This is a genomic window from Bacteroides sp. AM10-21B (genome assembly GCF_003472565.1).
Lineage (GTDB): Bacteria > Bacteroidota > Bacteroidia > Bacteroidales > Bacteroidaceae > Bacteroides > Bacteroides propionicigenes.
In genome coordinates this window covers 173,014-288,356 of the sequence record NZ_QRME01000007.1, presented here as the reverse complement: position 1 = coordinate 288,356, position 115,343 = coordinate 173,014, and the positions used below count along the sequence as shown (strand labels likewise).

Genomic DNA, 115,343 nt, shown 5'->3' with positions numbered 1-115,343 from the left:
TGGCCGAGATTACGGAAGAGTCCAGCCCTCCGGACAGCAACACACCGTAGGGCACGTCCGACATCAGTTGGCGTTGCACGGCGGCTTCGAGTGCATCGTGTACGTCAGAGACTTGAGCTTGGTAGGTTGCAGTATTGACGTTTACGGATGCAGAGTTGACCTTTAGCGTCGTAGAGTTGATGTCAGGGAAATTAGTGTTGTAGTTGTCTTTTACGGCACTGTAGTGCATCCAGTCGCGGGTGTACCAACGGTGCATTTTACCTTCGCGTCCCCGGTAATAGTGTCCGGGCAGGAAAGGCTCGTACTCGTCGCAGAAGCCTTCGAGGGCTTTCAGTTCGCTGCCGAAGTAGATGCGGCCTTCCTTGTCGCGGCCTATATATAAAGGTATCACTCCGATAGGGTCGCGGGCTATGAGGTAATCATCCGTCTCTTCATCGTAGAGGGCAAAGGCGAAGATACCGTTCAGTTCTTCGAGGAAACGGATGCCCTTGTCTTTGTAGAGGGCGAGGATGACTTCGCAGTCCGAACCTGTCTGAAAGGCGTACTTTCCGGCATAACGCGCACGGATGTCGCGATGGTTGTATATCTCACCGTTGACGGCAAGGATTTGCTTGCGGTCGGGCGAGTAGAGAGGTTGCCCGCCGGACTGAGGGTCGACGATAGAAAGACGCTCGTGCGCCAAGATTGCGGAGCCGCCTACGTAAATGCCGCTCCAGTCCGGTCCGCGATGGCGGATTTTCTGTGCCATTTTCAAGGCTTTGCTTCGGAGTTCCGGAGTCTGGGACTTTATGTTGAAAATACCTGTTATTCCACACATGGTTGTAGATGTTTTAGAAGTTGATAAGTAAGTGTTGAAATTTAGTTTATACTATCTGTCATTCAGAGCGTAGCGAAGAATCTCTTTTCTGTGTATAAGAGAGTAGATTCTTCGCTACGCTCTGAATGACAGATAGTATAAACTAATTATGCACATTTATTTATTGGATGATGTTAGTTATATCGGGTAAGGTCGGCAGTTTCACCACAGGGAACGAATTGTTTCAAGCGTTGGAACAGAGAGTTTCATGCGGTGGAACAGAAAGTTTCATGCGGTGAAACTTTTAGTTTTCCCCTTTGAAACTTTTTTTCGTTGCCGCAAAACTACCGATTGAAGTATTGGTCAATCTGCCGGGCCACTTTACGACCGTCAGCCAGTGCACGTACTACGAGACTTGCACCATTGGCGGCATCTCCCGCCACGAATACATTCTCTGCCAGTGTCGGCTGTTCCGGTTTGAGGAAGCCCATAGCCAGCAGTACCATATCGGTTTCGATGACTTCTTTCTTACCCGTAGGTTTCATGGTGGGGCGGCCGCCGTCTTTTGCCGGAAGCCATTCCACTTCTTCCACTTCCACGCCGCAAACCTTTCCGTTCTTGCCGATGAATCTGTTGGATGCCAATGACCAGCGGCGTGTGCATCCTTCTTCGTGGCTGGAAGTGGTTTTCAGGACAACGGGCCATTGCGGCCAGGGCGTAGCGTCATTGTGTCCTACGGGTGGCTGCGGCATAATTTCTATTTGCGTCACGCTCGCGGCTCCCTGGCGGATGCTCGTGCCGATGCAGTCCGAGCCTGTGTCGCCGCCGCCAATGACGAGCACCCGCTTGCCACGGGCATTGACAAGCTGTTCTTTCGGGAATGTCTCTCCGTCGAGGATGCGGTTCTGTTGCGCCAGCATATCGAGGGCAAAGTAGATACCTTTCAGTTCACGGCCGGGGATGGCGAGGTCGCGGGCGGTGGGTGTGCCTGTGCAGACGGCGTAAGCGTCGAAGCCTGCGGGCAGCTTCTGCATATCGATGCGGACGCCCATTTCAAACCGGATACCTTCGGCTTTCAGCACATCCATGCGGCGGTCTATTACTTCCTTGGGTAGTTTGAAGTTGGGAATACCGTAGCGAAGCAGTCCGCCCGGCATCGGTTTGGAATCGAATATCGTGACTTCGTAGCCACAGGCATTCAGCCGTGCGGCAACGCTCAGCCCGGCAGGCCCTGCACCGACGACGGCTACTTTCTTGCCATTGCGTTCGGGGCGGACAGGCACGATGTAACCCTCGCGAAAAGCGGCTTCGGCAATGGCTGCCTCATTCTCGCGGATGGTTACGGGAGCGTCGCAGGAGAGCTTCAGCACGCACGACTTCTCACAAAGTGCGGGGCAGATACGCCCCGTAAATTCGGGGAAATCGTTCGTTTCGTTCAGTACTTGGTAGGCTTCGCGCCATTTTCCTTTGCAGAGTGCGTCTTGAAACTCCGGTTGCTTGTTGCCCAACGGACACGCCCAATGGCAAAAAGGTACGCCGCACTCCATGCAGCGTGAGGCTTGGAGCTTGCGGTCGTGACTGTTCAGCGTCTGTTCCACCTGACTGAAATCTGTGATACGTTCGTGTATCGGACGGTAGCCCGCTTCTTGGCGGGGGATATTTAAGAATGCTTTTGAATCACCCATGGTCTTTGGTAGTTGAAAGTTGATAGTTGAAAGTTAATAGTCTCTCTGCATATCCGCAATCTTCTGTTGCAGCTTCTTCATCTGTTCCTCTTGCAGCACTTTCTTGTACTCGATAGGGACTACTTGGATAAACTCGTCTACGTAGTGCGTCCAGTCATCGAGTAGGATGCGTGCCAGTTTGGAACCGGTGTAGAGATAGTGCTGGCGGATGAGTTCGTGCAGTTCCTTGCGGTATGAGGCTTCTTCGATGAGGCTTAGTTCCACCATCTCCATGTTACAGAAGTAGTCGAAGTTGCCGTCTTTGTTCCAGACGTAGGCCACACCGCCGGACATACCTGCGGCAAAGTTACGTCCCGTCTGTCCGAGCACTACCACACGTCCGCCGGTCATGTACTCGCAGCAATGGTCACCCACGCCCTCTACAACGGCTATTGCACCGGAGTTGCGGACGGCAAAGCGTTCGCCTACGCGACCGTTGATATATACTTCACCGCCGGTTGCGCCATACAGAAGGGTGTTTCCGGCAATTGTGTTCTTCTCTGCCTCGAAGTTGCTGCGTACAGGGGGCAGCACGGCAATGCGTCCGCCACTCAGCCCTTTGCCCAGATAGTCATTGGCCTCACCTTCCAGCTTGAAGTTGACACCCGGTACGAGGAATGCTCCGAAACTCTGTCCGGCAGAACCTTTGAACTTGACGTTCAGTGTATGTTCGGGCAGGCCTTTGGCGCCGTACTTGGCGGCGATAGCGCCGGAGAGCATCGCACCGCAGGCGCGGTCGGTGTTGGCAATGGTATATTCAAGGGAAATTTCCTTCTGTTCGTTTACGGCATTGGCGGCGGCATTCAGCATTTCCACATCTTTTACGTGGTCGATGCCGTGTTGCTGGTCTATGATGTGGCGGATGGCAGCTCCGTTGTCCACACGTGCCAGTATTTTGTCGAAGCTGATGAGTTGATGTTTCTTGATGCCGTCATCCGGTTTGCGGAGGATGAGGTCGGTACGCCCGATGATGTCGTCCAGCTTTTCCACTCCAATCTCTGCCAGATACTCGCGTACTTCGCGGGCAAGGAAGGTAAAGTAGTTCACAAGGTATTCGCTGCGCCCGATGAAACGTTTGCGCAGTTCCGGGTTCTGGGTGGCTACACCTACGGGACAAGTGTTCTGGTTGCATTTGCGCATCATCACGCATCCCAGTACGATGAGGGCAGCGGTGGCGAAACCGTATTCTTCCGCACCGAGCATGGCCATGAGCACTACGTCGCGTCCGGTTTTCAGTTGTCCGTCCACTTGCAACAGCACTTGCCCGCGCAGCCCGTTCAGTACCAGTGTCTGTTGCGTCTCGCTCAGTCCGAGTTCGGGCGAGATGCCGGCATATCGGATGGAACTTGCGGGTGACGCGCCTGTACCTCCTTCGGCGCCGGAGATGACGATAAGGTCGGCTTTGGCTTTCGCCACGCCTGCGGCGATAGTTCCCACACCGCTTTCGGCTACCAGCTTCACGCTGATTTTGGCTTTAGGGTTGACGTTCTTCAGGTCGAAGATAAGCTGTGCCAGGTCTTCGATGGAATAGATGTCGTGGTGTGGCGGGGGAGAAATCAATGAAATGCCCGGAATGGAGTGGCGCGTGCGGGCAATCACTTGGTCTACTTTGAATCCCGGCAACTGGCCGCCTTCACCCGGTTTGGCGCCTTGTGCCACTTTTATCTGTATTTCGTCGGCATTCACCAGATATTCCGTAGTGACCCCGAAGCGTCCGGATGCCACCTGTTTGATGGCGCTGCGCATTTCCGTTCCGAAGCGTGCGGCATCTTCACCGCCTTCACCCGTATTGCTTCGCCCGTGCAGCTTGTTCATGGCAACCGCCATTGCCTCATGCGCTTCCTGACTGATGGCGCCGAAAGACATGGCCCCCGTAACGAAACGTTTCAGAATGCTTTCCACCGGCTCCACCTTGTCTATGGAAATGGGGCTGTGATGGAAGTCGAGGAAGTCGCGCAGGAAGATAGGTCTTTCTTTCTCGTCGACCAAGCGGGTAAACTCTTTGAACTTCTTGTAGCTGCCCAGACGGGTGGCTATTTGCAGGGCACTGATAGTTTCCGGATTCCAAGCGTGCTTTTCGCCGTCCTTGCGGTATGCGTACAGTCCTTTGTTTGGCAATAGGGGAGCTTCACCGCCGCCATTCTTCATGCGCGCTTCTTCCTTCTTCATCGCTTCCCCTTCGTCGTGGAAAGTGATGGCATCACGTGCCACCTCATCCAGACGGATGCCGCCGATAGTCGATTTCAATCCGCCGAAGTAGGCGTTGCTCAGTTCTTCACTCAGTCCTACAGCCTCGAATATCTTTGCGCCCCGGTAGGAACGGATGGTGCTGATACCCATTTTGCTCATAATCTTGAACAGGCCTTTGCAGATGGCTTTTATGTAATTCTTCTCTGCGGTGGCATAGTCCAGCTGTATCTCTTTCTTGGCAACGAGCTCGTCCAGTACGGCAAATGCCATGTAGGGGTTCAGTGCGCTTGCACCGAAACCGAGGAGCAGTGCGGCGTGCATCACCTCGCGTATCTCGCCGCTTTCCACTACCAATGCGGTCTGTACGCGCTTTCCTACCGAAATGAGGTGGTGGTGCACTGCCGATACGGCAAGCAATGAGGGTATGGCGGCATGGACGGCATCTACGTTGCGGTCGGTCAGTACAATGTAGTTCACGCCTTCGGTGACGGACGCTTCGGCTTCCTTGCACAGGCGGTCAAGCGCTTCCTGCAGTCCGGCACGTCCTTTGGAGACTTCAAACAGCATCGGCAGCTTTACGGTCTTGAAGCCTTTGTAGCGGATGTTGCAGAGAATATCCAATTGCGCATTCGTCAGGATGGGGTGGTTCAGCCGTACCATTTTGCAATGGCTTTCGTTGGGCGTCAGTATGTTCATGCCTACTGCGCCGATGTACTCGGTGAGAGACATTACCAACTCTTCGCGGATAGGGTCGATAGGCGGGTTGGTGACTTGCGCAAACTGTTGGCGGAAGTAATTGTATAGTAGTTGCGGCTTGTCGGAAAGTACGGCAAGCGGGGTGTCGTTACCCATTGCGCTGACAGGTTCGGCGCCGTTGGATGCCATGGGCAGGATGATTTTCTCGACATCTTCTTTGGAGAAACCGAACGTGCGCAGCATACTGTTGTAGTTGTCCACGCTGTGGGGTACTTTGCGTCCGCTTTTCAGTTCGTTCAGTTCGATGCGGTTGTTGGCGAGCCAAGTGCGGTAGGGCTTGGCTTCGGCAAGTTGCTTTTTCAGTTCGCCGTCATAGTATATCTCGCCTTTTTCGGTGTCTATCAGGAGTATCTTGCCGGGTTGGAGACGGCCTTTCTCTTTGATGTCGCCCGGTTCGAAGTCCATTACGCCGACTTCACTTGCCACCACCATGATGTCGTTGTGTGTAATGAGGTAGCGTGCGGGACGCAGGCCGTTGCGGTCCAACATACCGCCCGCATAGCGTCCGTCACTGAAGAGTAGCGCGGCAGGTCCGTCCCAAGGTTCCATGAGGATAGAGTGGTACTCGTAGAAGGCCTTGAGGTCTTCGCTGATAGGGTTCTTTTCGTTGAAGGATTCCGGCACGAGCATTGCCATGGCATGCGGCAGGCTGAGGCCGGACATGACAAGGAACTCCAGTACGTTGTCCAGCGAGGCGCTGTCGCTCATGTTCGGCTGGATGATGGGACGCAGTTCTTTGATGTCGCCAAGGGCTGGAGAGGACAGGACGCTTTCACGCGCTTCCATCCAGCCGCGGTTGCCGCGTATGGTGTTGATTTCACCGTTGTGTGCCAAGAGACGGAACGGCTGTGCCAGTCCCCACGTAGGGAAGGTGTTGGTGCTGAAACGGGAGTGCACCAAAGCCAGTCCGCTGGTGAAGTAGTTGTTTGTCAGGTCGGGGAAGTAGTTGCGCAGTTGTAGGGAAGAGAGCATACCTTTATAGATGATGTTCTTCGTAGACAGCGACACGATATAGAAATCCTCCCGTGCGGCTATATCCGATCTGCGTACTTTGTTTTCTATTCTTTTCCTTATTATATAGAGACGTCGGTCGGCGGTTTCGCTGTCCGTAAATCCGGTGATGAAGATTTGTTTGATGTCGGGTTCGTTGGCAAGCGCGGCTTCACCCAGTATTTCGGGGCAGGTAGGCACATTGCGCAGGTGCATCAGCGTCAATCCTTCTTTCTCTATTTCTTCAATGATGATGCTCAGGATGGCTGCCCGGTCTTTCTCCTCTTTCGGAAGAAAAAGCAATCCTGTTCCGTATTTCCCTTTTTCGGGAACGGGGATGCCTTGCAGCAGGATGAACTCGTGCGGTATCTGCAACATGATGCCGGCACCGTCTCCGGTCTTGTTGTCGGCGCCTTCCGCTCCGCGATGACGCATATTCTCCAATACTTTCAATGCGGATTCAACCAATTCGTGTGATTTACCCCCATGGATGTTCACTAACATTCCCACACCGCAAGCGTCGTGCTCATTGGCTGCATCGTACAGGCCCAACTGCATGGGCTGTCGTTGTGCGGGTTGTTCCTTTGTTTCGTTGTTAAAAAGCTCTTTCTTTTCCATTTTCGGTTTACTTTAATTTGTGTAATACCTGTTTGCTGTATCAAAATGTTTGGCAAAAATATGTATTTAATTTCAAATTGATACCGATATGCCTTGATTTGTGCCCTATTAAATACTTATACCGGAGACTGAAGTTATAATCTGATAGAAAATACCCTTTGTTTTCTTCTAATCTTAAATCAGATTCCGCCAGTTTGCTTTAAGATTATAAATTCTACCTTTTGCTTTTAAAATATTGTTTTCTTTGTCTTTTTGATAATAAAACAACTTTTTTCTACTCTTTTGACAAATAAATAGTGAAAATATTAACTTTATGTTCTCAATAATATATATCTTTGCAGCGCAAATTAAATACTGATATATTATGTGTGGAATAGTAGGCTATATAGGTCAAAGGAAAGCCTACCCCATTCTTATCAAAGGCTTGAAGCGGTTGGAGTACCGCGGATACGATAGTGCAGGGGTAGCATTAATCAGTGATGACCGACAACTGAACGTGTACAAGACGAAAGGAAAGGTCTCGGATTTAGAAACTTTCGTCACTCAAAAAGATATTTCCGGTAGCATAGGCATTGCACATACCCGTTGGGCTACACATGGAGAACCTTGTTCCGTTAACGCCCATCCTCATTATTCCTCTTCCGAAAGACTCGCTCTCATCCACAACGGCATCATTGAAAATTACGCCGTCCTTAAAGACAAACTCCAAGCCAAAGGCTATACTTTTAAAAGTAGTACCGACACCGAGGTACTGATACAACTCATAGAATACATTCAGGTTACAAACCGCATCGACTTGCTGACTGCCGTGCAACTGGCTTTGCAAGAGGTTATCGGTGCATATGCCATTGCCGTGCTCGACAGGGAGAATCCAGACGAGATTATCGCCGCGCGCAAAAGCAGTCCGTTGGTGGTGGGCATCGGGCAGGATGAGTTCTTCTTGGCATCCGATGCCACTCCGATTGTGGAATATACGGACAAGGTGGTTTATCTGGAAGATGAAGAGATAGCCGTTATCCGTCGCGGGGAGAAACTGAAAGTGGTGAATCTGAAGAATGTGGAGTGTCCGCACGAGGTAAAGACGGTAGCGCTTAATCTCGGTCAGTTGGAGAAGGGCGGTTATCCGCATTTCATGTTGAAAGAGATTTTTGAGCAACCCGATTGTATTCGCGACTGTATGCGCGGACGCATTAATTTGGAGGGTACTAACGTGGTGCTTTCCGCCATTATAGATTATAAGGAACGTCTGCTTGCTGCCAAACGTTTTGTAATCGTGGCCTGCGGCACGTCTTGGCACGCCGCGCTCATAGGCAAACATTTGATAGAGAGTTTCTGCCGCATTCCGGTGGAAGTGGAGTATGCTTCGGAGTTCCGTTACCGGGACCCGGTGATTGACGGCAATGATGTGGTGATTGCCATTTCGCAGAGCGGGGAGACAGCCGATACGCTGGCTGCCGTGGAACTTGCCAAAAGCCGCGGTGCATTTATATATGGCATCTGTAATGCTATCGGTTCGAGTATTCCGCGCGCTACGCATACGGGGTCTTACATCCATGTAGGACCGGAAATAGGGGTGGCGTCTACCAAAGCCTTTACGGGTCAGGTAACTGTGCTCACTATGCTGGCATTGACTCTTGCGCGGGAGAAGCGTACGATTGATAAGGAGCAATACCTTGCCATAGTGAGGGAACTCGGACAGATTCCCGAAAAGATGAAAGAGGTGCTGAAGCTGAACGACCGCATAGCGGAGCTTTCCAAAATCTTCACCTACGCACACAATTTTATCTATCTGGGACGCGGCTACAGCTATCCCGTAGCGTTGGAAGGCGCTTTGAAGCTGAAAGAAATCTCGTATATCCATGCGGAAGGCTATCCGGCCGCCGAAATGAAGCATGGACCTATCGCGCTGATAGATGCGGAAATGCCGGTAGTGGTCATTGCCACACAGAACGGATTGTACGAAAAAGTACTGAGCAATATACAGGAAATCAAAGCGCGCAAAGGCAGGGTGATAGCGATTGTCACCAAGGGAGATACGGTTATCAGTAAAATAGCCGACACTTGTATCGAACTTCCCGAAACAATGGAGTGCCTTGACCCGTTAATAACTACGGTTCCCTTGCAGTTGCTCGCTTATCACATAGCCGTATGCAAAGGCATGGATGTAGACCAACCGCGTAACCTTGCCAAGTCGGTAACGGTGGAATGACCGGAAACAGATGATGCGTACGGGTAAAACAGATGATGCGTTTGTACTAAACAGATGATGTGTTTTCAGAACATAAATAATGCGTTTTTAAAAGAAGTAATTACTCATTAGTAAATATATAAATGGAACAACTGAAGCATGAATGTGGCGTTGCCATGATACGCCTGCTGAAACCGCTGGAGTATTACGAAGAAAAGTACGGTACATGGATGTATGGGCTGAACAAGCTCTACCTTCTCATGGAGAAACAGCACAACCGAGGACAGGAAGGAGCCGGACTGGCTTGCGTGAAACTGGAAGCGAATCCCGGAGAGGAGTATATGTTTCGCGAACGGGCGCTCGGTTCGGGAGCTATTACCGAGATATTCGACACGGTGCAAAGCAACTTTAAAGACCTGACGAAAGAACAACTGCACGATGCCGATTATGCAAAGCGTGTACTTCCCTTTGCGGGAGAAGTGTATATGGGGCATCTGCGTTATTCCACCACGGGTAAGTCGGGCATCTCGTACGTGCATCCGTTTCTCAGGAGAAACAACTGGCGTGCCAAGAACCTTGCCCTGTGCGGCAACTTCAACATGACGAACGTGGATGAAATCTTTGCACGTATCACCGCTATCGGCCAGCATCCTCGCAAGTATGCCGATACGTATATCATGCTGGAACAAGTGGGACACCGGCTCGACCGCGAAGTGGAACGCCTCTTCAACCTTGCCGAAGCCGAAGGACTGACCGGTATGGGCATCACACACTACATCGAAGACCATATAGACCTTGCCAACGTATTGCGCACTTCGAGCAAAGAGTGGGACGGGGGCTATGTGATGTGCGGGCTTACCGGGAGCGGTGAGACATTCGCCGTCCGCGACCCGTGGGGCATCCGCCCTGCATTCTGGTATCAGGATGATGAAATAGCCGTGCTTGCCAGCGAACGCCCTGTGATACAGACCGCGCTCAATGTGTCCGCCGACAGCATCAAGGAGCTGCAACCGGGACAAGCCGTCCTTATCAACAAAGCCGGTAAGCTCCGTACGGTGCAAATCAATAAGCCGCGTGAGGTGAAACCTTGTTCCTTCGAGCGTATCTATTTCAGTCGCGGCAGTGACGTAGACATCTATAAGGAACGTAAACTATTGGGTGAGAAGTTAGTGCCTAACATCTTGAAAGCCATTGATAAGGATATAGACCATACCGTCTTTTCCTTCATACCGAATACGGCGGAAGTGGCCTTCTATGGGATGTTGCAAGGACTGGACGATTACCTCAACGAGGAGAAAGTCCGGCAGATTGCCGCTTTGGGACATAACCCCAGCCACGATGAACTGGAGCGTATCTTGTCCCGCCGCATACGAAGCGAGAAGGTAGCTATCAAAGACATCAAGCTGCGTACTTTCATAGCCGAGGGCAACAGCCGTAATGACCTTGCCGCCCATGTGTACGACATCACTTACGGCAGCCTTGTGCCCGGTGTGGACAATCTGGTTATCATAGACGACAGCATTGTGCGCGGCACTACCTTGAAACAAAGCATTATCGGCATCCTCGACCGCCTCAATCCGAAGAAGATTGTAATCGTAAGCTCCTCGCCGCAAGTGCGCTATCCCGACTATTACGGTATCGACATGGCGAAGATGAGCGAATTCATTGCTTTCAAAGCCGCCATCGAGCTGCTGAAAGAACGTGAGATGCGCGATGTCATTGCATCCGCCTACCGCAAATCCAAAGAGCAAGTGGGGCTGCCCAAGGAACAGATGGTGAACTACGTAAAGGAAATCTACGCTCCCTTTACCGATGAAGAGATTTCCGCCAAAATGGTGGAACTCCTGACTCCGAAAGGCACGAAGGCGAAAGTGCAGATTGTATACCAGCCTCTTGAGGGGCTGCATGAAGCCTGTCCGCAGCATCGGGGCGACTGGTACTTCAGCGGTGACTATCCTACGCCGGGCGGTGTGAAGTTGCTGAATGCGGCATTTATTAATTATATAGAACAAGTATATCAATTCTGAATATGAGAAATGTAACTTTAATCCTTGACGACGGGAGCCGCTTCTGCGGCAAGTCGTTTGGCTATGAAAAGCCGGTAGCGGGGGAGGTGGTCTTCAACACAGCCATGTCGGGTTATCCCGAAAGCCTGACCGACCCTTCGTATGCCGGACAGTTGATGACGCTCACTTATCCGTTGGTGGGCAACTATGGTGTGCCGCCTTTCACCATCGAGCCAAACGGACTGGCTACATTCATGGAGAGTGAACACATCCATGCCGAAGCCGTTATCGTAAGTGATTATTCCGAAAACTACAGCCATTGGAATGCCGTGGAAAGTCTCGGCGACTGGCTGAAGCGTGAGCAAGTGCCGGGCATTACGGGTATCGATACCCGCGAATTGACTAAAGTACTGCGCGAGCATGGAGTGATGATGGGGAGAATAGAGTTTAATGAAGAATTAAGAATGAAGAATGAAGAATTGGGGCGGAAGGATGAAGAATTGCCGGCAGCGGTGTACGAGGGTGTGAACTACGTGGACCGCGTGAGCTGCAAGGAAATCATCCATTACCTGCCCGACGGCACTTCCACCCGTAGCGCAGCCCATTCTTCATTCTTCATTCCTCATTCTTCATTAAAGAAGGTTGTCCTTGTGGACTGCGGTGTCAAGACCAACATCATCCGTTGCCTGCTGAAGCGGGATGTGGAAGTCATTCGCGTTCCTTGGAATTACGATTTCAACGGACTGGAATTTGACGGTCTGTTCATCTCCAACGGGCCCGGCGACCCCGATACCTGTGATGCCGCCGTTCAGAATATCCGCAAGGCGATGAAGAACGAAAAGCTGCCTATCTTCGGCATCTGTATGGGCAATCAGTTACTTTCCAAAGCCGGAGGAGCCAAGATATATAAGCTGAAATACGGACATCGCAGCCATAATCAGCCGGTACGCATGGTGGGTACGGAGCGTTGCTTCATCACCTCGCAGAATCATGGCTATGCAGTGGACAACAATACGCTGGGCGAAGATTGGGAACCGCTTTTCATCAATATGAATGACGGCTCCAACGAGGGTATCCGCCATAAGCGCAATCCCTGGTTCTCCGCACAGTTTCATCCCGAAGCTGCCAGCGGGCCGACGGATACGGAGTTCCTGTTCGATGAGTTCGTGAAGTTGTTATAATGGTTTGACAGGCATCAAAATTTTGTTTGATATACGTCAAAACTTCGTTTGATGTACATCAAAAAAGATTAGGATGCCGCTGAAAACAGATTGTTGGTATAATCAAATTTAGACAAATGAAAGAAAATAATATAAAGAAAGTCCTGTTGCTTGGCTCCGGCGCACTGAAAATCGGTGAGGCGGGAGAGTTTGACTATTCCGGTTCGCAGGCGCTCAAGGCATTGAAAGAAGAAGGTATCCATACCGTCCTTATCAACCCGAACATTGCTACGGTGCAGACTTCGGAAGGTGTGGCAGACCAGATTTACTTCCTGCCCGTTACCCCTTACTTTGTGGAGAAGGTTATTGAGAAAGAACGCCCCGACGGCGTTATGCTTGCTTTTGGCGGACAGACAGCGCTGAACTGCGGTGTGGAGCTTTACAAAAAGGGCATTTTTGAGCAATACGGCGTAAAGGTGCTCGGTACTCCCGTGCAAGCTATCATAGATACGGAAGACCGTGAGATATTCGTCCGGAAACTGGATAAAATCGATGTAAAGACCATACAAAGCGAAGCTGTGGAGAATGCCGAAGATGCCCGTCGTGCCGCTGCGGAACTGGGCTATCCGGTGATAGTGCGTGCAGCCTATGCGCTGGGCGGACTGGGGTCGGGCTTCTGCGACAATGAGGAAGAGCTGAATGTGCTGGTGGAAAAAGCCTTTTCCTTCTCCCCGCAAGTATTGGTGGAGAAGTCTTTGCGCGGCTGGAAAGAAGTGGAGTATGAGGTGGTACGCGACCGTTTCGACAACTGTATAACAGTCTGCAACATGGAGAACTTCGACCCGCTGGGCATCCATACAGGGGAGTCTATCGTGATTGCCCCGTCGCAGACATTAAGCAATACGGATTATCACAAACTGCGTGAACTGGCTATCCGCATCATCCGCCATATCGGTATTGTAGGCGAGTGCAATGTACAGTATGCCTACGACCCGGAAAGCGAAGATTACCGCGTAATAGAGGTAAATGCCCGCTTGAGCCGTTCGTCTGCACTTGCCTCTAAAGCAACGGGTTATCCGCTTGCTTTCGTGGCTGCCAAACTCGGATTGGGTTACGGGCTTTTCGACCTGAAGAATTCCGTAACCAAGACTACCAGCGCATTCTTCGAGCCGGCGCTGGACTATGTGGTTTGTAAGATTCCCCGTTGGGATTTGGGCAAGTTTCATGGCGTAGATAAGGAACTGGGTTCAAGCATGAAGTCTGTCGGCGAGGTCATGGCTATCGGACGCACTTTTGAAGAAGCCATTCAGAAGGGACTGCGCATGATAGGACAGGGAATGCATGGTTTTGTGGAGAACAAGGAACTAGTTATCTCCGATATTGATAAAGCGCTCCGTGAGCCTACGGACAAGCGTATCTTCGTCATCTCCAAAGCTTTTCGTGCCGGATATACCGTAGACCAAGTACATGAACTGACAAAGATAGACCGCTGGTTCTTGGAGAAACTGATGAATATAATGAATACCAGCAAGGAACTGCATGAGTATTCGGAAGCCGCCTGTCATTCAACAGCCTCCTGTCATTCAGAGCGCAGCGAAGAATCTCTTCCCCTTGCACGTTCAAAGGAGCAGTTTCTTCACTTCGTTCGGAATGACATAGCAGCACAAGAACTACTGCGGAAAGCAAAAGTTCAGGGCTTCTCCGATTTCCAGATAGCCCGTGCCTTTGGCTTGGAAAAGTATATGGACAGTGAAGAAGGTATTCTTGCCATACGCGCTCTCCGCAAGAGCATGGGCATCCTGCCCGTAGTGAAACAAATAGATACCCTTGCCGCCGAATATCCCGCCCGGACCAACTACCTGTACTTGACGTATAGCGGCATTGCCAATGATGTGCATTACCTGGGCGACCGTAAGTCTATCGTTGTACTCGGTTCGGGTGCGTACCGCATCGGCTCCTCGGTAGAGTTTGACTGGTGCGGTGTGCAGGCGTTGAACACTATCCGCAAGGAGGGCTACCGCAGCGTGATGATTAATTACAACCCCGAAACCGTATCCACGGACTACGATATGTGCGACCGCCTCTATTTTGACGAACTCACCTTCGAGCGTGTCATGGACATCCTCGAACTGGAGAATCCGCATGGCGTAATCGTTTCTACGGGCGGCCAGATACCGAACAACCTTGCCATGCGTCTCGATGCGCAGAATGTGCCCATCCTCGGCACAAGCGCCAAGAGCATTGACAACGCCGAAGACCGGGACAAGTTCTCCGCCATGCTGGACCGTATCGGTGTAGACCAACCCGAATGGCGGGCGCTTACTTCACTGGAAGACATCAACGCTTTTGTCGATAAAGTAGGATTTCCGGTATTGGTTCGTCCCAGTTACGTGCTATCCGGTGCGGCAATGAACGTTTGCTCCAATCAGGAAGAACTGGAACGCTTCTTGCAGTTGGCGGCAAACGTATCGAAGAAGCATCCGGTAGTCGTGAGCCAGTTTATAGAACATGCCAAGGAAGTGGAAATGGATGCCGTAGCGCAGAATGGGGAAATCATAGCATACGCTATCAGCGAGCATATAGAGTTTGCCGGTGTACATTCCGGCGATGCCACTATCCAGTTCCCGCCGCAGAAACTTTATGTGGAGACAGTACGTCGCATCAAGCGTATCAGTCGGGAGATTGCCCGCGAACTGAACATCTCCGGCCCGTTCAATATCCAGTATCTTGCCAAGGACAACGACATCAAGGTGATTGAATGTAACCTGCGTGCCAGCCGTTCGTTCCCGTTCGTAAGCAAGGTGCTTAAAATCAACTTTATCGAACTGGCTACGAAAGTGATGCTCGGCATTCCTGTACAAAAACCGGACAAGAACCTTTTCGACCTCGATTATGTAGGAATCAAGGCCTCTCAGTTCTCCTTTAACCGCCTGCAAAAGGCAGACCCTGTACTGGGTGTGGATATGGCGTCTACGGGCGAAGTGGGGTGTATAGGCAGCGACACTTCCTGTGCCATTCTCAAGGCGATGCTCTCTGTCGGTTATCGTATTCCGCAAAAGAATATCCTGCTCTCTACCGGTACTCCGAAACAGAAAGTAGATATGCTTTCCGCAGCCCGTATGCTTCAGAAGAAAGGATATAAACTGTTTGCCACCGGTGGTTCAAGCAAGTTCCTTACGGAGAATGGCGTGGAGAATACCCGCGTCTATTGGCCGAGCGAACCCGATATGCAGCCGCAGGCACTTGATATGCTGCACAAGAAAGAAATTGATATGGTGGTGAATATCCCGAAGAACCTCACCGCGGGCGAGTTGGACAACGGCTACAAGATACGTCGTGCCGCTATCGACCTTAATATTCCGCTGATTACGAACGCGCGTTTGGCAAGCGCCTTTATCAATGCGTTCTGTACGATGACACCGGATGATTTGGCTATCAAGTCTTGGGAGGAGTATAAATAAAAGTCCATTTGTTTCTTTTCAGGCACGGATTACACGGATTTACTTTATCTTTTTTCCGTGAAATCCGTGTAATCCGTGCCTGAAAGAAATCATCTGGTGTATTTTGGTCTCTTGTTTTTATATAATCGCTATTTCAGCAGCGTCCCCGTTGCCTTTAAATAAGCGACATAGTTCAAGTACAGCCGGAAATGTGTATCCACTTTGGTTTCGTACGCTTGCTGCCACATGGCTTGTGCTTCCAGATGGTCGGACAGTGTCTCCAGTCCCACGTCATATTGGCTGCGGCTCACCCTCATGTTCTCTTCTGCCTGTTGCAGGGAATGTTCGGCGATGGAACTTTCCAGTCGGGCTTCATCGAGGTTGTTGGCGGCTTGTGTAAGTTCCAGTAACATCTGTTCGTTCATATTCTCCTGTTCAAGACGGGTTTGCTCCAATTTGGCTTTGGCAGCACGTACTTTGCCGGTACGTTCACCGAAATGGAAAAGAGGGATGCTTACATTCAGGAGGACGGAGAAACTGCCCTTATCAAACAAATCCTGATTGTTCACTTCCAGACCATGAATATAGTCGTATGAACCTTTTACACCGATTTGGGGCAGTAATTCGCTGCGGTTTAACTTAACCTGTTGTTTGGCAATGGCTACTTGCTGATTCAGTATGGCATATTCGGGGCGGGCGGAGATATCCGATATTTGCAGTTGGATGTCTCGTCCCACTTCGGGAAAATTGTCGGAAGTCCGTATATCCGTGCCCAAAGGCTTGCCGATGCAATGACAGAGATTCATGGTTGCCAGACGGAGCGCATTGTCGGCCTTGCGGATATTGAGTGCGCTCTCATTCAGTTTTACCTGCACTTTCAGTACATCGTTCCGGGGCTTCAGGCCATGCTTATGGGCGCTCTCAACATTCTTCATCAATTCTATAAGCACAGCGTTGTATTTCTCGGCCACTTTCTTCATCTCTTTGGCTTTGATGACTTGTGCATAGGCTTGGTCTGTTTTCACAATAACCTCCGAGGCTGTCAGCGTTTCATTCATCTGCGCCATTTCTTTACCCAATAAAGACATTTTGTAGGCAGCACGAATTTTGCCGCCCATATACAGCGGCTGTTCTACTTGTACACCGCCCATATATACCATGCCTATCTTATAGTTTAAGTCTACTCCGGGAAAATAGGCGAAACCGTTGTTGGGCAGAAATTGTCCTGCGGCATCGGGTAGAAAAGTGGGCAGATTGCCGCCGGCTATGCCGAAACTGCCGTCCGCCGTACTGTAAATACCCGTTCCGCTGAGGGTAAAGTTGGGGAAGAAATTGCCTTTGTAACTCTTTGCAGTGTAGTGTGCGCTTTCCGTTTGCTTGGCGGAAGCTGCCATCTCCTTGTTGTATTTCAGTGCCATTTCCCTGCATTGTTCCAAAGTCAGTGTCTCCTGTGCGGAGATACTGGCTGAGAATAGCAGAGCGGTGAGGATGATTATTTTCTTTTTCATCATTGTTCGTTTTTTATATGAAAGAATAATGCGTACAGGATGGGGATGAAAAGGAGCGTTATCAGCGTTCCGAATGTAAGGCCGCCCATAATGGAGGCCGCCAGCGAACCGAACATGGCATCGGGCAGCAGCGGTATCATGCCTAAAATGGTAGTCAGCGCCGCCATTGTCACAGGGCGGAGACGGCTTTGGGCACTGTCCACCAATGCTGTAATCGGTTCTACTCCCTGATTAAGTTGGAGAGTGATTTCATCCATTAGCACGATACCGTTCTTGATGAGCATACCTATCAGTCCCAATGTGCCCACAATTGCTACGAAGTTGAACGTTTTACCCGTAAGCAACATCACCGCCACCACTCCCACAAGAATCATGGGGAGACAGCAGAAGATGATGATCGGTTTGCGGTAATCCTTGAATAGCATAATGAGGATGGCAATCATCAGTATGATAGCCAGCGGGAAGTTCTTGAACAAATATTTCATGGACTGGTCGCTTGCATTCTTCTCTCCTTGCCAATGCAGGGTATAGCCGTCGGGTAATTCTATCTGTTCTATCTTTCGTGCAATGGTTTGCCGCGCTTTTTCCGTTTCTATGCCGGGAGCGGGCGAGCATTGCACACGCTGGCTGCGCTGCCCGTTGTAGCGTGGTACTACGGGATCTTCCCAACGGATATCTATGCTCTTGCTGATTTGTTTCAGCGGAGTACTTCCCATGAGGCTTTCAACCAACTCTTCTTTGCTCAGGGTACCGGCTTTCAGCTTGACCATGGTTTCTTCATTCAGCAGTCCGTTCAGAGAGGGAAGGGCGGAGAATACCTGTGTGTTGCCCAAGTCTTCTATCGGTTGCCCTTGCTCGTCCAGACATTTCAGATAGATATTGTCGCGGTGTATGCCCTCGTAGAAAGAGCCGATAGGTATGCCGCCATTCACAGATAGGAGAGACATACTTACGTCGTTACGGCTGAGACCCAATGCCCGGGCTGCCGCCTGATCGTATTCAATGGAAAGTACAGGTATCTGCGGCTCCCAGTCGGTAGTGATGAGGCATACTTCCGGGGTATTCTCCATAATGCTCCGTACACTGTCCGCCAACTGATGCAGCACGGCGGGATCAGGACCCATGAATTGTGCTTCGATGGGGTATTTCTTGAACATCAGGTTATAGCGTTTCAGTTTCACGTAGGCATCGGGATAATGCTGTGTCAGGTAGTTTTGTATCTCATCCATATTGTCTACGAGGGCGTCCGGTGAAGTAAAGTCAATAATCAGTTCGCCGTAAGATAGAGACGGATTGGCGATGCTGCGCACCAGATTGTAACGCCCCGGTGTGCCTCCTATGGAAGCAGTGATGTGGGTAATCTCCTTACGTGTTTTCAGATAGGCTTCTATCTCTCTTAAATCTTTTGCCACACGGGTGGAGTTATTGCCTTCGGGCAACTTGTATTCCATATATAGCTGGTCGTACACCATATCCGGGAAGAACCCCTGGCGCATATATCCGTAACCGAATATGGAAAGTCCTAACAGAGCCGCCATTGCCAGCACAAAGCTCCAACGGTGTGCCAGCCCGAAATATAGGGCGGTGCGCAACAAGGCATAGGTGCGCCCTTTGTATTCACGTTTTCCGGTAGTGCTGACTTCTACTGTGGGGTGGAGTCTGCGATTGGCCATTAGGGGTACGTGCACCAATGCCAGTACCCAGCTTAGCAGCAGGGAGACGGCCAGCACAATGAAAAGGTCGCGGGTGTACACTCCGGCTGTGTCCGGTGACATGAAGATGGGAAGAAAGGCGATGATGGCTATCAGGGTAGCTCCCAGCAGAGGCATCGCTGTCTGGCGGCCGATGGCGGTCATGGCTTCCATACGGCTCTTCCCGGCTTTCAGGTCTACCAATATGCCGTCCACGATAACAATGGCGTTATCCACCAGCATACCCATTGCCAGCACGAAGGCAGCCAGCGATACGCGCTGCATGGTTCCGCCCGCCGTTTGCAGGAACAGGAAAGAACCGAATACGGTGACAACCAGACTGATTCCAATAATGACTCCGCTCTTGAATCCCATAGCCAACATCAGAATGACTACAACGATAATGACGGATTCAATCAGATTGATTACGAAAGTACCCAAAGAAGCTCCTACACGCTCCGGCTGATAGAACACCTTGTGGCACTCTACACCGGCGGGCAGGCGGTTTTCTTTCAACTGTGCCAGTTTCTTCTCTACGGCGGCGCCGACTTTTACAATATCCGATCCGCTGGCGGCCGCGACAAGAATGCCTTGTGCCCGTTCGCTGTCGAAGAACAGTTCGTTGCGGGTAGGTTCTTCGTATCCTTTTTCTATACGGGCAATGTCGCGCATACGGAGTTGGTCGTCGTCATGTCCCTGAATCAGCATATTGCCTATGTCTTCTACCGTCTTGAATTTATCGCTGACAGTGACGCGGATGCGGTTGTCTCCGTTGTCGTAATAACCGCTGTATGTAGTCTTGTTCTGTCCGTTCAGGGTAGCGAGAACTTCGGCGGGTTTCACACCGAGGTTCGCCATACGGTCTTGCAACAGGGAGATGTTGATACATTCAGGACGCTTGCCGTATAGTTCCACCCGGTCTACGTCTTCCATGTCACTGATTTCCCGCTTGATGAGTTCGGCATAGTCGGACAGCTCACGGTCGGACAGACCGTCACCAGACAGTGCATAGAACATTCCATATACATTGCCGAAATCATCTTTGACGATAGGGGTACCCGCTCCGTCGGGAAGCAGGGCGCAAGCGTCGTGTACCTTGCGGCGCAACATATCCCAGCATTGTTCTACCTCTTCATCTTGGGTAGTAGTGGTCAGTTCTATCTGTATCAGCGAAAGGTCGTTGTAAGAGTAGCTTTCCACATTGTCTATGTTTCCCATACTGCGGATGCTCTTTTCCAGTACATCCGTCACTTCCAATTCTACTTGGTGTGCGGATGCTCCCGGATATGTGGTCACCACCATGGCAAGTTTCACTTTTATTTCCGGGTCTTCCAGTTTACTCATCTGATAGCAGGAGAGAATTCCGCCGATAAGCAGCACCGTCACCAGAAAATAGATAAGGTTACGGTTCTTAAATGCCCATTTACTTATATCCATATAACTGATATTTTAGATGTAAATCAATGTTACAATAGCCCGCCGATATTTGTCTTACTGGCAGCGGGCAGGGGCTTTACGGTTTCCCCGTTCTCTATGTGGTGTATTCCGGCGGACACAACCAGTTCTCCGGGCTTCAGTTCATCGGATGTGATGATACTGCGTCCGTCACTCATCAGGCGTACTATGGTTACCTCGCGGCGGCTCACCTTATTGTTGGACGGGTTGTATACATATACCCCGGCCTTGCCGTCTTTCTGTAGAATGGCATTGCAGGGTACGGACATACTGTGGGTATCGTCACTATCACAACGGATGGTAACCATTGTATTCATGCCGGGCGAAGGAACGGGCTGTTTGTCTGCAACCAGTTGCAGCCGCATGGTGTACAGTTGGTTTGCATTGGCTTTGGGAGTGACGCTGATAAGCTTCAACGGGTAACTCCGGTCCGGATAAATGTCGAATGTGCAGTGATATTGGTTGAATTGCTCACGTCGGATATATTCGGCTGCAGGCAGATTTATCTCGACTTCCGGTGCACCGCCACTAATCATGGACAGGACAGGCATTCCGGCGCCTATTGTCTCGTGCGCTTCAAACAACCGTTTTTGTATATAGCCGTTGAAAGGAGCGTAAAGGCGGGTGTAACCCAGCTGGTCTTTGTGGTGCTGATATTTGGCGGTGATTTGTTTCAGTCCGTACACAGCTTTGTCATTGGCGCTGGGAGTAGTCCCGTTATCTTTGTACAGGGCCATTACGCGTTCCGCTTCCGCTTTTATCTGTTTGTATTCGGCTTCGGTGGCGTCCAGCTGTACTTGGTAGTCCGTTGGGTCCAGTTCGGCAAGTAATTGTCCCGCTTGTACACGGGTGCCGTCTTTTACATATATTTTCCGGATAGTACCGCTTACTCTGAATGCGAGACTGATGTCCTGTGCCGCTTTTACCTTTCCGGGGTATTGCAGATAGGTCTGTCCGCTGGCGGAAGTAACTGTATCTATTTTTACAGTTTGGCATTCTCTTGCATCTTTCGTGCCACTGTTGCAGGATGCAAGTAAGCATATGGAAATGCTTGCTAAAACCCAATAAATTCGTTTCATAATCTAAAGTATATTAGTTTTGTGACAAAAGTACTCAGTAACCGCTATATAGAAAAGGTTTATAAGATTTATAAACTGTTCTGTTTGTTATCCTATTAGTAAAAACAGACTGTCTCCGGTTTATTATGTTTTCTGGTATTCGGCAGGTGTCATTCCTGTTATTCGCTTGAAGAATTTCGAGAAGAAAGATGGGTTTGGAAAGTTCAATTCGTCCGATATTTGGAAAATTAGCAGATTGCTGTGTTTCAGCAAAACTTTTGCTTCAAGAATAACGGACTGGTTAATCCACTGCATCACCGTCTGTCCGCTTGCTTCACGTATGATGGTGCTCAGATAATGAGGGGTCAGGCATAATTTGTCGGCATAGAAATTGACGGAACGTTCTTGCTTGCTATGTTTGTTTACAAGGGCTATGAAGCGGCGGAAAATTTCTTCCTGGCGCGAAAGGCGCAGGGGAGTGGTTGTGCGCGTTTGCTCGTAAGTATATTTAAGGTTGTAAAGCAGGGAAATGATGAAATGCTGTATGGTTTCACGACGATAGGGCGAGGAATGAAGTATATTCCACAGCAGGGTAAAAAACATCTCCGCCTGTGTCCATTCTTCCTCATTAAGTGACAGCACGATACCGTTTCTTGTGTAAGTCTCCGACAAGATAGAACCGGGCAGGACAGGCAGGAAATTGCAGGCGGGCACTATGATTTGAAAATCATAGTCGGGGCTGATTTCAAACAATTCTATCAGGGAGTTGTCGGGGATTATAATAATTTGATGAGTGGATACTTCGTATTCAATAAGGTTGATGGAGATTCTCCCTGTTCCTTGCAAAACACGAATGATTCGTCCTTCTTTGGCGCGATAGGGCTGTCCGATATGGAATAGCTTGCTTCCCATTTGTATGAAGCTGATAACCATGCCCAAATCATCGTTTATAAAACGATATTCATGGTGATTGATGATATCCAGCTTATAACGGATATCATCGAATGCAACGCTTATAGGTCTGTTCTTCTCCATATTTATAAATAGTAAGTAATTCAGTGGCAAAGATAATAAAGTATCCATATCATTTGTCTTTTCATACAGAAAGTCGTACTATTGGGACATCTTTGCCGACAAATAGGTTGTAAGCATACTAAGTTATGCGTCTATCTTTGTATTGTGCTAATAAATAAGAAACAGATATGAAACAAGCAATTCTCTCTTTAGCCTTTTTTCTTACGGCTACATTGGCTCATGCCCAGCTTACTTTGGATGAATGCCAACGTGAGGCACAGGCTAATTATCCGTTGGTACGTCAGTACGGACTGATAGAAAAGGCACGTGAGTATGATCTTTCCAATGCCGGAAAGGGATATCTGCCCCGGTTCTCATTGTCGGGCAAGGCTACGTATCAAAGTGATATAACGCAACTGCCCGTCGAAATACCGGGTATCAATGTAAAAACCGCCCCCAAAGACCAGTATCAGGTGATGCTCGAATTGCAGCAAACCATTTGGGACGGTGGAGATATCCGCAACCAAAAACGTTTGACACGTGCGGCATCGGATGTGGACATGGAGAAGCAGAATGTGGATATGTACGCATTGAACGACCGCATCAATCAGCTGTTTTTCGGTATCCTGTTGCTGGACGAACAGCTGAAACAGAACCAACTTTTGCAGGATGATTTGGGAAGAACGCACAAGCAAGTGTCAAACTATATAATAAACGGTATAGCCACTCAAAGCGATTTGGATGCCGTCAGTGTGGAGCAACTGAATGCCAAACAACGCCGCATCGAATTGGAAACATCACGCCAGGCATATATCAATATGCTTTCCGCTTTTATAGGAAAAGAAATCCCTCTCGGAACTACTTTGCAGAAGCCCGTAGCGGAAGATACGGGTAGTGTGAATGGAATAAACAATCGTCCGGAACTTCGTCTTTTTGAGGCTCAGGGAGAACAGCTTAGAGTGCAGGAAGCTACGCTGAATGCAAGAGTAATGCCCCGTTTCGGGCTTTTTGTGCAGGGCGCTTATGGCAATCCGGGGTTGAATATGCTGAAAGATGAATTCAGTGCATACTATATGGCAGGTGTACGTATGTCATGGAACTTCGGTAGTCTGTATACTCTAAAGAATGATCGCCGCAGGATAGACAATAGCCGGCGACAGATAGAGACGGGTAGGGACGTGTTTCTCTTCAATACCCGTTTGCAGGCTACGCAGCAGGATGCGGGTGTATTGTCCATGCGCAGGCAAATGGCGGATGACGATGAAATCATCCGTTTACGTGAGAATATTCGTCGTGCAGCCGAAGCCAAAGTAGAGAACGGAACGCTGACTGTCACCGATATGCTCCGTGAGATAACCAATGAGAACTTGGCACGTCGTACCAAGGCATTGCATGAAGTACAGCTGTTGATGAATATCTGGCAACTGAAATATACTTTAAATAATTAAAGCTTTAGAATTACAATAAAATCCTATAATATGAAATCATTTAAATTATTTCCGGTCCTGTTCTTTCTTGTCGCTTGCAGTAGCGGTACACCCAAATACGATGCTACGGGAACTTTTGAAGCTACCGATGTTATAGTCTCTGCCGAAGCGTCCGGAAAGATACTCAGTTTGGATGTGGAAGAAGGTACCACCTTGAAAGCCGGACAGGAGGTCGGCATCATTGACACTGTTCAGCTTTATCTGAAAAAACTCCAGTTGGAAGCCAGTGCCAAGTCCGTGGAAGGGCAGCGCCCCGATATTCTGAAACAGGTGGCGGCAACCAAAGAACAAATCCTTCAGGCGCAACGCGAGCGTGATCGTGTAGCCAATTTACTTCGTGTAGGTGCGGCTAACCGGAAGCAGTTGGATGATGCCGAATCCTTACTTAAAGTACTCCGCAAACAACTTACCGCTCAAAACTCCACACTGCAGAACAGCGACCAAAGCCTGACGTGGCAGAGTTCATCGGTGGGTATTCAGGTTGCGCAGATTGAAGACCAGTTAAAGAAGTGCCATATCACCTCTCCGTTGACAGGAACTGTCCTTGCCAAATATGCAGAAGCGGGAGAACAGGCAGCGCCGGGCACTCCGTTATTCAAGATTGCTGATATGGAACAGATTTATCTGCGTGCCTATATCACTTCCGAACAATTGTCCGAAGTGAAGTTGGGGCAGGAAGTGACAGTTTATTCCGATTATGGTAAAGATGTCAGAAAAGAATATCCGGGAGTTGTCACTTGGATTTCGGACAGCTCCGAGTTTACTCCCAAGACGATTCTTACGAAAGATGAACGTGCCAATTTGGTGTATGCCATAAAAGTGGCTGTGAAGAATGACGGTATGTTGAAAATCGGAATGTATGGGGGAGTGGAATTTACAATTCACATTCAATAACGTCATGAACTTTGCAGTAACTGTCGATAACGTCTTTAAGTGTTACGGTCGGGTGGAAGCCTTGCAAGGCGTTTCACTCTCCGTCCGTACGGGTGAACTTTTCGGAATCATCGGGCCTGACGGTGCGGGGAAAACGTCGCTGTTCCGTATCCTCACCACTTTGTTGCTTGCCGATGAAGGTGAGACTACGGTATGTGGACTGGATACGGTGAAAGACTATAAGTCTATCCGCCAACGGGTAGGATATATGCCCGGACGTTTTTCTCTCTATCAAGACCTGACAGTAGAAGAAAACCTGAGTTTCTTCGCTACGGTTTTTCATACTACCATTGAGGAGAATTATGATTTGGTGCGTGACATCTACCGGCAGATAGAACCTTTTCGTAAACGTCGTGCCGGGGCCTTGTCCGGTGGAATGAAGCAGAAACTTGCCCTTAGCTGTGCACTTATTCATAAACCGGATGTCTTGTTTCTGGATGAGCCTACCACTGGTGTCGATCCTGTTTCGCGCAGGGAATTTTGGGAAATGCTTCGCCGTCTCAAAGAACAGGGTATCACCATCATAGCCTCTACTCCGATTATCGATGAGGCGCGTCAATGCGACCGTATTGCCTTTATCAATGAAGGTCGGATACATGGTATTGACACTCCCGGTCGTATTCTGAAACAATTTGCGGACATACTTTGTCCTTCGGGATTGTTACATGCGAAAGCGGATAACCATGAGAATTATGTAATCGAAGTGGACGGACTGACCAAACGTTTCGGTACATTTACGGCTGTCGATCATATTTCTTTCAAAGTACGCCAAGGTGAAATCTTCGGCTTTCTGGGTGCCAATGGGGCCGGTAAGACTACCGCTATGCGTATGCTTACAGGTTTAAGCCATCCTACGGACGGCAAAGCTCGTGTTGCAGGTTTTGATGTTGCCACCCAATCCGAAGCTGTGAAGAAGAACATCGGTTATATGAGCCAGAAGTTTTCTTTATACGAAGATCTCAAAGTTTGGGAAAATATCCGCCTTTTTGCCGGTATTTATGGGATACCCGAAACCGAGATTGCTCCGAGAACAGATGAATTGCTTCTGCGTCTGGGGCTGGAAAAGGAACGTAATACGCTCGTAAAGAGCTTGCCGCTGGGTTGGAAACAGAAGCTCGCTTTTTCGGTATCCATTTTTCATCATCCCAAGATTGTTTTTCTGGATGAGCCTACGGGCGGTGTCGATCCTGCCACCCGCCGCCAGTTTTGGGAATTGATTTATCAGGCTGCAGAGCAAGGTATCACTGTTTTTGTCACGACCCATTTTATGGATGAGGCGGAGTATTGCGACCGTATTTCTATCATGGTGGACGGTGTAATCCGTGCGCTTGACACCCCCGACAGACTGAAGCAACAGTTTGGAGCCGCTACCATGGATGATGTTTTCCAACAGTTGGCTCGTGAGGCTGTGAGAACGGCCGATTGATACAGATATAAAAATCAAAACAGATTGCGATATAACCATGAAACAATTCATAGCTTTTGTCCGAAAAGAATTCTTTCACATCTTCCGCGATCGGCGTACAATGCTGATTCTGTTGGGTATGCCCATCATACAGATTATTCTTTTCGGTTTTGCCATCACTACGGAAGTAAAGAATGTGCGTGTTGCCGTTCTCGACCCTTCCAATGATGTCGTGACCCGACGCATTATCGACCGTGTAGATGCCAGTGAGTATTTTACGGTTATCTGCCGTTTGCATTCTCCCGAAGAAGCGGAACGTTTTTTCAAGAGCGGGGATATTGATATGGCAATAGTCTTTAGCGAACGTTTTTCGGACAACCTCTATACCGGTGAGGCCGGAGTACAGATTATTTCCGATGCCACCGACCCTAATATGGCTACCATGCAGGCCGGATATGCCACAAATATAATCTCCATGACAGGACAAGAGATGCTTCCTCCCGGAGCGCGTGTTTCTGCCATTGTTCCTCAAGTCAAGTTACTCTATAATCCGCAAATGAAGAGCGCTTATAATTTTGTTCCCGGTGTTATGGGACTTATTCTGATGCTGATTTGTGCAATGATGACCTCCATCTCCATAGTGCGTGAGAAGGAGACGGGAACTATGGAAGTATTATTGGTCTCTCCCGTAAAACCGCTGTTTATCATCCTTGCCAAAGCAGTGCCATACTTTGTTTTGTCATTTGTCAATCTGATAACGATTTTATTGCTCTCGGTCTATGTCCTCCATGTTCCGGTTGCAGGCAGTCTGTTTTGGCTGATAACTGTATCACTGCTTTTTATTTTCGTATCATTGGCTTTGGGACTGCTCATTTCTACTGTTACCCATACGCAGGTAGCCGCTATGCTGGTGTCCGGGTTAATGTTGATGATGCCCACCATGTTGCTTTCAGGGATGATATTTCCTATTGAGAGTATGCCCGTTATTTTACAGGGTATTTCCACAGTGATTCCTGCACGTTGGTATATTCAGGCGGTACGTAAATTGATGATAGAGGGTGTGGATATATCATTGGTGCTGCCTGAAATCAGTATATTGGCTGTTATGGCGGTACTGCTGATAACCGTTAGTTTCAAGAAATTCAAGAATAGGTTGGAATGAAGAATTTTCAATTATAATAATTAGTAGTAAATGCCTCTATGATTAAGTATTTGATAGAAAAAGAATTCAAGCAGCTAATCCGCAACTCGTTTTTGCCCAAGCTGATTTTCATATTCCCATGTATGATTATGATATTGATGCCTTGGGCTGCCAATCTGGAGATAAAGAATATCAATCTGAATATTGTGGACAACGATCATAGTGTTGTGTCCCGTCGTTTGGTGGATAAGATTGGCGCCTCTACCTATTTTCGTCTGACGGCGCTTCCCGATACTTATGATGAAGCTATGCTCGGCGTTGAGGCGGGTACGGCAGATGTCATTCTGGAGATTCCCCGTGATTTTGGAAAAGACTGGATAAACGGTAAGGTCCCTCATCTGCTTGTAGCAGCCAATGCGGTGAATGGAACCAAAGGAAGTTTGGGCGGCTTCTATCTGTCATCTATCATCAGCGATTATGTTCGTGAATTGAAGTCGGAAACACCTGTGAAAACATTCGTAGGCAAACCTCTTCCCCGTATAGGTATTTCTTCTCTGAATCTCTATAATCCGACTTTGAATTATAAACTTTTCATGATTCCGGCACTTATGGTTATGTTGCTGACTTTGATATGCGGTTTTCTTCCTGCCCTTAATGTAGTGGGGGAGAAAGAGGCTGGCACTATTGAGCAAATTAATGTGACACCGGTCAATAAATTTACGTTTATTGTTGCGAAGCTGATACCTTATTGGTTGATAGGTTTTGTTGTGCTTACCATTTGTTTTGCTCTTGCTTGGTTGCTTTATGGAATTTTGCCTGCCGGGCATTTCCTCACTATCTACGGTTTTGCTTTGGTGTTTCTTCCGGTTGTATCCGGATTCGGTCTGGTTATATCCAATCATTCGGCAACGTTGCAGCAAGCTATGTTTGTTATGTGGTTCTTTATGCTTGTTCTTATTTTGATGAGCGGTCTTTTTACCCCTATTCATAGTATGCCCGAATGGGCACAATGGATTACCCGCATAAATCCGTTGAGGTATTTTGTTGAGGTAATGCGTACAATATATCTTCGTGGCGGCGGCTTTATTGAGCTGTTGCCTCAATTGGGCGCCTTGTTGGCTTTTGCCGTAGTTGCCAATATTTGGGCTGTACGAAGTTACAGGAAGAGTAGCTGAATTGGGAAATTAGCTTCTTGCATACTTGGATGTTAATTTCATATATTTCTTCTATTCTTGGGGTAGTAGAAATTTAGCGGGGATTTTGTTTAATGTAATAATACAGTTTCATGCCATACCCCTTCTACCCTTCTGAAATTTAAGAATATTCCCTGTTTTATATACATGATAATCTGTTTTGACGTATATCAAAATGAATTATGATATACATCAAAACAGTTTTTTGCAGGCTAAATACTTCTTGTACGAGTAGTGATTATTTGAATGCTTACGTTCAAACACTGCCGCTGATTTTTTTCTACTGAAATTAGTAGCCAAGTAACAATTTATATTATTTTTGTGCATAAATATATCCATTGTAAAAAGCTTGCTTAAAAACAACAAGATGATAATAGATGATCAATTGCTGGATAAGGTATCCGGTCAGGCCAAAGAAAGTGAACGGTTACGTATGAACTTCAATTTGCATGAAACTTTGGACGCTAAAGCGCAGCGACTGCTTAATGCGTTGGAAGTAGGGACCGTTTTGCCTATACACAGGCACAAACATACTGCAGAAACCTATCTTCTTCTGCGTGGACATATCAACGTGATGTTCTACAATGATAATGGAGAAGAGGTGGAACGCTATGATTTGTATCCCGGAAATGGCATATATGCTGTCCATATTCCCAAAGGGCAGTGGCATACTTTAGAAGTGTTGGAGTCCTCTGTTATATTCGAAGTGAAGGATGGGCCGTATATGCCTTTAGATAAAGATGATGTTTTAGAGTAAACTTTGTTTAAACTCTTAAAAGCGTTTACTTTTTTGCTATCTTTGCGTGCAAATTTATAAATATCTTATACCTAATGAACACGCAAAACTCTTATCTTGCCCCGAAGCCGCATTATGAAATCCTTGATGGTCTTCGTGGCGTAGCTGCTGTATTGGTTGTCGCTTTCCATTTGTTTGAAGCACATGCCGGTGGTAGCCATTTGGAACAGATTATCAATCATGGTTATTTGGCAGTAGATTTTTTCTTTATGCTCTCCGGATTTGTTATTGGTTATGCTTATGATGACCGCTGGAACCGGATGAGTGTCGGTACTTTCTTCAAACGGCGTATTATACGTTTACATCCTATGGTTATTGTGGGAAGTATTATAGGTGCAGTGTTTTTTTATTTTCAGGAGTCTCCTTGTTTTCCAGCCATTCAGAATACATCTGTAGGAACTATGCTGCTGGTAATGTTATTGGGATGCACTCTGCTCCCGCTTCCTTTGAAATGGGATATTCGCGGCTGGACAGAGCTGCATCCGTTGAATGGACCGGCTTGGTCACTTTACTTTGAATACATAGGTAATATTCTTTATGCGCTATTCATTCGCAAATTTAATAAAACAGCTTTGTCCATTTTTGTGTTGATAGCCGGATGCTTTACGGTACATCATTGTCTTACTGCACCTACGGGGGATATTGTCGGTGGTTGGGCATTGAACTGGGAACAACAATATCTTGGTCTTGTCCGGTTGATGTATCCTTTCTTCGGCGGTTTATTACTGTCCCGCTTAGGATGGCTGATTCGTATAAAAAAGCGTGCTTTTTGGTGGTGCAGCTTGATGATTGTGATAGTTTTGGCTTTCCCTCGATTAGGTGGTGAAAATCACTTTTGGATGAATGGGCTCTATGAAGCCTGTTGTATTCTTTTTATCTTTCCTGTAATAGTTTCTATGGGAGCGGGCGGTAAGGTAACCGGTAAACATTCTACAGCCATATGTAAATTCTTAGGAGATATTTCGTATCCGGTATACATAACACATTATCCGTTAATATATACTTATACAGCTTGGGTATGTAATAATAATGCTACTCTGGCAGAAGGTATTCCTTATATGATATTGACTTTTGTAGGGGCTTTTGTGCTGGCTTATGCTTGCTTGAAACTCTATGACGAGCCTGTACGCAAATGGTTGACAGACCGTTTTCTGAGAGGAAAAAAGAAAGAAGATAAAGATTGATTATCAATTATAATACAATAAAATGCCCCGGTAACAAATCATTGTATCGGGGCATTCGCCTAATTACCGGTTACTTTATTTTACGTCAATGAATTTTTGGCTTTTTCTTTTTCTTGTTCAGTAAACTTCGTCAGATTGATATTCGATGGAATTTCATACTAATTTAAAACGCATCCGCCAACGTTTGCTTTCTTCGTCCCAATCGTGGCTGATAATTTTGAAGGTTCCTATTTCGGAAGTATTGGCAACGTGCGTACCGATGCAAAGGCATTCATCGTAATCACCGACTTTTACCACACGTACGGTTTCCGAAGCATCTTCCGGCAAGCGTTCCAAATCAAACCTGCCCTTGGCTTCTTCCTGAGTGATGAATTCGGTTGTTACAGGCAGATGTCGCGCTATAACTTCATTGACCGCTTTTTCCAGATTCTTTATCTGCTCTTCTGTGGGGCAGGTTGTCAACAGATAATCCAATTTACTCTTTTTACGTTCTATATGGGCGGAGACAGAACGTCCGCAGCCAAATAATCTAATCATTGTCTGATTAATGATGTGTTCGGTGGTATGCATAGGTGGATATTCCTGCTTGTTGTGTTCGTTGAGTTTAATTTGTTGTTCCATAATAAGCTCTTCCTTCAAAATACTGTATACGTGTATATCTGCATATTTTCCCGAGGTCAATAATTCTCCGGCACGTTCTGTTCCTTCCAGACGGAAACCAAGTCGGATAGGAATGCCGTTACTTGCAGTATTGCCTGTGGCACAGCGTATCTGTATGCGTTTTATATTTTTGGTTTCAACTGCCCATTGGCACAGGCGGCGAACGCAAGCAGTCATAATGCCTTGATGCTGGTATTCGGGCAATAACCAATAACCGATTTCTGTACGGTGATTGGCAAAGTCGGAGAAATGGAAACCTACCAGTCCGCAAATCTCATTCTGTTTGTTTCGGATGCCGAATATCGGCTCGTAGTTTTCGGCAGGGGCAGAGAGGACTCCTTTCAAAAAGTTTTCTTCGTCGGCTACGGACTTCAGATTATCGACAAACGGCAGCCAAGTACGCATATAATCGCGGTGGGTATCAATGGCATGATATATGGCAGCCGCGTCTTCTATCGTTACTTCACGCAACATAATGTTCGGAAGAATCTCAAAAGACACATTTAAATGATTGAAAGAAATTGTTTCTTTCTGTGTGCTTTCTATTCTTTCCTTTAGTTTGCTCCAAGCATGTGTACCAAACAGACAGCTTTCGCGCATTGTATGATACATTTCCTTGAATCGGGACATTGGAATTGTAAAACTTAGTAAGTCTGCCTCAAAGTGAGGACGTACAGACGGGTCGAAGAATCCCAGAAAAGTTCTTTTTCCTTGCTTCCGATTTTCAAGAACGGCTTGGGTTACGACAGAGCAGCAGCCCGAACCGAACGGAGCAGATACACAGTCTGATGTATTGTTGTCGGAAAAAGCCCACGTAGTCAGTCCGGCCAAAATATCGGGAGTTGCGAGGAACAGTATACCTTCCACTTTGTCGAAAGAAGTTAGATTATCGATTCGTGTAAAGTGGAGATAGGCTTTTTCTGTTTTGGGTACTTGTAACTTTTGTATAAAGTCGATAACCATTTCAGGTGTTTTCTTGTATTTCTCTTTTAAAGAAACGAAACCGGGCACATGCTCCGGCATATCTGTGAAGCCTGTGTAAAACTTGCCGCCACCGCAACTTATTGTCTCTGCGTTGAGACTGATTGTTTTTCCGCTTCTGACTTGCGCCATGCTTTTGAAGAAGCAACCGTTTACTTTCTCTGTCGAAGTTTCTAATTGGTCGGAGTACCAAAAAGCGATAGGAAGTTCAGTTTGCTGCCCGAATGCTTCCCGATAATTGTTGATAAACGTATGTATATCCATGCCTTTCAATTTTTTCGTAAAGATAATTAATATTCCGGGGCACTGAAATGTAAAGACATAAAAAAAGGAGTACCGCTGTACTCCAACCTTTGTTAACCTTAAATCTAATACTATGAAAAACACACTGCAAAGATACGGACACTTGAGAAATCTGCAAATTATCCAAGAAAAAAAGTATGTTTTATAACACTTATTATAAAATCATACTTCTTGCTATATGTTTTTTAAGAATCTCAGCCTTTTGCTTCCTGATACATGAAGCGTTTGATACTCTTTTTGGCGGTCTTTTCAAATTCCTCAAAGTGTATTTTCACTTTAGTAATCTGGCAGTATGTTGGCAGCAGCAGGTTCAGCTCATTCCGGTTGGCTTCCATCGCTTTCTCTATATCGGCTTGTTGCAGGCCATGAGCAAAAGCATCGTCAAAGTCCGGATATATCAGAGCTACGAGTTTATCGTGTTGCAATACAATCAATGATTCTGATACGTATGGCATATTGTTCAGCTTGCTTTCTATTTCTTCGGGATAGATGTTCTGTCCGCTGGAAGTGAGAAGCATATTCTTGCTGCGCCCGCGTACGGTGACGTAGCCATCGGCATCCATTGTGGCAAGGTCACCTGTGTGCAGCCAGCCATTGACGTCTATTATTTGAGAAGTGGCATCTGCATTCTTGTAATAACCCAACATGAGGTTAGTTCCCCGGCAGATGATTTCACCCGCTACATTCTGAGGATCGGGAGAGTCTATTTTTACTTCCATACGTGTGGTAGCTTTTCCACAAGAAGCAAGCTTCAGGGTTTCCCAACGGCTGGAGCAGATGATAGGGCCACATTCCGTCATGCCGTAAGCAATGGTGTAGGGAAATCCTATCTGTTTGAGGAAACGTTCCACATCAGCGTTGAAAGGCGCGCCGCCGATAATGATTTCATCGAAGTTTCCGCCGAAAACATCCATTGCTTTCTTGCGCATATCAGCCTTTATCTTGTCGTTGACGATGGGCATCCGCAGCAATAGTTTACCTATTTTGTTGTCTATAAGGGGTAGAATATTTTTCTTGATAATCTTCTCTACGATGAGAGGTACGCAAGATATGACGCGCGGCTTGATTTCGGAGAATGACTGTGCGATAATCTTTGGCGACGGCATACGGGTAAGGAAGTAAAGGTGTGCGCCTGCCGAGAAGCCGTAAAGAAAATCGTATACCATACCGAAAACGTGTCCCAAAGGAAGCATGGATACAATATGGTCACCGGGACGTACGGGTAGCATCTCGTGGCAGTAGGCTATGTTGGACCACAAACTGCGGTAGGGCAGCATTACGCCTTTGGAGTAGCCTGTAGTACCGGACGTATAATTGATGACCGCCAATTCCTCAGGCGATTGTTCCTTACGGTAGCAAATATGTTCGGGACGGAAATTCTTGGGGTAGCGTGAGCCGTAGATGGCGTTGCGGTGTTCAAAAGCTTCCATGAGACGTTCGTCCCGGCAGACAACCGGAGTGAAGTCCGTCAGCAGGACAACTCCCATAAGCAGCGGCATGGCCTCTTCGTTCAAGTTTTCCCAAGCCTGGTCACCGACAAAAAGGAGTTTAGCTTCGGAATGGTTGACGATATTGTGTATATTATCTGCCTTGAATTCGTGGAGGATAGGAACAATTACAGCGCCATAAGTTACAGTTGCCAGAAAGCAGACCGCCCAATGGGCGCTGTTACGACCACATACGGCTATTTTATCACCGGGCTGAATACCGGCGCTTTCCAATACGATATGAAATTTTGCAATCTTGCGGGCAACATCCTTATATTGTAGAGTTATTCCTTTGTAGTCTGTCAGGGCATTTCTGTCCCAGTTCTGTACGATGCTTTGTTCGATATAGTCAATGAACCGTTGTTCTTGTTCCATGCGTATATTTGCACACTTTAGTTAAAACTGCGCAAATATAGGGCTTATAGTGATGCAAAGCAAGTGGTTTGAGTTTTTTTTCATGGGAGAACACTCTTCCTTATTTCCTATTCTTTGGTCTTTTCAGAAATAAGAAGCAGCTTGTCTCCCACATGGAGTTTCAGACTACCGTTAGGTATCAGATATTCGTTGCCGCGCTTCACTATCATGACGAGGGTTCCCTGAGGCAGATTCATGTCTTTGAGTGTATCGCCTTTCGTGTCGAGTATCTCTTGGGTGACGGTTACATCGCGCAGGTCGGAATCAATATCTTCGGGCAGTTCTACTCCGAAGTCATTGCCCGTCTTTTCCATCGGGGTGGAAAGTCCCATCATGCTTGCTACTTTTGAAACGGTAGTGCCTTGAATGATGAGGGACAGAATGGTGATGAAGAACACGATATTAAAGATTGCATCCGCACCGGGCACATCCGCCACCACCGGATAAGTGGCGAAGATAATGGGGACTGCGCCGCGCAATCCCACCCACGAAACAAAGAACTTGGACTTCAGATTGATGCGTTTTCCAAATGGGAGCAGACAGAGAAATACGCTGAGCGGACGTCCTATTACAATCATAAAGATGCCGATGAGCAATGCCACGCACGCCACTTCAAGCATTTCGTGCGGGTTGACCAGCAGGCCGAGACAAAGGAACATGATTATCTGGAAAAGCCATGTCAGTCCGTCCATAAAGGTGTAAATCTCCTTGCGGTACATGATTTTGTTGTTGCCTACCATCATACCGGCAATGTAGACCGCCAGATAGCCGTTACCTTTCATCAGATCGGTGATGGAGAATGTGAAGAACACGAACGACAGCAGCAGGATGGGATAGAGTGACTGGTTGTCAATGTTCAGCTTGTTCAGCATGAGGATAGCCAGTTTGCCCAATAGATAACCTGCGGCAGCACCCACAATAAACTGTATCACAAATGAGAGGGCTATTTGTGAAACGCCCATTCCCGAAGACTGGATAAACTGAATCAGCACGATAGTCAGCATATAGGCCATCGGGTCGTTACTGCCGCTTTCCAACTCCAACATAGGCCGCAGGTTGTGCTTCAAATTCATCTTCTGCGAGCGTAGGATGGCGAATACGGATGCCGAGTCCGTGGACGACATGGTAGAAGCGAGCAGCAGGGATGTGATGAGCGGCAGATGAATATTGGTCCAGCTCATGCCCGAAAGCCACCATATGAATAATCCGGTAAACAACGCCGTCAGCAGTACGCCGAAAGTGGACAATACGATACCGGGGGAGAGAATGGGCTTGATTTCTGTGAACTTGGTGTCCATACCACCCGAAAACAGGATGATGCTTAAGGCCACCATGCCGATGAACTGCGCCTCTTTGGCATTATGGAATTGCAATCCGAGCCCATCGCTACCGAAGAGCATACCCACTACAAGAAAAAGCAACAAAGCGGGAACTCCGAAGCGATAGCCTGTCTTACCTACAATGATACTGACAAAAAGTAAAATAGAACCTACGAGTAGAATGTTTTCGGCTGTAAATAACATAAGTATTGTGTTATAAAGTTGTTTATAGAATGTTTTATGTACCTTCGTGTACAAAGATATTTATTATTGCTAACAAATACAAGACTTAATTAGTTCAATTAAACTTCAACACAAAAGTAGTCTCTTTTCCGGGTATCAGAGAGATGCTTCCGCCGGATAAGCGCATGATTTGCCGGGAGATGCTCAGCCCGATGCCGCTTCCGTTTTCTTTGGTTGTGAAGAAGGGGATGAAGATATGTTCGGCAATGTCCGGGGGAATGGCAGGGCCGTTATTGGATATTTCAATCAGTACGGCTTCGGCTTCGTTGCAATAGGCGCGTATGTTGATGTGTTTTTCTTCTGTGGGAGAGGGAGACATTTCAAAAGCCTGTATGGCGTTCTTCAGTAAGTTGATGATGACCTGTGAAATGAGGTTCTCGTCTGCATGGAGTATCAAATCATCGGGAACGATGGAAACATTGAAACTGACCGGAGTGCCGGGATACTGATGTCGCGCCAGTTCCACCATGCGGCTGATAAAACTTTTGAGATAGAATAAAGAGGGCTCGGGAGTAGGGATGCGTGTAAATCTGCGATAGGATTCTACGAAAGCGAGCAGCCCTTTGCCTGTGGCGCTGATGGTTTGCAGACCATTGCGTATCTCTTCTTTTGATATTTTTGCTTCGGTCAGTTCTGATAGCGTGTCGCTTAAGGAGGTGATGGGGGTTACGGCGTTCATAATCTCATGGGTCAGTACCCGTGTAAGGCGTATCCATGAATCTATTTCTTTTTCGTCCAGCTCGTTGTTGATGTCGTTCAGTGCAAGAATGCGCAGGTGTTCCCGACGGACAGTGATGTCGCTGACGCGGATAGCAAGGTTCACTGTGCCGCGTTCATTGCTGAATGCCACTTGGAACTTGTCGCCGGAACGGCAAGTGGTGAGCATATCCATCAGATGATTGTCCACACGTGACAGCTGGCGGATGTGGGTAAATACTTCCAGCCCGAGCAGGTGCAGGGCTTCGTTGTTCTTTTGATAGATTGCTCCGTTGTCGTTCAGCACGATAATGCCGGTGTTTACACAGTCGAGGATAAGCTCGTAGTACTTCTCCTGTTGGGCGGTTTCGCTCTTTACATTATATAATACGCGGGCTACACGGTTCAAGGAACGGTTTATGAGACGGTTGTCTTCGGTACCGTCCGTTTCGGAAAAGTGAATGGCCGTATCGTTGTTTTCAATGGCATCGAGCATGAAAAGGACTTTACGGGTATGGCGGTGATACAACTGTTGCTGCCAGCGTACCGCCAGAGGAAGAAATACGGTGAAGAATACAGCCCAAAACAAAGGGTCGCCAAGACTGTGTGATTCCGGAGACTTCAGGAAGAATAACGTCCACATTATTCCGGCGGCCACAGCTATGAGCAGACTGACGACGGTCCGGAAAATATAATATTGGCTTATACTCTTATATTTCTTAAAGTCCATACTTTTTCATTTTATTGTAAAGCGTCTGCCGGGTAATGCCCAGTTGCGAGGCTACAGCCGAAAGATTACCGCCGCACTTGTCCAGTGTCCGGCGTATCATTTGCTTTTCCATGTCTTCAAGAGTGGATACGGGCATTTCCGGTGTTTCGTTTCTGCGTTGCAGCTGGAATAATCCGGCGGATAGGAATGCGCCGTCGCAGATGATAACGGCTTTTTCGATGGCATGCTCCAGTTCGCGGATGTTACCGAACCAGGGATGCAGCATCAGCTTCTCGCGCGCCGCATTATCCAGACGTAAAGGCGGTTTTCCGTATTGCTTGCAGAAGCGTGTTATGAAACGCTCTGCCAGCGGAATTATATCTTCCGGTCGCTCCCGCAATGCAGGAATTTCAAGATGGATGGTGTTGATACGGTAGAGCAGGTCTTCACGGAATTCTCCTTTGTCCGCCATTTCGGACAGGTTGCGGTTGGTGGCGCAGATAAGGCGGATGTCTACGGGAACAGGCGTATTGCTGCCCACCCGTACGATGCTGCGGCGCTGAATGGCTGTCAGTAGTTTGGCTTGCAGATGATAGGGGAGATTACCGATTTCATCAAGAAAGAGCGTACTGTGGTCGGCAACTTCGAACTTTCCGGGACGGTCGGCATGGGCATCGGTGAAAGAGCCTTTCATGTGTCCGAAAAGCTCGCTTTCAAAAAGGCTTTCGGTAATGGCGCCCATGTCCACGCTTATCATTTCCTTGCGGCGGCGGGTGGAAAGGGCGTGTATTTCGCGGGCAAGCATCTCTTTACCCGTACCGTTTTCACCGGTGATAAGAATATTGGCATCGGTGGCTGCCACCTTTTCTACCAGTATGCGAAGCTGTTGCATGACGGGACTTTCTCCCCAGTACATGGAAGGAACCGCGTTTGCAGATTCAGCCGTTGTTTTCTTCTTCCCGGATGCAGGGGTGTTTTGTGCAGCATTCAGCAGAGTCTCTACTAATTTTCCGTTATCCCAGGGCTTGACGATAAAGTCCGTTGCACCCTCCTTTATCCCGCGTACGGCAAGGTCTATGTCGGCATAAGCGGTGAACAGCACTACGGGGAGTGCCGGATATTGCTTCTTTATTTCGTGCAGCCAGTAAAGGCCTTCGTTTCCGGTATTGATACCGGACGTGAAGTTCATGTCGAGGAGTACTACCCGCCATGTATCTTCGTGCAAAGTAGCGGGAAGGGTAACCGGTGAAGAAAGAGTGGTTATTTTATCAAAATGAGGTTTCAACAGCAGTTGCAAAGCGGTGAGTACACCGCGATTGTCATCAACGATAAGAATGTTTCCGGATTTCTTCATGGCAGAACAGTGTCTTTTTATATTTGTGAGGACAAATATATTCTATTTTCCCGAGAAAGGGGGAAAGAAAGATAATAATTTGTGAATACTGATTATACCAATGTTTGGTACACGCTGTACCAATGGTTGGTATTCCTCGTACCAATGTTTGGTATTCCTTGTACCAACGGTTGGTATTTCTCGTACCAACGGTTGGTATCTTTCGTACAAAGCTTACAGCAACTGCAACTTCAGCCCGAAGGACAGACTCAGGTAATCCTTTGGTTTCAGATATTTATTGGTGAAGGCGCTTACGATGTATAAATCGCAAGTACTCAGTTCGTAGAAAAACGTAATAGCTTTTGCTGTAAATCTGCGGCGAGGGTCAATGTCATAAGTGATGCGTTGCCCCAAGAAAGCATGGATGCGTACTTTGGACGAAAAACCGTAGTAGCCTTTCGGATAACGCTCCGGTTCGCTTACCCAAAACTCGTCGCCGAATACGGTGTTGAAGTACATACCGCAGGTAAGGGGCTCTGCCGAGAATCGGCTTTCTTTGATTTGCAAACTCCACGGAATATAGTTTTGTTTCAAGGTAAATGTCATCTTGGTGCAATCGGATTGATACTTGGGAAGGACACCCAGAAAAATGTCCGTTTCCCATTGGTTACGTTTTCCGTAATCCCAGCCTGTACCCAGTGAGAGCAGTCCCATATTACCGGCAAACTGTATTTTGGTATGGGTTGGAATTAAGGCTTCCCACCGTCTGCGGTAACGGTGTACACGTCGGTCGTAACGACTGTGGCGCACGTGCCCGGTAACAACTGTATCCGGTTTGTGTTGCAAATAAATTGTATCGTATTTTGTAACAAACACCGTATCCTTTTCTTGTGCGGAAAGTGAAACGCACCACAGTAACAACAGGCAGATAACGGTGAGTACCGGTTGTTTAGAAATAGACCACTTCGCGTTCATATCCGTCGGGGGTTATAGTGAATATATAGTAATTACGGTTTTTCATACAGTCGCTCATATAATACATGATGCCGTCTTCAAAAAGATTTTCCTCAAAAACATGGTGTTCGTGGGCGGCAGTGCAAAATTGTATACCGGGAAATTCGGCTACATAGCGGTGAAAGACCCGGGCCACATTATTGTTGAATTGGTCGGTATAGGGACGTACGTGCATGGACACTACGGTTTTGTCGAATTCATCCCGGCGGTTGGTAAGCTCTCCCTCCAGATATGTAAAGTCGGGAATGGGGCGGGAGTAATCGAATTCCATTGCATTGGTATTCAGGCATACGAATTTTATCCGTCCGGCAATGAATGAAAAATTGGGATTACCGAATACGATGCGAAACGTTTCCTCTCCTGTACCTAAACAGTCGTGGTTGCCAATCAGGGCTACATAGGGTACATTAAGTTTATTCATAATATCACGCTGCCAAAGGAATTCATCTGTAAGGCCAAAATCGCTCATGTCTCCTCCGTGTATTACGAAATCAATATCATTGCGCTTATTTATTTCTTTTACGAAATCCAATGTTTCGTCATACCAACGTTGAGAGTCACCCATAGTCACGAATTTAATCGTTGTCTTATCTTTGCACTTCTGTTCTATTTCTGCAATATTATGGGCATTAACATCAGTCTCGCCGCTGATTCGTACATCATACGGATGATAATCTATCATATCACAACTGCCCATAAACAGGCAGAAGAATGATAGAAATAAAGGTTTGTATAGCTTTATCATATTTATGGGATTATATGCAATGAAAACTTTCGGCAAAGTTAGAGTTTTCGTTTGATAGAAAACTTATCCTATTTTCCGTTTTTCTGTTCTATAGTTCATAATTGGGGAGGTGTCTAATTCTTGGACAGGCAGTGTCTAAAAATTAGACATGAGTACAGTTATTACTTGTTTGCTATTTGTTGATAGCCAGTGGTATATTGTTTTTGGCACGCTTTCTGCATTATTCAAGCAGGAAAACATAGCAATATAAATATAGTATGAAACAAATCTATTATGTCATTCAAACCTTGCTTCGGGGACGTGGATCGAATATCATCAAGATAATCTCTTTAGGATTAAGCTTGACGATGAGTATCCTGTTGTTCTCCCGCGTAGCATACGAACAGAGCTTTGATACCTGTTACAAAGACTATGACAATCTTTACCAAATTTGGTCTGTGTTTACTGTCAAAGGTGAGAAATATCCGCCACAGGAACAGAATAGCGGTCCGGTGGCAGGTGCCATATTAGAGAACTTTCCCGAACAAGTAGAGGCTGCTACGAGTACTTGCCATTGGATGAATGCTCCGCTGTATAATGGAAATGTTCGTTTTGATGAAGAAAAGATAGTTGCCGATTCGCTTTATTTCCAGACAATGGGTATTGAAGTCCTTAGTGGAAAACCGGTGAATGACCTCCAGCAACCGGATATTGTTTTTTTAAGCGACCGTCTTGCCCAAAAGATGTTTGGCGGAGAAAATCCCATAGGGAAAGTTATCAGTTATGATCATCAGTACGACCTTACCGTGAAAGGAACTTACGAGGCATTACCGGAAAATGTTACTCGGCATCATGATGCCGTTATTTCAATGCCTACTATATGGAGTCGTAAAATAGGTAATTACTCGTGGAGTGGCGGTGACAGCTTTCCTGAATATATCCGTTTCCGTCCGGGAGCAGACAAGTCGGTGATAAATACACGCATTGATGCCATGATAGACAAGTATCGTCCTGCAGTGGATAAGAAAGAATTCGGTTATTCTGCATTTGTACAACCTATTCGCGATACATATCGTAATCGTGAAGATGTGATGCGGATGCGCAACATAATGAGTATTTTAGGTCTTGCCATTCTTTTTATCGCCGCATTGAACTATGTGCTGATTTCCATTTCTTCGTTAACTTATCGTGCCAAAGCAATAGGTGTACATAAGTGTAATGGCGCGAGCGGTGGCAAGATATTTGGGATGTTTTTATTGGAAACGGGCTTAATCATTGCAGCGGCATTACTGTTGATGGCTCTGGTTCTCTTGAATTTTCGTGATTTCTTTGAGGATACGGCTGTTGCAAAACTCTCTTTACTGTTGGCGCCGGCTCGTATTTGGGTACCATTGTCGGTGATAACCGTACTGTTTATAGTGGGCGGAGTGTTGCCGGGTCGGTTGTTTGCCCGCATTCCCGTGTCACAGGTATTCCGCCGTTATACAGAGGGTAAGAAAGGTTGGAAGCGTCCGTTGCTCTTCATTCAGTTTGCCGGTGTGGCATTCATATGCGGACTGATGTGTGTAGTGATGGCGCAATACCAGTATGTGCTCAACAAGGATATGGGCTACGATCCTCAGCGCATGGCAATAGGAGATGCTTATTGGGACACGGAAGAAGCACGTGATGCCGCTTATCACTTTTTCAAAGGGTTGCCTTATGTGGAAGCAGTGTCCAGTGCCAACAATACGCCTATTTTCGGTTATAGCGGTTCGATGATTAAAGACGAGGGCGGACAAGCGCTCTTTTCTTCACGTGCCTGTTATTATATGCGTGAGGATTATCCGTCTCTAATGGGAATGACTTTTAAAGCGGGGCGTATGGCGCGTGATAAAGATGAAGTGATTGTCAATGAAACCTTTGCGGAGATGATGCGTTGGGGGGAAGATGTAGTGGGACGCATGATAAATATTGATGGAAGGCGATATAAAATTTCCGGGGTCTTGAATGATTTTCAGATAGAATCTTTTACTACTCCGAAAATGCCGTTTATAGCTAAGGGGGATAAAAACTTTTACGGTACGATACATCTTCGTCTGAAAGCTCCTTTTGAAACTAATCTGCGACAGTTGAACAAAGATGTGGCACAGGCATTTCATGACCGGACGATTGATTTCAGAGGTTACGAGAAGAATGTTGCCAACGCATACAACTCTGTCCGTGTATTCCGTAACGCCACGTTAATGGCAGCCATAACGATGTTCTTCGTCATGTTGATGGGTTTGATAGGATATACCGCTGATGAAGTGCGCCGTCGCAGCAAAGAAATTGCAATCCGTAAAGTTAACGGTGCGGAAGCCTCTTCTGTTTTGGAACTGTTGTCTAAAGATGTGCTTGTTGTGGCATTGCCGGCTGTTCTTATCGGAAGTATCGCAGCATGGTATGTCAATGGCATTTGGATGGAACAGTTTGCCGAGCAGATTCCTCTCAGTTGGATAGTGTACGTATTGGTGGTGGTTGCTAACTTGGCAGTAATCGTAAGTTGCGTCCTTTGGAAATCTTGGCGGATAGCAAACGAAAATCCGGTGAACAGTATTAAGAGTGAATAAAAAACAATACATAGAAAAACGAAAATTATGATTGAAATTAATAACATCAGCAAAGTATTCCGTACCTCGGAAGTAGAGACGGTAGCATTGAATCATGTAAACCTCGAAGTAAAAGAGGGTGAGTTTGTAGCCATTATGGGACCGTCCGGTTGCGGGAAGTCCACCTTATTAAATATACTCGGTCTGTTGGATAATCCTACGGAAGGCAGTTATAAGCTACTCGGACAGGAAGTGGCGGATTTGAAAGAGAAAGAACGTACCCGTGTACGCAAAGGCAAACTGGGATTTGTATTTCAAAGTTTCAATCTGATAGATGAACTGAATGTTTATGAGAATGTAGAGCTTCCTCTTACCTATTTGGGAGTAAAAGCTGGCGAACGCAAGCGTATGGTAGATGATATTCTGAAACGGATGAATATCAGCCACCGTGCCAAGCATTTTCCACAACAGCTTTCAGGCGGTCAGCAACAACGTGTAGCCATTGCCCGTGCTGTGGTAACGAATCCTAAACTGATTCTTGCCGATGAACCTACCGGTAATCTGGACTCCAAGAACGGAGCAGAGGTAATGAGCTTGCTGACGGAGTTGAACAAGGAAGGCACTACCATTATCATGGTGACACACTCCCAACATGATGCCTCATTTGCGCATCGTACGGTGCATCTGTTCGACGGTAGCGTAGTGGCGAGCGTGAATACAAATATGGGAGTGTAAGCCATGAGGCAATTGTATTATACGGTACAAACGTTGCTGCGCGGGCGGAGTAGCAATGTGGTAAAGACGGTATCTCTGACACTGGGCTTGTTTATGGGCATTCTGTTGTTCTCACAGATTGCTTATGAGTTTAGTTATGAGGATTTCTACCAAGATCCGGAGCGGTTGGTGATGCTTCGGATGCGCAATACCAAAGACGGAATCCCGGAGAAAGGGTATAATTACGGTACTTATCGTCCTGCGGCTGCCGACTTGTGGGAGGCAATGCCCGAGCAGGTGGAATGTGCCAGCCTGACTTCCACCTTCTTTCAGGCCACCTTCTACAAAGATGACAAGAAACTGGAAGACACGCCTATGTTGTGTGTAGATACGCTCTATTTCCGTACCACCGGTATGGAGGTGCTGGAGGGTAATCCCAATGACCTTGCCCTGATGCAGAATGCTTTTATCTCACGAAGTATGGCACGTCGCATCTTTGGTGATGAGAATCCCATAGGAAAGGAACTTTCCGTAGAGAAGATGTTCAATGTCACCATTCGGGGTGTTTATAGGGAAGTGCCACGCAATACTAACTTTCCCCACGAAATTCTGCTTTCCAGCGCCGTATTGGATTGGGGATATGGGGTGGGCACATGGGGAACGAACAATATTTATCATATTCTTTTCCGGTTGAAACAGTCAAGTGATGTGGATGTCATGAACCGACGTGTGCAAAAGGCAGTGGAGCAATACACCGACCCCCATTTGGGAGAATCCGTAGTGACGGAGTATAGCGTGATACCGATACGTGAGATTTACCGGAGCCGACCCGATACGCAACGCAAGTTGCTCATTATGGGGGGGCTGGGTTTTTCTATCTTCTTTGTGTCGGTTATGAACTATGTGCTGGCGGCAATTGCCTCTATGAGCCGGCGGGCTAAAATGGTGGGCGTGCATAAGTGCAGTGGAGCCGGTGAGGGGCATATACTAGGCTTGTTTTTGTGGGAGACGGGAATATTGGTACTCGTGTCCACGGTAGCATGCCTGCTATTGATGTATTTTCTTGGAGAACGTATCGAAGGGATGTTGGGCACACGGTTGGCAGACTTGTTTTCATGGAGCAATCTCTATGTGCCGCTACTGACGGTACTGCTGCTCTTTGTAGTGGCGGGAGTATTACCGGGGCGCATGTATGCACGCATTCCCGTGACACAGGTATTTCGCCGCTATACGGAGGGTAAACGCTCGTGGAAGCGTGGACTGCTCTTTGTGCAGTTCATGGGAGTGGCTTTTATCTTGGGGGTGTTACTCACTACGGTATGGCAATACCGGGAAGTGGTGAGCAGTCGTGTCGGCTTTCAAACCGAACGGCTGGCAGTAGGCTCTGTCAATGGAGCGATAGAGGAGAATGAGGGAATATCTGATGCCATTAGGCGCCAACCTTACGTGGAAGCGGTAGCATGCAGCAGCAAAATGCTGTTGCAGCATTACAGTACAAACCGTCTGACCGATGCGCAAGGCAACTTTCTGTGTCCGCTACACTTCATGCTTATAGATAAGGACTTCCCGAAAGTAACAGGATTGAAGCTATTGGAAGGCGTATTTCCACAGCATGTCGGCGAAGCCGTGGTAGGCAAGGAGACGGTACGGACTATGAAATGGCAGGATAACGTGATAGGACGGAAGCTGCCGATAAAACCTTCATGGGCAGGATTGCAGGAGTCCCCCACGATTGTGGGTGTGGTGGATGATGTGCGCAATATGGGTTTCTTCAACGAGCAGACTTGTACGGCCTTCATTCTGAACGACCGTAACCGCACTTTCAATGTACGCCTGAAAGAACCGGAGGAAGAGAATTTGAGAAAGCTGAACGCCTTTGTTAAGGAAGCTTATCCGAACAAATTGTTGGAGTTCTCCACTTATCAAGAGATACGTGAATGGCAAAATGAAAGTGTGTCCCGCTTTCGCAACATTGTGACGGTGATTTCGGGATGTATATTGCTTATCGTCTTGATGGGGCTGATAGGTTATGTCAGCGACGAGACACAGCGTCGCAGCAAAGAAATAGCCATTCGTAAGGTGAACGGTGCTGAGGTTTATTCCATATTGCTTTTGCTTTCTGCCGATATCCTGAAAGTAGCTGTGGGGGCAGTGCTGATAGGCATTGCTTTCTCATGGTATGTCTCCGGCATATGGATGGAGCAATTTCCGGATGGGACGCTACTTTCTCCCGGCTGGTTCATCGGGGTAGGAGTGGTATTGTTAGTGCTTATTGTGCTGGTAGTGGTGGTTAAGGCATGGCGGATTGCCAATGAGAATCCGGTCAACAGTATCAAGAGCGAATAAAATATTTGTAGTTCTTTACGTACATCCACAGCGCAATGACAGCTGTAACAAACGCGAAGAAATCAGATACAGGCATACATGCCCAAATCCCGTCCAAACCCATATAACGGGGGAGGATAATCAAGCCCGGTAGTAGGTATAATAACTGCCGGGTAAGAGACAGGAATATGCTAATCTTCGCTTTACCGATACTTTGGAAAAAGTTACCGATAACAATTTGCGCACCTACCAACGGGAACATAGCTATACCGATACGTACCCCTCTGGAGGCCATATCAATCAGTTGCCCGTCACTCGTAAAGATAGCCGATACGGCATGTGGAAACAGTTCGCAGATGATAAAACCCGTACTGGTGATGCAGACGCCCGCAATAATGCTTAGGCGTAACGCCGCCTTTACACGATCGTATTTTTGTGCACCGAAATTATAGCCGACAATAGGTTGCATACCCATAGTCAGACCTAATACAATCATTACATACAGCACCAGTAGCCGGTTCATGATGCCGTAAGCACCGATAGCCATATCACCACCGTAATGTTGGAGACTGTTGTTCACTATAATCACAATGACGCATGCAGTAACATTCATAAGGAAAGGTGACATTCCTATGGAGAATATACTGCTGATGATACGTTTTTTCATTTTCCAGAATCCGGGTTGCAATTGAACGATGCTTGCTTTTTGCAGGAAATGGCTTACTACCCATACCATACCGATGAATTGTGAGATGACTGTTGCTGTTGCCGCACCGCGAATACCCCAGTCTAAGTGGAATATAAAGATGGGAGCCAGTATGATGTTGCAGACCACTGTAACCATGGAAGTCAGCATTGCTTTCTTGGGATAACCGGTGGCACGCATTACGTTATTCAGTCCAATCATTGTATAGGTAACGGGGGTACCCAGTAAAATCACTTGCATAAAGTCGCGTGCATAAGGCAGAGTTTCGTTGCTGGCTCCGAAAAAACGTAAGATTTCATCCAAAAAAATAAAGGAGATGCCACCGAACAGAAATGCGTTGAGAAGGCATAAAGCCAGAGTGTGGTTCAATACATCCGTTGCCCCGTCAACATCTTTTTGCCCCAACCGTATGGATGAAATAGCGGAGCCGCCCGCTGAAACCAGCGTACAGAAAGCAACTACAAGATTCATCAATGGAAAAGTAATGGCAAGTCCGGCAATCCCCATAGCACCCACACCATGACCGATAAAAATACTGTCGATGATGTTGTACAACGAAGTTATTGTCATACCTATAATGGCAGGGATAGAATATTGTACAAGAAGCTTGCCGATTCTTTCGGTTCCTAAAATATGCGGATCGTTCATTTGATATTCGTCAATTTAGCTTTCGCAAAGATAAGAAATATTTGCTCAGTTCGATGATTATTCAGACCTTTGCATCCGAATATTATATTTGTTTTAAACATGAATACAATAAAAACAACAGCCGTCCTTTTTGATTTTGACGGGGTAGTAATGGATACCGAAACGCAGTATTCTATCTTTTGGCATAAAGCCGGTGTCGATTATTTGGGTATGGATGATTTGGAAAGCCGTATAAAAGGGCAGACAATGACTTACATTTATGATACCTTTTTTGCCGGAAAAACAAAGGAACAGCAGGAAATTACTGCTGCCCTCAACCGTTTTGAACGGGATATGGATTACGAATATATTCCCGGTGTACTTGATTTTATCACAGATTTACGTCGTAGCCATGTAAAAATGGCAGTTGTCACCAGTTCCAACGATCAAAAGATGTCCGCTGTCTATCGTGCCCGTCCTGAGGTAAAAACCATGTTTGATAGGATTCTTACGGCAGAAATGTTTGCTCATTCAAAGCCGGCTCCTGATTGCTTCTTGCTCGGAATGGAAGTGTTTGGTACAACTCCTGACACCACATATGTATTTGAGGATTCCTTTAACGGACTGAAAGCGGGTATGGCATCCGAAGCTGTAGTCATAGGGTTGGCTACGACAAATCCCCGTGAGGCCATCGCTCCGTTATGCCATTGCATATTGGATGATTTTACGGGCTTTACATACGATAAAATGCTTCAAGTGTACAAGTAATGGGAAAAAGCGCTACCTTTGCGCCGCCGTGCGGAGACTTTGTATGGCAGATTGTAAATTGTAATTTGTAAAATTGTAAATAACTATGGCTGGATATATTTCAGACGATACTCGTAAAGTGACTACGCATCGTCTTGTTGAGATGAAACAAAGAGGCGAAAAAATATCAATGTTGACTTCTTATGACTATACCATGGCGCAGATTGTAGACGGCGCAGGTATGGACGTTATTCTGGTAGGCGATTCCGCTTCCAATGTAATGGCAGGTAATGTGACTACGCTTCCAATAACTCTCGACCAGATGATTTACCATGCCAAGTCCGTTGTTCGTGGTGTAAAGCGTGCAATGGTGGTAGTGGATATGCCTTTCGGTTCCTATCAGGGAAATGAAATGGAAGGTTTGGCTTCAGCTATCCGTATTATGAAAGAGAGCCATGCCGATGCTCTGAAACTGGAAGGTGGAGAAGAAATTATCGGTACGGTAAAGCGTATTCTCAGCGCAGGTATCCCCATCATGGGGCATCTTGGGCTGATGCCGCAGTCTATCAATAAGTACGGAACTTATACCGTACGCGCCAAAGATGATGCGGAAGCGGAGAAACTGGTGCGTGATGCCCATTTGCTGGAAGAGGCAGGGTGTTTTGCCATTGTATTGGAAAAAATTCCTGCAGCGTTGGCAGAGCGTGTGGCAAGTGAATTGACTATTCCTATCATCGGTATCGGTGCAGGTGGAGGAGTAGACGGTCAGGTACTGGTAGTTCAGGATATGTTGGGCATGAACAATGGTTTCCGTCCTCGATTCCTGCGTCGCTACGCCGATCTTCATACAATAATGACGGATGCTATCAGCCATTATATATCTGATGTGAAGAACTTAGATTTCCCGAATGAGAAAGAACAGTACTAACGGACTTATGACACTCAACTTTTGGCGGATGTGTGCGGCAAACTTGTTGTTGTTTACATCCGTCTATATGCTTTTTCCCGTACTATCGTTCGTAATGCCGGAGCAGCTGGGAATATCCGTTCCTCAGGTAGGGAGTATGTTTCTGGTATTTGTAGCGGCGATGTTTGCAGTAGGTCCGTTTCATGCCTATCTGTGCGATGAATATAAACGGAAAAACGTATTGCTTTATTCTACTCTTATCTTGTTGGCGACAATTCCGGGATATATTTTTGCAGATAATTATATAAAGTTGTTGCTGCTTGCATTGGTGCAAGGAGCATGTTTCGGATTGGCAACGACGGCAGGTATTACGGTAGCTATTGACATTACGACATCGGCGCGACGCAGTGCGGGGAATATGGTATATGCGTGGTCTGCAAGGCTGGGTATGCTGATAGGAGCGGGAAGCGGCATCGTATTGTACGACCTTTATGGTCTTCGTACGGTTGTTTATTTGGCTGTTGCTACCGGAGTTCTCAGTATGTACTTTGCCTCGAGGGTATATGTTGCTTTCCGTGCGCCTATCGGTATGAAACTATGCAGTTTAGACCGCTTCTTTTTGCCGCGTGCATGGGTCCCTGCATTGAATATGTTATTAATAGCTTTTGTGCCGGGCGTGTTATTACCCTTATTATATATAGGGGACTACATTACATTTTCAGCTTTGGCGGTATTGGCGTTTCTGACAGGGGTATTTATAAGAATGTTTGTGAAACTGTCGCATCACTGTCAGCGAGGGACCGCCAATACGACATGCTATTTGGCTATGGAGACAGGGATTTTTGCAGGTCTTGCCACAGCCTGTAAATTGGCGGATGCGTACTTGCTCTATCATGTAGCCGGTGTAGCCGTTATACTTGCATTCTTCTTCTTCGTCTTGCTGACATATCCTTATTATAAAAAGAAAAAAGTAAGATAACGCGTTTTTTAAAGATACGGTATAAAGATAATCAACCCTATTATTGCCGCCGCTACAGCGCATACCAGCACTGCTCCGGCGGCAATGTCTTTTACTTGTCCCGCAATGGGATGCCGTTCGGGAGATACTAAATCAACCAACTTTTCGATGGCGGTATTGAATAACTCAGCGGCAATCACCATACCGATGCACAAGACAACTGCTATCCATTCGGTGCGTGTAATCTTCAAGACAACCCCGGTTATAATTACTACCACTGTTGCAATCAGATGAAAGCTTAGGTTCTGTTCCTTGCCCACACAATTTCGAATGCCATTCCAGGCATACCCGAAACTATGGAGTTGTTTTTTTAAATCGTATTTCATGCTAATCGCTGAATTCAGTTTCTTGATACTTGTTTTACTCCCTTTACCGTTCTCAGTTTCTTGATGAGTGTTTCCAGTCTTCCTGTATCGCCTACCATAATGGTAAGTGTACCTGAGAATAAACCATCGTGCGAATCAATACCGATACTTCGCAGTGTAATTCCGGTCTCTTTAGAGATGATAGAGGTGATATTGGTTACGATACCTATATCATCGTGTCCTACTACACGCAGCGTAATGGGATACTGTGTTCCCTGCGATTTACCCGCCCAACGTGCTTTTACGATACGATATCCGAAACGTTCGCGCAAGTCGCTTGCATTCGGGCAGTCGCAACGGTGTATCTTGATGCCGCCGCTTACGGTAACAAACCCGAAGACCTCATCTCCATAAATAGGATTACAACAGCGTGCCAGTTTAAAGTCCAGCCCCTTCAGATTCTGATCGATGACAAGCACGTCCTCTTTGGCTGTTGTCTCTTCAGGCAGAGTGGCAGTTTGCAAATTATAACCTTCGGCACTACGATAAACGATGTCATCGTGGGTGTCATTCTCCCGCTTTTGCAGTTCAAGATACTTATCTATAATGTCGTTGATGTCCAATGTTTCATCGGCAATACTTTGATAGAAATCTGTTACTACTTTGAAACCGAGACGCTTGATGAGACGCATCATTGTACCCTCATCATATTCTATTTTCCGGTTTTTGAATTTACGTTCCAGTGTTTCTTTGGCAAATGCGTGTTGGCGGGCAGCCATCTCCTTGAGTGCCTGTCGTATTTTGGTGCGTGCCTTGGAGGTCGTGACGATATTCAGCCATCCCTGTTTGGGAGTCTGGGTATTGGAAGTCATAATTTCAACTTGGTCACCGCTATTCAAAATCTGCTTTAACTGTGCATTCTTGCCGTTTACTTTTGCACCGATACATTTGCAACCCAGTTTGCTGTGGATATGAAAGGCAAAATCGAGTACGGTGGAACCTTTACCCAACTTGAACAAGTCCCCTTTAGGAGTAAAGACAAACACCTCGTCTTCGTATAAGTCCAGTTTGAACTGATCCATTGTTTCCAGACCGCTACTGTCAGAATTCTCCAATGCTTCACGTACGGAAGTCAACCATTCATCCAGACCGCTTTCACCTTTTATGCCTTTATATCGCCAGTGGGCGGCAAGACCTCGCTCGGCAATCTCATCCATACGCTCGGTACGTATCTGCACTTCTACCCATTTGCCTTCAGGTCCCATGACGGTGATATGCAGCGACTCATATCCGTTGCTTTTGGGCACAGAAAGCCAGTCACGCAGACGCTTCGGGTTAGGCTGGTACATATCCGTTACAATGGAGTATGCCTGCCAGCATTCCAACTTCTCTTTTTCTACCTGAGAATCCAAAATAACGCGAATGGCAAACAAGTCATACACTCCTTCAAAAGGACATTTCTGTTTCTTCATCTTCTGATAGATAGAATGAATGGACTTAGTGCGTCCCTTGATGTGGAAATGTAATCCCGCGTCTTCCAGCTTCTTCTGTACCGGAGCGATGAAAGCAGCTATATATTTGTCACGCGAAGCTTTTGTTTCGTTCAGTTTTTCTTTAATATGATAGTAAACATCTTTCTCCGTATATTTCAGAGACAAATCTTCCAACTCCGATTTCAATTTATACAGCCCCAGCTTATGGGCGAGGGGAGCATACAGATAGGCGGCTTCATTGGCCACTTGCTTGCGTGCATCGTCATTTTCGCAATCTTTTATCTGACGCATGATGTTCACGCGGTCAGCAATCATGATGAGGATAACACGCATATCTTCTGCAAAAGACAATAACAGGTTGCGGAAGTTTTCCGATTCGATAGTGGGGCTCTTGGAGTAAAGCTCGTTTACCCGAATCAACCCACGTATGATACCTGCCACATCTTCACCATAATTCTGTTCCACTTCTTCGGAAGTGCAAGTACCGCAACGCACGGAGTCGTGAAGCATCAGCCCTAAAATGGATGCTCGCTTCATACCTATTTCTTCCGCTACAATAACAGCGGTCTGCATATCTTTGATAACCGGATTCAGACCGAATATATCTCGTTGTATGCGGTTATTCTGTATAGAGTTTATAAGATGTGTTTTTAGCTTTTTGCAATCGCCTTTGTGGAGCGTTTCTCCGGAAAGCTGTAATAATTTTCGGTAGAGTACGAAGAGTAAACGTTTCTCTCCGGTAGTGAAAAATTCATATGTTTCCATAATCGTCCATATTTTCTGCTGTAAAGGTAGTTTTTTTCTTCCTTTTCTTGACGGTACTTGCGCTTTTTTTGTATTTTTGGGCATCAATTAATAAATTTAGATATTATGATAACACTCCAAGACAAAGAATTGCTTGCCCAAAAAGGTATATCAGAAAAGCAGATTGCCGAACAATTGGCCTGTTTTGAAAAAGGATTTCCATATTTGAAGCTATTCGCTGCTGCTTCTGTGGAACAGGGGATATTGGCTCCGGATGCTGATGAACAGAAGAAATACCTGAATGCATGGGAAGCATACACTCAGACAGACAAGACGGTTGTGAAGTTTGTGCCGGCATCAGGTGCGGCAAGCCGTATGTTTAAGAATTTATTTGAATTTCTTGGTGCGGAATATGATGCTCCCCAGTCAAATTTCGAGAAAACATTCTTTGATAAAATCGAAAAATTTGCTTTTTACGATGATTTGAATGCCGTTTGTCAGAAAACGGCCGGTAAGGATATTCCAGCGTTGGTGACTGCCGGGAATTATAAAACAGTGGTTGCCGCATTGCTCGAATCGGCAGGACTGAATTACGGCGCGCTACCGAAAGGACTGTTGAAGTTTCATAAGTATGAAGACGGCAGTCGTACTCCGTTGGAAGAACATTTGGTGGAAGGTGCGCTTTATGCAGCCAATAAGAATGGCAAAGTGAATGTCCATTTCACTGTATCTCCCGAACATCGTGAGCTGTTCAAGGCATTGGTAGACGAGAAAGCTGCCGCTTATGCCAAGAAATATGGTGTGGATTATAACATCAGTTTTTCTGAACAAAAGCCGAGTACCGATACTATTGCTGCCGATATGGAAAACAAGCCCTTCCGCGATAATGGTAAACTTCTGTTTCGCCCGGGCGGTCATGGTGCATTGATTGAAAACTTGAATGACCTTGATGCCGATGTTATCTTCATTAAGAACATTGATAATGTAGTGCCCGATAAACTGAAAGGCGATACAGTATTGTATAAGAAGTTGATTGCCGGTGTACTCATCACATTGCAACAGCAGGCTTTTGCTTATCTGCAACTGCTGGACAGCGGTAAATATACGCACGAACAAATTCTTGACATCTTGCAATTTGTACAGAAAAAACTTTTCTGCAAGAATCCGGAAATTAAGAATTTGGAAGATGCCGAACTTGTGATTTATCTGAAAGAAAAGTTGAACCGCCCGATGCGTGTTTGCGGTATGGTGAAGAACGTAGGCGAGCCGGGTGGCGGTCCGTTCCTTGCTTATAACAGTGACGGTACGATTTCTCTGCAAATTCTCGAAAGTTCACAGATTGATATGAATGATTCGGAGAAGAAGGATATGTTTGAAAAGGGTACGCACTTCAATCCGGTTGATTTGGTTTGTGCCGTACGCGACTATAAAGGTCATAAATTCGACTTGGTGAAGTATGTGGATAAGGCGACAGGTTTTATCTCTTACAAGTCAAAGAACGGTAAAGACCTTAAAGCTTTGGAACTTCCCGGACTTTGGAACGGTGCAATGAGCGACTGGAATACAGTATTTGTAGAGGTGCCTCTTACTACCTTTAATCCGGTTAAGACGGTGAATGACTTATTGAGAGAGCAACATCAATAATAGTGCTTATGTTTAGTTAACTTCATTGCTTTAATGAAGTTAACTAAATAGGTGACAATATGTTAATATCATAATTACGGGAAGTTAACTTTATACAGTGAATAAAGTTAACTTCCCGTATTTCTTTTATATCGTTTTTTCTCCCTATCTTTGCCATAATTCTATAATAAACTGATACTGAAATGAAAAAGATTTTACTGTTAGGTTCCGGTGAATTGGGTAAGGAATTTGTGATTTCCGCCCAACGTAAAGGTCAATACATCATTGCCTGCGACTCATATGCCGGAGCACCTGCCATGCAAGTGGCAGACGAATGCGAAGTGTTCAGTATGCTGGACGGTGATGCATTGGAATGTGTAGTACGCAAACACCAGCCGGATATTATTGTTCCGGAAATTGAAGCTATCCGTACGGAACGCTTGTACGACTTTGAAAAAGAAGGTATTCAGGTTGTGCCCAGTGCACGTGCAGTAAACTTTACCATGAATCGTAAAGCTATCCGTGACCTTGCAGCTAAGGAGCTGGGACTGAAAACTGCCAAATATTTCTATGCCAAATCTTTGGACGAACTGAAAGCCGCAGCCGAAAAGATAGGTTTCCCTTGTGTGGTAAAACCGTTGATGTCCTCTTCCGGTAAGGGACAATCACTCGTAAAGAGTGCGGAAGAATTGGAGCATGCCTGGGAATATGGTTGCAATGGTAGCCGTGGCGATATAAAAGAACTTATTATCGAAGAGTTCATAAAGTTTGATAGTGAAATTACTTTATTGACGGTTACTCAAAAGAACGGCCCTACTTTGTTCTGTCCGCCTATCGGTCACGTACAAAAGGGTGGTGACTATCGTGAGAGTTTCCAGCCTGCCCATATCGATCCCGCTCATTTAAAGGAAGCGCAGGATATGGCGGAGAAAGTAACCCGTGCCCTGACAGGCGCCGGCTTGTGGGGAGTGGAATTCTTCCTGAGCCATGAGAACGGTGTTTACTTCTCCGAACTCTCTCCGCGTCCGCACGATACGGGTATGGTTACGTTGGCAGGAACGCAGAACCTGAATGAATTTGAATTGCATTGCCGTGCCGTACTGGGCTTGCCCATTCCGGGTATCAAGCAAGAGCGGATAGGTGCAAGCGCCGTTATCCTTTCATCCATTTCCAGTCAGGAACGTCCTAACTATCGTGGTATGGAAGAGGTGACCAAAGAAGAAGATACTTACTTGCGTATCTTCGGCAAACCTACTACCCGTGTCAATCGCCGTATGGGTGTTGTGCTGTGCTACGCACCGCTGAATAGTGACCTTGATGCGTTGCGTGATAAGACAAAAAGGATTGCGGAAAAGGTGGAAGTGTACTAAGTTGCAGGTGTGAAGTGTTAATATACACATTGCGGAAAACATGAATAAGGCAATGCGTAGCGAATTAGCTGAAATAGCATTCGTTACGCATTGTCTTTTTTATGGTAGAAAGTCAGGGTATTTTATTTAATTGATATTGGATTTATCTTAGAATCGGGAATTTAGGTATATATATCTGTAAATCATATACAAATCGGTTTGTTGAATTGCGGTAAATTTGCAATCGGAAAATAAATAATGAAAGCAGTTATGAACAAGATTCTTTTGATTTCAGTATTCAGTATTTTAACACTCAATGTTATGGCACAAGAAAAAATAGTACAGACAGCCGGGCGTATCCAATTGGGAGAGTTCGCCCCGAAATTTGCGGAGCTAAATGATGATGTTCTTTTTGGCGAAGTATGGAGCCGTACCGATAAATTAGGTTTGCGTGACCGCAGCTTAGTAACCATTACCTCTCTTATCAGTCAGGGCATCACCGATAATTCACTCGTCTTTCATCTTCAGTCAGCAAAGAAGAATGGCATTACCCGTACTGAGATTGTCGAAATTATTACCCACATCGGGTTCTATGCCGGCTGGCCCAAAGCATGGGCTGCATTCAATCTGGCGAAAGGTGTATGGACTGAAGATACTGCCCGGTGACGGATGAAGAGTACGATAAACTCAAAAAGGATTAGGAAAACTCAAATTACGCTTATTCAAATAATCCCGGATAAATCTCTCCACCCAGTTCACTTACGTTCAGTTGTTGCTGTAACTTTCCGTCCGACGAATAGAATAACTGGAATTCTTCATCGGAATTGTAGCCTTCTACTTCGATAACGATAACCGTAGGATGTTTGGGAAAAGTGATTATCCTCACATCTTTTAATCTCATGGAAGCCATAATGCTTTTCATAAAGTTTTCTGCAACAGGAGCGGGGACATTCTCTAATGACTCGACGTCATTTTCTGTCATTACCCATTGGGCTTTTTCGTCGAACCACACATCTATCTCCCGATTGTCCATGACGAATTCCGCTACATAACATCCCGCCATCTGTTCCCATTCAACATTTTCAGCTTGTGGATACATCTTCTCAAAGGCTGTCTGTATCTCTACGGGGAGCCCTTTGGCAAAGGCAGAGGCGGACATAAGCAGTAGCATACTTGCTACGATACAAAATCTAAATCTTTTCATTTAATCTAAGAGGGTAAAATAAGTACAAAGTATAAAATATGAAGTATAACAATGCTATGTCCGCATAGTTCATAATTTATACTTCATAATTTATATTTTGTATCTTACACCTTATCTTAAATCAAATAGTCAGCTTCCCTTTGTAGACAAATGCTTTTTCCCCGAAGTCAATGTCGGGTAATATGGCATCGGCTGCAAATAGGCCGTAAACGGATGAGCCCGAACCGCTCATTGACGCATAAATGGCGCCTTGCTTGTACATCTCTTCTTTGATTTCTCCGATAGCGGGGTATTGAGGAAACACGCTCTCCTCAAAGTCATTTACCATATGCTTTTTCCATTCTTCAACGGGCAACCGTACCGCCTCCTTTAGCGGATGCTCCGGACGGTGCGGCTTTATTAGCGAAAAGGCATCCCGTGTAGAGACGAATATATCCGGCTTTACCAGCCAGAGCTGATACCCTTTCAACGATAGGGAAACAGGCGAGAATATATTGCCGATACCTTCCGCATAAGTGGGGGTATTTCTGATGAAAAAAGCACAGTCCGCTCCCAAACGGGCAGCGTACTCCTCCAACTTGTCGCAACCTAAGCCGAGACCGAACTTCTCATTCAGCAGTTTCAGCATGAACGCCGCATCTGCCGAACCGCCGCCCAACCCTGCCCCCGAGGGGATGTGCTTGAACAAATGGATATCCACCGGTGGCAGGTCGAACCATTCATCCAGCAGTTTATAAGCCTTTACTACCAGATTGTTTTCCGCTTCTCCCGCTATTTCGATACCTGCCTGATGCAGGCAATATTTTCCGTCACCGTCATGCAGCAGGTTTATTTCCAGTGCGTCTTCGATGGGAATAGGGTAGAAGATGGTTTCCAGATTATGGTAACCGTCCGGACGTTTCTCTGTAATGTTCAGCCCCAAATTTATTTTAGCATTCGGAAAAGTAATCATTGTTTAATTGAGATTTAAGAATTGAAAATTAAAAAAAACGGGTTGCCAAAGCGGCTTCGGAGACAAAGTTAATGAATTCTGTTTATAGTAGATTGAAAACTTAACAATGATTTGTTGATTGCTCTCAATAAAATCATTTATCTTTGCTTTCCCTTTTTAAAAGGCAAACTATTATTTCTTAATTTTTAATTTTCAATTTTTAATTCAAAAAGTGGCAGAACAAAGACGAACTACCCGTACTCCGAAATCAAAAGTACCCCAACCCGTTAACGACTACGGGCGTATCCAGCCGCAAGCGCCGGAACTGGAAGAAGCCGTACTGGGTGCATTGATGATTGAGAAAGACGCTTATTCATTGGTGAGCGAAATCCTCCGTCCCGAATCTTTTTACGAGCATCGGCATCAACTGATATATTCCGCTATCACGGATTTGGCAGTCAACCAAAAACCGGTGGATATCCTTACCGTGAAAGAACAGCTGGCCAAACGTGGAGACTTGGAAGAAGTCGGTGGTCCGTTCTATATTACCCAGCTCAGTAGCAAGGTTGCATCTTCTGCGCACATTGAATATCACGCCCGCATCATTGCCCAAAAGGCTTTGGCGCGCGAACTGATAACATTCACCAGTAATATCCAGTCCAAGGCATTCGACGAGACGCTCGATGTGGACGACCTGATGCAGGAAGCCGAAGGCAAGCTATTTGAGATTTCCCAGCAGAACATGAAGAAGGATTATACGCAGATTAATCCGGTCATTGCCGAAGCGTACGACCTTATTCAGAAAGCTGCCGCCCGCACCGATGGTCTAAGCGGTCTTGAGAGTGGATTTACTAAGTTGGATAAGATGACTTCCGGTTGGCAGAATTCCGACCTTATTATTATAGCCGCTCGTCCTGCCATGGGTAAGACAGCGTTTGTGCTTTCTATGGCAAAGAACATTGCTGTGAATTTCCGTAATCCTGTTGCCTTGTTCTCCCTTGAAATGAGCAACGTACAGTTGGTGAACCGTCTTATCTCCAATGTGTGCGAAATTCCGAGTGAGAAAATAAAGAGCGGGCAACTTGCCGACTACGAATGGCAACAATTGGACTATAAGTTGCGCGACTTGTTGGATGCACCGCTTTACGTGGATGATACTCCCTCGCTTTCCGTATTTGAGCTTCGTACTAAAGCCCGTCGTCTGGTACGTGAGCATGGGGTAAGGGTAATTATTATCGACTACCTTCAGCTGATGAATGCCAGTGGTATGTCGTTTGGTAGCCGTCAGGAAGAGGTGAGTACGATTTCACGTTCATTGAAGGGGCTGGCCAAGGAGTTGAATATCCCTATCATTGCCCTGTCGCAGTTGAATCGTGGTGTGGAAAACCGTGAAGGAGAAGAAGGCAAGCGTCCGCAGTTGAGTGACCTTCGTGAATCCGGAGCCATCGAGCAGGATGCCGATATGGTATGCTTCATCCATCGTCCCGAATATTACAAGATTTATACTTCTGCCGACGGCAGCGACTTGCGTGGTATGGCAGAGATTATTATAGCCAAGCACCGTAATGGTGCGGTGGGGGATGTGCGTTTGCGCTTTATCGGTCAATACACCCGATTCCAAAATCCGGAAGACGATATGGTTATTCCGCCACCTACTGAGGGCGGAGGCGGGGCTACATTCGGCTCGCGTATGAATGCGCCTATCGGCAGTACCTCTATGCCACCACCACCGTCTGCCGCCGACTATATGCCGCAAACAGATAATCCGTTTGGCGGGGTGGGGTCGGACGGACCGTTGCCGTTCTGATAAAAACAATTCAAGGATGTACCTATTATTAAATATTGGGTACATCCTTGAATTGTTTTTAGATTTATGGTGTTTTCTAATGTCTTATTGCTTGTCTTCTTTCATTCTCAACACCCTAATCCCTGTAAATCTTTTATTGTTTTTCAGCATCTGTGCTAATGGCCTCTGCGTAATAACCACCATTTTCTGGGTAGAGGAAGCATGAAGTAGTTTCAATATTCCTTTTTCATAGTAGGCAATACCCAGATGGACAACATCCAATCCCGGAATATTGGTGGTAATGGCTATGATATCGCCATTCTTTATCCAACTGAAACCATTGTCGGGCAACTTATTTTTGGGGATATAATGAGTAACTTGTCCGGACAGCGCCTTTTCTATATTTTCAATCTTGCTGATATTTTCGGGAGAAGCTTCCAAATGCTTGTATGCTTTAGGATGCGTGGACATGAAATTGAGAGATAATTTTAGCGTATCGGGGCTGTTGGCAGCGGCTACGTCGTCTATAAAACCATGCCTAACACCGTTATTCACCCAATCAGCGATGTAATGTAGGCGGGAAGTGTAACCGTCAATCTTACCGTTACGATAACGGATGTTTTGCAAACTTCGTGCGTAATCAGCCTTGTCTATTGTTTCGTTCTTGACGGGAGAGAGAGCGAGGGCAAGCACATATTCCACAAAAGTGGTGCAATCTACTTCATCGAAGTTGACTACAAGTTTTTCCTCATCGTTCACTTCCAGCGTATGTGCCACGTAGGGAGTTTTAAGGAAGTTCAATCCGTATTTCAGTATGACATTGCCCGTTTCCTGCGCGGAAACGGGCAATGCTATTACCAAAGTACAAAGCATACCGAGTAAGGTTTTCATTATCTCAGTGTTTTAGTATTTATATATCAAACTCTTAAAATCCGTTTTCTTGTCGAACGGCACAATCGTAAAGCCATAGTCAATGGCATTTTGCTTACCGGAATGTATGAGATAAGGTTCGTGTGCCAAGGCTCCCCAACTGTTATCACCGCCTACACCCATCATACGGTAGTCAATGAAAAAATCTACCAAGGATTCCGGTTGCGGATCGGTAAGGTGGCGGTGATTGGTCTTTTCGGTACGGGGAGCGGCATTTTCCAAAGAGTCACCGCTGTCCAGACTTTCCAGCGGATAGTTGGATACGTTCATCTCAAAAGTGCGGTCGGCTACAAACAGCAAGCCTTCCTTTGCCTTATCAGTGAGTGTACACCAATAGATATCCGTACGGTGGTTGTTTTCCTGCGGACGGATATAGGGTTCGTACATATCTTTGATGCCTGACGTATATTCACCGAAGAATTGTGAGGTGCGACGGTCGCGATAGTTCTCTTCCGGACCGCGTCCGTAGTAGGTCAGCGAGGTGATGCGGGCGGGAAGCTGCATTCGTAATCCAACACGCGGTATCATCGGGCTTTGGGTATTCTCTGCAACGAAATGATTGTCTACTTTAATAATTCCGTTGTTGTACACTTTGTACGTTATATCCCATCGGGCATCAGTCTGCGGGAAGTGATAGGTGACCTTTACTGCTGTAGAGTCTTTGTCCCGCACTACATTGAAACTTTCGGCTTTCGGCTCTTGATAACTGGCTTCTTTCCATGTTTTCAGCCGTATAGGCAGTTGAGCTCCATAATCATTGTCGGTAGGAGCACGCCAAAAGAAGGGGCGGGGGCCTTGTCCGTTGTAAATGAATTCCTGCTTTTTGTATTGGTAGGACACTAACAGACCGCTTTGCTTGTCGAATGTGGCTTTAAAGTCTGTACCGGAGAAAGTGACTTGTTTACCGTTATCCTCCAATCCGGCGAATGCCTGCTGCGGAGCATTTTCCTTGTGGAAAGTATATACATAGGTCTGTTCGCGGGCGATGACTGTACCTGCCGGAAGGAAAGGCTCGGGTGTACGGATAGCGGCGTAGAACTCTATACGTACGTCTCCGGTGGAGTGGTTGACTACGGGAATACCATTCAGGAACGGACTGGTGACGGTTTGACCCGGTTCGGCTTTGATGTCTCTGATGCGACCTTTGTAAATTTCCTGACCGTGACGACGAACGATGTAGTAGAAGTCGTATTTATCGAGATTGGTAAAGGAAAAGTCGTTTCGTATCTTTACAACGAAGGCTACACGGTCGAAATCGAAGAACTTGATATTCTGATACACTTTCTTCATCTCTTCAGTCTGCGGCTTGACGCTACGGTCGGGATACACCACGCCGTTGATACAGAAGTCACCATCGGACGGAGTGCCGTATTCACCGTAATCGCCGCCGTACTTCCAATATTTGCGGCCGTCGGAGGTTTCGGCAGCAAGTCCCTGGTCTACCCAGTCCCAGATGCACCCCCCTTGCAGGATGGGATACTTCTCGATGATGTCCCAATATTCCTGAAAGTTGCCGAGACTGTTTCCCATGGCATGGGCGTATTCACAAAGAATAAGCGGGCGAGTCATTTTGGGATTCTGGGCATATTTTTCGATGTGCTTGGGACGGTGGTACATGGGACAATAAATGTCTGTGTTCCATTCCAGTAAGGCACGCTCGTATTGTACGGGACGGCTGTCCAATGCTTTCAGTGTGTTGTAGGTGACGTAGAAGTTCAGACCGTTGCCCGCTTCATTTCCAAGCGACCAAGTGATGATGCAGGGATGATTTTTGTCGCGCTCGTACATATTCAGCGTACGGTCTACGTGGGCATTCATAAACAGAGGATTATTTCCCAATGTTCCGCCTACATTCAGGTTATAGCCCATTCCGTGGCTTTCAATATTGGCTTCATCTATGACGTAGATGCCATACCGGTCACACAGTTCGTAGAAGCGTTCCTGTTGCGGGTAGTGACAGGTACGTACGGTGTTTATATTGTATTGTTTCCAAAGTTCGAAGTCTTTCAGCATGAGATCTTCGGTGACGTAATGTCCGGTGTATTCATTGTGCTCGTGATAGTTGACTCCTTTCACGAGGATAGGCCGGCCGTTTACCATGAGTTGCTTGTCTTTTATCTCTACGGTACGAAAACCTACTTTGCAGCTGGTGGCTTCAATAACGTCTCCGTTGATGTGTTTCAAGCTGATAACGAGTGTATAGAGGTTCGGTGTTTCGGCTGTCCATTGCAACGGTTCTTTGATTGTTTTGGTGTTGAATTCTACTTCTGTCTGTCCGTAGCTTACGCGGACTGAGGACTGGGCAATCTGTTTGTCTTTGCTGTTGAGCAGACGATAGCCTACGATAAACGGAATCTCCTTATTGGTTTCATTGGCAAACTTTACTTTCAGCTTTAAGATGCCGTTGCGGTAATTGTCGTCCAAGGGAGTTTCTGCTTTGAAGTCCGTCAGGTGTATCTGCGGTTGGGCATACATATAGATGTCCCGTTCGATGCCGCTGATGCGCCAGAAGTCCTGACACTCCAGATAGTTGCCGTCGGAAAAGCGGTGCACCTGTATGGCTATCACGTTCTCACCTCGGCGGGCAAAGGAAGTGACATTGAAGCGGGCAGGGGTTTTGGCGTCTTTGTTCATGCCTACAAATTTGCCGTTGAGGTAGTAGAAAGCCGCTCCGCGTACTCCGTCGGCACTTAGGAAGATTTCTTTGTTTTCCCAGTCGGCGGGCAGGGTGAAGGTACGGCGGTAAGTTCCCGTAGGATTCCATTCTTTAGGCACATAAGGCGGATTGGGCTTGTCCCAATAGGGCGCGTAACCTGCAGAGCAGAACTCATATGGATGATTGACGTAGATAGGAGTGCCGAAGCCCTGTAATTCCCAGTTACCGGGAACATTGATATCCGGCCATTTGCTTACGTCTGTACGGGTATCCATGAAGTCGGTGGGGCGATCGGCAAAGTTTTCTACGTAATGGAACTTCCACTTACCGTTGAGTGAAAGACGAAATGTTCCGTTTTTACGGTCGTTGATAACGGCATCCGCTTCGTTTGTATAAGAAGTGAATGTACTGCGGGGCAGTTCTTTGTTGATGCTTGTCAGTCTGGGGTTGGTGATTTGTCCGTACCTTTCTTCCTGTGCCGTGAGGGCAAGAGGAAGAAAGGCAGCGGCAATCAATAGTCTTTGTATTTTCATATAGGGAAGTTTTAAGGCTTGAATGGTAAATGGATTATTATAGAGTTTCTCTCAACCACTTCTCCAGCTCGTCGGTCCATTGCCGTTTGTACGTGAAGTTATCACGGAATCCCCAACCATGGCCACCTGTCGGATAGACGTGCAAGGTGGCGGGAACTTTTTGTTCACGCAGGGAAAGGAAATAACCGATGCTATTGATAGGAGGTACGGCTCCGTCATCGGCCGACAACATGATGAATGCCTGTGGAGTTTTGGGAGATACCTGTCGTTCGAGCGAGTATTTCTGTTCCAGTTCGGTGGAAGGATTCTCGCCAAGAAGATTCCGGCGTGAACCACCATGGGTGACACCTTTCAGCATGGAGATGACGGGATAGAACAATATTTGAAAATCAGGACGGGTAGCGTCACTGCCGTATAGCGTGGCAAGGGATGCGGCCAGATGTCCGCCTGCAGATGCACCCATGATGCCGATGCGATTGGGATTGATGTTCCATTCTTTGGCATGCTTGCGCATGAGGCGGATGGCTTGTTCGGCATCCGACAGGGGGACTTCGTAATGCTCGTTCGGCATCCGGTATTTCAGTACCGCATACGTAATGCCCTGTGCCATAAACCAAGCTGCCATATCATGTCCCTCGTGGTTCATGGCAAGACGTGCGTATCCGCCTCCGGGGCACATGATAATAGCCATGCCGTTAGGCTTTGCAGGACGGTAAACGGTGATGGAAGGATTAACCACATTGGCAACACGACCACCCTGCAAGTCTTCTTCAGTACCCGTCAGCCCGTTTGTATTAGGTGCTCCGTCGGGCCATAAAAGCAGCTCGACGGGCTTCTGTGCAGATAATATCGTAGTTACGAATAAAAGAGATAAGAATAGTATATTTCTCATAATGAATATAGTTTCCTTTGAACTTATTTTAATATCCTCGCAGCTTATTTGGTTTTCATCGAAGCTTTTACGAGATAGAATATCAGAATGGCATAAGCACCCAGTGCCAGCACCTCAGACCATGTGTTGTTGAGCCATGCGTCGTTCACCAGATTGACACCGCCGAAGCGCATTGCCGCACTTACCACACCCATTAGCGCACCGCCGGCAATGAAACCGGATGCCAGCAATGTACCTTTTTCGCCACGTTCGGCATTGAGGGCTGCGTCTTTGCTGCGGCTGGTTACGTACCAGTTTACAGCGCCACCCACTACCAGCGGAACGTTCAGTTCCAACGGAATGAACATACCCAATGCAAAGGCAAGTGCAGGTATTTTGCAAGCGTTCAGTAGGATGGCCAGTACCGCACCGATGCCGTAAAGCAACCAGGGTGCGCCTACACCGTTCATCAGAGGTTCTATTACCGCCGCCATTGCGTTGGCTTGCGGAGCTGCCAGTTGTCCGCTGGTAAATCCGTATGTCTTGTTCAGGATAATCATGACACCACCTACGGTAGCCGCAGAAACAATTGTTCCGAGGAACTTCCATGTTTCCTGTTTTATAGGGGTGCTTCCCAGCCAATAACCTATTTTAAGGTCGGTGATGAAACCGCCTGCCATAGACAGCGCCGTACAAACCACGCCACCCATAACCAATGCCGCTACCATTCCACCCGGGCCTTTCAAGCCTACCGTCACCATTACTACGGACGCAAGGATAAGTGTCATCAATGTCATTCCCGATACCGGATTTGTTCCCACAATGGCAATGGCATTAGCTGCCACAGTGGTAAAGAGGAATGAGATGCCTGCAACGAGCAAAATAGCTACCAATGTATGTAACAGATTGCCCTGCATCACATCAAAGTAGAAGAATAGCGTAACCAATATCAATGTGATGATAGAACCGATAGCGATAATCTTCATGGAAAGGTCGCGTTGCGTACGCTTTAGGTTCGCTTTGGCATCAGTCTTGCCGCCCATTTCTTTGGCAGCAAGTCCTACGGCGCTCTTGATGATACTCCATGACTTAATGATACCGATGATACCTGCCATGGCGATACCGCCGATGCCGATGCTTTTGGCGTAGTGTTGGAAGATTTCTTCGGGAGACATTGCGCCTACGGTGACGGTAATCTCCGGATTCCATTGGTTCAGTATGCTGTCTCCCCAAATGAGTGACATACCCGGAATGATAATCCACCATACAGCAAGCGAACCGGCACAAATAATGGAAGCGTATTTCAGTCCGACAATATACCCCAAACCCAATACAGCCGCTCCGGTATTTACTTTGAACACCAGCTTGACCTTTTCTGCCAACATTTCGCCGAAGCCACATACGCGGGTTGTGAAGTTTTCGTTCCACCACCCGAAAGTAGCTACTATAAAGTCATAAAGGCCTCCGATAATACCTGCCAGTAACAACGGTTTTGCTTGGCTGCCGCCTTTCTCACCCGATACAAGCACTTGTGTTGTTGCGGTTGCTTCGGGAAAAGGATATTTGCCATGCATATCGCTGACGAAATATTTACGGAAGGGAATAAGGAAAAGAATACCCAGCACACCACCCAGCAGCGAGCTGATGAATACCTGTGCAAATGTTACGGTGATTTCCTGCGGATAACTTTCCTGCAGGATATACAGTGCGGGCAGGGTGAAGATGGCACCTGCCACAATAACTCCGGAACTGGCTCCGATGGATTGGATGATAACGTTTTCGCCCAGTGCGTTCTTACGTTTGGCGGCACTGGACACACCAACGGCAATAATGGCAATAGGAATAGCCGCTTCGAATACTTGTCCCACTTTCAGTCCCAGATAGGCTGCCGCTGCCGAAAACAGGATTGCCATAGCAATACCCCACAGTACCGACCAAAGGTTTACCTCCGGATATTTTTTGTCAGGACTCATCAAGGGGTTGTAGACTTCTCCCGGCTTTAGCTCACGGAATGCATTTTCCGGCAAGCCGGTAAGTTTCTCTTCTTCTTGTTTCATAATAGCTGTTTTATTTTTTATTGTTATGATTGCGATATGTATTGGATTTAGTATTGTGAATATGTAAGTTCATTTCACAAGTCAAATTTGTTATAGACTTCAAAGAAAGCAAAAAAAAAGGAGAATTAAAAAATTCTCCTTTATTCTGTAGCATAAAAACGCTTATTTGGCATCTTTGGCAGTCATATCACCTTCAACAAATATCCGCATCATCTCAGTTTTGGCATTGGTGCGTAATGTAATGGACTTCTTGAAGTGTCCGGGATATTTGCCTGTACCGTTGTAGGTAATCTTGATAGTTCCGGTTTTTCCGGGCATTACCGGTTCTTGAGTATATTCGGGCACTGTACATCCGCAAGATGCCACGGCTTGGTGGATTACCAGCGGAGCATCACCCACATTGGTAAATTTAAATGTATAACTTACCACCGGACTGTTTTCTGAGAATGTTCCGAAATCGTGGGTGGTCTTTTCGAATTTGATATCTGCCTGACCTTGTGCATAAGCATAACCGATACTCATAACGAGCATTAACATATAAAAAGCAAGTTTCTTCATGTCTTTATCTTTTTAATTATAAAGTGCAAAGGTAAGCCATTTCTGCAAAAATCACTCGTACTCTGTGCGAAAATGTATTAAATCGGCATCAGAAGCTATTGTGGCGAATAATTATTAGGGAGAAATAAGGAAAGTGAAGGGCTTCAATCTGTCGTGTGTCACAAATGTATTTCTCCTGCGGAGTGCCTACATTCTCAAAATAATGATAATCGTATTCGGGATGCAGGCGGATGCAGCGGTGTACTTCGTCGGTGCATTGCGACAGTTTCATAATGACGACTGTGCTCCGGGATTGTATCAGCTGCTCTATTTCATCGGCGGTGGTGATGCCGGGAATTACAGTCAGCCGCTCTTCTTGGCTGGCGATGTGCAGTCCGCCTCGTGCCCCGGCGGCAATGAAGGCGGGGATGCCGGCAATCTGTTCTACGGGAGTACCGCCGGCTTGCAGTTTCTCATATATATAATGTATGGAAGAGTAGAAGCCTGTGTCACCTTCTGCCACAATAGCCACTCTCTTGCCTGCATGATGCAGTGAAAGGGCAGCGGCATATACTTGGTCGTAAGCGTTGAGGGCATCCATCCGCTGTTTGCTCATGGGTAGGGAGAAACGGTAGATATGGTCGGCAGGAATGTCGAGTTGGAGCATGATGTCGGCGGCGCGTGACAGGAGACGACCGTCTCGGGCGGGTGTTTCGGGACAGAAGATGCAATCGGCGTTTTGCAGCGCTTTCAGTCCTTTCAGGGTAATCAGTTCGGCTTCGCCGGGACCGAGTGATACGAATATGATGGGAAACATTATACTTTACTATTAATCAAGTTAGAAATAAAATAGGAACTTAGGGATGCAAAAGTCGGGAAATAATCAATAGTAAACAAGATATTATTTATCTTTGTGTATTCCTATCAAATAATCTATGCTTATGGACTATCAACTGAATACGCGCCTGAACGGCAATATCGCAATGACATCCCGCTTCCACGAAAGCAGGTCGCTGCAACGTGACAAGACTTTGTATAAGTTTCTGTGGGTACAGAGCGGTACGCTTACCGTCGAGGTGGACCACATCCCAATGAAGCTGGAGAAGGATGAGATTATCACGCTTACCCCGCTGCATCATCTGGACATAAAAGAGGTGGAGGGTGAATATCTGACGTTTGTTTTCAACAGTAACTTTTACTGTATCTATGGGCATGACAATGAAGTGTCCTGCAACGGTTTCCTCTTTTACGGTTCATCTCAGGTAATGCGGTTGAGGTTGTCGGAAGAACAGTCGTCCAACCTGCACGATATAGTCCGTATCTTCCGTCAGGAGTCTGCCATTAATGATAATCTCCGGGAAGAGATGTTGCGGATTGTACTGAAACGTTTCATCATCACCTGCACACGTATTGCCCGTACAAGGTTCGGTGTGGGACGGGAGAATGAGAGGACTTTCGATATTATCCGCCAATTCTATGTATTGGTAGACCAGAACTTCCGCGAGAAGAAGCAGGTACAGGACTATGCCGATATGCTTTGTCGTTCACCTAAAACGCTGTCCAATTTATTTTCCATTTGCGGACTGCCTTCTCCGCTTCGCGTCATTCACGAACGGATAGATGCGGAAGCCAAACGTCTGTTGCTGTACACACGGAAAAGCGCTAAGGAAATCAGTTCCCTTTTGGGCTTTGAGGACTTGGCTACATTCAGCCGTTTCTTTAAGAAAATGACGGGAGAGAGTGTGTCGGACTACCGAAAACAGACACAACGGGAAGAATTGCCAACTATTGCGGAATAATTGCCATTCCACAGCCGGCGGGAAACAGGGATATTTGCAAAGTCAATCATTATAACTCAATAAAAAACAAAATGAAAATGAAAACGAAATTACAAAACCTGTTCATTGCGGCACTGACACTTGCCGCTTCTTCCCAAAAGTTAGGCATTAACTTAATCCGTGTGGCTATCCTTGTGATATTTGTATGGATAGGCGGTTTGAAATTCTGGAATTACGAAGCCGAAGGAATCGTTCCGTTTGTGGCGAACAGTCCGTTCATGAGCTTCTTCTACAACAAGCCTGCACCGGAATACAAGGAATATAAACTGAAAGAGGGTGAGTTCAATGAAGCTAAGCACCAATGGCACGTAGAGAACAATACTTACGGCTTTTCCTACGGCCTTGGCATATTGATTATGACAATCGGCATCCTTACTTTCTTGGGGATATTCTCTCCCAAAATCGGATTGGTGGGGGCTGTACTTGCCATCATAATGACTGTCGGCACGCTTTCGTTCCTTGTCACCACTCCTGAGGTATGGGTTCCCGACTTGGGAAGCGGAGAGCATGGTTTCCCTTTACTGACCGGAGCCGGACGACTGGTCATTAAAGATACCGCTATCCTTGCCGGAGCTATCGTGGTACTGGCAGACAGCGCAAAAAGAGTCTTGAATCAATTAAAGAAATAAGTATGAAGAAGTATGATGCTATTATCATAGGCTTTGGAAAAGGCGGCAAGACACTTGCCGCCGAATTGGCGAAGCGGAATTTCACCGTTGCCATGATAGAGCGCTCGGATAAGATGTACGGAGGTACGTGCATCAATATCGGGTGTATCCCGACCAAGACATTGGTACATTCGGCTGAACTGGCGGATAAGAACGCGTCTTGGGAACAGAAACAGGCATACTACCGCCGGTCTGTTGCAAGGAAAGAGGAAGTAACCTCGTTCCTGCGTCAGAAGAACTACCATAACCTGGCAGACAACCCCAATATAACGGTATATACAGGTACGGGCTCTTTCATCGCTCCCGATGCGGTAGAGGTACGCATGGCGGAAGAAACTATTCAGCTTCAAGCCCCGCAGATATTTGTCAATACGGGGGCTGAAACCGTTATTCCTCCCATTGAGGGGGTAAGGGATAATCCGAAGGTGTACACCAGTACTTCCATAATGGAGTTGGAGGAACTTCCCAAACACCTTGTTATTGTGGGTGGCGGATATATCGGTTTGGAATTTGCTTCGATGTATGCTTCTTTCGGTTCGCAGGTAACGGTACTGGAAAGTTATGCCGAACTGATAGCTCGCGAAGACCGTGACATCGCCGCCAGCGTGCAAGAAGTACTGGAGAAGAAGGGTGTTGCCTTCCGTCTGAACGCCCGTGTACAGTCCGTGGACGGTACGGTGGTTGTCTATCAGGATGCTGTGACGGGCGAGGTTCTGCGACTGGATGCGGATGCCATTCTCCTGGCAACCGGACGCCGGCCCAATACCGCAGGTTTGAACTTGGCAGCGGCAGGTGTGGAAGTGGACGAACGTGGCGCTATCATCGTGAACGAGCATTTGCAGACCACCAATCCTAACATTCGTGCTATCGGTGATGTGAAAGGCGGCTTACAGTTCACTTACATTTCGTTGGACGATTATCGCATTCTTCGTGAGGACTTGTTTGGAGCGGGTGAGCGCAAGGTGTCCGACCGTGAGCCGGTGGGTTATTCGGTATTTATCGATCCGCCCCTTTCGCGCATTGGCATGAGCGAGGTTGAAGCCCGTAAGAGAGGCTTGAATATCAAGGTAAACAAACTACCCGTTGCCGCTATTCCGCGTGCTCGCACATTGGGCAATACGAACGGGTTGTTCAAGGTGATAGTAGATGCCGATACCGATAAGATAGTGGGTTGTACGTTGTTCGGTCCGGAGTCGAGTGAAGTAATCAACTTGGTGGCGATGGCCATGAAGACAGGACAGGAGTATACTTTCCTGCGCGATTTCATCTTCACGCATCCAAGTATGAGCGAGGCGTTGAATGATTTGATGAACTTATAGATTCTGTTTCTTTATATAACGATTATAACGATTTGTTTGGGGAGAGTTTGCGTATCTCCCCAAAATTGCCGAATATTGTGCCCTGAAATATAAAACCCGAATAATCATGACCAGATTACCTCTCATAGGTATTGCATTTGCGTGTGCATTGTCTATGACTTCTTGCGGGGCAAAGTCCCGGCAAATGTCCGGCAATTCCGATTCCACAGCTGTTGCAGTCTCCGCTACGGATACTGCTTCTGCTATTATTCCTACCTATGCCAAAGGATATACGGTGAAATATCTGCCGGGAAATGTACGTCTGGTGGACATACGCGACCCTCAGAAAGAAGAGGGGAATACCTTTCGGTATGCTTTAGTGCCAAGAGGTACGAAGCCTGCCGGCATTCCCGCCGATTATACCGTGATAGAGACTCCGGTGAAGCGTGTCATCTGCATGACTTCCCTGCAACTGTCCAACTTTATCCGTTTGGATGCTTGCGATTATGTGGTGGGCATCACCAGTACCCGCCACCTTTTCAATAAGGAGATGAACGGGCGTCTGAAATCGGGTGAAACATCCAAAATAGGGATTGAAGGTAATTTCGATAATGAGGTGATTATGAGTATAGCCCCCGATGTAATCTTTATCTCTCCTTTCAAGCGGGGCGGATATGACGCCATGCGTGAGATAGGCATTCCGCTGGTTCCGCATCTGGGGTATAAAGAGATGACTCCGTTGGGACAGGCAGAGTGGATAAAGTTTATCGGTATGTTCATCGGGCAGGAAGCCGAGGCGAATGCCAAGTTTGCCGAGATAGAGAAGCGGTATAATGAGTTGAGGGAGTTGGTGGCGGGCGTGAAAAGGCGTCCTGTGGTGTTCAGCGGTGAAATACGTGGCGGCAACTGGTATGCGGTAGGCGGAAAGAGTTTTCTTGCCGAGTTGTTTCGTGATGCCGGTGCGGACTATTTCCTGAAAGACGACCCGCGTTCGGGCGGCGTAATGCTGGACTTCGAGACGGTGTACAGCCGGGCGGAGAGTGCCGACTATTGGCGTATCGTCAACAGTTACGACGGAACATTCTCTTACGATGCCTTGAAGTCTTTAGACCCTCGTTATGCCGACTTTCGCGCCTTCCGTGAGAAAGGGGTAATTTATTGCAATATGCGTGAGAAGCCTTTCTATGAGAGTATGCCCATGCAGCCCGAGATAGTATTGGAAGATTTGATTCATGCTTTTCATCCTGACTTGTTACCCGATTATGAACCTACTTATTACGAGCGCTTGAAATGATGAAAAGACCTACGCTGCTGTTGATGATATTGATATTGGCATTCATCTTCCTGTTCTTTCTGCTGAACCTGCTGTTGGGTTCTGTTCATATCCCATTTGGCAAGATATGGGACTTATTGTGGGGTACAGGAGTAGCTTCCACTCCCGATGTGATGAGCAATCAAGAGATTATTTGGAGCAATATCATTTGGAAAAGCCGTGTACCGCAGGCTCTGACCGCATTGGTGGCGGGAGCGGGACTTTCAGTCAGCGGTTTGCAGATGCAGACGGTGTTTCGCAATCCGTTGGCGGGACCTTCGGTACTGGGCATCAGTTCGGGGGCGAGTTTGGGGGTGGCTTGCGTAGTACTGCTGTCCGGTGCCATGGGCGGTGTGGCGCTGAGCCGTTTGGGATATATGGGAGAGGTGGCATTGTCGGTTGCAGCTATTATAGGGGCATTGTTCGTCATGGCACTGATAGTTTACGTTTCCCAAAAGGTAAAGGGAAACGTAACACTGCTGATTATCGGTGTGATGATAGGCTATGTGGCAAGCGCCATTATCGGCGTACTGAAATATTTCAGTGTGGAAGAGGATATACGTGCTTACGTTATTTGGGGATTGGGCAGCTTTGCACGTGTCTCCGGTGACCAGATGTTGCTGTTTGTCTGTATCATGGCAGTATTGCTGCCCTTGTCGTTCCTGCTGATAAAGACCATGAACCTGCTGCTGTTGGGTGACGGCTATGCGCGTAATTTGGGATTGAACATCAAGCGGGCGCGGCTGCTTGTCATATCCTGTTCCGGGGTGTTGGTGGCTATTGTCACCGCCTACTGCGGGCCTATCATGTTTATAGGATTGGCAGTACCTCATTTGTGCCGTGCTATTTTCCACACATCCGACCATCGCATCTTGATGCCCGCCACCTTGCTGGTAGGCGCTGCATTGGCGTTGGTGTGCAATCTGATAGCCCGTATGCCGGGATTCGAGGGAGCGTTACCTGTCAATTCGGTAACGGCATTGGTAGGAGCTCCGGTCGTTGCATCCGTACTTTTCAGAAAGAGGAAAGGGGAGTTGAACGAATAAAAGTATCAAGTATATCAAACAACCATATCAAGTACATCAAACGAGCGTATCAAGTATATCAAACTATAATACCATATATATATTGAAAAACGAGACTATACATATCGAGAATCTCTCTATCGGGTATCCCGGTAAGAGTGATGTGAAAGTGGTGGCGGACGGTATTTGTGCCGGTATCAACAGTGGTGAACTGACCTGTCTGTTGGGTGCTAACGGAGTAGGTAAGTCCACACTGCTACGTACCTTGTCCGCTTTTCAGCCCAAGCTGGGAGGAGAGATACGTATTCAGGGAAAAGAGATTGAATCCTATACCGATAAAGAACTGTCACGCGTTATCAGCGTGGTGCTGACGGAGAAGTGCGACATCCGCAATATGTCCGTTACGGAATTGATAGGATTGGGACGCAGTCCCTATACCGGTTTTTGGGGTACGCTGACCAAGGAAGACAAGCGTGTGGTGGAACACTCCATTGCTCTGGTCGGTATTTCTCATTTGGCGCACCGGATGGTGCATACATTGAGTGACGGTGAGCGCCAGAAAGTAATGATAGCTAAAGCGCTTGCCCAAGAAACTCCGGTGATTTATCTGGACGAACCTACCGCCTTTCTTGATTTTCCCAGTAAGGTGGAGATGATGCAACTGTTACACCATCTCAGCCGGCAGACAGACAAGACCATTTTTCTTTCTACGCACGACCTTGAACTGGCTCTGCAAATAGCCGATAAAATCTGGCTTATGGACAAAGTGAACGGTGTTACTATCGGTACTCCCGAGGATTTGTCCCTGAACGGTAGCCTCAGTAATTTCTTTGCCCGTAAAGGCATTGTATTCGACTTGGAGACCGGATTGTTCCGTGTAGACAATGAATATATCTCGCAGGTGCGTTTGGTAGGACATGGGCAGAGGTATGCCATGGTGCGCAAGGCTTTGCAGCGTAACGGCATACTTGCTAACCGTAATGTAGAGTCGGAAACCTATATCGAAACAGGTGATTTGAAAGGAGACGGGACATTTATTTTGCATCAACCCGGTGAAACGCCGCTATGTCTTACCTGTATCGAAGATTTATTATCGAAGCTCCACGAGTCTTTGCTTTGCAAATGATAATTATCCGGTCTTTATCGGAATTTATACCCTATGGTAAAGAATGAGGCGAAATTCTTGGGCAGGTAATTACGGAACTCTTTTGTATCTATTACTTGTCTCAGTTGTTGATTAATCTTTACCAGTCCCATTTGTGCCTCTGCACCGATAATGAATTTGTGGTACTGAAATGCGATTTTTACGATAATGCCACCATCCAACCGTCTGTTTCCGGCGTTGTTTTCCAGTACACTGCCAAAAGTATCTATCTTGAAACGGCTATGACCGTCAAAATCGTGTGGTATGCTGCCGGATGTCTTTCCGCCTATACCACAAGCTATGTATGGGCCAAAGATTACCGCTGCATGATAATTCTTTCCCAAAGGCAGTCGTGTAGCCGCCATGAGAGGTATCTGCAAGTATAATTCATTCATCTTGGCATTTATCAGAGTATTCTCAACATATTTTATATTGTCCTTTCCACCTATGGATACAAATTCCAGGGCAGATTGCAACGCCCAAGTTTTATTGAGCGTATATTCTGCACCTACTCCCGTTTTATAGGATATTTGCGTGTCACTGCCGGAATGTCTTCCGTAGAGACGGGAAGTCCCTATTCCCGTCTCTGCATAAAAGGAGAAAGGTGATTGAGCTTGTACGGTTAATGCAGCAACCGCCAGACTGATTATCATCATTACCTTTTTCATACGTATATTTTTCCACTTTCACTGATTAGTAATATGGTAAGTTCTCCGTTGGGTAATAGAGGAGCGCAGCATTGACGACAATGTTCTATCAGTAGTTTGGAGAAAGCCTCCGTCTTTTCTGTAGGGATAATATCCCATAACTCCCGTGCCAGATTCATTTGCCGGATAGCGGCCAATACATCTTCTTTACAACCTGACCGGCGGGCAATATCTTGAATGAAATCCTTGTTCATTGTCACTTTCTTGCTGTGGGTGTCGAGATTGCCTTCCGCCAGCTTCACCGCTTTGCCCATCATGACTCCTAATGTGACATAAGGCAGTTTCAATTCGTCGGCAATCCTCAAAGTCTCTCCGATGAAGTTGCCATAATGTACAAAGGACTGCGCCGGCAGTCCGGAATAATATGCTTTGATGTATTTCTCACTCTTTGCTCCGGAACTGATAACGATACGCGGACTGCCTGTGGCATGTGCCACCTCCATCGACTTGCGGATAGAACCGATGAACGCCTCGCTGGAGAAGGGTTTCACGATGCCCGATGTGCCGATGATAGATATGCCTCCCTCTATACCCAGCCTGGGATTGAAAGTACGTTTGGCTATTTCTTCTCCACCGGGTACGGAGATAGTGACAAGAAACGGATTGAGATGCTTGGGTATATGGAGACGTTCAAGACATAGCTTTACATTGTTCTCTATCATCTTGCGCGGAGTAGGATTAATGGCGGATGTACCCAGTTCCAGTCCTAGTCCGGACAGGGTGACGATGCCTATGCCTTCACCTCCGGCAATGATAATGTTGTAGTCATCTCCGTATACTTCATCCTCTTCGTCAGAGTCGTCCATCTTGAACGGTATTGCCACATTTGCCCTTATTTGCATTCCGTTGGTAATGTCGGGGTCATCTCCCGCATCTTTTATGACATAGGCTTCTGTTTCCATCATCCAGTCATCGTTCAGAAAGCTGGTATGAGGATATTTCTCCAGATTTCCAACGGGAACGCCTATCTTCTCCCCATTGGGCAGAACTATTGGAAACTCTTTGGGACGTGGCTGTCCACTGGTGTTGAATAAATCCCACACAGCAGCCACTGCAGCTGCGGCAGCGCAAGTACCGGTAGTAAGTCCGCTGTGCAGGGGGTAGAACTCAGGCATATATTTCTCTACCATTCTGCGCAGGCTGTATTCACCGGTCACTGTCAGGAATTTATCGGGAAGGGGAGGGCGTTTTATTGCAAAGATATGGATGCCCAGTTCGCGGGCGGCCTCCACCTTTTCGGGAAATCCTCCGGATATGCCGCTTTCTTTAAGCAAGATGGCTTCGGGGTGAAGTCGGCTCATCAGCTGGCGTTCATCCTCTCCGGCATGATAGTAGCACAGGTATTCTTCAGGGAAGTTTTGGCGATTAGCCAGTTCGCGTGAACTGTCACGGTCGAGGATGCGGAAGTAACAGCGGCAGCTTTCCTGCCAAAGTGCTTTCAGCTTGCCTATGGACTGTACTCCGGTCAATGCCAGTAATATATAAATTTCTTCTCTTCTTATCCGGCAGATGGCATCTTCGTAATTGTCACACCATGTGATATAGTCGTCCTGCCTGTCCGGATAGGTGCGTTCGTAGCGTATAGCCGGTATATGGAGCTTGTCGGATACTTCACTGACGTTCCGGTGCAGCTCTTCGGCAAAGGGGTGGGCGGCATCTATCAGCAGTGAGATGTTCTTTTTACGGCAGAAGTTTTCCAAGCTGATGTTGTCCATGCCACCTTGCAGGCGGATGCCGTTGTGCAGAGGAATGTCCTGTTCATTGCCCTTGGTAGAATAATAGAAGGGCTTTCCGGCTTCCTCAAGTGTTTGGACGGCTATGCGTCCCTCGGTTGTACCGCCTAATATCAGTATCATATTTTTATTTTCTGAATAAGTGTTTGAATTCGTGTGCATATAGTCGCGACAGTCCCTCACGATTGCCGATAGCCTCGCCTACAACAATCATGGTTGTCAGGGTCAGGTTGTTCTCTTTCACTATTCGGGCAAGGTCTTTCAGTTCTCCCCGGAAGATGCGCTCGTCCTTCCAAGTCAGGTGATAGCATACGGCTACGGGGGTCGTTTCCGGATATTCCTGCAGAAGTTCAGTTTGCACCTGTTCTGCAATGCCTGCGCTAAGGAAGATGCACATAGTACTTTGCGAGTGTGCCATGAGGTGCAGCTTTTCCCGTTCGGGCATGGGGGTTCGTCCTTCGCCACGGGTGAGTATGATGCTTTGCACCTTCTCCGGAATAGTGAACTGCGACTTTAAAGCTGCCGCCGCTGCTTGGAAAGAAGATATACCCGGTGTGATGTGATAACTCATGCCATATCGGTCAAAGTAATTCATCTGTTCCTGTATCGCTCCGTAAATGCAGGGATCACCGGTATGCAGGCGTACGATGAACTTGCCTTTATCGTAGAATTCCTTCATTAGTGCGAACTGCTCCTCCAAGTCCATAGAAGCGGAACTGCGGACTGTTGCTCCGGGTTTGGCACAGAGTGTCAGTTCACGGGGCACAAGGCTGCCTGCATAAAGAATGAGGTCGGCCTTTTCCAACATTTCCCGTCCGCGTACGGAGATAAGGTCGGGATCGCCGGGACCTGCACCGACAATCTCAATGTGCCCCCGGCGCGAGACACAAATATCCATGGCAGCTGCTACCGTATAGTTCTCACCTTTTTGTTTTGGCATTATCAATTGGCTGTTTCCGGCAGAGAGCAGTGCCGCGGCTTCGCTTACACTGGGTGTTCCCATGTGCTTCATTACTGTTTTACTGGGGTGTGGCACATCTACTGTCGCCAGTTCCCCGGCTGTATAAAAATGAATATTATATTTCTTTTTGAGCGACTTCACTACCGGTTCATCACGCTTGGCGTCAATTGTGGAAATGGATGCGATGGCCTGATGAAGGATGTTGTATTCTTTCAAACTGTCCAAAATATTTTCCACTACTTTCTTCGTAGGCCCGGCTTGGCGGGCAAGTCCGATACCGATGTGTAGTACGCGTGGTACATAACAGATGGACGGTACTTCTTCTATGTAGGGCACTTGCGGAGAAACGCACAGCACCAGTTTAAAGCAGGAAGGCTTGATGTCTTTCAGTCGGTAGAAAACCTCTACGTGGGGAGGAAGATGGGCTTCGAGCCAGTCAGTACCCTTGTCTCGGACTTCGAGCAGCAGAGCTGTCGGCTTGCCGGCTACAAAGAGACTGATAGGCTCGTTCATACATGCTTTCATTTTCTCTTCGGGAGTTTTGGCAAGCTCTGCCAGCAGGAGGGCCGAAGCGTCTACATTGATTACCGGAAACCAGTCGAAGCGTTCGGGCAGCTTGTCCAGTGCCCATAATCCGGTGAGGTCGCTTTGGGTAGTTATTATGGGTTCGGCTCCCAGTGTACCTGCTATTATTTCGGTCAGTTCGTTAGCTCCACCGATATGTCCGGAGAGGACGGAAATGGCATATTTGCCGGTACTGTCCACGCAAATTACGGCGGGGTCGGTGTACTTATTCTTCACGCAGGGAGCAATGGAGCGTACGCAGATGCCCATAGCGCCGATAAAAATAAATGCATCGTAGCGGTTGAAGTTCTCAACGATGAAGGTGCCGGTCGATTCTATATGCGTACACCCGTCTTCATGGCGTGGGGTGAAAATTTCCGCTTCAGGAAACTCTTTGAGCAGTAGTTGTGCAGAAGACAGTCCGGCTTCCGAGATGAGCATGATAGCTGTCTTCATATGGAGAGTATCGGTTTTCATAATGGATATATCTTATTTAATTGAAATTATGAAAGTGTCGCTTTCATAATTTCAATTGGATTATAATCATTCAGTGCAATACGTGTAGAAGGATGCAGTGTAAAGCCGGCGGCTTTTGCTCCTTCTATGAATGCGTTTTTACTTTCTGCCGATACGGAGTTGAAAACTATGCAGCCGTTGGGCTGTAACGTTTCTTTTATTTTCATCAGCATTTCCGGCAGATGTCCACCGTGTCCGCCTATAAAGACGGCATCGGGGCGGGAGAGGGTATCGGTTGCCGTTTGCAGGAAGTCGCCGATGATTGCCGTAATGCCCGGTGTACCGAAACGGCGGCTGTTGATATTCATCAGTTCTTTGCCTTCTTCACGTATTTCAAAGGAAACTATCGTAAGGTGGGGAAACTGTAATCGGGCTTCAATGGAAACCGAGCCGGTGCAGAAGCCTATATCCCAGAATACACGATGTCGGTTCAGTTCCAATGCCTGCAATGTGAGCAAGCGGATAGGGGCTTTGGTTATCATCCGGGCACGTCCGTCCAGATGGGCGAACTGTTCATCGGGGATGCCGAAAGGACGGGATTCGGGAAAGGAGGTGGCATAAAGCAACAGGTTATTAGGATACTGAAACTCGTCTTGTACCGCTTCTTTCAATGTCATGTGACGGATACGTTCTTTTTCAGGATTGCCGAGATGTTCCCCTACATACATTGTATATCGTTGGTAGCCGTACTCCAGCATACGGGCGGCGATAGCGGCGGGTGTATGTTCCCGGTCGGTGAGGACACCTATCTTGGGAGCACGTTCAATCAGAGCGCGGTCGAAGTCATGCCAGGGACGTCCTGTCAGCGAAACGGTGCGCATATCATTGTAGGGCATTACGAGACGGTGTGCTAATGTTTGTAGTGAGTTGAAAGATGGATAAAGCTTGATGTCCGCATCCGGCAGTTTCCGTTTTACCGTATTGGCAAAGCCGAAAAACAAGGGGTCGCCCGATGCGAAAATAATAATTTGACTGATATCCGATTCAGTTTGTCTGTATTCGTCACTGCCGAACACTCTTTCATATTGTGCGAACACATTATCCAATGGTACGGAAATGGAAATCCATTCCGCATCTTCCGGCAATAAGCTTTTGACAATCCCCCTATGTCGTACTCCTCCCGAAAATACCTTTCCATTCCGTATGTGTTCCAATACTTCCGGCGAAAAGAAAGGTACTCGGTTATCGTCCATTCCTATAATGATAAATTTCCGTTCCATCCCTAATCTCTAATCACTGATTACTATTTCACACATCTCGTCCCGGTCTTAACAATTCCGCATCATTGTAACACAAAATAGAGTTTACCAATGTTGCGGCGAGATTACTTCCTCCTTTGCGTCCTTCCACAATTATTTTCGGAATCCGGATGAAAGGTTTAATCATATGTTTGGACTCCTGTACGTGTACAAAGCCTACCGGAGCAGCGATAATTCCTGTGGGATGTGCTTTTCCTTTGCGTATAAGGTCGCAGAGTTCCATTAGTGCAGTCGGAGCGTTGCCGAATACGAAGAGGGCATCGGGATAATCTTCAACGGCAAGGCGTGTGCCCGCCTGTGTACGGGTGATACCTTTCTCTGATGCCATTGCAGCGGTACGAGAATCACCGAGATAGCATTTTACCTCTACACCCAAACGTTCCAAAGCCCCTTTGCGAATACCGCTGGCCGCCATTGTCACGTCTGTAATGATTGTGCGTATGCGTCCCTCTATGATGCCTTGATACAAGGTCTCCACGGCTTTTTCGTCTGTGTGCAGCAATTTCTCCATTTCAAAGTCAGCAGTGGTGTGGATGGCGTGCAACAGCGCCCATTTATGGTCGAGGGGAATATTCTTGTTCTTCAGTTCTTTCTCGATGGTACGGAAACTGCGTATCATAATATCCTGACCTTTGTTAGTATGGAGTTGACCTTTAGGATTCTGAAGTTGAGGTTTGGCAGTTTCAAGTTGACCTTTACGGATTCCGGTCTCTTCCCTGTAATATCCCCGCGGAGTAATCATCGTTCCGTTCCACTCGTACGACTGCGAATTGCCTATCAGTACAATGGTAAACATATCTATCTCTTCGGGATTGAACGCTTCCAGTGTTGTTATGTGCACTTCCTGTTCGGGGCGTCCTGCCTGGCGTACATATCCCACAGGCGTTTGCGGCGAACGCCCTTCTTGTAAGAACAATTCCTTCAGTCGGTACAGTTGCCAGTAACGCCCTTCGCTCTTGGGATTGTAGACGGCTGTCACAAAATCAGCGGCGACAGCGGCTATAATACGTTTCTCGATGCGCTCCCATGGAGTCATTAAGTCTGAGAGGGAGATTACGCAGAAGTCGTGTCCCACAGGAGCACCCAGTAAAGAGGCCGCTTTCTGGAAAGCACTGATACCCGGCAGGGAGACAATCTCCACGTTGCTGCATCGTTCCCGTTTCATTTCATGTACAAGCGGAGTCATGCCGTAAATTCCTGCATCACCGGAACTGATGACACATACCGTTTTTCCCTGTTCCGCCAGTTCAAAGGCTTGTTCGGCACGGACACGTTCCCGTTTCATCCCCGTATCTATACATTCCGTGCCGGGGCGAAGGTGAGGAGTGACAAACCGGAAATAGTATTTATATCCCACTACTACATCCGCTTCTTGCAAAGCGGCAATAACGGCGGGTGTAATGTCTTGCTCATTACCCGGGCCGATGCCTGCAACAATTATTCTGGGTTGTTTCATTTAATCTCTCAGTTATTACTATTTGTCAAGCGTGTAGATTTGTATTAAACCATTATGCTTATTACGTTACAAAATATAATCTACAAAGATATATTCAAATTACCACATTCAAGGCATGAAACGACAATTTTCTCATTCCGGTTCTTTACCGGCTGCATATGCCTTTTTCTTCTCCATGATATTTAGTATACGGTGTTTTAGTCCGAAACGGATATGGTCTATAAAGATTTCCTGTATTTCGGGCACTTGTCCCAAACCTTCCAAAAGTGTGCGAACGGTATATCCTTCCTTTTCAAGCTGTTCTTTCCATTCTCCGGCAATATCGTTCTTGGCATGGTCGCCGGCTACGAACATAAAGGGGATAAGGGTCACATTCTTGGCTTTGGCGGTTTTCAGTTGTGCCAGCATATTTTCGAAAGCGGGATAACCTTCAATGGTACCTACATGGAAATTGCTGAATCCGGCAGCTTTTAGCATATAGTCCATTTGGCAGTATGTAGCAGTACTGGGCGTATATGTTCCGTGCCCTACCAACACGAAATGTTCTTTGTCTTTCTTCTTGGCGTTTTGTGCCCGAGCATTGAACCGTTGCCCCAGAATATCAGCAACCTTTTCCGAATCTTCTACAGAATATAGCAAGGGAGTACCTACGCGTATTTCCTTGAAGAAAGGTGATACGCTCTCCACGTCACGACGCAGTGATTCCATTTCTACACCGTCAATGATATTGGTACTTTGTACGATAATGTGTGTATAGCCTTCGCCACGCAGTTGAAGCAGTGCGTCCAACGGAGTCGGTTTGTTGACACCGCGTGCTTTAAGGCGGCGTATGATGATACGCGAAGTGTAGGCTTCACGAAATTCCAGTTCGGGAAAAGTGTTTCGTGCTTTGACGTTGACGGCATCAATGGTCTGTGCACGTGTGTCATCGTGTGTAGTGCCGAAGTGCACCATGAGTAGTGCGGCTTTTTCACCGGGTTTTATGCTTGCCAGCATATCGCTGGGCACGAAATTTCCCCCTTCATGAGCAGTGCAGAAGAGAGAAACGGCAAGGAACAGAGAGAGGAGAGAAGTTTTCATAAACAAAATTGATTGATTATTACCTTATTTTTTAAATCGTACCGACAAACTCACATATACCGAGCGTCCCGGATTGAGTGTCGAGAAGTTATTGTTCCAAGGGCGGTCGTCTATTTTATCGAAGATGTTTTCAATGCCTACGCCCGGTTCCAAAATAATGGCCTTCAGATTGAAAGTATGGCGGGTGTTCAAATCCCATTGCTGGAATTTTGGGGCATAGCCGTATGTTTGTGAATAGCGTTCGCCTTGCAGGCGTCCATGTACATTTATATTTAAGCGGTAGAAGCTCCATGTATGTTCCCACTGGCCGTTGATATTTCCCATATGCTTGATACTTTTGTCTATGGGCGATACTTCATAGTTGCCATCGGCTTGCAACTGTTTGGCTTCGGTATCCATATATGTGTATCCGCCTCCTACTCTGAAACCTGCACCCATATTCAGACTGGCATTCACGCTGAGGCCTTTGGTATTTGCCTTGTCTACGTTGTCACGTTGGCGTATCTCATCGAAAGTGGTGTATTTGTCATCCAGTCCCATGTCGTGTATTTCTTGGTCGGAAAGGGTACGGTAGTTTATCATGTCACGGATGTCGTTGATGAATCCGGTGACGGATACAGAAAGCCAACGGTAGTTGTACTCTGCATTCAGCGAATAAAAGTTATTTTTTTCCGGTTTTAGATTGATGTTACCCGTAGTGTAGCGGTTGCTGGTCTTGGACTCATCGGTGGCATAAAGTTGCGATAAGGTAGGTGTACGGAAACCCGCTGCATAAGCGGCACGCAGATTCAATCCGCCAAGTTTGTACATCAGCGATACGTTGGGGGTGGCATAGCTTTTGAAGTTTTGGTTGTAGATGTAGCGTATGCCCAATACGGCTTGCAGGTTCAGGGGCAGCTTTATTTCATCCTGTGCATAGAAAGCGAAAGTGTACATATGTTTGGAGGCGATGTTATCCGATTCGCTCTCAAGTCCTTCGTTTACGTACTCCATACCGGCTGACAGTTTGTTGCGGCTGCCCAAACGAAAGATACCTTTTATGTTTCCGTTGTAGTAACGTACTTGTTTGCGGGTTACTTGGTCGCCCGGCAAGTAACTGCCTGACTTTTTGAAGTAGATATAGTCCGACGAGAAATTGTCCGAGTAGAACTCTGCGTCGATATAAGCAAAACGGTTTATCATGTATTTCATGCCTGCGCCGTAAGTATAGGTTTCATGTTTCAGGTTGTAAGTATAGGCGTCTTTTAGTACGAACTGACCTTTGCTCTTGGCATAGTACGTGGCATCTTGCGGACGGCGGGTTTTGTTATCATAATAAGTACCGCGCGCATAGAACGACAGTTTGTCTGTGGCATTGAATACGAAACGCTGGTTCACGGTGTTGGAGTAGAAACCTACGGAAGTAGGTCGTCCGGTTTCGTAGCCGTTCTCATCGATGTTATTGTTCTGCCAACTTCCTGCCTGACGACGCTGGTAGGAGGTGTATGAGGAAAATTTTCCGGCATTGACATCGGCATTGACACTTTCAGTCAGGCGTCCCTCATTGGAGTAGTGGGTATAGCTGGACACGTTTACAGTGTTCCGGGCATCGTCTGTGATAATATTGATAACGCCGCCTATGGCATCACTTCCGTACAGAGCGGACGCTGCGCCGTTCAGTATCTCGATACGTTTGACATTGGCTACGTTAATACGTGTGTAGCGGTCTTCACCTGCCAGGCGTTTACCGTTTTCCAGTATCAATATGTAGTCTTCGTTAATACCGTTCAGGCTCATGGTAGTACCCATACCGTTGGTGTAAGAAGATATATTGGGCGTTAGTTTTACCAGTGCTTCTTCCAGCGTGGATATGTTGGTGCTACTTATGTCTTTGGCTGTGATTACGGAAACGGGAACGGGACTATCTGTCATTCGTCGGTGTGTACCGGTTCCGGTTACTACTACTTGGCTGATGTTGTTGTAACTCTCTTCCAGTTTTATGAGGAGATTTTTCTTCTGTCCGTCTGTGGTGTATTTTTTGGGGGTGAAACCAATATAGGAGAATCGTAGTGTGTGCTGTCTGTCAGGTAGGTTGTCGATAGTGAATTCTCCTTTTCCGTTGGTGGTGCATCCTGTCAGACTATTGTCTATCCGGATATTTACCCCTGCGAGAGGTTCGTTTGTGTCGGCATTCACTACTTTTCCGCTCAATGCAGTCTGGGCATAGAGCAGGGGTGTCAGGCAGCACAGTATGGCTGCCAATAAACATTTAGTTCTCATTTATTGAAAATGTAAGATTAATACTTGTCTTCCTGACCCCGGGAAGACGTTGACTGCGCAAATTGCCAAGGCAGGTTTCCTGACTCAGTCTCGTGGAAAAAACAGACCTTCCCGTCCTCGGCTTACGTTGTGCTCAAACTAATGTTTGCTATCAACAACCGTCTGTAAGACAGTGGTATTGCTTTGAAGAATGTTTTCCGCATGCTCCGTTGCGTGATAAGCAGGCGGAGCAAAGTGACTTTACAGTAGCGGGCACTGTTCCGGTTTCGCACCGGATTCCCTTTTATACAACTCGTTGGGACAACGGGTGTATCACCTAAGCGGTAACAAAGATAGGGGTTTATTTCTAATTGATAAAGGAAAGGGTGAGATAACATAATAGGTCCTATCTAATTGCCTATTTTTTTTGATTTGTAATTCTTTAAAATACCTGATTTTAAAAGGAAGGATGTGCCCAAAATGATAATTGAATTTCATTTTGGACACATTCTCTTATTGATGAAAAAAATTATGTGTCTTTATGCTTTGTTCTCTACTTTGCTTTATGCTTCCGGCTGATAATCTTCACCATTTTCCCAGGCGTCGGCATCCCATTGTTCTTTCAGGTGGTTTACCCAGATTGCACGTATTTCAGGATAGCTGCCCAAAGCTTTGATACCACAACCGTCTTTGATACCGTGGTCGGCATCGGCCTGGCCTACGGGGTGAGCTTCAAATGCTCTGTCTACCTTGAAACCTGCTTTTTCCAGACGTTCGCGCCAGCTGTATTCGTTGGTATTGAGTTCTACTTCATCCAAACCTTTGTTTTCGGCTATTGCTTCGATACCCCAAAGGTCGTTATGGGCGTGGTCACCGGCAATAGACATGAAAGGAGCAAGGTAGATGGTTACGTCTGCAGGTTGTAAATTGTTGGTTTTGCAATATTTCATCACTTGTGAGTAGATGCAGCCGGGATAGTTGCTTATCATCTGCTCGGCAGAAGCTACCGATATACGGTCTGCTTCTTTCTCTTCCTCTTCTTTCGGCCAGAAAAGCATTTCGCCATAGTCTACGGTACCTACGAAGATATTTCCGTTTGCGGCTTTTGCTTGTAGTTTATTCTGTACATCCAGGTACTTACCGTTGGCATTGTAGTTCACATCGGGGTTACCGTGTCCCATCAAGAGAACGATGTTCTTCTTGTCGGTCAGTTTATCTTTGTAATGATTATAAAGAATCTTTGACACTTCTTCCGTATCATCATCAGTAGAGAGCAGGTTGGCGCCTTTCAGTACATCAATATGTGGATACCAGTCAATCATAAAGTTTTTCTTAATGTCGGTATTCATCAGTGAGAGGTATTCTTCACCGGGAATAACGTGAAGTGATTGTACGGCTACGCGTGTATATCCTGCATCACCGATAGCTTTCAACCATTGGTCCAGTTTGTAACGTGCTTCACCGGTCGAAGCTTCTGCACGACCGATACAGGTACGTGAGGTGAAAGACATATAGATGTCTGTTTGAGGAAACTGCTTTTGGAAATCGGCAATAATGTTGTCATAAACATCCAATGATTCATTATAAGTACTTCCGAAAGTACAGAGCAGGATAGCGGTGTCATGCTTCTTGGTTTCGGCTACTACCCTGGTTGCTGGGTTTACGGTACTTTCTTCATCGTCGTCGTCGCTGCAAGAAGTGAATCCTGCGCAAGTTGTGGCCGCTACGAGAGCCACCATCAGATAAAACTTGAAACTTTTCATACTTTGTTTGTAAATTGATTAATAAAAAAGATATTTTGCTATTGGGAATTTAGGAGTTAATGAAGTGAACTTCCTTGTTTATTCTTGAACTTTATGAGCGCCGAGATGTAGAAATTCCTTCCCGGCGTGCTGGTAGCCCGATTGCGTCCGAAAGGAGTACGGTCTACGTAGTCGAAGAGGTTGTCCACGCCTATGTTCATCGTCAGCGTCCAGAACCGCATTTTCATCAGGGTATGGGCGGTGTTGACGCGCCATGTCTGGAAGCCGTCGGCGTTGTTGTCGTTGACGTAGTGGCGGGTTGACTGGTATCGGCCGTACACTCCCAAGCCGAGGCGGTAACAGTTCCACGTGTGCTGCCAGGTGGCGTTGAGCATGGCGTTATGGTTGGATGTGGCGTCGATATAGAGATACTTCATGTAGTTATCGTCCTTATCGGCGGCATACTGCGCTTTCGGATTGGCATAGCTGTACCCGCCTCCCAGCATGATATCTTTTGTGGGGCGGTAGTTGAAAGTGAAGTCCATTCCGTAGATGCGGGCTTTCGTGAGGTTGGTGTATCTCTTGCTTTTCTCTATCTCGAGGAGTTTCTCTTCGGGGGTTACTTTTATCTCTACCAGCTCTATCATGTTGCGGATAAAGTTTGAGTAACCTGTCAGGCTCGCTTGGAACTTGCTCCCTACGTATTCCACGCTGACGGAAGCGTATTGTGAGGTTTGCGCCTTGAGGTTGGTGTTGCCATGATAGGCGGTGAGAGAGCCGCCGCCGATGCTGCCTGTGTATTTGTAGTAGAGTTCTTTGATGGTAGGCGCTTTGAATCCCATAGCATAGGAAGTACTCAGGTTGAAGTCGCTGACTTTGTAGAGTGCAGAGATTTTGGGGCTGAGGTTCAGTCCGGTTTCCTTGTGCTGCGTGCCGCGCACGCCGGCGGTCAGTATAAAGCTGTCCGTGGCAGTCCATTCTTCCTGTGCGTAGGCGGCGAGCGTATAGACGGAAGCGATGTTGTTTGCTATGTGGTGGGGAGATTCCAGACGGTTGTACTGGTACTCTATACCGGTATTGAGGATGTGTCGGTCGCCAAAATAGAAGATGCCTTTTACTTGTGCCAACACTTGTTGCTGTATGCTTTGTTTGATACGCTGGCCGGGGTAGTAGGTGATGCGGTCGCCGTCTTTGAAGTAGTCGGTGATGTCTTTCAGCTTATAGTCGTAGAAGTAACCGTAGCGGCCGTATGAGAGGTCGGCGGTGAGGTAGTTGCGCCCGTTCAGCTTGTACCTGCTTCCGGCGGCAAAGGTGTAGTTGCGGTAGTAGAAGTCGTTGGGCAGGTACTTCCACGGGCCGTGCGTACGCATCACCCAACGTTCGTAGTACGTTCCTTCGGCGGTGAGGTTCAGTTTCTTGTTTATCCGCCACTCCAGATTCTCGGAGAGGGTGTAGTTGCTGGAACGGTTGACGGTAAGCATGGTAGAGCCGGACTTCAGTTGGTTCTGGTCCCATTGCATGTCCGTATTGCGCCAGCCGTCGGTATGGCGGAAGTTGATGCCGGTCACCGATTTCAGTTTGCCGTAGCTGAAGCCGAAACTGGTGCTCTGCCGTACGTCGCCATACTCGCCCACACGGGTGGTATTGGTGAGCTCCATCTTCTCCCTGCTCTGTTTGGTGATGATATTGATGACTCCGGCGATGGCATCGCTGCCGTAGAGCGAAGAGGCGGCGCCTTTCACAATCTCGATGCGCTCTATGTTGGCGGGATTCAGTTGGTTGAGGTCGTTCTGTCCGCCGATGTCCCCGTTCATGCGTTTGCCGTTTATCATGATGAGGATATAGTCGTTGTTCAGTCCGTTGAGCTGGATGTGGCTGCCCATATCGCCGTCATGGAAGGTGAGGGAAGGGCTGAGACCGCTGAGAAGGTCATCGATGCTGCGTGCTTGGTATTGTTCCAATGCTTTTCCTGTGAGCACTTCTGTCTGCACGGGGGCGTCTTTCAGGTAGTGTTCGGTTCCCGTACCTGTTACTACTACCTCGTTGAGTAGTAACGAGAGTTCTTTCTCTTCTTTGTTTTTAAGGATACTTTGTGCCGTGGCTGATTGCATCACACCGCACAGCAGTACCGCTTCAAGCCAATACTTGTGCTTCATCGTTTACCGATTTTTACGTTGAATAAAACAAAACGGCACGTCGCTTCTGTGTGCGAAAGGGATAATGGCCCGAAAGAGTAAAATAGGAATCCTATCGTATCAGTATGGGGGACATCGCTTCTAATCCTGGAAGCTCAGTGCTCAAGTTACGGAAGTAGGTAGGTATTCTGGCTCTCCTCTGCTTGTATTGCCTTCCCATCGCATTGCTACGACAGTGGCTTTTGTGGATACAAGCCTCTTTTATTGAGGATTACAGCTGCAGGTACAGCTCCGGTTTTGCACCGGATTCCCTTACATCGGTGGGCGGATATGCCTTCCCGATTGCCAATTCCGAGGGCAAAGATAAAGATTTTTTTAGAAAACGAAAGACTTATAATGAATAATATTTTTCGGCTTTTGCCAGCGTTTCCGGTTTGCCGATGTCGAACCATCGGTAGTCTTGCAGCGGATAGCCCTGTATACGGGCTGTTTCGCAGACAGACAGATAGAAGGGGATAATGGAGAATTTTCCGGTCCATTCACCGTTTTCCATGTAGTGAAAAAGAGAAGAGGATATGACATGGATGCCACCGAAAGCCATTTCCTTGTACTGTCCTTCTTGGAAAGTGAGGCCTTCCGGTTTGGTTTCGCCTGTGGATTTGTTTATCCAGCCATGCAGGCGGTTGGCATCATCCAGCAGCAGGTAGCGGGAGGTCTGCCGTTGGCTGACGAGCAGTGTGGCTTCCGCATTGCTTTTTTGGTGATGTCTGTATAACTCTGTGAGATTTATATCTGAGAGGATGTCGGCATTGTGCACTAAAAACGGTTCGTTGCTTTCCAAGAAAGGACGTGCTTTCTTTATCCCTCCACCGGTGTCGAGCAACATATCCCGTTCGTCACTGATGTGGATAGTGATGCCGAAATCATTATTGGCACGAAGAAACTCGATAATCTGTTCTCCGAAATGGTGGATATTGACTGTAATATCATTGAATCCGGCATCTTTCAGTCGTAGAATCACTCGTTCCAACATCGGCTTTCCGGCTACGGAGACGAGTGCTTTGGGTGTGTGGTCTGTCAGCGGACGAAGGCGAGTACCCAGTCCGGCGGCAAATATCATTGCTTTCACTGTTTACCTTTTTGCGCTAAAGTTTTGTTCTATATTCTGTTCTCTGTGTATCAAATTCACTTGTACGCCGAATTTTTTGTTCAGATGTTCAGCCAAGTGCTGCGCTGAATATACGGAGCGGTGCTGACCGCCCGTACAACCGAAACATATGGACAGGTTAGTGAAACCGCGTTCCATATACCGTTTTACGGAGGCGTCTACCAAGGCATATACGTGTTCGAGGAAGACAGTGATTTCTCCGTCCTCTTCGAGGAAGCGGATAACGGGTTCGTCGAGTCCGGTGAAAGGCTTGTAACGTTCGTATTTACCGGGGTTGTTCACCGCACGGCAGTCAAATACGAAGCCGCCGCCGTTGCCGGAAGAATCTTCGGGAATACCTTTCTTGTAAGCAAAGCTGGTGACCTTGACTACCAGACGGCGTTTTTGCAGGTCGTCGGTGAATTGTTTCAGTTCGGTCAGTTCGCGCAGTACTTTGCAGAGATACGGATATTCGGGATAGGGTTCTTGCAATAGCTGGCGCAGGTTTTCGATGGCGAAAGGTACGCTTTGGATGAAGTGGGGCTTCTTCTCGAAGTAGCCGCGGAAACCGTATGCGCCTAATACCTGCATGGTGCGGAACAGTACGAAATGACGGAGTTGGGCATAGAAGTAGTTTTCGTCCACCGGTTGGTACTTGCGCAAGGCTTCGATGTACTCTTTCAGGAGTTCTTGGCGCAGGCTGTCGGGATAGTTGGCTTTGGCTTGCCACAGGAATGAAGCCACATCGTAGTAGACAGGCCCTTTGCGTCCGCCCTGAAAGTCGATGAGCCAAGGTTCATCATCCTTAATCATTACGTTGCGGCTTTGGAAGTCACGATACATGAAAGTAGCGGAACTGCTGCGAAGGAGTACGTCCGTCATCTTCTGGAAATCGTCTTCCAGACGGTCTTCTTGGAAATCCATGCCGGTTGCCTTGAGGAAACAGTATTTAAAGTAGTTCAAGTCCCACAAGATACTGCGGCTGTTGAACTCTGCCTGCGGGTAGCAATAGGAAAAGTCCATGCCGTCGGCTCCGGCAAACTGTACGGCGGGCAACAGGCGCATAGTCTTGCGCAACAGTTGCTTCTCTTCTTCTCCGAATACGCTCGTCTTGCGTCCTTTTTCGATGGCATTGAACAAGAGAGTGTCTCCCAAGTCCTCCTGCAGATAGTACACATCGTCTTCGGAACGGATAAAAACTTGGGGTACGGGCAGGCCTTTTTGACGAAAATGTTCTGCCATATAGAGAAAGGCACGGTTCTCTTCAACAGATTCACCGCTGACACCTATCAGTGTAGGTGTACCTGTGAGGCGAAAGTAGCGGCGGTTGGAGCCGGAAGAGGGAAGTTCGTCAATGGTTTCGGGTTCGTGCCCGGTATGTGAGATATAGAGTTTTTTAAGTTCTTCGGTTATCATAGCGTTTTTTTTATATTTGGCAGCTAAGATAAGGGTTTTGTCGGAGATATTTTTACCTTTGCCTAAAAATCCATATAGAAATGTGTTCCATTCCTCAATTTCTCATAGCCGCCCCTACATCGGGCAGCGGAAAGACTACCGTAAGCCGCGGACTCATGGCTTTGCTGACACAAAAAGGGTTGGCGGTGCAGCCTTTTAAATGCGGACCGGACTATATAGACACCAAATATCATGCGGCTGTATGCGGACGTGCTTCCATTAATCTGGACACGTTTATGGCTTCCGCCGAACATATACGTGGACTCTATGCACGCCACGCCGCTCCTGCAGATGTCTGCATTGTGGAAGGGATGATGGGGATGTTCGACGGGTACGATCGTGACCGGGGCTCTTCGGCGGAGATAGCACAGCTGTTGCAGCTTCCCGTAGTGCTGGTGGCGGATGCCAAATCTGCCGCTTATTCAATGGCTCCTTTATTGGCGGGATTCATTCATTTTCGTCCGGGGATACGGATTGCGGGAGTGATATTCAATCGTGTAGGGTCGCCCCGGCATTATGAAATGCTTCGGGAAGTGTGTACCGAGGTAGGTGTCACCTGTTTGGGGTATCTTCCAAAGACAAAGGCGTTGGAACAGGAATCGCGTTACTTGGGGCTTGATTTCAGTCAGTCTAAAGGTACGGATGCCATCGGTACTCTGACGGAGTTACTGGAACAATATGTGGATTGGAAACTGTTGTTGGAAAAAACGGCTCTTCCGTTACAGAAAGTGCCGGAGGAGGGAAAGGACAAGGCGGTTGTCGGCACTCGGAAGCCGGGTGGTCTGCGTATATTGGTGGCCCGTAATGAAGAATCTTTCTCTTTCATTTATGAGGAGCACTTGGAGATATTGCGTGAAATGGGGTATGTTTCTTTCTTCAATCCGGAAGAGAATATCCCCATATCGCAGGATATTGATTTGCTGTATTTGCCGGGCGGATATCCGGAAAAGCATTCCCGGAAGCTTGCCGGAGCTTATAAGATGAAAGAATCCGTTCGGGAGTATATAGAGTCCGGTGGCAAGACGCTGGCGGAGTGTGGCGGGCTGATTTATCTTTCGTATGCCGTCGGTTATGACAGGCGGGAGCATGGGGGTAATGACAGCGGGTTCGACAGGATGGTGGGAGTATTCCCTTTTTATATCTCCAATGAGGATGAATGTCGGAAACTGACATTGGGCTATCGCAGTTTCGACTATAAGGAGCAGCATTTGCGGGGGCATGAATTTCATTATACGCAGTTTGGAAAGTTGGGGGCAGCTCCCGATGACAGTAAGAAAGAACTGTATATGCCGCCTACTGCCATACAAGCGTATAATGCCAAAGGACAGCCGGTGAGTACGCCTGTGTTTCGCTACAAGAACACGATAGCAAGCTATACGCACCTTTACTGGGGAGAGACGGACATAATGAGATTATTTGAATAACAATGTGCTGAGAGATGAAAAGAGTATATACCCGTACGGGAGACAAAGGGACAACCGGCATTCATGGCGGAGCGCGTGTTCCCAAAGATGATATTCGTATTGAGGCAAATGGCTGTCTGGACGAACTGAATGCCGTGATAGGAATCGTGCGTTCCATGCTTCCTGCCGAAGACGATTGGCAGGAATTACTGCACACCATCCAAAAGGAATTGATGGTAGTGATGAGCCATGTCGCTACCCCCGATGATGTATTGAATCCTAACTTCCTATCTGCCGCACAGCTGACTGCACGCTGCGAACAGGAAATGGATGCCATGACCGCTGAATTGAAGGAAAACGGTTATTTTCTTCTGCCGGGCGGAACTCCTGTCTCTGCGCAGCTGCATTTTGCCCGTACAGTGGCAAGGCGTGCCGAACGACGTTTGTGGACATTGCATCGCCAATCTCCGTTGAATGAAGATATATTGTGTTTCGTGAATCGCTTGTCTGATTTCTTTTTTGTCATGGCACGCGCCGAGATGCAGCGGCAGGACTGGTCGGAAGAGAAATGGCAGGAGTTTGCTTATAAACGGAAAAAAGGTGGAATCAAATAGTAACTTTTTCTTAATTCCTGTCACTGATTTGTTAACAGCAGCCTATTCCTATTAAACCATGTTATAAGTTGGGCTACAACTTTCGTATAATTTGGAGATTCCCGAAATGTCCGTATATTTGTAATGTGTTTTTCATAGTATTAGATTTAAGGTTAACAAAAAGATTGGCTGTCTGGGATAGATAGCCTTTTTTTATGCCCGTTTTTTTGTGTTATTCCATTTCTTCTATGGGCATATGATGTACATCAAAAAAAGTTTTGCCAGTGTTGCAAATTCCGTTTGATGTATGTCAAACGGAATTTGCAACACTGGTAGAATTATAGACCCGCCTTGTAGTGTGTACCGCCCATGCACCGTATACGATTACTTGTACCCACAAAGTCAGCATCTGAGGCCAGATGTCTACCAGATTGGCACCCATTGAATTCAATTTTACGAAAGCGAGTACGGCGGGAGCCACAGGGAATACATAGTGTGCCGCTTGCCAATACCAGGGCATTAGTTCCAACGGGTAGGAGACGCCGGAAAGGAAGATGTAGCCCACTGAAAAGAAAGCTATCATCAGTAGCGGGGCTTCGGAGTCGGTGAACCAACGGGACACAGCAAGCGCAAAGAAACTTGTGGCAAGCAGGAAAGGAATCATCATAGTGACAATGTCCCGACCGCTTCCTATGTTGGGAATGCTGAACAGATGCGGAAGAAGTCCCAACAGGAACATGGAGAACACAACATACAGCATGACATATACGAAAGTTCTTCCCGACACGATGCGCAGCGTATCTTTCAGGGAGCGGACATCCGTAAGGAAAATCCCTTTCCGCCTTGCTTCCGCCTCCTCGCCGGTAAGCATGGCAATCACCATCAGCATCGTCTGGAAGATGATAACAATCATTACGGCGGGAATCAGATAAGAGCCATACCCCTCGGTGTAGTTGTAGAGAGCTGTTCCTGATACACTGACGGGAGCAGACGATGCAACAGCCAGCAACCCTTGCGGTGGCAGGAAAACAGCTCCGGCAGGTCGGTGGGCATCGTTTACGGCAAGCATTACGCGTGAACTTGCCTCTTGTAATCCCTTGAAGTTGAGAAATGCGTCGGTTGCGGCATAAAGAGTGAATACGGATGTTTCGCCGCGTGCCACACGTGCCTCGAAGTCGGAAGGTATGTAGAGTATGCCGGTCACTTTACCTTGCTTCATCCATTCGCGCGCTTCGAGGATATTGGGGGTCTGTGCATAAACAGAAGTCTGCGGAGCGGCATCCAGCCAACGCACATACTCCCGGCTGAGTGCGGAATGGGAGAGGTCTACTACGGCAACGGGGGCTTTGCGCACCAAATTAGGAGCGTACATATAGTTGTAGAGCAAACCGTATAGGAATATGCCGCCTGCCAGTACCAACAGGATTGCGGGATTGGTGGAGATGGCTTTCCATTCGTGGCGGATAATATCGCTTAAGGAGGATATCTTGTTTTTATCCGCATGGAGATGGGGCAACGTATTATCTGCGGCGACCGTTCTCTTTATCCACCAATTCAATAAAGGCAGAACCGATACTGCCAACAATAGGAATACCAGTAGTATGGCTACCGATTGCCAGAAGTAGGCAAGACCTGCATTGAAATAAATCATGGCCTGTGCCGCTTCGGTGAAGTGGCGTACCGGAAACAGGTAGGATGCAGCATGGACAGGCGCATACATGGCGGTTACCGGAAAGGTGACTCCCGACAGGGTAGCTCCCAATGAGCCTACCATTGAAACTACACTGATGATATAGGCTATCTTAGGAAAGATAGAGAATATCACTACCGCCAATGCTTGTGTTGCCATGACGAAGAGTACCGTTACGCTGTTCATCAGCCACAGGCTGCCTTGAAAGGGGATGTGTAACGGTCCGAATAGCACGTAGTTTGCCAGTATGCCTATTATTGAGAATATAAGGGTGTAGGGCAGCAGCTTTCCTACAACAGCGACAAAGATATTGGCGTTTTGCAGATTGCCGGAATCTTTTCCTGCGGGTATGGCAGCCTGAAGCCAGTCTTGTGTCGTGCCAAACTTGAATTCGCTGCCTATGGCATAGACCGTTACAAGTAGAATCAGTATTTGAAACAGGACGAAGAAAAACGGTTGGCTCAGATAGATGGAGTAATCCATATCCGGGTTATAGAGCGGATGCGTGCCGGCTTCTATCGGGAGAAGGAATGTTTGCATCCGGTTTTGTTCCACTCCCAATGCCTCTGCCCGCACGATAATGGGGGATAGCGCCACGGGGGCAAGCGTGGTTTCAAAGGCGGCCATTAACTCGCTTCCTACTGAAAGAAGAGCGTAGTGGTAGTAATAGCTCAGTGACGCATCCGTCCCGCTGACGGCCTTTTGCTCGAACCGGGGCGGGATGGATAAGTAGCCGTATATCTCTTTCCGCTGCAATGCTTGGCGTGCAGAGGCTTCATCGGTAAAGCGCTTCGTGACGCTGAATGTAGGAGCTGCCGATATACGGCGGGAAATGTTGCGTGAAGTGGCTGTATTGTCTTGGTCTACAATGCCTATGGGGATGTTCTCCATTTGTCCGTTTCCGAAGATGGTAGCCATAAAGAACAGACAGAACAGGGGCAGAATAATGCACACGCCGAGATAAAGACGGCGGGAGGTTATACGGTGATATTCGCGAAGAAATACATTCATTACTACATTTTTATTAGAACAGACATTCCCGGTCGTAACCCTTCTACCGCTTGTACAGGACGTGCGTGTATTTCAAAGGTTTGCATATCGTAACTGCCTGTTTGTTTGGTGGACTTCCAAGTGGCGAAGCTGCCCAGCGGGCTGATATAGTAGATGCGGAACTCTATGCCTTTTTTGTCGAGGGCGGGAACGTCGGCTTGGAAGGTACCGCCCATTTGGAATCGGGGCATTAAATCTTCTCGAATATTCAGGACTACGTGTACGTCGCTCATTACGACCAAACTCATAATGGGAGTGCCCGGGGCGACCAGTTCACCGCGTTTGGGAAAGATAGTGGCTATCTGCCCGTCTTCGGGGGCCGTGAGTCTGGAGTCTACCAAGAGGGCGGAGACTTCGTCTACAGTGCTGCGGGCGGCATCTACAAGGCTGCGTGCTGCGGCACGGTCTTCGCTTTGTGCACCGTCTACTGCCATCTGATACTGTTGGTAGGCAGCGCGTTCGGCAGCTTGCGCGGCTTTGTACATGGCCTCCGCTTCATCCTTGCGTTGCGAGGTGACTACACTGTCCTTGTAGAGGGTGAGAATACGCTGATAGGTGGTTTGGGCAAGGGTGAGGTCGCTTTGCGTCTTGTTCCATAGTTGCCGGGCTGTGGCGACTATCTGCCGGCGTGTACCGGCATCAATCTTTTTGTTTTGCTCTTGAGCCACCTGTTCCAAGGCATTTACTTGGCGGTATTTGGCTTCTATGACAGGGCTGTTGATGACAACGAGTGTGTCACCGGCTTTTACCCGGTCGCCTTCTTCTACGAGAAAGGAATCGATGCGTCCCGGAAGTTTTCCGCTGATACGTATTTCTGTGGCTTCTATCTGTCCTTGCAACACCAAAGGCTGCCGGCTCATAAGTAGCATTCCAATGACCGATATTGCTACGGTAACGACTAAAATGACGATGAATGCAATGCTGATGGTTTTATTGTTGATATTCATTTTTATTACAATTTTTAGTTTTCGATTCTCAATTTATCAAACTGCTCCGGTATGCCGCATAGCGCCAGAAGATTCATCAATGCCACGTCGTACTCGTAATAGGCAGCCAAACGGGCGACACGTACGGCAGACAGCATCGTTTCGGCATCTATCACTTCGGTACTCGTAGCCATGCCTTCGGTGAACGATTTCTTGCGGATACGTACCAGTTCTTCACTCAGTTCGATTGTACTATTCAGGGCGCGTACATTGTCTTGGGCCTTTTGCATCTGCGTGTAGAGTTTGTCGATGCCCACGCTTAAATCGTCTTTGGCTTTTTCTTGTCCTATGGCAAGGGTTTGTCGGGTTATCTTGGATTGGCGTATGCGCTTTTCCCGTGCTAAGCCGTCAAAAAGATTCCATGTGAATCCTACTCCTATCATGGTGCGGGGAACGAGGTTACTTTGGATACCATGAGCATACAATGTCTGCTTGCCGAACACGGCAATATCGGGCAGGTATCCGCTTTGGTCGATACGGAGCTGTTGCTTGGCGATGTGCGATTGTAACTGCAATTGGTTGACGGTGTAGTTCTCGGTTCGCATGGTTTGCAAGAACTCTTCCTTGGCGGGGAGGACGGCATTTATGAAGAGAGGGGAAGTGGGCTGTATCTCGCAGGTATCGTCCATGTTGAGCAACGTGCACAATGCGTTCTGCAACACTGTGACTTCTTTTTGCGAGGCTTCCAATGAGCGTTGCGCTTCGTCCATGTTTACTTGTGCGAAGAGCCGCCCCGCCTTGTCTATCATTCCGGCGGATTCCAGTTTCAGTGCATTCTCGTAATGGCGTTTCAGGCTGTGGTAGGTATCTTGGCGTACACGCACCACTTCTTGTGCCAGACGTAGTCCGAAATAGCTTTCCGCTAAAAGGGTACGTTGGGTAGCGTCGGTTTGCTCACGGTTTTCGCGTGCCATGTCAATCATTGTGTTTCCTATTTTACCGGCACGGATGCGTTTTCCGCCGGAAAAGACAATCCATTCGGCTGTCAGCCCTACGGTTGTGAGGTTGCGCGGGGCAAGCGGAAAGACGAGTGTGTGGCTGCCTATCTGGTCGAGGATGCTGCTGATGAACCGGTCATCGGGAACAAGGCTGTGTACGAAGTCTTTGGCGGGATCTGTAAATTGCGAAAGAGGCTGTTTCACTTCTATCTTTTCGGACAGGTGTACAAATGTTCCCGCACCTTGCAGACTGGGATACCAAAGGGCATTCAACTTGTCACGTTCTGCACGTGCGGCTTCAATGCCCTTGTCGGCTATCTTCAGGCTGCGGTTTCCCTGCTGCATTTGCCGCAGGGCATCATCGAAGCTCAGGGAAAGGGGCTGTGCCGTTACGGAAATACCCGTTCCCAGAAGAATAATGAATAAGATTTGTTTCATATGTCAAGTTTTTCGTTTAGGTTTAGAATGATAAACTTGAAACACTCATTCTTTTTTATTGTTCAATCTACCGACCTTTTTGCTACCTTTGTGCTCGGAAATACAAAAATATATGAAGATACTTCACCCTATTATGTTTGCCGGCACAGGCAGTGATGTAGGCAAGAGCGTTATTGCGGCTGCTTTCTGCCGTATTTTCAAACAGGATGGTTACAGGCCTGCACCCTACAAGGCGCAGAATATGGCACTAAACTCGTATGCCACTCCCGAGGGGCTGGAGATTGGCCGTGCACAGGCCGTGCAGGCTGAGGCTGCAGGCGTACCTTGCCATACGGATATGAATCCGTTGCTGTTGAAGCCACAGTCCGACCATACCTCGCAGGTGGTTCTGAACGGTCGTCCCATCGGCAATCGCAATGCTTATGATTATTTCCGCAAGGAAGGGCGTGAAGAGTTGCGCAAAGAGGTGTGCGCCGCTTATGACAGGCTGGCACGGAGATATAACCCTGTGGTACTGGAAGGTGCGGGAAGTATCTCTGAAATTAATTTGCGTGACTCAGATTTGGTAAACCTTCCTATGGCTCTGTATGCCGGGGCGGATGTGATTCTGGTAGCGGATATTGATAGAGGCGGGGTGTTTGCCAGTGTTTATGGCTCGGTGATGTTGCTTCGTCCAAATGAACGTGAACGGATAAAGGGTATTCTTATCAATAAATTCCGTGGAGACATACGGCTCTTTGAGTCGGGCGTCAAGATGATTGAAGAACTGTGCGGTATTCCTGTTGTGGGTGTAGTGCCTTATTATAAGGACATTTATATAGAGGAGGAAGATTCGGTAGCCCTTGCCGCAAAGTCGATGCAGGCGGAACGGGGAAAGGTAAACATTGCCGTTGTGCTTTTGCGCCATCTCAGTAATTTTACGGATTTCAACGCGCTGGAACGTGACCCGCGCGTACACCTTTTCTATACCAATAATACGGATGAACTGGCAAAGGCGGATATTATCATCCTGCCCGGCAGCAAGAGTACGCTTTCCGACCTTTATGAACTTCGCCGTAACGGGGTGGCGCAGGCTGTTGTCCGCGCCCATCGTGAAGGGACTGCCGTACTGGGCATCTGCGGCGGTTATCAGCTTATGGGGCAGGAGATACTTGACCCCGAACACGTTGAAGGAGATATTGACCGCCTGCCCGGTCTTGGACTCCTGCCTGTGAGTACCCGTATGACGGGAGAGAAGGTGACAAGGCAAGTGAATTTCAAACTACTTGAAAGTTGCCGCACCACTGTTCCGCACAGCAACTCCCAATTTTCAACTCCCAACTTTCAATTAAAAGGCTACGAGATTCACATGGGTAGTACCGTTCCCGTAGAGGGTGCGCCTGCCTCTCCGCTGAATCTGTTGGAAAACGGACAGTGGGACGGGTATTTTGCCGATCGCACCTGTATGGGAACCTACATTCACGGTATTCTTGATAATCCGGAATTTATTGATTTCCTGCTCGAACCGTTTGCCGGTAAATTGTCGGAAAAAACAGAGACATTCAACTATCAACAGTTTAAGGAAGAACAGTATGATAAGCTTGCCGAACACGTGCGTCGTCACGTCAATATGCCGCTTATCTATCAGATATTGACAGAGAACCAAATATAGATAGAGATATGATTGAAGGACATGGAGATGACTCCTACAAATATAACCGCCCGATAACGGCTAATTTCAGTTCCAACGTTTACAGCAAGGTGGATCTTTCCCTATTGAAAGCACACCTGTGCGAGCGGATTGAGGGTATCGGCCACTATCCCGAACCGGAACCCTACACGCTTGAAGCCCGAATAGCCCGACGCTGTCATCTGCCTGCCGATGCCGTCTGTGTGACAAACGGCGCAACTGAGGCAATCTATCTCATAGCACAGACTTTCCGGGGCACGAATACGGCTATTTTGCAGCCTACCTTCAGCGAGTATGCGGATGCCTGCCGTATGCACGGACACCGGGTGACTTCATTATATCAGTTGCCCCAAGAGCAAGACGGGTATCTCTTGCCGGACGATGTGCGGATGTGTTGGCTGTGCAATCCCAATAATCCGACAGGAACGGTGGTTGATAAGGAATATATGCGTGAGCTGATAGAACATAATCCGCAGGTTTGTTTTATTATAGACCAGTCTTATGAGTTCTTTACATTATGCCCGCTCTTTTCTCCGGCAGAGGCGGCGGAATATTCCAATGTCCTGCTGTTGCATTCCATGACAAAAAGGTATGCTGTTCCCGGTTTGCGGCTTGGTTATGTGACGGGCAATTCCGGTTTGCTGGCACGATTGCGGACTAACCGTATGCCTTGGTCGGTCAATCAGCTTGCCATTGAAGCGGGAATGTTTTTGCTGGAGAATGATGTTCCCAATCCGTTGGATGTGGCGGCTTATTTGGAAGAAACGGCACGTCTGTCCGCTGCGCTTCAAGCCACCGGCGGATTGGAAGTATGGGCTACGCAAACGCATTTTATGTTGGTGAGGCTTCGTATGGGAAGGGCATCTGCTTTGAAGGATTATCTTGCCGGAGAATATGGCATTCTCATTCGGGACGCTTCCAATTTTGCAGGGCTGAACGAACAGTTCTTCCGTATCGCCACGCAGACCCCGGAAGAAAATGACAGGCTGGTGGCGGCGATTGTAAGATTTATGAGCTTGGATTTATAATCTATGAATGCGGGAAATATTTTTATGGAAGATATAATTATCATTTTAGGCATTGCTTTTAATCTGAACCTTCCGCTGCTTACGGCATGGTTGCTGGACCATTGGCTGGGTGATCCGGCTTGGTTGCCGCATCCTGTGGTGGCTTTCGGCAAAGCTATTTCTTTCGGTGAGCGTCATTTGAATAATGGGGGTGCCCGTTTCCTGAAAGGGGCTTCCATGTCATTGATACTTGTGGCAGGCGTTTATTTCCTTACGTTGTTTTTGCTGCGTTGGGCGGCGCATTATTCACCCGGACTGCTTTTGACCTTGCAAGTACTGCTTATCTTCTATTGCCTTGCCGGCACTACGCTGGTGCGTGAGGTTCGTGGAGTGTTTAAGGCCGCAGACTGTTCTTTGGAAGAAGGCAGGCGGCAGGTGGCCCGTATCGTAGGACGTGATACTTCCGGGCTTTCGGCACAGGAAGTACGTACAGCGGCATTGGAGACATTGGCGGAGAATTTGAGTGACGGGGTTATTGCTCCGTTGTTTTGGTACATTGTATTGGGGGTGCCGGGAATGATTGCTTATAAGATGATAAACACACTGGACTCCATGATAGGATACAGGAATGAACGGTATCGCCGGTTCGGATGTTTCGCAGCGCGCTTGGATGATGTTGCCAATTATATCCCTGCACGTTTGACAGCTTTTCTTATGGTAGCGGCTTCCGGCAGGTTCTCATTGCTGCTCTTTGTAGGGAAGTATGGCAATCAGCATGCCAGTCCCAATTCCGGCTATCCCGAAGCGGCTCTTGCCGGAATCTTGAACTGTCGTTTTGGCGGACCTCACAACTATTTTGGAGAAGAGGTGTGGAAACCCTATATCGGGGAGAATGAGCGTCCTTTGACAACGGAAGATATGCAGGTTGCCGTGCGCATCAACCGTTGTGCAGAATGGATTATGATAATGGTTGCTATCGTCACGGCTACCTGTCTGTCTCTTATAGGACAATTCTGATGATGCCCCCGTAAGGTGTCAGTGCGCTGAATGCTTCTTCGGCTTTGATGAGCCCGGCATATATCTGTGCGCAAATCAACACACCGCCATGTGCAAAGATTGCCACCCGTTGGTATGGTTTGGTTTTCAGTTCGTCCAGAAACCGGCTGACACGTTGATATTGCATGGCGAACGATTCTCCACCGGTGGCTGCAACATTTAAATAATCGGCATACCATTCCTGCAGACGAGGGTCGTCGTTACGGTCGAAAGGTTTCATTTCCCAATCTCCGAAGTTAATCTCCATAATACGCTTGTCATGTTCCGCATCAGGATATCCGCAGTAGGTGGCAAGGCGTACACAGCGTGTGAGCGGACTGGTATATACATGGTTGAAAGGCAAATATGCTTTCAAATTCTCTTTGGTAACGGCAGCTTCCTGTTCAAAAGTCGGTTTCAGGGGGACATCTGTCTGACCGTAACATACACCGGGCGGAACATCGACAGAGGTGTGTCGGATAAATACTATTTCCATAATTTACATTTCCTAATTCATAATTAAAATTACGCTTCCTATATAGAATGATAATTCACAAAGCAAAAAAGCCGCTCCGCAACAGTCCCCCGTATATCCTTGCAGGCGGCGTTTCATCAGTCGGCAGAGCAAGACAAAGGTCAATAGCGGAAACAAAGTGGCGGCCCATAGCTTTACGGGCAGAAGCACTATCAGCGGTAATAGTCCGCATATGAATGCAGTGAGAAGTTCGTGCCAATTCATACGGTTGTATATCACTTTGGCTTTGCTGTCTTCCTCCTTACGGGCGTATGGCAGGTAGTTGATGAGCTGGGATGCACAGAACTTCGACCAGCAATCGCCGCAAAATACAAGTATGCAGAGAAGATGCAGGGGAAGGAAGGATAGCTGTGACAACAGTAAGAAATAGATTATCAAACCGATAACGCCGTAGCTGCCTATATGCGAGTCTTTCATAATGGCAAGCGTGCGCTCACGGGTGGTGGCGCCGCCAAATCCGTCGAGAAAGTCCGCCAATCCGTCTTCGTGCAGGCAACCTGTGACAAGCAACCGGGCGATGACAGCCATACCCCAGGCTATGGATATAGGCAATATCTGTCCGGCAAGCCATAAAGTACCTGCCATGATGCCTCCGGTCAGCCAGCCTGCCAGCGGCCAATAGGGTACTACGTGCTTGAAACATTCGGCGGGCACTTCCTTTATTTTCCAGAAAGGAAGTCGTGTAAAGAAGATAAATGCAGCCAATATATTCATGAGCCTTAAAAGTATTTGGTAATAGAGGCGTGGGCAAAGTTATCCATTTCATTAACCATACGGACTGCCGAGTCTACAATGGGATATGCACAAATTGCTCCTGTGCCTTCTCCAAGCCTTAATCCTAAGTGTAATAATGGGTTGACATTTAGTGAATCAAGTATAAGTTTATGTCCGGATTCGTCTCCGCAATGCCCGAAGATAGCATAATCCAGTACTTCGGGATGCAGCTTTCCGGCTGCGAGAATACAGTTTGTCATGATGAATCCGTCTACCAGAATAATCATCTTCAGTTCGGCGGCTTGCAGCATGGCGCCTACTGCCATTACCATTTCCAACCCGCCAAAATAGCGGATGATGTCGCGTGGCGAGCCATCTCCTTTATAGTTGTCCAGTGCTTGTTTCAGTACCTCATACTTGTGGCGGATACCCGCATTGTCCAGACCGCTTCCCGCACCTACACATTCTTTCAGCGGGATACCTGTGAAGCAAGTCATCCATAAAGAAGAAGAGGAAGTATTGCCTATCCCCATTTCTCCGAAACTCAGTACATTGCTACCTTCTTCGTGGCAACGACACACCACTTCAGCGCCCCGCTCCAGACAAAGTTCCATTTCCTCCTCGGTCATTGCGGCTTCATGCAGGTAATTGCGCGTACCTTTACGTACTTTCATATTGATGATACCTTTTTCATAAGGCAAGTCATAATCTACTCCGGCATCCACTATTTTTAGCGTAAAACCATGCTGACGACACAGGAAGTTGACGCCTGCACCGCCATGAAGGAAATTGCTGATTTGCTGCCAAGTGATTTCTTTGGGCGAAAGACTGACACCCTCTTCCACGATACCGTGGTCGGCGGCGAAGATAATGTTCTGGGGATGTTGAAGGGTAGGAGTTAAAGTCTGTTGGATAAGTCCGATTTGCAGTGCAAGGCTTTCCAGAGTACCTAAGGAGCCTTTCGGTTTGGTCAGATTATTGATTTTATCAATCAATGCCGGGCGGATGGCTTCGTCCGGCCGGGAGATATGAAATGTTTTCATCGTATTCTTTTATTTTTTAATTCTTTATTCTTCATTTTTAATTTTCACCGCTATGCCGGATACCATCAGAATCACTTCATCTGCTTGCGAGGCTATGTATTGGTTCATCCAACCTTGCATATCCGTAAATTTCCGTTGTATCTCGTTTTCGGATGTGCCGCCCATGCCTATCTCATTCGTGACGAAAATAAAAGTGGCATCTTGTGCGGTAAAGCGGTCGAATTCTTCTTTGGCAGCGGTGAGGGCTTGGTCTGTGTCTGCATTCAAATCGAAGAAGAAGTTAGTGCACCACAGCGTTATGCAGTCTATCAGGACTATGCGCCCGGACAGTGCGTGGCGGCTCAATTCTTTTTCTTCTTCTATGTTCGTCCATTCAGCGCCGCGTCTTTCCTGATGGTGTATCACTCGTTTGCGAAACTCTTCATCCCATATACGTGCCGTAGCAAGGTAGACAGGGTTGGGAGAGAGACTGAGCGCCAGTTTTTCCGCATAAGTACTTTTGCCCGAACGGGCTCCGCCGGTGATAAGTATGATTCGTTTCATTGATTTGCTTGAAGTTTACGGGAAGCAAATGTACATGATTTCTGTGGCAGTGGCAAGAACAGAACATTTTTTTAGCGGTTTCATTTTTTCTTTTTTAAAAGATTTCATTACCTTTGCCAACGTTTTCAGCACAAAAGAAGACATACCCCGCGGCAATAGCTCAGTTGGTAGAGCATCAGCTTCCCAAGCTGAGGGTCACGAGTTCGAACCTCGCTTGCCGCTCTTAAAAGAAAATCAGATAGTTATCAAAAGATTTCTATCTGATTTTTTTCGTATTATGTTATAATCATTAAAAGAACTTGGTTTTTCTCACTTCTTTTGTTAAATTGCCATATCGGTCATAGTCGTATGTTATCAGACATCTCGCCTCATCATCGACTCGGACTGCTCTCATATCTTTTCCATTTTTAGCGTATACGCTGTCTACACTATTACCCATGAAAGGAGAGCTTGTCACGGTTACATCCATATCTTTCTCTTTATACCGGATATGAAGTATTTCAAAGCCATCGGTAGCACTGGTGTGCTCCATTTCCTTGCCGTTATCGTTGTATTTCTTAACAACCATATCAACTTCCCCGTTGGTGAAGTATTTTTCAATTAAAGTATCATTTATGGTATTGTACGTATGGTATTTAATGAATTGCTTGTTTTTTGATTTTGGTATGGATTGCAAATCCTCTTTGTCAGGAATGGTGTCAAAGAAATAGGTTTCTTCAGTCTGAGAACTGTTGAAGTCATGCCTGATAATCTTAAACAGATAGTCTTTGTGATAAAAGCGCCATTCTTCGTAATTGTCATTAATGTCAATATCGATAATCGGTCTACCGTTAAGCCGTTGTATCATTCGCGTATACTCAAGCTGCTTTTTATCATCATCCCGATATTGGTAGAAATAATAGTTAATTGTATCTTTATTGTTCCTAAGCTCAATAGTTTCTTCAGACTTATCTTTATAATAGGTGGTTCTTATTATATTTCTTTTTGGTTCACTTGTCTCAGTGATGGAATAGAGACTGTTATTCTGATAAGTGTATGTATGCAAACCGGTATATATATTTACCGAAGTCAGTACGTTCGACTCATACATCAATTGTTTTTGGGTAATTTTCACTGAGTCTAACTTCCCTTTGGAGTTGTATATATTTATATATTCGTTCGTTTCAACAATGTCAAAATCTTTACTTTGTTTCACCGTTTTGGTACAACTGCAAACGATGACAAGCAATGTGCAATATAGCAACACTCTTGATTTCATGATATTTAATACGTTATTCATTGATTTTATAGTTTAAAATAGCTTTTATACGTTTTAAATCAATCATTTTCCATGATATACTCTTCGCACAAGGGTAACATCCTAAGTTATTGTATATTTTTGGCATAACATTTTTAGTCTTTAGTTTTTCTAGCCACTCTCGGGAACGGTTTAATTCTCCCGTCATTAATCGCCTCTTTATTAATATAATTCAAACAACTCATTACTGTCTTTAGGCATATAAAGAGCAATGAACTTAGATGCAGAGAAAACTCGCATATTAGGATACTGTTTCATATGTTATTACTATTATATTAATACCAACTCATTTGTGCCTTTACGAATACCAAATTGCAACATATATGAGTGATAATCTGCAGTTCCATCCTCATTTTTTTTAGAGTACCACAATAGGGCGCTGTCATGGTAATATTCAAACTCTTTATCATACTTTTCAAGTGTTACCAATCTGCCATCGGCATAGAACACCAAGTTATAATCCTCTATAGGCTGATAACCTGATTTATCCTGAGATTCAGCTTCTGTAAAAGATCTTGTAAAATCCTTCTCTATATCATTTTCATCTTCATACAGCATAACGGCCAACTCATAATGCTTCGAATATTGCAGGCGTTTTAATTCATCATATTTGCCATCAATGTACAATTGGCGGAACTCGTTGAATTTAGCTACAACGCGTTGCTCTATGTCGGGAATCTCCCTTAAATCTATACAGTCGCTCCAACCTACGACTTGATAAGGAACTTTTGCCTCGAACTCTCCGCTCCACTCATAGTATGGCAGTCCCTCTTCGGGCATAACAATTGGCGGCATCTCCATAACCCAGTGCCAGGGGCGACCTTCGTCTCCCGAGGAATCCATGAAATCTTTGTAGCCTATACGCATAGTAAATGGCTCCTTTTCTGTGATCAGAGTCTCATCTCTGTATGGAATAAGCTTTACGGTAACTTTCTGTTTTCCACTTTTTAAAATAGCGGTGTTTGCTGTAATTACGGCTCCGCCAACTGCCCCCGGGTTGTAATCCTTTTGAACACTACTGTCATTTATTCTTATATCTACCAGACATCCGCTGCTATACTCTACATAGTAGACCGGTTTGCTTGTATAACTTGCCATCTGTTCCTTTAATGTTGTTCCCATATTATTATTTTTAGTTTGTCCATTGCAACCCACTGTATTAATAAACATGCAGATGGTCAACACAATAGTTATAATAACCCTTTTGTTCATCATTATTTTTTTTAATCAGAAAAGCCAAGATAAATCTACATTATAGTAAGCGCAGTACATAAGTATAATATATAATATGACAGAGACAAACATAAACACTACATAAATTATAGCACATCTTTTTGCCCATTTGTATGCGCTTTTCAGTTCCTTTTCCCATAAGGGATTATCTTTTTTTTGCTTTATCCAAGCTTTTATACTGTAATAAAGGGGAATTATGCCTACAAGGGGACACATTAGCGTCAGCGTGATAGACAAAGCCAATACGATAATAATTTGATTTTTTTCCGTACTCGTTTGATAGAATTTTAAGACCAAACCCAACACAACTATTATTCCAATAATAATGAACATCATTTCCATATATCGTAAATTTTAAATTTCTATTTTTTTTGTAAGTAAACATACCACTTGAATAATGAGTATACGTATCGACATCAGAACGCTAATCTTTCATAGATACAGAATTAATATAATTCAAACAACTCATTACTATCTTTAGGCATATAAAGAGCAATGAACATGAATGCAGAAACAGTATGCATATCGAGTGAGAGTTTCTTCTCTTTTCCTGTTATTTTTGAAGATAATGATGTCCGTCCCATTCGTCCCAACCTTTCCGGTTGAATGGGACACAACGATGATGTGCCCGGGTCGTCCTTCAAAATCGATTCCCTCCTCAAAATGTGGTTTTCCGTATTTCTTTGTAGCTGCTTTCACCAACTTGGCGAAACCTTCTTCGTCTGTATTCTTCTTGCCTTTGACTTGCACTAATGTGCCTTGTTCTGTTGTTACCATGCCGAGTTCTGTAAAGTCAAATCCCCGGAAAGTGGCTTCCGTTCTTTTACTGCCTCCCTTGTTTCTGTAAGCCACCAAAGGCGGAAACGGTTCATCCGTTTCCGTGTTGTAAAATTTAAGGGTATCTACTTTGTACCGCGCTTCAATCTTCTGCTGTGTGGTATCTAAGAGGGAAGACATCATAGCGGCTACGTTTAGGCCGTAGTCCGGATTGTCTAAGTTGAAAACCGGTTTCCCTATCTGTGCCTTTGCGCAACCAACCAAGCCGAAAAGACTTGTTACTCCCATGATTATAACTGTTTTTAGTCTCATAACTGACATGTCAAATTAAAATTCCGTATTGATATTCATCTCCTTGATAATGTTTGCACTTAATTAAAATTTCCATCTCCAATTATTGTATCCTTGATAATAATCTAATCTAATAATGGTCAGAACTCTGCATTCACGTGTAATAGTTCGCATTTCGTATATATTTTAAAAGTGATTATTCAGATCGTTCTTTTCCCTCATTTATAACCGATAGTTATTCAGGATAAATAATTTCCGGCTTATCTCCGCCCAGATGATAACGAACTTTAATAAGAGGTTTATCACTTGTCGTTTCGTCCGGTTTATAAATATACATGGCATCTGCATCTGTATTGGTTTTATACCAGCAATACATGATTGGACTTTCATCTTCAACTATATCTTTTGAAAGATATTCTATATCTTTATCAGTCAAGAATGATAATGTTTCTCTTCGTGATACGATAGATTCTATATATTCCTCTCTATGCTTTACAACAATACTGTATAATGAATCCTCGTCGGCACTGTTGTATTTATTTAGAAAATCAATAGCACAGCTATTTATAATATTCCAATCGGGTTTCAGGCTAGCTTTCACATACGAACAACCGATGCCTACACCACGTAAAAAAGCAATATACGGTTCACTGTCATTTCCATAGCGCTCATAGAAACATCCCATTGCATCATCGTAATTCCCCTTGAACTCTATGGCAGCCTCATAGCCTTTTTCTATCCATTGTTGATAAAACTCCTTGTAGCTTTTCGGATTAATATCGCTTAGTATATCCGTTAGCTGACATCCCACTATCTCACCTGACGTTTCATGAAAGTGACGGATTTCTTCCGGTGACGGCTGATAGTGGTTTTCTGTTGCAAGTTTCAACGCTTCCGGTGTTGTTTCGAGCGACTCACAGTTTAGATTCATGAAGGCGATACACCACCCTCCAAACCCCATGTCAGGATATTTGTAAAGTTGCAATATTTCCTTGCCGCCACTCGTCATTTGATTGCCACGGTCTATTAACTTTTGTCCCTTGATCAGAATAAATTCCCAATTATCCATTTGTTCAGCATACTTCACGTCATATTCAAGTATTACATCGCCGGGATTGGATTTGAACACATTGAATCTTACACCGTCAAATTCATATTCTTTTCCTTCGTCTTCCGGCAAAAGAGAGATGCGTATATGTTTCCAGCGCAGAGGGGGAAGAAGTTCTACCTCGATACCTCCCTCGAAGTCGGCAGCGTCTCCATAGATGGGGCGGAACAACATAGACAGTTCTTTTTTGTCGTCGGAAATATCCAACCGAGAGAATGTGGATAATTTCAGTGTATCTCCATCCGTACTCCGCAAGCGAGATATGAGGTTGATTCTCATGTTTCCAAGCATGTTTATGTTAGCAAGTTTATTCTCATAAGGATTATCGGAGGGTGTCACTTGCGGGTATTCTTTTGTCTCCCTCTGGTCTTTGCACGCCCCATATGTACCATGCAGCGACAATCTACCGTCTACCATATAAAAATCTCCAAACTCTAATTGGGCATTGCTAAGCCACTCCTTCACATGAAATGAATCAACCTTCCTCTCCGTTTCCACCCACGGTAAAGGTTCGGACCTTTCTTTTATAATCGCATTTTCGGAAATGCCTGGTTTCATTTGAAAATACTGGTACATCTCATACATTTCTTTCAACTTCTCTTTTTGTTCTTTAGTAAGCTCTTTGACATTCAAGTTCCCTTGCTTATTTTGCGCATTAGCGCATCCACCAAGTCCAAAACTTAGTAATCCCATAATCAAAAGTGTCTTAATATTCATAATCCTATTCTTATTTCAAGCATTTTCTACTTTCTTTCCTTTTCTCATTTTTCTCTCTCCCTAATAATGTTTACACTTAATTGAAATTCCCATTTCCAATTATTATATCCTTGATAATAATCTGACGCTATTATATATAGTACTATAGATACTATCATATAAATGATTATCAAAATGCCTCTCGTTGTTTTCGTCGTTTTATTCCCATCTTTCCATTATAATTGATTTTTATAATCTAAAAAACAACTGTTCTTCCTTCATATATTATTATCCATAGGAAAAATATTATTAACCCAGAAAATAAAATATTGCAAAACATGATACCGATTAACCCCATTAAATATCTATTACGTGCTTCTTTGATTACCTTATCCCAAGGGACATCGCTCATTGCCTTTTTATCCTTTTCTGTCAGATTTTTCATCAGCTCGGTGTATTCATCAGCTTCATATTCATACACGGCTATCATACCAATACCGACTACTGGTAGAGTAACAATGTAACAGAATGCATGCCAAATAGAATCAGAATGAATTACAAAAAATATAGTCATGATTGTTGCATTGGTAAGACTAAATCTTTTTACCAACTTGTATGCTGTTTCTGGTTTCATGTATTTTTTTCAATTTCCCTTTTTTACTCTTTGTTACCCTCCGAATCATATCTTTCAAGGGTATTCCAACCTCCGCCCTTGCGCTCGGCAACCGATTTGAGCTTGCCGTTAGCGTAATACTCTTTGCGATAGACCTCGCTGTCAGCTTCACAACGACCCTCTTCCCGCAACTTTCCGGTATCAAAGTAACGTTTATATGCTCCTTCACGCTCACCGTTCTTGAAAGTATATTCCGATTTACATTTGCCTGATTCAAAATAGAATTCCTTTGTTACTCCGTTCAATTTGCCATTGAGGTAGTTTGACGACTTTTCAGGAGTGCCGTCAGTGAAATAAGTAATCTCTTCTCCGTTCTTTTCATCGTTTTTGTAAGTGGTAGACTTTTCAGGCTTGCCGCTTTTACCATATTTAATCCAGAGACCCTCTTTTTTGCCGTCTTTATAGCTGCTTTTGCTACGGGGCTTGCCGTCTTTCCACGTTTCGCTCCACTGACCGTCGGGCAAGCCGTTCTTGTAGAAGCTGATGCGAACCATGTCACCGAGGTTACTCGACAGGTGTTGAGTCCATTTGCCATCGCGTTTACCGTCTTTATAACATTCGTCGAGCGTCAGAGTGCCGTCGCTGCCGTATCGCCGGTCATAACCATCTTCAATTCCTAACTTATATACTTTTTCGGTTTCAACTTTGCCGTTCGAGTGATACGTCCTGCTCACGCCATCCACTTTGCCGTCTATAAATGTTCGCTCACTTTGCACGGTCTGTCCGTCACCATAATAGCGCTTGTATAGTCCATCCCTGTTTCCCTCTTTGTAACGGCACTCTTCAAGTAGTTTGTTCTCTTTGAAATGTCGGTAATCACCATGATACATGCCATCCTTAAAGTCAGCGAGAATGTACTCCGAGTGATAGCCGTCAATCAGGCGGTGAGAGCCGTTGAGCGGGGTCTTTTCTTCATTGTTCAGGCGAAAGAGCATCCGGCCATCCCCATAGTTGATAACGGTGATTTCTTCTATTTGGTAAACTTTTTCCTGTGCCGTACTCGTAAGTACCATTACTCCGAAAAGGAGTAGTAACATAATTTTCTTCATGCTTTTTTGTTTTATTACTCAATCGACAAAAGTAGCATAAATAAATTATAAGAAAAGTATTTTGCTTATAAATATGATATGTATTTTAATTATTATAGAATTCGAACTAAATGAATTTACCTGTATTTTGGATAGTTATATAATTAAAATATCTGCCAATATATTGATTTATAATTGAATATTGTTTTGTGTGGATTCTTTTGAAAATGAAAACACGATTATTACAATCGCATTGTGAGAAAAAAAATATAGCCATATTGAATATGGTTATATAAAAAGTTGTATCGTGGTTACTTTGAGAGCAACATTTTCAAGTCATTCTTGCTAATGCCCATGTATTTGCATATCTTTAGCTCGCTTATGCCGTCAGCCATCATTTGCCGGACTGCGTTCCTGTCTCTTTCATACGCTTCCAATCTATTGAAAATGGTATCGGTCAAGAAGTCTATTCCCTCTGAAAAGGCTTTTTCTCCTTCCGGGGTATTAAAGTCTATCGTGCAGATTTTGGCGCACTCCTTATGAAGTATCAAATAGTAAATACCTCCGATTAGGATTGCGGCGATGCTTTTGATATTGACTTTTGCAGGTTTAAACAGCGTTTCGTAATATGTAATCAAATTAAGGTTCATGATGTCCCGCGTTTCCGCCGTTCTTTTTGTGGTATCATTGACGACTGACATTTCGTAAAGCAACAGCTTTTGCATAACGGGATTGTCGGACAAGTTCCTGAAGAGTATCTTGAATGTTTCAGCGAAGAACTTTTTAGGCCCCAATACATTCAAGTTGGAAATATCGATGGCATTGTTCATCCAGAAGTCATATTGCTTGGCAAGTCTGTCATAGAGATTATCCATCGAACCGTACCTTCTATAGAATACGTTGGCTTCCATTCCTGCGGCTTTCGTCAAGGTGCTTAGATTGACATTGCCGAAACCCTGTTCCGCCACAAGTTTTTCGAGTTCGGACATCACATCCCTGTCTAATTGTTCATTGGTTCGTCTGTTTCGAGTTTTTTTCTCTTCCTGCTTCATTCTTATATCATATTTACACCGGCTCTATATCCGTTTTTCTATAGATGGTTTTGTTGCAAATATAGGTGTTTTACATTTTACAAGCAATCCTCGGGCGGGTTTTATGCAGTAAATAGAGATTTACTAAAACGTTGGGGAAGATTTACTAAAACGATGGGGAAGATTTACTAAATCGTTGCCGGAGATTTAGTAAATCGTCATCTCTCTATTTATTACGGGGAATATCGGGTGGAGGGGGAGGAAAAAGTAAGTATTCACAAAGTCTGCAAAAAATAGTGTTTATACAATAAACACTTTTCGCACAGAAATTTGTACTTTTGCACTCCGTTTAATGAATCAGAATAGAAAACTTTAAAAAACGAAATAGAATGGCAGTAGAATTGAAAGACCTGACCAAACGTAGCGAGAATTATTCTCAATGGTACAACGAGTTGGTGGTAAAGGCCGATTTGGCAGAACAGTCGGCTGTGCGCGGATGTATGGTAATCAAGCCTTATGGATACGCAATATGGGAGAAGATGCAGCGTCAGCTGGACGATATGTTCAAGGAAACAGGACACGTAAACGCTTACTTTCCTTTACTTATTCCGAAATCATTCCTCAGCCGTGAGGCGGAACACGTGGAAGGCTTTGCCAAAGAGTGTGCCGTAGTAACGCACTACCGTTTGAAGAACGACCCCAATGGCGGCGGCGTAGTGGTAGACCCCGCTGCAAAGCTGGAAGAGGAACTCATCATCCGTCCTACTTCGGAAACTATCATTTGGAATACCTACAAGAACTGGATTAACTCTTACCGCGACCTGCCTATCCTGTGCAACCAGTGGGCAAACGTATTCCGTTGGGAAATGCGTACCCGTCTGTTCCTGCGTACCGCAGAGTTCTTGTGGCAGGAAGGACATACGGCACACGCCACTCGCGAAGAAGCCGAGGAAGAAGCTGTACGTATGCTGAACGTTTACGGCGAGTTTGCCGAGAAATACATGGCAGTGCCTGTTGTGAAAGGTGTGAAATCTGCCAACGAACGTTTTGCCGGCGCTCTCAATACCTATACAATCGAGGCGATGATGCAGGACGGTAAAGCCTTGCAAAGCGGTACTTCACACTTCCTGGGACAGAACTTCGCCAAGGCTTTCGATGTGCAGTTCGTAAATAAAGAGAACAAACTGGAATATGTATGGGCCACTTCTTGGGGAGTATCCACTCGCTTGATGGGTGCGCTTATCATGACACATTCCGATGACAACGGTCTGGTACTTCCTCCGCACTTGGCTCCGATACAGGTAGTTATCGTACCTATCTACAAGAATGCCGAAATGCTTGCCAAGATTGACGAGAAGATTGCCGGTATTGTAGCCAAACTGAAATCAATGGGTATCTCCGTGAAGTACGACAATGCCGACAACAAGCGTCCGGGCTTCAAGTTTGCCGATTACGAGGTGAAGGGTGTGCCTGTTCGTCTGGTTATGGGTGGTCGCGACTTGGAGAACAATACAATGGAGGTGATGCGCCGCGATACGCTGGAAAAAGAAACCCGTTCTTGCGACGGTATCGAAGAATACGTAAAAGACCTGCTCGAAGAAATTCAGGCAAATATCTACAAGAAAGCGTTGGATTATCGTAACAGCCGCATTACTACGGTGGACAGCTACGACGAATTTAAGGAAAAGATTGAAGAAGGCGGCTTTATTCTGGCTCACTGGGACGGAACAACCGAAACCGAAGAGAAGATTAAGGAAGAAACCAAAGCCACTATCCGCTGCATTCCGTTTGAATCTTTTGTGCCGGGCGACAAAGAACCGGGCAAGTGCATGGTGACAGGTAAGCCGTCTGCCTGCCGCGTGATATTTGCACGTTCTTATTAATAGGTTATTATTATTCCGATAAGTTCATAAGGTGTTAATACGAATTCAAGCTATTGTTTTGTCATTCAGAACGATAGCTTGAATTCGTATTAATACCTTATGTTTTTTTGTCTTGTGAGATGAAATTGTAACCTTCTCCACACACTTCTGAAACA

At 46.6% G+C, this 115,343-nt stretch carries 81 protein-coding genes, 1 tRNA gene, 4 pseudogenes and 2 riboswitches (1 of these 88 running past the window's edge); of the genes and pseudogenes, 34 read left to right on the top strand and 52 right to left on the bottom strand.

Translation table 11 applies throughout. From position 1 onward, the window contains the following. The 3 genes from asnB to gltB all read right to left on the bottom strand — a co-directional run. Nucleotides 1-817 carry the beginning of an asparagine synthase B gene (gene asnB / locus DW121_RS11470; RefSeq protein WP_118323830.1) on the bottom strand. It extends 932 nt beyond the left edge of the window, so the window shows 817 of its 1,749 coding nt (coding positions 1-817); it begins with the start codon at nt 815-817; its stop codon lies beyond the left edge, outside the window. 323 nt (nt 818-1,140) lie between these two features. Further along, nucleotides 1,141-2,481 (bottom strand): glutamate synthase subunit beta, encoded by a 1,341-nt coding sequence (locus DW121_RS11465; RefSeq protein ID WP_118323829.1) that lies wholly within the window; start codon nt 2,479-2,481, stop codon nt 1,141-1,143. A gap of 33 nt (nt 2,482-2,514) precedes the next feature. Continuing rightward, nucleotides 2,515-7,074, bottom strand: a complete 4,560-nt coding sequence (gene gltB, locus DW121_RS11460; protein ID WP_118323828.1) for a glutamate synthase large subunit — start codon at nt 7,072-7,074, stop codon at nt 2,515-2,517. A gap of 364 nt (nt 7,075-7,438) precedes the next feature. On the opposite strand from gltB, the gene glmS reads away from it, so the two are divergent. The 4 genes from glmS to carB all read left to right on the top strand — a co-directional run bounded on the left by glmS (nt 7,439) and on the right by carB (nt 15,889). Next, a complete protein-coding gene (gene glmS, locus DW121_RS11455; protein WP_117713212.1) occupies nt 7,439-9,283 on the top strand; it encodes a glutamine--fructose-6-phosphate transaminase (isomerizing) in 1,845 nt (614 codons plus the stop codon). Between the two features lie 122 nt (nt 9,284-9,405). Further along, nucleotides 9,406-11,289 carry an amidophosphoribosyltransferase gene (locus tag DW121_RS11450; RefSeq protein ID WP_117713213.1) on the top strand — a complete coding sequence of 628 codons (1,884 nt, stop codon included), beginning with the start codon at nt 9,406-9,408 and terminating at the stop codon, nt 11,287-11,289. 2 nt (nt 11,290-11,291) lie between these two features. Then, nucleotides 11,292-12,449: a glutamine-hydrolyzing carbamoyl-phosphate synthase small subunit gene (gene carA / locus DW121_RS11445; protein WP_118323827.1), complete on the top strand. Its 1,158-nt coding sequence runs from the start codon at nt 11,292-11,294 to the stop codon at nt 12,447-12,449. A gap of 116 nt (nt 12,450-12,565) precedes the next feature. After that, the gene (gene carB, locus DW121_RS11440) at nt 12,566-15,889 is read left to right on the top strand and encodes a carbamoyl-phosphate synthase large subunit (protein WP_118323826.1); all 3,324 of its coding nucleotides are present in this window, start codon (nt 12,566-12,568) and stop codon (nt 15,887-15,889) included. Between the two features lie 128 nt (nt 15,890-16,017). Here carB and DW121_RS11435 read toward each other — a convergent pair whose 3' ends face one another. The 4 genes from DW121_RS11435 to DW121_RS11420 all read right to left on the bottom strand — a co-directional run bounded on the left by DW121_RS11435 (nt 16,018) and on the right by DW121_RS11420 (nt 22,615). Then, nucleotides 16,018-17,376 carry a TolC family protein gene (locus DW121_RS11435; protein WP_187120031.1) on the bottom strand — a complete coding sequence of 453 codons (1,359 nt, stop codon included), beginning with the start codon at nt 17,374-17,376 and terminating at the stop codon, nt 16,018-16,020. Continuing rightward, nucleotides 17,376-20,504: an efflux RND transporter permease subunit gene (locus DW121_RS11430; RefSeq protein WP_118323824.1), complete on the bottom strand. Its 3,129-nt coding sequence runs from the start codon at nt 20,502-20,504 to the stop codon at nt 17,376-17,378. The genes DW121_RS11435 and DW121_RS11430 overlap by 1 nt, the downstream gene beginning before the upstream one ends. Before the next feature lie 29 nt (nt 20,505-20,533). Beyond that, nucleotides 20,534-21,601: an efflux RND transporter periplasmic adaptor subunit gene (locus tag DW121_RS11425; protein WP_118323823.1), complete on the bottom strand. Its 1,068-nt coding sequence runs from the start codon at nt 21,599-21,601 to the stop codon at nt 20,534-20,536. Nucleotides 21,602-21,724: 123 nt separating this feature from the next. After that, nucleotides 21,725-22,615: a helix-turn-helix domain-containing protein gene (locus DW121_RS11420; RefSeq protein WP_187120030.1), complete on the bottom strand. Its 891-nt coding sequence runs from the start codon at nt 22,613-22,615 to the stop codon at nt 21,725-21,727. Between the two features lie 167 nt (nt 22,616-22,782). Here DW121_RS11420 and DW121_RS11415 point away from each other — a divergent pair, with 167 nt between their 5' ends. The 7 genes from DW121_RS11415 to DW121_RS11385 all read left to right on the top strand — a co-directional run bounded on the left by DW121_RS11415 (nt 22,783) and on the right by DW121_RS11385 (nt 30,733). Then, nucleotides 22,783-24,042, top strand: coding sequence for a TolC family protein (locus DW121_RS11415; protein WP_118323821.1), 1,260 nt, complete (start codon nt 22,783-22,785; stop codon nt 24,040-24,042). A gap of 30 nt (nt 24,043-24,072) precedes the next feature. Continuing rightward, nucleotides 24,073-24,975: an HlyD family secretion protein gene (locus tag DW121_RS11410; protein WP_118323820.1), complete on the top strand. Its 903-nt coding sequence runs from the start codon at nt 24,073-24,075 to the stop codon at nt 24,973-24,975. Between the two features lie 4 nt (nt 24,976-24,979). Next, a complete protein-coding gene (locus tag DW121_RS11405) occupies nt 24,980-26,440 on the top strand; it encodes an ATP-binding cassette domain-containing protein (protein WP_118323819.1) in 1,461 nt (486 codons plus the stop codon). 37 nt (nt 26,441-26,477) lie between these two features. Next, entirely contained in the window at nt 26,478-27,581 is a 1,104-nt protein-coding gene (locus DW121_RS11400) for an ABC transporter permease (RefSeq protein ID WP_118323818.1), read from the top strand. 38 nt (nt 27,582-27,619) lie between these two features. Continuing rightward, the gene (locus DW121_RS11395; RefSeq protein ID WP_118323817.1) at nt 27,620-28,735 is read left to right on the top strand and encodes an ABC transporter permease; all 1,116 of its coding nucleotides are present in this window, start codon (nt 27,620-27,622) and stop codon (nt 28,733-28,735) included. Nucleotides 28,736-29,120: 385 nt separating this feature from the next. Then, entirely contained in the window at nt 29,121-29,510 is a 390-nt protein-coding gene (locus DW121_RS11390) for a WbuC family cupin fold metalloprotein (protein ID WP_117713223.1), read from the top strand. 74 nt (nt 29,511-29,584) lie between these two features. Further along, the gene (locus tag DW121_RS11385; protein ID WP_118323816.1) at nt 29,585-30,733 is read left to right on the top strand and encodes an acyltransferase family protein; all 1,149 of its coding nucleotides are present in this window, start codon (nt 29,585-29,587) and stop codon (nt 30,731-30,733) included. A 153-nt stretch (nt 30,734-30,886) separates the two neighbouring features. Here the strand turns inward: DW121_RS11385 and DW121_RS15865 are convergent, their stop codons facing one another. The 8 genes and pseudogenes from DW121_RS15865 to DW121_RS11345 form a co-directional block, all read right to left on the bottom strand. After that, complete coding sequence (locus DW121_RS15865; RefSeq protein WP_233555803.1) at nt 30,887-31,354, bottom strand: hypothetical protein; 468 nt, start codon at nt 31,352-31,354, stop codon at nt 30,887-30,889. Continuing rightward, nucleotides 31,355-32,638 (bottom strand): annotated as a pseudogene (locus DW121_RS15860) (GNAT family N-acetyltransferase); the annotation flags it as partial. 233 nt (nt 32,639-32,871) lie between these two features. Continuing rightward, the gene (locus DW121_RS11370; RefSeq protein ID WP_118323813.1) at nt 32,872-34,539 is read right to left on the bottom strand and encodes a long-chain fatty acid--CoA ligase; all 1,668 of its coding nucleotides are present in this window, start codon (nt 34,537-34,539) and stop codon (nt 32,872-32,874) included. A gap of 107 nt (nt 34,540-34,646) precedes the next feature. Beyond that, nucleotides 34,647-36,101, bottom strand: coding sequence for a potassium/proton antiporter (locus DW121_RS11365; protein ID WP_117712716.1), 1,455 nt, complete (start codon nt 36,099-36,101; stop codon nt 34,647-34,649). A gap of 94 nt (nt 36,102-36,195) precedes the next feature. Beyond that, nucleotides 36,196-37,566 (bottom strand): sensor histidine kinase, encoded by a 1,371-nt coding sequence (locus DW121_RS11360; protein WP_118323812.1) that lies wholly within the window; start codon nt 37,564-37,566, stop codon nt 36,196-36,198. Beyond that, entirely contained in the window at nt 37,556-38,899 is a 1,344-nt protein-coding gene (locus DW121_RS11355) for a sigma-54-dependent transcriptional regulator (RefSeq protein ID WP_118323811.1), read from the bottom strand. The genes DW121_RS11360 and DW121_RS11355 overlap by 11 nt, the downstream gene beginning before the upstream one ends. 213 nt (nt 38,900-39,112) lie before the next feature. Beyond that, a complete protein-coding gene (locus DW121_RS11350; RefSeq protein WP_117712719.1) occupies nt 39,113-39,853 on the bottom strand; it encodes a hypothetical protein in 741 nt (246 codons plus the stop codon). Then, nucleotides 39,828-40,637 carry a metallophosphoesterase family protein gene (locus DW121_RS11345; RefSeq protein WP_117712720.1) on the bottom strand — a complete coding sequence of 270 codons (810 nt, stop codon included), beginning with the start codon at nt 40,635-40,637 and terminating at the stop codon, nt 39,828-39,830. The genes DW121_RS11350 and DW121_RS11345 overlap by 26 nt, the downstream gene beginning before the upstream one ends. A gap of 257 nt (nt 40,638-40,894) precedes the next feature. On the opposite strand from DW121_RS11345, the gene DW121_RS11340 reads away from it, so the two are divergent. Genes DW121_RS11340 through DW121_RS11330 form a run of 3 tightly spaced genes read left to right on the top strand, consistent with a single transcriptional unit; the run spans nt 40,895 to nt 46,246 of the window. Continuing rightward, the gene (locus DW121_RS11340) at nt 40,895-43,207 is read left to right on the top strand and encodes an ABC transporter permease (RefSeq protein ID WP_118323810.1); all 2,313 of its coding nucleotides are present in this window, start codon (nt 40,895-40,897) and stop codon (nt 43,205-43,207) included. A 27-nt stretch (nt 43,208-43,234) separates the two neighbouring features. After that, nucleotides 43,235-43,921: an ABC transporter ATP-binding protein gene (locus DW121_RS11335; protein ID WP_117712722.1), complete on the top strand. Its 687-nt coding sequence runs from the start codon at nt 43,235-43,237 to the stop codon at nt 43,919-43,921. Nucleotides 43,922-43,924: 3 nt separating this feature from the next. After that, nucleotides 43,925-46,246, top strand: coding sequence for an ABC transporter permease (locus tag DW121_RS11330; RefSeq protein ID WP_118323809.1), 2,322 nt, complete (start codon nt 43,925-43,927; stop codon nt 46,244-46,246). Here DW121_RS11330 and DW121_RS11325 read toward each other — a convergent pair. Beyond that, a complete protein-coding gene (locus DW121_RS11325) occupies nt 46,233-47,579 on the bottom strand; it encodes an MATE family efflux transporter (protein WP_118323808.1) in 1,347 nt (448 codons plus the stop codon). The two genes, DW121_RS11330 and DW121_RS11325, sit on opposite strands and share 14 nt — an antisense overlap. Before the next feature lie 99 nt (nt 47,580-47,678). Between DW121_RS11325 and DW121_RS11320 the strand changes: the two genes are divergently transcribed. The 3 genes from DW121_RS11320 (at nt 47,679) to DW121_RS11310 (ending at nt 50,191) form a co-directional block, all read left to right on the top strand. Then, the gene (locus tag DW121_RS11320; protein ID WP_118323807.1) at nt 47,679-48,326 is read left to right on the top strand and encodes an HAD family hydrolase; all 648 of its coding nucleotides are present in this window, start codon (nt 47,679-47,681) and stop codon (nt 48,324-48,326) included. An 85-nt stretch (nt 48,327-48,411) separates the two neighbouring features. After that, a complete protein-coding gene (panB, locus tag DW121_RS11315) occupies nt 48,412-49,233 on the top strand; it encodes a 3-methyl-2-oxobutanoate hydroxymethyltransferase (RefSeq protein ID WP_117712726.1) in 822 nt (273 codons plus the stop codon). Continuing rightward, nucleotides 49,214-50,191, top strand: coding sequence for an MFS transporter (locus DW121_RS11310; RefSeq protein ID WP_118323806.1), 978 nt, complete (start codon nt 49,214-49,216; stop codon nt 50,189-50,191). The genes panB and DW121_RS11310 overlap by 20 nt, the downstream gene beginning before the upstream one ends. 8 nt (nt 50,192-50,199) lie before the next feature. Here the strand turns inward: DW121_RS11310 and DW121_RS11305 are convergent, their stop codons facing one another. Next, nucleotides 50,200-50,556: a diacylglycerol kinase family protein gene (locus tag DW121_RS11305; RefSeq protein WP_118323805.1), complete on the bottom strand. Its 357-nt coding sequence runs from the start codon at nt 50,554-50,556 to the stop codon at nt 50,200-50,202. Nucleotides 50,557-50,570: 14 nt separating this feature from the next. Further along, nucleotides 50,571-52,793 (bottom strand): RelA/SpoT family protein, encoded by a 2,223-nt coding sequence (locus DW121_RS11300; RefSeq protein ID WP_117712729.1) that lies wholly within the window; start codon nt 52,791-52,793, stop codon nt 50,571-50,573. 105 nt (nt 52,794-52,898) lie between these two features. On the opposite strand from DW121_RS11300, the gene DW121_RS11295 reads away from it, so the two are divergent. The 3 genes and pseudogenes from DW121_RS11295 to DW121_RS11285 all read left to right on the top strand — a co-directional run. Then, nucleotides 52,899-54,416: a DUF4301 family protein gene (locus DW121_RS11295; protein WP_118323804.1), complete on the top strand. Its 1,518-nt coding sequence runs from the start codon at nt 52,899-52,901 to the stop codon at nt 54,414-54,416. A gap of 182 nt (nt 54,417-54,598) precedes the next feature. Then, nucleotides 54,599-55,765, top strand: a complete 1,167-nt coding sequence (gene purT / locus DW121_RS11290) for a formate-dependent phosphoribosylglycinamide formyltransferase (RefSeq protein WP_118323803.1) — start codon at nt 54,599-54,601, stop codon at nt 55,763-55,765. Nucleotides 55,766-56,014: 249 nt separating this feature from the next. Continuing rightward, nucleotides 56,015-56,404 (top strand): annotated as a pseudogene (locus DW121_RS11285) (carboxymuconolactone decarboxylase family protein); the annotation flags it as partial. 58 nt (nt 56,405-56,462) lie between these two features. Here the strand turns inward: DW121_RS11285 and DW121_RS11280 are convergent. Further along, on the bottom strand, nt 56,463-56,948 hold the full coding sequence (locus DW121_RS11280) for a PepSY-like domain-containing protein (protein WP_187120029.1): 486 nt from the start codon (nt 56,946-56,948) through the stop codon (nt 56,463-56,465). Nucleotides 56,949-57,069: 121 nt separating this feature from the next. Further along, nucleotides 57,070-57,900 (bottom strand): 4-(cytidine 5'-diphospho)-2-C-methyl-D-erythritol kinase, encoded by an 831-nt coding sequence (gene ispE / locus DW121_RS11275; RefSeq protein WP_118323801.1) that lies wholly within the window; start codon nt 57,898-57,900, stop codon nt 57,070-57,072. A gap of 211 nt (nt 57,901-58,111) precedes the next feature. Between ispE and dnaB the strand changes: the two genes are divergently transcribed. Continuing rightward, a complete protein-coding gene (dnaB, locus tag DW121_RS11270) occupies nt 58,112-59,686 on the top strand; it encodes a replicative DNA helicase (RefSeq protein WP_118323800.1) in 1,575 nt (524 codons plus the stop codon). A gap of 84 nt (nt 59,687-59,770) precedes the next feature. Here dnaB and DW121_RS11265 read toward each other — a convergent pair whose 3' ends face one another. From DW121_RS11265 to DW121_RS11240, 6 genes are all read right to left on the bottom strand, one after another. Continuing rightward, the gene (locus DW121_RS11265; RefSeq protein WP_118323799.1) at nt 59,771-60,556 is read right to left on the bottom strand and encodes an N-acetylmuramoyl-L-alanine amidase-like domain-containing protein; all 786 of its coding nucleotides are present in this window, start codon (nt 60,554-60,556) and stop codon (nt 59,771-59,773) included. A gap of 12 nt (nt 60,557-60,568) precedes the next feature. Then, the gene (locus DW121_RS11260; RefSeq protein ID WP_118323798.1) at nt 60,569-63,784 is read right to left on the bottom strand and encodes a glycoside hydrolase family 2 TIM barrel-domain containing protein; all 3,216 of its coding nucleotides are present in this window, start codon (nt 63,782-63,784) and stop codon (nt 60,569-60,571) included. A gap of 37 nt (nt 63,785-63,821) precedes the next feature. Then, entirely contained in the window at nt 63,822-64,676 is an 855-nt protein-coding gene (locus tag DW121_RS11255) for an alpha/beta hydrolase (protein WP_118323797.1), read from the bottom strand. 44 nt (nt 64,677-64,720) lie between these two features. Beyond that, a complete protein-coding gene (locus DW121_RS11250) occupies nt 64,721-66,712 on the bottom strand; it encodes an OPT family oligopeptide transporter (protein WP_117712738.1) in 1,992 nt (663 codons plus the stop codon). A gap of 162 nt (nt 66,713-66,874) precedes the next feature. Further along, nucleotides 66,875-67,270: a DUF1573 domain-containing protein gene (locus DW121_RS11245; RefSeq protein WP_117712739.1), complete on the bottom strand. Its 396-nt coding sequence runs from the start codon at nt 67,268-67,270 to the stop codon at nt 66,875-66,877. 88 nt (nt 67,271-67,358) lie between these two features. Continuing rightward, nucleotides 67,359-68,066 carry a precorrin-2 C(20)-methyltransferase gene (locus tag DW121_RS11240; RefSeq protein ID WP_118323796.1) on the bottom strand — a complete coding sequence of 236 codons (708 nt, stop codon included), beginning with the start codon at nt 68,064-68,066 and terminating at the stop codon, nt 67,359-67,361. A 124-nt stretch (nt 68,067-68,190) separates the two neighbouring features. Here DW121_RS11240 and DW121_RS11235 point away from each other — a divergent pair, with 124 nt between their 5' ends. The 6 genes from DW121_RS11235 to DW121_RS11210 all read left to right on the top strand — a co-directional run bounded on the left by DW121_RS11235 (nt 68,191) and on the right by DW121_RS11210 (nt 74,516). Continuing rightward, nucleotides 68,191-69,048 (top strand): helix-turn-helix domain-containing protein, encoded by an 858-nt coding sequence (locus DW121_RS11235; protein ID WP_117712791.1) that lies wholly within the window; start codon nt 68,191-68,193, stop codon nt 69,046-69,048. A gap of 77 nt (nt 69,049-69,125) precedes the next feature. Further along, nucleotides 69,126-69,716, top strand: a complete 591-nt coding sequence (locus DW121_RS11230) for a DUF417 family protein (protein WP_118323844.1) — start codon at nt 69,126-69,128, stop codon at nt 69,714-69,716. A 2-nt stretch (nt 69,717-69,718) separates the two neighbouring features. Beyond that, the gene (locus DW121_RS11225; RefSeq protein WP_118323795.1) at nt 69,719-71,074 is read left to right on the top strand and encodes an FAD-dependent oxidoreductase; all 1,356 of its coding nucleotides are present in this window, start codon (nt 69,719-69,721) and stop codon (nt 71,072-71,074) included. A gap of 106 nt (nt 71,075-71,180) precedes the next feature. Continuing rightward, the gene (locus DW121_RS11220; protein ID WP_118323794.1) at nt 71,181-72,347 is read left to right on the top strand and encodes an ABC transporter substrate-binding protein; all 1,167 of its coding nucleotides are present in this window, start codon (nt 71,181-71,183) and stop codon (nt 72,345-72,347) included. After that, nucleotides 72,347-73,411 (top strand): iron ABC transporter permease, encoded by a 1,065-nt coding sequence (locus DW121_RS11215; protein WP_118323843.1) that lies wholly within the window; start codon nt 72,347-72,349, stop codon nt 73,409-73,411. Before DW121_RS11220 ends, DW121_RS11215 begins: the two co-directional genes overlap by 1 nt. An 82-nt stretch (nt 73,412-73,493) precedes the next feature. After that, a complete protein-coding gene (locus DW121_RS11210; protein WP_118323793.1) occupies nt 73,494-74,516 on the top strand; it encodes an ABC transporter ATP-binding protein in 1,023 nt (340 codons plus the stop codon). Between the two features lie 14 nt (nt 74,517-74,530). Here DW121_RS11210 and DW121_RS11205 read toward each other — a convergent pair whose 3' ends face one another. The 12 genes and pseudogenes from DW121_RS11205 to DW121_RS11155 form a co-directional block, all read right to left on the bottom strand. Beyond that, entirely contained in the window at nt 74,531-75,202 is a 672-nt protein-coding gene (locus DW121_RS11205) for an outer membrane beta-barrel protein (protein WP_118323792.1), read from the bottom strand. Beyond that, nucleotides 75,199-77,097, bottom strand: a complete 1,899-nt coding sequence (cbiD, locus tag DW121_RS11200; RefSeq protein ID WP_118323791.1) for a cobalt-precorrin-5B (C(1))-methyltransferase CbiD — start codon at nt 77,095-77,097, stop codon at nt 75,199-75,201. The genes DW121_RS11205 and cbiD overlap by 4 nt, the downstream gene beginning before the upstream one ends. Nucleotides 77,098-77,101: 4 nt before the next feature. Continuing rightward, nucleotides 77,102-78,955: a precorrin-4 C(11)-methyltransferase gene (cobM, locus tag DW121_RS11195; protein WP_117712794.1), complete on the bottom strand. Its 1,854-nt coding sequence runs from the start codon at nt 78,953-78,955 to the stop codon at nt 77,102-77,104. 47 nt (nt 78,956-79,002) lie between these two features. Beyond that, the gene (cbiE, locus tag DW121_RS11190) at nt 79,003-80,235 is read right to left on the bottom strand and encodes a precorrin-6y C5,15-methyltransferase (decarboxylating) subunit CbiE (RefSeq protein ID WP_117712746.1); all 1,233 of its coding nucleotides are present in this window, start codon (nt 80,233-80,235) and stop codon (nt 79,003-79,005) included. A 28-nt stretch (nt 80,236-80,263) separates the two neighbouring features. Next, nucleotides 80,264-80,914 (bottom strand): annotated as a pseudogene (locus DW121_RS15940) (precorrin-8X methylmutase); the annotation flags it as partial. Nucleotides 80,915-80,982: 68 nt separating this feature from the next. Next, nucleotides 80,983-81,730, bottom strand: a pseudogene (cobJ, locus tag DW121_RS15935) (precorrin-3B C(17)-methyltransferase); the annotation flags it as partial. Nucleotides 81,731-81,862: 132 nt separating this feature from the next. Next, a complete protein-coding gene (locus tag DW121_RS11180) occupies nt 81,863-82,810 on the bottom strand; it encodes a sirohydrochlorin cobaltochelatase (protein WP_118323789.1) in 948 nt (315 codons plus the stop codon). A 24-nt stretch (nt 82,811-82,834) separates the two neighbouring features. Beyond that, the gene (locus tag DW121_RS11175) at nt 82,835-85,069 is read right to left on the bottom strand and encodes a TonB-dependent receptor (protein WP_118323788.1); all 2,235 of its coding nucleotides are present in this window, start codon (nt 85,067-85,069) and stop codon (nt 82,835-82,837) included. Between the two features lie 51 nt (nt 85,070-85,120). Beyond that, nucleotides 85,121-85,404, bottom strand: a riboswitch (cobalamin riboswitch). 207 nt (nt 85,405-85,611) lie between these two features. Beyond that, nucleotides 85,612-86,811: a sirohydrochlorin cobaltochelatase gene (locus DW121_RS11170; protein WP_118323787.1), complete on the bottom strand. Its 1,200-nt coding sequence runs from the start codon at nt 86,809-86,811 to the stop codon at nt 85,612-85,614. Nucleotides 86,812-86,867: 56 nt separating this feature from the next. Further along, complete coding sequence (locus DW121_RS11165; RefSeq protein ID WP_118323786.1) at nt 86,868-88,946, bottom strand: TonB-dependent receptor plug domain-containing protein; 2,079 nt, start codon at nt 88,944-88,946, stop codon at nt 86,868-86,870. 139 nt (nt 88,947-89,085) lie between these two features. Continuing rightward, a riboswitch (cobalamin riboswitch) is annotated at nt 89,086-89,278 on the bottom strand. A 38-nt stretch (nt 89,279-89,316) separates the two neighbouring features. Then, nucleotides 89,317-90,054 carry a nucleotidyltransferase family protein gene (locus DW121_RS11160; protein ID WP_118323785.1) on the bottom strand — a complete coding sequence of 246 codons (738 nt, stop codon included), beginning with the start codon at nt 90,052-90,054 and terminating at the stop codon, nt 89,317-89,319. Between the two features lie 3 nt (nt 90,055-90,057). Beyond that, a complete protein-coding gene (locus DW121_RS11155) occupies nt 90,058-91,488 on the bottom strand; it encodes a phosphotransferase (RefSeq protein WP_118323784.1) in 1,431 nt (476 codons plus the stop codon). Nucleotides 91,489-91,568: 80 nt separating this feature from the next. Between DW121_RS11155 and DW121_RS11150 the strand changes: the two genes are divergently transcribed. Next, complete coding sequence (locus tag DW121_RS11150) at nt 91,569-92,951, top strand: cobyrinate a,c-diamide synthase (RefSeq protein ID WP_118323783.1); 1,383 nt, start codon at nt 91,569-91,571, stop codon at nt 92,949-92,951. Between the two features lie 14 nt (nt 92,952-92,965). After that, nucleotides 92,966-93,544, top strand: a complete 579-nt coding sequence (locus DW121_RS11145) for a cob(I)yrinic acid a,c-diamide adenosyltransferase (protein WP_117712763.1) — start codon at nt 92,966-92,968, stop codon at nt 93,542-93,544. Between the two features lie 289 nt (nt 93,545-93,833). Here DW121_RS11145 and DW121_RS11140 read toward each other — a convergent pair whose 3' ends face one another. From DW121_RS11140 to DW121_RS11130, 3 genes are read right to left on the bottom strand one after another with little or no spacing between them, the layout of a single operon-like run. Then, nucleotides 93,834-96,224 carry an ABC transporter permease gene (locus tag DW121_RS11140; protein ID WP_118323782.1) on the bottom strand — a complete coding sequence of 797 codons (2,391 nt, stop codon included), beginning with the start codon at nt 96,222-96,224 and terminating at the stop codon, nt 93,834-93,836. Nucleotides 96,225-96,226: 2 nt separating this feature from the next. Next, nucleotides 96,227-97,210 (bottom strand): HlyD family secretion protein, encoded by a 984-nt coding sequence (locus DW121_RS11135; protein WP_118323781.1) that lies wholly within the window; start codon nt 97,208-97,210, stop codon nt 96,227-96,229. A 14-nt stretch (nt 97,211-97,224) separates the two neighbouring features. Beyond that, nucleotides 97,225-98,625 (bottom strand): TolC family protein, encoded by a 1,401-nt coding sequence (locus tag DW121_RS11130; RefSeq protein WP_117712766.1) that lies wholly within the window; start codon nt 98,623-98,625, stop codon nt 97,225-97,227. A 112-nt stretch (nt 98,626-98,737) separates the two neighbouring features. Between DW121_RS11130 and DW121_RS11125 the strand changes: the two genes are divergently transcribed. Genes DW121_RS11125 through cbiB form a run of 3 tightly spaced genes read left to right on the top strand, consistent with a single transcriptional unit; the run spans nt 98,738 to nt 102,318 of the window. Further along, complete coding sequence (locus DW121_RS11125) at nt 98,738-100,276, top strand: cobyric acid synthase (protein ID WP_118323780.1); 1,539 nt, start codon at nt 98,738-98,740, stop codon at nt 100,274-100,276. Nucleotides 100,277-100,284: 8 nt separating this feature from the next. Then, entirely contained in the window at nt 100,285-101,322 is a 1,038-nt protein-coding gene (locus DW121_RS11120; RefSeq protein WP_118323779.1) for a threonine-phosphate decarboxylase, read from the top strand. Nucleotides 101,323-101,346: 24 nt separating this feature from the next. Next, nucleotides 101,347-102,318 (top strand): adenosylcobinamide-phosphate synthase CbiB, encoded by a 972-nt coding sequence (cbiB, locus tag DW121_RS11115; RefSeq protein ID WP_118323842.1) that lies wholly within the window; start codon nt 101,347-101,349, stop codon nt 102,316-102,318. Here the strand turns inward: cbiB and cobC are convergent. From cobC to cobU, 4 genes are read right to left on the bottom strand one after another with little or no spacing between them, the layout of a single operon-like run. Next, nucleotides 102,302-102,832 (bottom strand): alpha-ribazole phosphatase, encoded by a 531-nt coding sequence (gene cobC, locus DW121_RS11110; protein ID WP_118323778.1) that lies wholly within the window; start codon nt 102,830-102,832, stop codon nt 102,302-102,304. The genes cbiB and cobC overlap by 17 nt on opposite strands. Before the next feature lie 12 nt (nt 102,833-102,844). Then, on the bottom strand, nt 102,845-103,585 hold the full coding sequence (cobS, locus tag DW121_RS11105) for an adenosylcobinamide-GDP ribazoletransferase (protein ID WP_118323777.1): 741 nt from the start codon (nt 103,583-103,585) through the stop codon (nt 102,845-102,847). A gap of 5 nt (nt 103,586-103,590) precedes the next feature. Then, nucleotides 103,591-104,628, bottom strand: a complete 1,038-nt coding sequence (gene cobT, locus DW121_RS11100; protein WP_118323776.1) for a nicotinate-nucleotide--dimethylbenzimidazole phosphoribosyltransferase — start codon at nt 104,626-104,628, stop codon at nt 103,591-103,593. A 24-nt stretch (nt 104,629-104,652) separates the two neighbouring features. Beyond that, the gene (cobU, locus tag DW121_RS11095) at nt 104,653-105,171 is read right to left on the bottom strand and encodes a bifunctional adenosylcobinamide kinase/adenosylcobinamide-phosphate guanylyltransferase (RefSeq protein WP_117712772.1); all 519 of its coding nucleotides are present in this window, start codon (nt 105,169-105,171) and stop codon (nt 104,653-104,655) included. A 149-nt stretch (nt 105,172-105,320) separates the two neighbouring features. Between cobU and DW121_RS11090 the strand changes: the two genes are divergently transcribed. Beyond that, a tRNA-Gly gene (locus tag DW121_RS11090) sits at nt 105,321-105,393 on the top strand. A gap of 67 nt (nt 105,394-105,460) precedes the next feature. Here the strand turns inward: DW121_RS11090 and DW121_RS11085 are convergent. From DW121_RS11085 to DW121_RS11050, 7 genes are all read right to left on the bottom strand, one after another. After that, entirely contained in the window at nt 105,461-106,450 is a 990-nt protein-coding gene (locus DW121_RS11085; RefSeq protein WP_118323775.1) for a hypothetical protein, read from the bottom strand. A gap of 288 nt (nt 106,451-106,738) precedes the next feature. Further along, nucleotides 106,739-107,566: a hypothetical protein gene (locus DW121_RS11080; RefSeq protein WP_158573927.1), complete on the bottom strand. Its 828-nt coding sequence runs from the start codon at nt 107,564-107,566 to the stop codon at nt 106,739-106,741. 612 nt (nt 107,567-108,178) lie between these two features. Beyond that, a complete protein-coding gene (locus DW121_RS11070; RefSeq protein ID WP_233555802.1) occupies nt 108,179-108,766 on the bottom strand; it encodes a hypothetical protein in 588 nt (195 codons plus the stop codon). Nucleotides 108,767-109,004: 238 nt separating this feature from the next. Further along, a complete protein-coding gene (locus DW121_RS11065; RefSeq protein ID WP_118323772.1) occupies nt 109,005-110,594 on the bottom strand; it encodes a hypothetical protein in 1,590 nt (529 codons plus the stop codon). Nucleotides 110,595-110,829: 235 nt separating this feature from the next. After that, a complete protein-coding gene (locus DW121_RS11060) occupies nt 110,830-111,207 on the bottom strand; it encodes a hypothetical protein (RefSeq protein WP_118323771.1) in 378 nt (125 codons plus the stop codon). A 23-nt stretch (nt 111,208-111,230) separates the two neighbouring features. Beyond that, complete coding sequence (locus DW121_RS11055; protein WP_118323770.1) at nt 111,231-112,295, bottom strand: toxin-antitoxin system YwqK family antitoxin; 1,065 nt, start codon at nt 112,293-112,295, stop codon at nt 111,231-111,233. A gap of 290 nt (nt 112,296-112,585) precedes the next feature. Beyond that, complete coding sequence (locus DW121_RS11050; RefSeq protein WP_118323769.1) at nt 112,586-113,326, bottom strand: TetR/AcrR family transcriptional regulator; 741 nt, start codon at nt 113,324-113,326, stop codon at nt 112,586-112,588. A 368-nt stretch (nt 113,327-113,694) separates the two neighbouring features. Here DW121_RS11050 and proS point away from each other — a divergent pair, with 368 nt between their 5' ends. After that, entirely contained in the window at nt 113,695-115,188 is a 1,494-nt protein-coding gene (gene proS, locus DW121_RS11045; RefSeq protein WP_118323768.1) for a proline--tRNA ligase, read from the top strand. Nucleotides 115,189-115,343: the final 155 nt, after the last annotated feature.

Bases quoted from the DNA above. Each gene is read 5' to 3' on its own strand.
- carB (WP_118323826.1), top strand. From the start codon at position 12,566: ATGAAAGAAAATAATATAAAGAAAGTCCTGTTGCTTGGCTCCGGCGCA.
- DW121_RS11065 (WP_118323772.1), bottom strand. From the start codon at position 110,594: ATGAATATTAAGACACTTTTGATTATGGGATTACTAAGTTTTGGACTT.
- DW121_RS11310 (WP_118323806.1), top strand. From the start codon at position 49,214: ATGAGAAAGAACAGTACTAACGGACTTATGACACTCAACTTTTGGCGG.
- DW121_RS11280 (WP_187120029.1), bottom strand. From the start codon at position 56,948: ATGAAAAGATTTAGATTTTGTATCGTAGCAAGTATGCTACTGCTTATG.
- DW121_RS11385 (WP_118323816.1), top strand. From the start codon at position 29,585: ATGAACACGCAAAACTCTTATCTTGCCCCGAAGCCGCATTATGAAATC.
- DW121_RS11325 (WP_118323808.1), bottom strand. From the start codon at position 47,579: ATGAACGATCCGCATATTTTAGGAACCGAAAGAATCGGCAAGCTTCTT.
- DW121_RS11240 (WP_118323796.1), bottom strand. From the start codon at position 68,066: ATGTTTCCCATCATATTCGTATCACTCGGTCCCGGCGAAGCCGAACTG.
- DW121_RS11135 (WP_118323781.1), bottom strand. From the start codon at position 97,210: ATGAATATCAACAATAAAACCATCAGCATTGCATTCATCGTCATTTTA.
- DW121_RS11155 (WP_118323784.1), bottom strand. From the start codon at position 91,488: ATGATAACCGAAGAACTTAAAAAACTCTATATCTCACATACCGGGCAC.
- cobT (WP_118323776.1), bottom strand. From the start codon at position 104,628: ATGAAAACATTTCATATCTCCCGGCCGGACGAAGCCATCCGCCCGGCA.
- cobU (WP_117712772.1), bottom strand. From the start codon at position 105,171: ATGAAACGAATCATACTTATCACCGGCGGAGCCCGTTCGGGCAAAAGT.
- DW121_RS11465 (WP_118323829.1), bottom strand. From the start codon at position 2,481: ATGGGTGATTCAAAAGCATTCTTAAATATCCCCCGCCAAGAAGCGGGC.
- DW121_RS11170 (WP_118323787.1), bottom strand. From the start codon at position 86,811: ATGAAAAGTTTCAAGTTTTATCTGATGGTGGCTCTCGTAGCGGCCACA.
- cbiB (WP_118323842.1), top strand. From the start codon at position 101,347: ATGGAAGATATAATTATCATTTTAGGCATTGCTTTTAATCTGAACCTT.
- DW121_RS11080 (WP_158573927.1), bottom strand. From the start codon at position 107,566: ATGGCAAGTTATACAAGCAAACCGGTCTACTATGTAGAGTATAGCAGC.
- proS (WP_118323768.1), top strand. From the start codon at position 113,695: ATGGCAGTAGAATTGAAAGACCTGACCAAACGTAGCGAGAATTATTCT.
- cobS (WP_118323777.1), bottom strand. From the start codon at position 103,585: ATGAATATATTGGCTGCATTTATCTTCTTTACACGACTTCCTTTCTGG.
- DW121_RS11265 (WP_118323799.1), bottom strand. From the start codon at position 60,556: ATGAAAACCTTACTCGGTATGCTTTGTACTTTGGTAATAGCATTGCCC.
- DW121_RS11365 (WP_117712716.1), bottom strand. From the start codon at position 36,101: ATGTTATTTACAGCCGAAAACATTCTACTCGTAGGTTCTATTTTACTT.
- DW121_RS11235 (WP_117712791.1), top strand. From the start codon at position 68,191: ATGGACTATCAACTGAATACGCGCCTGAACGGCAATATCGCAATGACA.
- DW121_RS11395 (WP_118323817.1), top strand. From the start codon at position 27,620: ATGATTAAGTATTTGATAGAAAAAGAATTCAAGCAGCTAATCCGCAAC.
- DW121_RS11245 (WP_117712739.1), bottom strand. From the start codon at position 67,270: ATGAAGAAACTTGCTTTTTATATGTTAATGCTCGTTATGAGTATCGGT.
- DW121_RS11300 (WP_117712729.1), bottom strand. From the start codon at position 52,793: ATGGAAACATATGAATTTTTCACTACCGGAGAGAAACGTTTACTCTTC.
- ispE (WP_118323801.1), bottom strand. From the start codon at position 57,900: ATGATTACTTTTCCGAATGCTAAAATAAATTTGGGGCTGAACATTACA.
- DW121_RS11050 (WP_118323769.1), bottom strand. From the start codon at position 113,326: ATGAAGCAGGAAGAGAAAAAAACTCGAAACAGACGAACCAATGAACAA.
- DW121_RS11360 (WP_118323812.1), bottom strand. From the start codon at position 37,566: ATGGACTTTAAGAAATATAAGAGTATAAGCCAATATTATATTTTCCGG.
- DW121_RS11165 (WP_118323786.1), bottom strand. From the start codon at position 88,946: ATGAAGCACAAGTATTGGCTTGAAGCGGTACTGCTGTGCGGTGTGATG.
- DW121_RS11425 (WP_118323823.1), bottom strand. From the start codon at position 21,601: ATGAAACGAATTTATTGGGTTTTAGCAAGCATTTCCATATGCTTACTT.
- DW121_RS11215 (WP_118323843.1), top strand. From the start codon at position 72,347: ATGAAAAGACCTACGCTGCTGTTGATGATATTGATATTGGCATTCATC.
- cobM (WP_117712794.1), bottom strand. From the start codon at position 78,955: ATGAAGACAGCTATCATGCTCATCTCGGAAGCCGGACTGTCTTCTGCA.
- DW121_RS11320 (WP_118323807.1), top strand. From the start codon at position 47,679: ATGAATACAATAAAAACAACAGCCGTCCTTTTTGATTTTGACGGGGTA.
- DW121_RS11350 (WP_117712719.1), bottom strand. From the start codon at position 39,853: ATGAACGCGAAGTGGTCTATTTCTAAACAACCGGTACTCACCGTTATC.
- DW121_RS11230 (WP_118323844.1), top strand. From the start codon at position 69,126: ATGAAAACGAAATTACAAAACCTGTTCATTGCGGCACTGACACTTGCC.
- DW121_RS11255 (WP_118323797.1), bottom strand. From the start codon at position 64,676: ATGAGAAATATACTATTCTTATCTCTTTTATTCGTAACTACGATATTA.
- DW121_RS11355 (WP_118323811.1), bottom strand. From the start codon at position 38,899: ATGAAGAAATCCGGAAACATTCTTATCGTTGATGACAATCGCGGTGTA.
- cobC (WP_118323778.1), bottom strand. From the start codon at position 102,832: ATGGAAATAGTATTTATCCGACACACCTCTGTCGATGTTCCGCCCGGT.
- DW121_RS11345 (WP_117712720.1), bottom strand. From the start codon at position 40,637: ATGATAAAGCTATACAAACCTTTATTTCTATCATTCTTCTGCCTGTTT.
- DW121_RS11340 (WP_118323810.1), top strand. From the start codon at position 40,895: ATGAAACAAATCTATTATGTCATTCAAACCTTGCTTCGGGGACGTGGA.
- DW121_RS11130 (WP_117712766.1), bottom strand. From the start codon at position 98,625: ATGAAACAAATCTTATTCATTATTCTTCTGGGAACGGGTATTTCCGTA.
- carA (WP_118323827.1), top strand. From the start codon at position 11,292: ATGAGAAATGTAACTTTAATCCTTGACGACGGGAGCCGCTTCTGCGGC.
- DW121_RS11435 (WP_187120031.1), bottom strand. From the start codon at position 17,376: ATGAAAAAGAAAATAATCATCCTCACCGCTCTGCTATTCTCAGCCAGT.
- DW121_RS11175 (WP_118323788.1), bottom strand. From the start codon at position 85,069: ATGAGAACTAAATGTTTATTGGCAGCCATACTGTGCTGCCTGACACCC.
- DW121_RS11145 (WP_117712763.1), top strand. From the start codon at position 92,966: ATGAAAAGAGTATATACCCGTACGGGAGACAAAGGGACAACCGGCATT.
- gltB (WP_118323828.1), bottom strand. From the start codon at position 7,074: ATGGAAAAGAAAGAGCTTTTTAACAACGAAACAAAGGAACAACCCGCA.
- DW121_RS11125 (WP_118323780.1), top strand. From the start codon at position 98,738: ATGAAGATACTTCACCCTATTATGTTTGCCGGCACAGGCAGTGATGTA.
- DW121_RS11205 (WP_118323792.1), bottom strand. From the start codon at position 75,202: ATGAAAAAGGTAATGATGATAATCAGTCTGGCGGTTGCTGCATTAACC.
- DW121_RS11070 (WP_233555802.1), bottom strand. From the start codon at position 108,766: ATGGGAGTAACAAGTCTTTTCGGCTTGGTTGGTTGCGCAAAGGCACAG.
- purT (WP_118323803.1), top strand. From the start codon at position 54,599: ATGAAAAAGATTTTACTGTTAGGTTCCGGTGAATTGGGTAAGGAATTT.
- DW121_RS11450 (WP_117713213.1), top strand. From the start codon at position 9,406: ATGGAACAACTGAAGCATGAATGTGGCGTTGCCATGATACGCCTGCTG.
- glmS (WP_117713212.1), top strand. From the start codon at position 7,439: ATGTGTGGAATAGTAGGCTATATAGGTCAAAGGAAAGCCTACCCCATT.
- DW121_RS11430 (WP_118323824.1), bottom strand. From the start codon at position 20,504: ATGGATATAAGTAAATGGGCATTTAAGAACCGTAACCTTATCTATTTT.
- DW121_RS11415 (WP_118323821.1), top strand. From the start codon at position 22,783: ATGAAACAAGCAATTCTCTCTTTAGCCTTTTTTCTTACGGCTACATTG.
- DW121_RS11420 (WP_187120030.1), bottom strand. From the start codon at position 22,615: ATGGAGAAGAACAGACCTATAAGCGTTGCATTCGATGATATCCGTTAT.
- DW121_RS11390 (WP_117713223.1), top strand. From the start codon at position 29,121: ATGATAATAGATGATCAATTGCTGGATAAGGTATCCGGTCAGGCCAAA.
- DW121_RS11305 (WP_118323805.1), bottom strand. From the start codon at position 50,556: ATGAAATACGATTTAAAAAAACAACTCCATAGTTTCGGGTATGCCTGG.
- cbiE (WP_117712746.1), bottom strand. From the start codon at position 80,235: ATGGAACGGAAATTTATCATTATAGGAATGGACGATAACCGAGTACCT.
- DW121_RS11140 (WP_118323782.1), bottom strand. From the start codon at position 96,224: ATGAATGTATTTCTTCGCGAATATCACCGTATAACCTCCCGCCGTCTT.
- DW121_RS11410 (WP_118323820.1), top strand. From the start codon at position 24,073: ATGAAATCATTTAAATTATTTCCGGTCCTGTTCTTTCTTGTCGCTTGC.
- DW121_RS11335 (WP_117712722.1), top strand. From the start codon at position 43,235: ATGATTGAAATTAATAACATCAGCAAAGTATTCCGTACCTCGGAAGTA.
- DW121_RS11225 (WP_118323795.1), top strand. From the start codon at position 69,719: ATGAAGAAGTATGATGCTATTATCATAGGCTTTGGAAAAGGCGGCAAG.
- DW121_RS11150 (WP_118323783.1), top strand. From the start codon at position 91,569: ATGTGTTCCATTCCTCAATTTCTCATAGCCGCCCCTACATCGGGCAGC.
- DW121_RS11060 (WP_118323771.1), bottom strand. From the start codon at position 111,207: ATGAAACCAGAAACAGCATACAAGTTGGTAAAAAGATTTAGTCTTACC.
- DW121_RS11120 (WP_118323779.1), top strand. From the start codon at position 100,285: ATGATTGAAGGACATGGAGATGACTCCTACAAATATAACCGCCCGATA.
- DW121_RS11330 (WP_118323809.1), top strand. From the start codon at position 43,925: ATGAGGCAATTGTATTATACGGTACAAACGTTGCTGCGCGGGCGGAGT.
- DW121_RS11400 (WP_118323818.1), top strand. From the start codon at position 26,478: ATGAAACAATTCATAGCTTTTGTCCGAAAAGAATTCTTTCACATCTTC.
- DW121_RS11295 (WP_118323804.1), top strand. From the start codon at position 52,899: ATGATAACACTCCAAGACAAAGAATTGCTTGCCCAAAAAGGTATATCA.
- DW121_RS11405 (WP_118323819.1), top strand. From the start codon at position 24,980: ATGAACTTTGCAGTAACTGTCGATAACGTCTTTAAGTGTTACGGTCGG.
- DW121_RS11370 (WP_118323813.1), bottom strand. From the start codon at position 34,539: ATGGAACAAGAACAACGGTTCATTGACTATATCGAACAAAGCATCGTA.
- DW121_RS11085 (WP_118323775.1), bottom strand. From the start codon at position 106,450: ATGAATAACGTATTAAATATCATGAAATCAAGAGTGTTGCTATATTGC.
- DW121_RS11250 (WP_117712738.1), bottom strand. From the start codon at position 66,712: ATGAAACAAGAAGAAGAGAAACTTACCGGCTTGCCGGAAAATGCATTC.
- DW121_RS11055 (WP_118323770.1), bottom strand. From the start codon at position 112,295: ATGAAGAAAATTATGTTACTACTCCTTTTCGGAGTAATGGTACTTACG.
- DW121_RS11220 (WP_118323794.1), top strand. From the start codon at position 71,181: ATGACCAGATTACCTCTCATAGGTATTGCATTTGCGTGTGCATTGTCT.
- DW121_RS11180 (WP_118323789.1), bottom strand. From the start codon at position 82,810: ATGAAAACTTCTCTCCTCTCTCTGTTCCTTGCCGTTTCTCTCTTCTGC.
- cbiD (WP_118323791.1), bottom strand. From the start codon at position 77,097: ATGATACTGATATTAGGCGGTACAACCGAGGGACGCATAGCCGTCCAA.
- panB (WP_117712726.1), top strand. From the start codon at position 48,412: ATGGCTGGATATATTTCAGACGATACTCGTAAAGTGACTACGCATCGT.
- DW121_RS11260 (WP_118323798.1), bottom strand. From the start codon at position 63,784: ATGAAAATACAAAGACTATTGATTGCCGCTGCCTTTCTTCCTCTTGCC.
- DW121_RS15865 (WP_233555803.1), bottom strand. From the start codon at position 31,354: ATGGAACAACAAATTAAACTCAACGAACACAACAAGCAGGAATATCCA.